Genomic DNA, 113,451 nt, shown 5'->3' on the forward strand with positions numbered 1-113,451 from the left:
CCTATTAGTCTAAAAAATTTAAAAATTTTAAACTCTGTCAAGTTTTTTTCTTGACACCTCTCAGAAATCTGCTATAATAGAACATGTGCTAAATAGCTTAGCTATTTCACCGAACTAAAAAATAAAAGAAAAGAGATATTAAAAATGGCAGTTAAAATCCGTTTGACTCGTATGGGTTCTAAGAAAAAACCTTTCTACCGTATTAACGTTGCAGATTCACGTTCACCACGTGATGGACGTTTCATCGAAACAGTTGGAACTTACAACCCACTTGTTGAAGAAAACCAAGTAACTTTGAAAGAAGACCGCGTTCTTGCATGGTTGGCTGATGGAGCTCAACCTTCAGATACAGTTCGCAACATCCTTTCAAAAGAAGGCGTATTGAAAAAATTCCACGATTCTAAATTCTCTAAATAAGTTTAAAGTAGGTTGACAGATGGATACGATTGAAAATCTCATTATTGCAATTGTGAAACCTTTGATTTCACAACCAGATGCCTTAACTATCAAGATTGAAGATACACCGGAATTTTTGGAATATCATTTGGATCTTGACCAGAGCGATGTGGGTCGTGTAATCGGTCGTAAGGGTCGCACTATCTCTGCGATAAGAACGATTGTCTACTCTGTCCCAACTGAAGACAAAAAAGTAAGAATCGTTATTGATGAAAAATAAGAAAAGCGGGACGAGGTCTCGCTTTTTTTGCAAGGAGAAGGATATGAAGGATTTAACAGTTAGACAACTAGAGGGATACTTACTTGACCATTATCAACAATCTAGAACAGAAGAAGGACTTTTTATAAAACTAGTTGAAGAAGTTGGAGAAGTCGCTGAGGTTTTAAATGGACGTTCAGGTAGAAAAGAGGGTGTCCAAGATTCAAACGAGGAATTGGCAAAGGAGTTGGCAGATATCATTCACTACACAGTGGCAATTGCAGCTATCAACGATATTGACCTAACGAAGACCATTTTTGAAAAAGATAAAAAGGCATCCATCAAGTATCAGCATAAACAAGATTTGGAAGGATTTTTGAAAGGAGATTTGAGAAATAATGGACACTGATTATTTTCTAAAAATAGATTGGGCAATGTATATTGATTGGTTATTGCGAATTGTACAGATTTTGACGTTTATCGGTGTAATTTTAAAAATTAGTTTCCAGAATAAAGCATATATCAATAATATTGAAATTCAGGCAATTAAACCAATCGAATTTGATTCCTTACATACAAGATTTCATCATATTTATGAGTTTAAACATGATGAAAATGATAAACATTATCACCATTTGATTTTTTATCCAAAGGAAGTTGATATTGAAATTGTAGAATTTTATTCTTTAGCCTATGATTCAAAAAGTAATCGATTAGTTGTTAACGATAAACTGCATACAGTTAAAAATTTAAAGAATTATACATGTCTATTGATTCATACAAATTTACCTGAGAATATACCTAGTTTAAGGATGAAATGGAAGACAAGTCAGGGTCAAATCGGGGAGTATACATTTTATAGTAATATGTATAACGGGAATATAAATATTTCTTCTTTCAAATATAAATTAACATTAAAGAGGAAACTACTAGCACTTTTGGGATTATAGCTGATTTTTCTCCAACTTGAGAAAATCCCTGTAACATGATAAAATAAAGGGAGAAATAGATACAGGAGATCAGATGAACTATTTTAACGTTGGAAAAATTGTCAATACTCAGGGCTTGCAGGGTGAGATGCGAGTCTTGTCAGTGACAGATTTTACTGAAGAACGCTTTAAAAAAGGGGCAGAACTTGCCTTATTTGATGAAAAAGATCAATTTGTGCGAACAGTGGTTATTGCTAGCCATCGTAAGCACAAAAACTTCGATATCATCAAGTTCAAGGATATGTACCATATCAATGACATTGAAAAATACAAGGGTTACAGTCTAAAGGTTGCTGAGGAGAATCTCAATGATCTTGATGATGGTGAGTTTTACTACCACGAGATTATCGGTTTAGAAGTCTATGAGGGAGATAACTTGATTGGAACCATCAAGGAAATCCTTCAACCAGGTGCCAATGATGTTTGGGTAGTTAAACGAAAAGGTAAACATGACTTACTCTTGCCTTATATCCCGCCGGTTGTACTGAATGTGGATATTCCAAATAATCGTGTGGATGTAGAACTCTTAGAAGGGTTAGACGATGAAGATTGATATTTTAACCCTCTTTCCTGAAATGTTCTCACCCTTAGAGCATTCTATCGTTGGAAAAGCACGTGAAAAAGGACTCTTAGATATCCAATATCATAATTTTCGTGAATATGCGGAGAAGGCGCGTCATGTAGATGATGAACCCTATGGTGGTGGTCAAGGAATGTTGCTCCGAGCACAACCCATCTTTGATGCCTTCGATGCCATTGAAAAAAAGAACCCGCGCGTGATTCTCTTAGACCCAGCTGGTAAGCAGTTTGACCAGGCCTATGCGGAAGATTTGGCTAAGGAAGAAGAACTCATTTTTATCTGTGGTCACTACGAAGGGTATGACGAACGAATTAAGACTCTGGTGACGGATGAGATCTCGTTAGGAGATTATGTCTTGACTGGTGGAGAACTAGCAGCAATGACTATGATTGATGCGACGGTTCGCTTGATTCCAGAAGTTATCGGAAAGGAAACTAGTCATCAAGATGACAGTTTCTCATCTGGACTCCTAGAATATCCTCAGTACACAAGACCTTATGATTTTCGTGGTATGGTAGTCCCAGATGTTCTCATGAGTGGCCACCATGAAAATATCCGTCAATGGCGTCTCTATGAGAGTCTGAAGAAAACCTACCAACGCAGACCTGATTTGCTGGAACATTATCAGTTGACAGCAGAAGAAGAGAAAATGTTAGCAAAAATAAAAGAAAATAACAATTAAAAGGAGAAAACTATGCAAGTAATTAAACGTGATGGACAAGTCGCTGATTTTGATCCAGATAAAATCTACCAAGCTATCCTCAAGGCAGCTCAAACAGTCTATGTATTGACGGACGATTTGCGCCAAAATCTAGCTCAAGTTACTAAAAAGGTTGTTTTGGATTTGGAAGAAGCAAAAGTAGAACGTGCAACTATCAGTATGATCCAATCAATGGTTGAGCACCGCTTACTAGGTGCAGGATATATCACTATTGCAGAACACTATATCTCTTACCGTTTGCAACGTGATTTGGAGAGAAGTGGTTACGGCGACCACATCGCTGTTCACCTTCATTTTGAACAAATTCGTTAATAGAAAAAGAGTGAGATGATAAAAGCATCTCACTCTTTCTTAAATCTTCTTTTTTGGGCCGTTTGGATAGTAGAGGGAACGAAAGTTACCCTTCGAATATCCGACACTCGAATAATACGGCTGACGTTTTTGGCGAAATTTTTAACAATAATTTGTTGGCGGTCAGTATCATACTTGATAATATCGCCTGTAAAACTCGTTTCCGCAAAGATGATATGTACAGCCTTTTTTTGGGCTAGGGCTTCTTCAAGTCTAGCAATTAGGGAATCGCTTTTTTCAGGAATGGAATCTTCATGTCCATTGACAAAATCATGGACTTTTTGCAAAGCCTGTTTTAATAAATCTTTCATTCCGGCCTCCCTTCTTTACATCATTATATAAAAATTTTATGAAATCTACAAGATTTTTCGAATAATCAATTGAGAACAAAAAGGAGAAGAACATGGCAGAATTTACATTTGAAATCGAAGAACACTTACTTACTCTATCTGAAAATGAAAAAGGATGGACCAAAGAAATCAATCGTGTCAGCTTTAATGGTGCACCGGCGAAGTTTGACATTCGTAGCTGGAGTCCTGACCACACCAAGATGGGGAAAGGAATCACCCTCTCAAACGAAGAGTTTCAAGTCATGGTGGATGCTTTTAAGAATCAATAAACTTTCATCTAAGATTAATTAAAAAGAGGCTAGGGAAATTCCCGGCCTTTTTTATTTGCTTGAAAAATAAGCTTGTGTACGGAGACGTTGGAGTAGTGGTCGGCTGATGAAGCTAATGGCTACAATTTTGGCAAGATCAGGTATGATAAAGGGAATAACACCTACAGCCAGTGCTTTATCAAAAGGCATTCCAGCTAAGAAGTGGAGACTGAGAATACCACCGACAAAAACAAGTGAATCTCCCAAGAGATTTGCAAAGAAAATACGTAGGACTCCACTATTGGTATGAATGAGATAGGAAGCAAGCCCTGCATAGACAAGGTCGAACCAAAGATAACCAGCGCTTGGTCCAACTAAAACATGAAATCCAGCTCCACCGTTAGCAAAGACCGGAAGGCCAATTGCTCCAAGTAAGAGATAGAGTCCGACAGAGAGAACAGCTTCCCTTGGTCTAAATACAGTAGCGATGAGTCCAATAGCAAAGTTTTGCAGAGTGAAAGGAACTGGACCAATGGGAATACTAATCTGGGCTAATACTGCAATAAGAGCAGCCCCGATAGCTGGGATAGCGTAAATGTGTGCTTTTTTCAAAATAGTTAACCTCTTCTATAAATTATAGTAACTATTATACCGGATGATATATAAATGTCAACTTATTTTAAAATAAAAGGTTACAAATCTGTAACGGCCGATTTAAAGTAAAAAAGAGACCAAGGGGTCTCTCTTTTCTTTTAACGCATGGTTACAAATTCTTCTGAGCCAGTTGGGTGGATAGCGACAGTAGCATCAAAGTCAGCTTTTGTAGCTCCCATCTTGATAGCAACTGCGAAACCTTGAATCATTTCGTCAACTCCGTAGCCAATTCCATGAAGTCCTACTACCTTTTCGTCTGCACCAGCTGTTACGAGCTTGAAGCGAGCTTCTTGACGGTGACTAGTAACGGCAGAATACATAGATGCAAATTTTGAAGTATAGACTTTAACGTTTTCTTGGCCGTACTCTTTGATAGCTTCTTCCTCAGTCAGACCGACTGTTCCGATTGCTGGGTGTGAGAAAACTACAGTTGGAATAGTCGTGTAGTCCATTTTAGCATTGGTTTTACCGTTGAAAAGTCTCTCGGATAGGGTACGACCAGCCTTGATAGCGACAGGAGTTAGTTCCTTTTCACCTGTGACATCTCCAAGAGCGTAGATTCCGTCAACGACTGTGTTCTGGTATTCATCAACCTGGATAAAGCCGCGTTCATTGAGGGTGACACCAGCTTTTTCGAGTTGAAGTCCTTTAACATTTGGACGACGACCAGTTGCCCAGATAACTTGACTGGCAGTATGAGTGCTGCCATCTTCGAAATGAATGGTAATACCTTCTTCGGTTTCTTCAAGTTTAGCAGGAACCTTATGGGTGTGGAGGTTTAGTCCTGTATTTTCCATTTCTTGAACTAGACTCTCAACGATATAGCTATCAAATCCACGTAGAGGACGTTCACGGCGTACGAAAAGATCAGTCTTTACACCAAGTGTATGGAGTACACCAGCTAATTCTACAGCAATGTAACCAGCACCTAGAATAGCTACCGATTCAGGCAACTCTTCCCAGGCGAAGACATCATCTGAGCTACCACCTAGTTCAGCACCAGGAATAGCAGGAATATGAGGATGAGCTCCAGTCGCAATCACAATATGCTTAGCGTGGATCAACTCACCATTAACGCTGACAGTATGAGGATCAATGAACTCGGCACGTCCTTCAATCAAATCAACTCCGTTGCGCTTGAAGCTTCCATCGTAAGAAGAACGAGCACGGTCAATATAGGCTTCACGATTCTTACGAAGAGTTGCATAATCAAATTCGTTCCCAGTATTTGTGAATCCATAGTCAGGTCCATATTTGTGGATACTCTCTGCAATTTGGGCTCCATACCACATGATTTTTTTAGGGACACAGCCCTGGTTGACACAAGTTCCACCTAATTTCTTTTCCTCAATAACTGCCGCCTTAGCACCATGTTCACCAGCACGATTCATGGTAGCAATTCCCCCGCTACCTCCTCCGATGGCGATAATATCATATTCTCTCATAAGAAAGCTCCTTTAGTTGTTTTCTAGTCATATTCTATCTTTTTTTGAAAGTCAATGCAAAAATCTGCTACGCTTAAATTTCTTAAGAAAATGCTTGCAAAAATAAAAAAGAAGTTGTATTATATAACTAACACAACAATAAAAGATTTGGCAATTATTTTTGGATGGTCAGAAAGCAATTGTCCATTTTTATGACTTGTGCTATAATCTTAATATATGTTTATAAAAGAGGTATGATATGAAAAAGAAGTCAAAAGCTAAAAAATGGCCCCTATTTACAGCTATCGGAGTTACGTCAGTTCTTGTAGTAGGAGCAGCTGCTGTCCTTCTATTGAGACAACCAAATCAAGCTGCAACACAAGATGAAACTGCAAAAATCGTTCTTGCCAAAGAGGGATCAGTGGCTTCATCGGTTCTCTTATCTGGTACCGTAACAGCTCAAAATGAGCAATATGTTTATTATGACGCTAGTAAAGGTGACTTGGATGAGGTTTCGGTCTCTGTAGGAGATAAGGTAAGTGAAGGCCAAGCACTTGTTAAGTATAGTAGTACTGAAGCTCAGGCTGCCTATGATGCTGCCAGTCGTGCAGTTGCGAAAGCTGACCGTCATATCAATGAATTGAATGAGGCTCGAAATACTGCTGCAGCAACACCTGTGCTCCCTCAAGCTGGGATTGAAGGCGCTACGGACCAAACCCAAGCACAATCTTCTACATCAGCTACAGCTTCTATCGATTCACAAATCAGTGATGCGCGTGATGTTCGTGCAGATGCAGCAGCGCAACTTGAAAAAGCCCAGGCACAGTTGGATGCCGCTACAGTTTTGAGTATAGTAGAAGGTACAGTTGTCGAAGTCAATCGCAATGTTTCAAAATCTCCAACAGGAAATAGCCAAGTATTGGTACATATCGTTAGTAACGACAACTTGCAGGTCAAGGGAGAACTTTCTGAGTACAACCTTGCTAATCTATCTGTAGGCCAAGAAGTTACCTTTACTTCTAAGGTTTATCCAGATAAAACTTGGAATGGTAAGATTAGCTATATTTCAAATTATCCAAAGAACAGTAGCGAAGCAAGTAGTAGCTTAGCTGGTTCAAACACAGGTTCTAAATACCCATATACGGTCGATGTAACTAGTGAAATTGGCGATTTGAAACAAGGTTTTTCTGTCAGTGTCGAAGTGAAAAGTATGAGTAAAGCATTGCTTGTTCCTATTACAAGTATCGTCATGGAAGAAGATAAAAACTATGTTTGGATTCTTGATGAAAATCAAAAGGCCAAAAAGGTTGAAGTTGGATTGGGCAATGCAGATGCAGAAAACCAAGAAATCACATCTGGTCTGACAGATGGAGCAAAAGTCATCAGTAATCCGACAGCTTCCTTGCAAGAAGGAAAAGAGGTGAAGACTGATGAAGCAACTAATTAGCCTCAAAAATATCTGCCGTAGTTATCGAAATGGTGATCAAGAGCTTCAAGTTCTCAAAAACATTAACCTTGAAGTTCACGAGGGAGAATTCGTGGCTATCATGGGACCATCTGGTTCTGGTAAGTCCACCCTCATGAATACCATTGGAATGTTGGATACCCCTACAAGTGGTCAGTATTTTCTAGATGGAAAAGAAGTAGCTGGTTTGGGTGAGAAACAATTAGCCAAGGTACGAAATCAAGAAATTGGCTTTGTCTTTCAGCAATTCTTTCTCTTGTCCAAAATGAATGCTCTCCAGAATGTCGAACTTCCCTTGATTTATGCGGGAGTTTCAGCTTCAAAACGTCGCAAATTAGCAGAAGAGTATCTGGAAAAGGTTGAACTGACTGAACGTAGCCATCATTTACCTTCGGAGTTGTCTGGGGGGCAGAAACAAAGGGTGGCCATAGCGCGTGCACTCGTTAACAATCCTTCTATCATCTTGGCAGATGAACCTACTGGAGCCTTGGATACCAAAACAGGAAATCAGATCATGCAACTCTTGGTTGAATTGAACAAAGAAGGAAAAACCATCATTATGGTAACGCATGAGCCTGAAATTGCCGCCTATGCGAAGCGTCAAATCGTCATCCGAGATGGTGTCATTTCGTCTGACAGTGCCCAAGTAGAAAAGGAGGAAAACTAAGATGCAGAATCTGAAATTTGCCTTTTCATCTATAATGGCTCACAAGATGCGCTCCTTCTTGACCATGATTGGTATTATCATCGGTGTTTCCTCAGTTGTCGTAATCATGGCCTTGGGTGACTCTATGTCTCGTCAGGTCAATAAAAACATGACCAAGTCCCAGAAAGACATTCATGTCTTTTTCTCACCTACTAAGAGTAAGGACGGTTCCTTTACACAAAGACAATCTGCACTGACCTTGTCTGGCGGTCAAGAAGAAGTTTTTGTTGAACCACCAAAACCTCAAGAAGCTTGGGTTAAGGAAGCTGCAAAGCTTAAGGGAGTAGATAGTTATTACGTAACCAACTCAGCCAATGTGACCTTGACTTATAAGGATAAAAAGGTCGAACACGCTAACATGACAGGTGGGAATGTCACCTATATGGATGCGGTCGAAAATGAAATCATTGCAGGTCGTGGACTTAAAGCACAAGATTATAAAGATTTTGCAAGTGTAATCATTTTAGATGAAGAACTTGCCAATAGCCTTTTTGGTTCAGCAAAAGAAGCCCTCAACCAAATTGTTGAAGTAAATGAAATCAGTTACCGTGTTATTGGTGTTTATGCAAGTAAAGAAGCTAAGGCTGCGAAAACATTTGGAGTCGGAGGACTACCAATTACGACCAATATTTCCTTAGCAGCTAATTTTAACACAGACGAGATTTCAAATATTGTCTTCCGTGTCAATGATACTAGCTTGACTCAGACTTTGGGTCCAGAGTTGGCAAGAAGAATGACAGAGATTGCGGGGCTTCAACAAGGGGAATATCAAGTTGCAGATGCGTCTGCTGCCTTCCAAGAAGTACAACAACTCTTCGGCTTTATAACAACGATAATTAGTGCTATTGCTGGGATTTCTCTCTTTGTCGGTGGTACTGGTGTTATGAATATCATGCTTGTTTCGGTGACAGAGCGTACCCGTGAGATTGGTCTACGCAAAGCACTAGGAGCCACACGTGGTAATATTCTAGTTCAGTTCTTGATTGAATCCATGATTTTGACCTTGTTAGGTGGTATCATCGGCCTTGTACTTGCTGCAGGGGTGACCATGCTTGCAGGCGTATTACTTCAAAACATGATTGCAGGAATCGAAGTTGGTGTATCCATCCCAATCGCTCTCTTTAGTCTAGCGGTCTCAGCTAGTATCGGTATGATATTCGGCGTTCTACCAGCCAATAAAGCCTCTAAGCTCGATCCAATCGAAGCTCTTCGCTATGAATAATTTAAAAGATAAAAAACGAGATGGACATTTGTCTGTCTTGTTTTTGTATGGATTTCTCTATCGAAAATCACTAAAAATGTGGTATAATGAAGTGTTAGAAAAACAGGTTTCATTAGCCTGGAAAGGAAATATTATGTCTGAAAAGAATTTTTATATTACAACACCGATTTACTATCCATCTGGTAAACTTCATATCGGTTCTGCCTACACAACTATCGCATGTGATGTCTTAGCACGTTACAAACGCCTGATGGGCTACGATGTCTTTTATCTGACTGGTCTTGATGAGCATGGTCAAAAGATTCAACAAAAAGCAGAAGAAGCTGGCATCACGCCTCAAGCCTATGTTGACGGAATGGCAGTTGGTGTTAAAGAACTCTGGCAATTACTGGATATCTCATATGATAAATTTATCCGTACAACTGATGACTACCATGAAAAAGTGGTAGCGCAAGTTTTTGAACGCTTGCTTGCTCAAGATGACATCTACCTAGGTGAATATTCTGGCTGGTATTCAGTATCCGATGAGGAATTCTTTACAGAAAGCCAGCTTGCGGAAGTTTTCCGTGACGAAGCTGGAAATGTGACGGGTGGTATCGCTCCATCAGGTCACGAGGTTGAATGGGTTTCAGAAGAGTCATACTTCCTTCGCCTCAGCAAATACCAAGACCGCTTGGTCGAATTTTTCAAATCACATCCTGACTTCATCACTCCAGATGGTCGCCTTAATGAAATGTTGCGTAACTTCATTGAGCCAGGTTTGGAAGACTTAGCAGTATCTCGTACAACCTTTACCTGGGGTGTACCAGTCCCATCAAATCCAAAACACGTTGTCTATGTATGGATCGATGCCCTTCTTAACTATGTGACTGCTCTTGGTTATGGTCAAGATGAACACGGTAACTTTGATAAGTTCTGGAATGGAACAGTCTTCCAAATGGTTGGGAAAGACATCCTTCGTTTCCACTCCATCTACTGGCCAATCCTTCTTATGATGTTGGATGTTAAATTACCTGACCGCTTGATTGCTCATGGTTGGTTTGTCATGAAAGACGGCAAGATGTCTAAGTCTAAAGGGAATGTCGTTTATCCTGAAATGTTGGTAGAGCGCTATGGCCTCGATCCACTTCGTTACTACCTCATGCGTAGCCTTCCAGTCGGTTCAGATGGCACCTTCACTCCAGAGGACTATGTAGGGCGCATCAACTATGAATTGGCAAACGACCTTGGAAACCTCCTCAACCGTACGGTTTCAATGATTAACAAGTACTTTGATGGTCAAATCCCTGTCTATGTAGAAGGTGTAACAGACTTTGACAATGAACTTGCTCAAGTGGCAGAACAATCAATCGCTGACTACAATACCTACATGGAAGCAGTTGACTATCCACGTGCACTTGAAGCAGTCTGGACTCTTATCTCACGTACCAATAAATACATCGATGAGACAGCTCCATGGGTACTGGCTAAGGACGAAGCGCAACGTGACCAATTGGCAAGTGTGATGAGCCACTTGGCAGCTAGCCTTCGTGTCGTAGCTCACTTGATTGATCCATTTATGATGGAGACCAGTCGTGCAGTCTTGACACAACTTGGTCTAGCAGAAGTTTCTAGCCTTGAAAACTTGAGCCTGGCTGATTTCCCTGCAGGTGTAACAGTAGTTGCTAAGGGAACACCAATCTTCCCACGTCTGGATATGGAAGAAGAAATCGCCTATATCAAGGAACAAATGGAAGGCAACAAGCCTGCCGTCGAAAAAGAGTGGAACCCAGACGAAGTTGAACTCAAACTTAACAAGGAAGAAATTAAGTTTGAAGACTTTGACAAGGTTGAAATACGTGTCGCTGAAGTAAAAGAAGTGTCTAAAGTGGAAGGTTCTGATAAGTTGCTTCAATTCCGGTTGGATGCTGGTGATGGTGAAGACCGTCAAATCCTTTCTGGTATTGCAAAATACTATCCAAACGAACAAGAATTGGTCGGCAAGAAAGTCCAAATCGTTGCCAACCTCAAACCACGTAAGATGATGAAAAAATATGTCAGCCAAGGGATGATTCTCTCAGCTGAACATGATGGCAAATTAACCCTTCTCACAGTTGATCCAGCTGTACCAAACGGAAGTGTGATTGGCTAAGATTTAAAAAGAACCAGTTTAAACTGGTTCTTTTCTTTTGTAATGTAGTAGTTGATAAAAGTGCCATTCTACTTTATAATGAATGAAAACGGAGGAAATTGCCATGAAATACATTCCATTTAGTCAAGAGAAAAGAGAATTGTCCGAAATCGTTCTAGGCATGATGCGAATCAGTGACAAGTCGGTTAAAGAGGTTGAGGACTTGGTTGAAACAGCCCTATCTGTAGGAATCAATGCCTTTGACTTGGCAGATATCTATGGTGGAGGTCGTTGCGAAGAATTACTGGGTCAAGTGTTAAACAATCGTCCTGACCTTCGTGAAAAGATGTGGATCCAGTCCAAGTGTGGCATTCGCATAGAAGAATTTACCTATTTTGATTTTTCAAAAGATTATATTTTAGAATCAGTAGACGGGATTCTAAAAAGATTGCAGGTTGATTATCTAGATAGCTTGCTTCTCCATCGTCCAGACGCTTTGATGGAAGCTGATCAAGTTGCTCAAGCCTTTGAAATTCTACACACATCAGGTAAAGTTCGAGACTTCGGTGTGTCCAATCAAAATCCTATGATGATGGAATTACTGAAGAAAGAGGTCAAACAACCTTTATCTATCAATCAATTACAACTAAGCGCAGCTTTCACGCCAGGATTTGCATCAGGTTTCCATGTCAATATGGAAGGTGATAAGGCAGCTTTGCGTGATGGTAGCATCTTTGAATACTGCAAATTAAACGACATGGTTATTCAGGCCTGGTCAGTCTTGCAGTTCGGATATTTCAAAGGGAATTTTGTCGGCAATGAGAAGTTCCAACAACTAAACCAAGTCCTAAATCGATTAGCCTTAAAATACGGTGTGAGCCCTTCAGCTATTGCTATCGCTTGGGTGTTACGCTATCCAGCTAAGATGCAAGCAGTAGTAGGAACAACTAACCCTAAACATTTGATAGAAGCCAGCCAAGCAAGTCATGTCAACCTGACTCGAAAGGAATGGTATGAGATTTACCTCGCAGCAGGGAATGATTTGCCATAGGAAAAAATGCATTTTAAGAAATCACAGTCAAAAAGCCGTTGGAAAACGGTTTTTTGTTATAATGAAATTAAGATTTATAGATAACAAAGGAGAAAAACATGACATTCGAAGAAATCCTGCCTGGACTAAAGGCAAAAAAGAAATATGTGCGTACTGGCTGGGGAGGAGCTGAAAACTATGTCCAGCTTTTTGATACCATCGAGCAAAATGGAGTGGCTCTGGAAGTGACACCTTATTTCCTCATTAACGTGTCTGGTGAAGGCGAAGGCTTTTCCATGTGGAGTCCAACTCCTTGTGATGTCTTAGCGACAGACTGGGTGGAAGTACATGACTAAACGTGTACTGATTACAGGTGTGAGCTCAGGGATTGGTCTGGCTCAAGCTCGACTCTTTTTAGAAAAAGGTTATCAGGTTTTTGGAGTGGATCAGGGTGAAAATCCTGCCTTACAAGGTGACTTTCGCTTTCTACAACGTGATTTAACACTTGACTTAGAACCAATTTTTGACTGGTGCCCTCAGGTAGATGTCTTGTGCAATACAGCGGGAGTATTGGATGATTACAAACCGCTTCTTGAGCAAAGCGCTCAGGAGATTCAGGAAATCTTTGAGATCAACTATGTGACTCCGGTAGAGCTGACACGGCATTATCTGACTAAAATGTTGGAGAAGAAGCGAGGGATCATCATCAATATGTGTTCCATTGCTTCAAGTCTAGCAGGCGGAGGTGGGCACGCCTATACCTCTTCTAAACATGCCTTAGCAGGATTTACCAAGCAATTAGCTTTAGACTATGCTGAAGCTGGTATTCAGGTTTTTGGCATTGCTCCTGGTGCAGTTAAGACTGGTATGACAGCAGCTGACTTTGAGCTAGGTGGACTAGCTGACTGGGTAGCCAGTGAAACACCTATCAAACGCTGGATTGAGCCAGAGGAAGTGGCAGAAGTCAGCCTCTTTTTAGCAAGCGGAAAGGCAAGCGCCATGCAGGGACAGATTCTGACTATTGATGGTGGTTGGTCTTTGAAGTAATATAGTTGATACTCAGTGAATATGTGGAGGTGAACTATGAAAAGAGATGAGTTTGGATTTATCTTGCCCAATCTCTACTATCAGTTTTTAACGGAGTGGAAAGAGATTGACCCCTATGAAGTTGGAGATTCAGGCATCTGTTTGTATGCCAAGGAGGATCTTCAAGAGCGTAATGAGACTTATCAGATTGAGGAAGTAGAGCCAGATTACTTTATGATTGGACAGGAAGGTGATTTGGCCTACTTTATTAAGAAAAATGCAGATGATTGCATTTATGAAAATGACTTGGGTGCTTTAGGATCCTTAGAAATGCAAAAAGTAGCTGCAAACGTCTATGACTTTATTGATAAGGTATTGGAAGAAAAATTGTAGAAAACTGAAGGGAGTAATCATGTTTAGGATGCTTGATGAAGATTCACCGATTTCAAAAGAAGACCTTTTACAATTTGAGGAGATTCTTGGAAAGAAATTGCCAAAAACTATGTTGGACTTTTATCTCAAGCACAACGGTGGCCAGCCCCAAGTAATGGGTGTCCACGATGGACATCATCTCTTTCCTTTTAATTCCTTTAATTCACTTGATGAGATGAGGAAGTCTATGAAATGGTTTGACGATGAGGTTGTGCCTGAAGGATTTAAGGCAACAGACCTTCTCCATTTCGCCTATGATCCTGGATCTGGTAACTATGCTCTTTCTCTAAAGCCAGAGGACTATGGAAAGGTTTACTTCTATGTTCTAGAAGAAAAAGCTGAGATCTATGGTCAATGGCCATCTTTTGAGGATTTTTTGAATTCCTTTGTTGAAGAGTGAGACGAAAAAGGAGAAGGGATGCGGAAACACCAAGAACTTTCACTAGAGCAGATCATCGAGCAGGTGCGCGTGGACAAGTTTTTTTCAGATGATTTTTGCCTCTATGGCAAGGAGGATGGAGAACTGGCACTAGAAAGGCTCTATTGGGTATCAGATTATCCGGATATCGTGGAAGACCGTGATGTCTACCCGGCTGATGTAGCGGAGCAAGATCTCCAGCTAGTCTACTATGGAGAGCAGTTGTTTGATGTTCTCTCGGTTGCACTTGAGGAAAAACCAAATGCAAGTCACCAAGACTTGGTTGATGCTTTAAATTATTATAATCGGTACGATATCTTTATGAACTTTGAAAGCTAGTAAGCATACTAGATTTATGCAGTTTCATTGATAATTAACAAATACAACAAGGAGTTAAGAAATGATAGATTATGAAAACATAAATGAAAAAATTGCCCCTTTTAGCCTGCTTGTATATTATGAGGATCCTCAAAATGTTCGAGGGTCGCTCATTTATTACCCTGATGGAGAATACAGACAGGAAGTGTTTGACACTCGAGAAGAGGAGGGATTTGAAGGAAATGGCTACGATTGGGCATCCTTGGCTTTGGTATTTTTGGAGGAAAAAATGCCTGAATTAAGCGATACTATCGACTTTGATCCTGAAGGAAGTATGTTTTGCGCCTATTCTTCCAAGGTGGACGCCTTGGCTAAATTCGCTTTAGAATTTAAAGAATTTTGCGATGATATTGAAGCTATGAAAGACTTGTTCAGTCGAGCAGAGTTGGATTAGTTGACTAAAATCTCTTTAAATTTTTTTAAAAAAGAATAGAAAGGATTTCAGATGAAGCTATCAGAAGTAGTTGAGCTAGTGGAAAATAATCCAGACCTACATCCCTATTTAGATAAAATATTAAAAAAGAATAAGAAGACCCAAGTTAGCTATCTCGAATCACTGAATCGTCTGGCCTATTTACTTTATCTGGATGGTCAAGAGGAAATGGCTAAGGAATTATTAGATAGGATCATACAAGTTCCATTTGAAGGGAATTATAACACTTGGACCTTTGTTGATAGCGCTCTGGTTTTATTGGCCTATCTGGAAAGAGAGGCAGAAAATCAGGTACTCGTCTATAAAAAACTCCTTTTATCTCCATTAGAACAGGGGGAGGAATCCACTCAAAAAATTAGAAGGAGAGTTCATCAGAGATTTTTGAATGGTGATAGCTTGGAGCAAAAGCTTGCAAAAATCGAGCAGGCACCAAGCCCTGAATCAGAAATGGAACGTCGTCTGCTATACCTGACTGATTTATTAAAGATTCACCTTTTTATTGATGAGTCAACGTGTGAAGAGACAGATATCCAAGCAAAAATCGAAGAGAATATGGAGATACTAAAGAAGTATATCCAGGAGCATGAAATCTATAGCCTCTTTCCTTTTAAAGGATAAGGTGAGTTAGCAATCTTGGACTTTTAGAAAAGAGTAGAATATGGAAATCAAAAATCACTTTGGTGTCTATGGCATTTGCTTTGAAAATGGGAAATTGCTCTGCATTGAGAAAACGAGAGGACCTTATCAACATCGTTTTGATCTACCGGGTGGTAGTCAGGAAGTTGGTGAGGGACTGACTGAAACCCTCAAGAGAGAAGTTCTGGAAGAGACGGGTTACATGCTTAGCCGGTATTCAAATCCTAGGGTTTATGACGTGCTGGTTCAAGAAGAAGGGAAAGACTTCGCAGTACACCATATCATGGCCTTTTATGATATCGTACTCGATTTCGAAGGCTCTCAAAAGTCGATTCCTCATGAAGTTCTTGATGGAAGTAATGATTCAGCAAATGCCATTTGGCTTCCTCTTGAGCAGATTACCGAAGAAAATGCGTCGCCTTTAGTATTAAAAGTGAAGGCAGAGTTACGAGGATTTCCAGAATTAGAACTGACAAGCTATAAGAATTGGAAAGTAAAAGAAAAGAAGGAGAAAAAATGACACCTCAAGAAATGTGGAATGCCTACAAGCAAATTAACCCCTCGATCGGAGATGAAATCGATGCTTGGGCTTTTGGAGTAGAAGCTGATCTCTTGGCAGATTTGGTGTTAAAAGGTGAAAAGACGGCAACTGCATCAGCCTATGATCTTTATGCAGTTGATAACGACCCCCTGCCACAAGAAGGGACCTTTGATATTATTTTAGACAGTCAAGATCAAGCTGTCTGCATTGTCGAAGTCACAAAGGTTTCTGTTCAGCCTTTCCATCAAGTGTCAGCCGACCATGCCTACAAGGAAGGTGAGGGTGATAAATCTCTGGCCTATTGGCGTCAAGTTCATGAGGAGGTTTTCACCGAGTGGATGAGCGAGGCCGAACTGACTTTTACACCTGACAGCAAGGTTGTTTTAGAAGAATTTCGCAAGGTCTACCCTTTGTAGACAACTAGAAGGAAGAAAGTTTTGGAAATCATTATCCAAAGCTTTTTTTGACTTTAAATGATAAAACAAGCAAACAAAAAGCGGACAATCATGTCCGCTTTTTTGAATCTAGCAAGTGAAGTTCTGGATAAAGTATATCAAAGATGTTTATCTTTTGAATCCCTATTCATATCACTTCTACATTGGTTGATTATTTTTTACGATAATGTAAAACTGTTCCTACAGCTACGATAAGCATTGCAACACCAGCAACAGAAACAATTAGGCTATTACGTTCACCAGTGTTCGGAAGTCCTGGTTTGTCCCCAGTTGTTGAAACTGTTGTAGGTTCTCCAGTAGTTGTAGTGGTTGTTGAACCATTAGCTTCAGGAGTTGTTGTTTTCGAAGTTGAAGCTGTTGTATCTGCAGTTGGAGCTGTTGTATCTGCAGTTGGAGCTGTTGTCTCTGAAGTTGAACTTTCAGTAGTTGTAGTTGTTGTAGAGCTTGATTCTTCACTACTATTTTGACTAGTTGGCTCTTCAGTAGTTGTAGTAGTTGAAGTTGAAGTCTTAGGCTCTTCAGTCGTAGTTGTAGTGGATGAAGTTGTAGACTCAGGAGTCGTAGTTGTAGACTCAGGAGTCGTAGTTGTAGTAGATGAAGTTGTAGACTCAGGAGTCGTAGTTGTAGTAGATGAAGTTGTAGACTCAGGAGTCGTAGTTGTAGTAGATGAAGTTGTAGACTCAGGAGTCATAGTTGTAATAGATGAAGTTGTAGACTCAGGAGTCGTAGTTGTAGTGGATGAAGTCGTAGACTCAGTAGTTGTAGTAGTAGATGTAGTCGTTGTTGAAGTTGTTACGTCACTATTGTAGACTTGTGCATCTGCTGAAGCAGCTTTGTTAACCCAAGTGTTTTCTTTGGCTACAGCTGTTTTGTGTTGATCACTTGTAAGAGAAGCAACGTTTGTTACGCTCTTGATTTGATCAGCATGTTGTAGAAGTGTTTGATATGATAGGGTAATTTCGTCTGTAGATGCAACTTTAAATTGGTCGCTGACCTTAGTCAAATCAAGTTTAAATCCATGTTCTGTCCACTCAATGTATGGTTCTAATGCAAGACCAGACATTGATACTCCGTTGACAACTAGAGTTTTACCATTGACTTTCAAGTCAAATGATGCTGGAAGGTAAGTTCCACCTTTGAAGTATTGAGACACATCTTGACCTTTAGCAGATTTAATACGGCTATAATCAAGTGCAGGAAGGTTAGGCATTTGGTCAGTAAAGACGATGCTTGAAGCGGCTTCTTTCTTGTCAACAGCATTGTTTACTGAGATGTGCCAGAACAAGAAACCATCAGTAGTCTTATCAGTTACTTCTAGGGTATCTCTCCAGTCTGGAATTCCTGTAGGTCCCCAAATTTTTTGAGCGTGTTGCAAGTTAGTGTTATCTGTACCACCAGAATTATACTTCTTAATCGGAAGTAGGACTGGTACTGGACCTTGTCCAGAACGTCTGACAATTGCAGATTCTGAACCGATTTTAATGGAGCGTTCTTGGTCTTGACCAGTGGTGTTATCTCCATCCCATTTATACCAGAATGATACGTTTCCTTCAGCCCCTTTATTTCCTCCTTTTACAAAGGTAATAGTCAGAGTCTTACCGTCATCTGATACTTTTCCTGTTGCAATTTCTTCGCCACTAGCGTTTTTCATTGAGCTAAAAGCGGAAGAAGCAAACTTAACGTCCTCTGGCATAGAAATTGTGAATGTATCACCGACTTCTACGCCACCGTCAATTTCCCAGTGATATGAAATCTTTTCGCCTTCAGTTGTCACTTGAGAAATTTTCACTTGGCTGGTTAATTCTTTTGCTTGCGTTCTATATGCACCGATAGAAATTAGAAGTGCAAGGGCCGCAAACGCAGAAAAAACAGCAAAAAATAACTTTTTCATTGTTCCTCCTTTTTATAGTTTTTATAGTTGATATACCAAACAAGGCAATTTTATCACTAACATATTAAGCGGTCAAATAATACGACTTAATAATTTTTATAAAACATCTTTAGAGTAATGAAGAAATGAAAATATTGTAAAAATCATTTCAATCCTTCTTTCTATTTAAAAATATGATAAAATAGGTATGTTTGAACTAGAGCATTCGCTCAGAAATTTAGAATAGGAGAATATGATGCAAGCAGTAGAACATTATATCGAAAAATTTGTTCCTGAACATTATGATTTATTTTTAGACTTGAGTCGTGAGACCAAGACGTTTTCAGGAAAAGTAACCATTACTGGTCAAGCTAAAAGTGACCGTATTTCCCTTCACCAAAAAGACTTGGAAATTGCTTCAGTTGAAGTAGCAGGACAAGATCGTACATTCACAGTTGATAATGAAAACGAAGCTCTTCATATCGAACTTACAGAAGCAGGTTCAGTTGAATTGGTTATTGCTTTTTCAGGTAAAATCACAGACAACATGACAGGAATCTATCCATCATACTACACAGTTGATGGAGTTAAGAAGGAAGTCTTGTCTACACAGTTTGAGAGCCACTTTGCCCGTGAAGCCTTCCCATGTGTGGATGAGCCAGAAGCGAAAGCAACCTTTGACCTAGCTCTTCGTTTTGACCAAGCAGAAGGCGAACTTGCCTTGTCAAACATGCCAGAAATCGATGTTGAAAACCGCAAAGAAACTGGCATCTGGAAGTTTGAAACTACACCTCGTATGTCTTCTTACTTGCTAGCTTTCGTAGCTGGTGATTTGCAAGGGGTAACTGCTACAACTAAAAATGGTACCTTGGTAGGTGTATACTCAACCAAGGCACATCCACTTTCAAACCTTGATTTCTCACTAGATATCGCTGTTCGTTCTATCGAATTTTACGAAGACTATTACGGAGTCAAGTATCCAATCCCTCAATCTCTTCACATCGCCCTTCCTGACTTCTCAGCTGGTGCTATGGAAAACTGGGGTCTTGTAACCTACCGTGAAGTCTACTTGGTTGTGGATGAGAACTCTACCTTTGCCAGCCGTCAACAAGTAGCCCTCGTCATTGCCCACGAGCTTGCTCACCAATGGTTCGGTAATCTCGTAACTATGAAGTGGTGGGATGACCTTTGGCTCAATGAAAGTTTCGCTAACATGATGGAATATGTTTGTGTAGATGCCATCGAGCCAAGTTGGAATATCTTTGAGGACTTCCAAACAAGTGGTGTTCCTTCAGCTCTAAAACGTGATGCGACTGATGGTGTTCAGTCAGTTCACGTAGAAGTAAGCCATCCAGATGAAATCAATACTCTTTTTGACCCTGCAATCGTTTATGCTAAGGGTAGCCGTCTCATGCACATGCTTCGTCGTTGGCTAGGAGATGCTGATTTTGCTAAAGGTTTAGGTGCCTACTTTGAAAAACACCAATATGGAAATACTATTGGTCGTGACTTATGGAACGCTCTTGGCCAAGCATCAGGTCGTGATGTGGCAGCCTTTATGGATTCTTGGTTGGAGCAGCCTGGTTATCCAGTTTTGACTGCTACAGTTGAAAATGATGTTTTGAAGATCTCACAAAAACAATTCTTCATCGGTGAGCACGAAGACAAGAATCGTCTATGGGTAGTACCGCTTAACAGTAACTGGAAAGGTTTGCCAGATACTCTTGAAACTGAAAGCATTGAGATTCCTGGATATGCTGCTTTGCTTGCTGAAAATAAAACAGCTCTTCGACTCAACACCGAAAACACAGCACACTACATTACAGACTATCAAGGTCAATTACTTGATGCTATCCTTTCAGAATTAGTAGAACTTGATAATACAAGCAAACTTCAAATCGTTCAAGAACGTCGTTTGCTTGCTGAAGCTGGTCACATTTCATTTGCGGACTTGCTTCCAGTTGTGGGTCAATTGGCACAAGAAGAATCTTACCTAGTTGTTGCAGCGGTTTCTCAAGTTATTTCAGCCCTAGAACGCTTTATCGATGAAGGAACTGAAACTGAAAAAGCCTTTAAAGCACTTGTTGCGAAACTTGCTCGTTACAACTATGAACGCCTTGGATTTGAAGCAAAAGACGGAGAAGCTGATGAGGATGAATTGGTTCGTCAATTGACAATTTCTATGATGATTCGCTCAAATGATGAGGGGGCCAGCCAAGTTGCTAGTCAAATCTTTGCAGCTCATAAGGATAATCTTGCAGGACTCCCAGCGGCTATCCGCTCACAAGTTCTCATCAATGAAATGAAACATCATGAGACCAAAGACTTGGTGGCTCTATACCTTGACCTCTATACAAATGCTACAGATGCAGTCTTTAAACGCCAGTTGGCTGCTGCTCTATCATATAGTACAGATGCAGAAAATATCCAAACGCTTCTTGCAACTTGGAAGGATAAATTTATCGTCAAACCACAAGACCTTGCATTGTGGTACCTCCACTTCCTTGGACACAAGGTCACTCAAGAAACAGCTTGGACATGGGCGCGTGAAAACTGGGATTGGGTTAAGGGAGCTCTTGGTGGAGACATGAGCTTTGATCGATTCGTCATCTACCCTTCTAATATCTTTAAAACTGAAGAACGCTTGGCAGAATATAAAGCCTTCTTTGAACCACAAGTTTCTGACCTAGCACTTAGCCGTAATATCCGCATGGGTATCAAGGATATCGCAGCTCGCGTTGAATTGATTAAACGTGAAAAAGCAGCAGTTGAAGCAGCAGTTGCAGAATATGGCAAGGCTTAAAAACTTCTTGACTAAATAGTATATAAAAACTCAACTTTCTCTTAGAAAAACAAGGAAAGTTGAGTTTTTTTTAAGATATTTTTGCTATAATGGATATAATAAGGAGGAATTTTTGATGATTAAAATTCTATTAGTGGAAGATGACCTAGGCCTGTCAAATTCAGTCTTTGATTTTTTGGATGATTTTGCAGATGTTATGCAGGTATTTGATGGCGAAGAAGGTCTCTACGAGGCTGAAAGTGGCGTCTATGACTTGATTCTATTGGACTTGATGTTACCAGAAAAAAATGGTTTCCAAGTCTTAAAAGAACTACGTGAAAAAGGTGTTTCGACTCCTGTTCTCATCATGACAGCCAAGGAAAGTCTTGATGACAAAGGACATGGGTTTGAGCTGGGAGCAGATGATTATTTAACCAAACCATTTTATCTAGAAGAACTCAAGATGCGTATTCAGGCCCTCCTCAAACGCTCAGGGAAATTTAACGAAAATACCTTAACGTACGGTGATTTGACAGTCAATCTATCTACTAATGAAGTTAAGGTTCAAGATGCCTCTGTTGAGCTGCTTGGGAAAGAATTTGAACTATTGGTCTATTTCCTCCAAAACCAAAATGTCATCTTACCAAAAACCCAAATCTTTGACCGTTTATGGGGATTTGACAGTGACACAACCATTTCCGTTGTAGAAGTTTATGTATCAAAAGTTCGTAAGAAATTGAAAGGTTCAGCTTTTGCTGAAAATCTCCAAACTTTGCGTAGTGTTGGGTATATTTTAAAACATGTTTAAGAAATTAAAAAAGAATTGGTACGCAGAAGATTTTAGCTACTTTATCCGTAATTTTGGTGTGTTCACCCTAATTTTCTCTGCAATGACCTTGATTATCCTGCAGGTTATGCACTCCAGTCTCTACACATCAGTGGATGAGAAACTGCTATCTCTCAGCAACAATCCTCAGGACATCATTCAATTGGCGGTCAATCGTGCAACTGAAGACGTAAAGGATTTAGATAGTGGCAATGTCGCTCCAGCATCTGATAAAAAACCAAATGTAAGTTCCAATACTGAAGTAATTTTGCTAGATTCAAATTTGAATCAATTAGTGACTGGCAATCGCTTTTTGGGATTAGACAGAATAACTTTCAATAAAAAGGATTTAAACCATATCCGACAACTTCATGTTGTGAATAGCTACGGCCAGGATGAGATTTATCGGGTGGTCTTAACGGAAATGAATATTGATTCTGTTTCGACTAATATTAAGTATGCTGCTATCCTGATTAACACAAGCCAACTAGAGCAAATTAGTCAAAACCACGAGCAGTTAATCGTGGTGGTGATGGCAAGTTTTTGGATTCTATCTATCTTAGCCAGTCTCTATCTTGCACGTGTCAGTGTTAAACCCTTACTTGAAAGTATGCAAAAGCAGAAAAGTTTTGTGGAAAATGCCAGTCATGAATTACGGACTCCGTTGGCAGTTCTTCAGAACCGTCTGGAAACTCTTTTTAGAAAACCAGAGGCGACCATTATGGAGTCAAGTGAGAGTATCGCTTCTAGTTTAGAAGAAGTTCGAAATATGAAATTTCTAACAACTAACCTTCTCAATCTGGCACGTAGAGATGATGGAATCAAGCCTGAGTTTGGAGAGGTAGAGCCAGACTTCTTTAATACAACCTTTACTAACTATGAGATGATTGCGTCCGAGAATAATCGTGTCTTTCGTTTCCAAAATCGTGTTCATCGCACCATTATCACAGATAAACTCCTCCTCAAGCAATTGATGACGATTCTATTTGACAATGCGGTCAAGTATACAGAAGAAGAAGGAGATATATATTTTGAGATTTCAACGAAAGAACGAAGCCTCTACCTAACGGTAGCTGATAATGGAATCGGTATTTCTGCAGCCGATAAAAAGAAAATCTTTGATCGTTTTTATCGCGTGGATAAGGCACGTACACGGCAAAAGGGTGGTTTCGGTTTAGGCTTATCTTTAGCTAAGCAGATCGTCGATGCCTTAAAAGGCTCTATCAGTGTGAAAGATAACAAACCTAACGGAACAATTTTTGAAGTCAAGATTGCTATCACAACACCATCAAAACGAAAGAATAAATAAAAAAACCTTCGATTCATCGAAGGTTTTTATTTGAATTTTTTCTTGATAAAAGTGCGCTGAAATTGTAAAGCTACAAGACTGAGGCCGATAGCCAAAGCAAATGATAAAACAGTGTTCAATTTAAGCGATAAGAACATAAAACTAAAGATAGCTAAAAAGACACAGAAGCAAGCAATGTTTACAAAAAATAGGACTTCCTTTACACTAGCAACAGAAGTATTTTCTGGGATATAATCTTGAAACTGAGCAGTTTTTATACTTTCTTGTTCAAACTCATACGGGTGTAGTTTTCTTGCGGGCATATTTCTCTCCTTAACAGTACATTACTATTTTATCATTTTTTAAAGAGAGAATTATTACAGGATTGTTACAAATTGCATAAAATCTGTTATCAAGGCCAATTTCGGTTTTCTTGACATGCTGAAGGGAAAATGATAGGATGAGTAAACCGTTTAAACTTTATTATTTTTCTCTTATTTCAATGAGGGAAAATTTGATGGTTGAAACGAATAAAAATCATACACAGATGCAAATAAATTCAATTTTGAAGTAAGGACAGGATTCTTTTAAATTGATTCTAGTTGTTCATGACGAGATAGTTTTCTATCTTTAGTGCTATGGTAAAGAGGAGATTTGTTCCCTCGACAACAGAATACTTAAAGGAGATTGGCATGTATCTTGCTATCAAAGAAATTTTACAGAATAAACTGCGTTACAGTTTAATTCTAACAACCATTTTTCTCATTGCTTTTATGGTCTTTTTTATGACCAGTTTGGCTCTCGGGCTTGTTCGAAATAACAGGGCTGCTATTGATAATTGGCAAGCAACAGGAGTTGTGCTATCCGATTATGCAAATGATAATTTGACTGCATCCTTTATACCAGAAAAAGACTACAAAGATGAAGTGTCTGGGGATGCTGTTCCCCTAAGCTACATGTTTGCGGTAACAAACCTTGTTAATAGTAGTGACAAGATGAATGTCTCTATTTTTGGTCAAGAGTGGGACAGTTTTATCTCGCCAACCTTGATTGAAGGGCGTTACCCAGAAAATGACCAAGAAGTGGTAGTGGATCAGTCTTTTGAAAATTACGGCATCAAACTCGGGGATGCTATTCAACTCAACGGAAGTGAGACAAGTTTTAAGATTGTAGGTTTGACCAGAGAAAATAAATTTTTCACGGAACCTGTTGTCTTTACAAGTTTAACAACGTATTGGGATTTACAAGGAATAACAAAAGGCAATCGTTCGATCTCTGCATTGGTATTGCAAAATGATGTAGAAGTGACTGGCGATGGCTTGAAGCAGATTTCTATTCAAAAAATGATTTCTAAAATTCCTGGCTATACCCCTCAGGTCAATGTATTCTCAGGAATGATTCTAGCTATGATTGTCATTACAGGTCTGATTGTAGGAATTTTTATCTACATCATTACCATTCAAAAATTAGCCCTCTATGGAATTATGCGAGCGCAAGGGATTCAGATAAAATCCATCGTATGGTCCCTTTTCTGCCAAATCTTTCTCTTATCTGGTTTGGGTATAGGATTGGCTTTATTAGCCATTTGGGCTGTCATTTTAGTCTTACCTGCAACCTTCTTTTTCTACCCTAGTTGGTTGGCATACTTTGTGTTAAGCCTGCTCATTTGCTTGATGGCACTACTAGGTGGCGTCATTTCGCTTCCGCGTCTACTTAAAGTAGATCCAATTACAGCGATTGCAGAATGATAAGGAGGATGATATGACGACATTAATTAAGATGATTCAAGTGACAAAAACTTATGGCGAAGGAAATATGAAAGTTACAGCTCTTCATGAGACCAATTTTCAACTAAACGCTGGGGAGTTTGTAGCAATTGTAGGGCCTTCTGGATCAGGTAAAACAACCTTTTTAACGACTCTAGGCCAACTTCAGGAAGCTTCAAGAGGAAGATTCTAGTAAAGGGAAAAGAGACTGGGCATTTATCTGAAAAAGAAAAAACGGATTTGCGCTTTAGTGAATTTGGTTTTATCCTCCAGGCTTCAAATCTGATTCCCTTTTTAACAGTTAAGGAGCAATTAGATTTAATTGACCGTTTGGATAAAAAGAAATCTATAAAAAGTGACCGACAAGAGTTGTTAAGTTTGTTGGACTTGGAAAAGGTTCAAAATCACTATCCCAAAGCTCTCTCAGGAGGAGAGCGTCAACGAGCTGCAATTGCTAGAGCCCTATACAATAATCCGAGCATTGTACTTGCAGATGAGCCAACAGCTAGCCTAGATACACAACGTGCTTACCAGGTTACAGATATGCTGGCTTCAATTGCCCATGAGCAAGGCAGGGGAGTTGTCATGATTACGCATGATACTCGCTTGCTAGATAAGGTTGACCGTATTTATGTGATGAATGACGGACGACTTGTTGAAAAGACACAAGCATAAATCTAAAAAGTGAACTGCCATTGATGCGATTCACTTTTTTTGAATTTTCGCATCATAAGATACACTTTTCTATATAGCTGATTTTTTGGAAATGTGGTATAATTTTCTCTATGGAAAAGATTATCATTACAGCAACTGCTGAAAGTATTGAACAAGTAAAACAGCTACTCGAAGCTGGTGTCGACCGTATTTATGTTGGTGAGAAAGATTTTGGTCTTCGTTTGCCAACTACCTTTAGCCATGAAGAATTGCGTGAAATCGCAGAGCTCGTCCATGATGCAGGTAAGGAATTAATCGTTGCGGTCAATGCCCTCATGCACCAAGATATGATGGACCGTATCAAGCCTTTCTTGGATTTTCTAGAGGAAATTAAAGCTGACTATATCACTGTTGGAGATGCAGGGGTATTTTATGTGGTCAACCGTGATGGCTATTCTTTTAAAACCATCTATGATGCATCAACCATGGTCACAAGCAGTCGTCAGATTAACTTCTGGGGTCAAAAAGCAGGGGCATCAGAAGCTGTTTTGGCGCGTGAAATCCCGTCTGCAGAACTTTTCAAAATGCCTGAAATTTTGGAAATTCCTGCTGAAGTCTTAGTCTATGGTGCTAGTGTTATCCATCATTCTAAGCGTCCACTCTTGCAAAACTACTACAATTTCACACAAATTGATGATGAAAAATCTCGTCAACGTGATTTGTTCTTGGCTGAGCCTAGTGATCCAGAGAGTCATTACTCTATTTTTGAAGACAATCATGGAACTCATATCTTTGCTAACAATGACCTAGATTTGATGACCAAGTTGACAGAATTGGTAGAACATGGTTTCACTCATTGGAAGCTTGAAGGTCTTTATACACCTGGCCAAAACTTTGTAGAAATCGCAAAACTTTTTATCCAAGCGCGTAACTTGATTCAAGATGGCAAGTTTACACATGACCAAGCCTTCTTGCTCGATGAAGAAGTTCGTAAGCTTCATCCTAAAAATCGTTTCCTTGATACTGGATTTTACGACTATGACCCTGATATGGTTAAATAAGAATCAAAAACCCGAAATAAAATGTTCGGGTTTTTCTGATATTTGGATGAATTTGAAGCGTATTCATGATATAATGGAAGTAGCTCTATTTGGAGGTGTATAAGTGGAAAATCTGAAAAAAATGGCAGGGATTAAAGCTGCCGAGTTCGTCAAAGATGGTATGGTTGTCGGGCTTGGAACAGGCTCTACTGCCTACTATTTCGTAGAAGAAATAGGTCGTCGTATCAAGGAAGAAGGCCTACAGATTACAGCTGTAACGACTTCTAGTGTAACTAGCAAGCAAGCAGAAGGACTCAATATTCCTCTTAAGTCTATTGACCAAGTGGACTTTGTTGACCTGACAGTCGATGGTGCGGATGAAGTAGATAGTCAGTTTAATGGCATTAAAGGTGGTGGAGGTGCCCTTCTCATGGAGAAGGTAGTAGCAACTCCATCTAAAGAATATATCTGGGTCGTTGATGAAAGTAAATTAGTCGAAAAACTGGGAACTTTTAAATTACCAGTAGAGGTTGTTCAGTACGGTGCCGAACAAGTCTTTCGTCGATTTGAGCGTGCTGGCTATAAACCGAGCTTCCGTGAAAAGGATGGCCAACGTTTTGTGACGGATATGCAGAACTTTATCATTGACCTCGCCTTGGAAGTGATTGAAGACCCAATTGCTCTTGGACAAGAATTGGATCATGTCGTTGGTGTCGTCGAGCACGGCTTGTTTAACCAAATGGTGGATAAGGTCATCGTGGCTGGACAAAATGGCGTTCAGATTTTAACTTCAACAAAAGCAAAATAATTAAAACAATAAGGAGAAACACTATGCCAAAATTTAATCGTATTCATTTGGTAGTACTGGATTCTGTGGGAATCGGTGCAGCACCAGATGCTAATAACTTTGTCAATGCTGGTGTTCCTGATGGTGCATCAGACACGCTTGGACACATTTCAAAATCAGTAGGTTTAAATGTACCAAATATGGCAAAACTTGGTCTTGGGAACATTCCTCGCGAGACACCATTGAAGACAGTTCCAGCTGAGAGCAATCCAACTGGTTACGCGACTAAGTTAGAAGAAGTTTCTCTCGGGAAAGATACCATGACCGGTCACTGGGAAATCATGGGTCTTAATATTACAGAACCGTTTGATACTTTCTGGAATGGATTCCCAGAAGAAATCTTGACAAAAATCGAAGAATTCTCAGGTCGCAAGGTCATCCGCGAAGCCAACAAACCATACTCAGGAACAGCTGTCATCGATGACTTTGGACCACGCCAAATGGAAACTGGCGAGTTGATTATCTATACATCAGCTGACCCAGTTCTTCAAATCGCTGCCCACGAAGACATCATTCCTTTGGATGAACTCTACCGTATCTGTGAATACGCTCGTTCGATCACTTTGGAACGTCCAGCTCTTCTAGGTCGTATCATTGCTCGTCCTTACGTTGGTGAGCCTGGAAACTTCACTCGTACGGCCAACCGTCGTGACTTGGCTGTTTCACCATTTGCTCCAACTGTTTTGGACAAATTGAATGAAGCAGGTATCGATACATATGCGGTTGGTAAGATTAACGATATCTTCAACGGTGCTGGTATCAACCACGATATGGGCCATAACAAATCAAATAGCCACGGTATAGATACCTTGATTAAGACCATGGGACTTCCTGAATTCCAAGAAGGCTTCTCATTTACCAACTTGGTAGACTTTGATGCTCTTTACGGACACCGTCGTAATCCACATGGTTACCGTGATTGTTTGCATGAGTTCGATGAGCGCTTGCCAGAAATTATGGCAGCAATGAGAGAAGACGATCTTCTTTTGATTACTGCTGACCACGGAAATGACCCAACCTATGCTGGTACTGACCATACTCGTGAATATATTCCACTTTTGGCATATAGTCCATCCTTTAAAGGCAATGGATTAATTCCAGTTGGACACTTCGCCGACATATCAGCAACAATTGCGGATAACTTTGGCGTTGAAACTGCCATGATTGGTGAAAGTTTCTTAGATAAATTAGTTTAAGATGATTCGTTACGCTCTACTTGTTAGAGGTATTAATGTCGGTGGAAAGAATAAGGTTGTCATGGCTCAGCTATGTCAAGAATTGACGGAGCTGAGATTAGAGAATGTTGAAACCTACATCAATAGTGGCAATATTTTCTTTGACACAAATATGGCTAGAATTCAGTTAGTTGAGGATTTAAAGGGATTCTTTGAAAGACTTTATCCATTTATTCAGAATTTTTCCTTGCTGAGTCTTGAAGACTATGAAGAGGAGCTTAGAAATCTTCCCGATTGGTGGAACCATGAGATGGCTCGAAAGGATGTGCTCTTTTACACTGAGGGCGTGGATGTGGATCAAGTCATCGAGAAAGTGAACAGTTTGGAACTGGTCGATGAAGTGCTTCATTTTGGGAAATTAGGGATCTTCTGGGGTAAATTGTCAGAAGCTAGCTACTCTAAAACAGCCTATCACAAGCACTTGCTTAAGATGCCTTTCTATCACAATATTACCATTCGTAACGCTAATACCTTTGACAAAATTGGTCAATTTTTAAACATAAAAAAGGAGATAGACAATGACATTATTAGCAAAAATCAATGAAACAGCAACATTTTTGAAGGGCAAAGGAATCGAAGCTCCTGAGTTCGGTTTGATCCTTGGTTCAGGTCTTGGAGAATTGGCCGAAGAAATCGAAAATGCAGTCGTTGTAGACTACGCTGAAATTCCAAACTGGGGTCAATCCACAGTAGTCGGACATGCTGGTAAATTGGTTTATGGTAATCTTGCTGGACGTAAAGTCTTGGCTCTTCAAGGTCGTTTCCACTTCTACGAGGGAAATCCTCTTGAAGTCGTGACTTTCCCTGTCCGTGTTATGAAAGTCTTGGGCTGCGAAGGAGTGCTTGTAACCAACGCTGCTGGAGGTATCGGCTTCGGTCCTGGTACCTTGATGGCTATTACTGACCACATCAACATGACTGGTCAAAACCCATTGATTGGTGAAAACTTGGATGACTTTGGTCCACGTTTCCCTGATATGTCGAAAGCTTACACTCCAGAATACCGTGAGACTGCTCATCAAGTAGCAGACAAATTGGGCATTAAACTGGATGATGGGGTTTATATCGGTGTGACAGGTCCAACTTATGAAACTCCAGCTGAAATCCGTGCCTATAAGACATTGGGAGCAGATGCAGTTGGTATGTCCACTGTTCCTGAAGTTATTGTGGCAGCCCACTCAGGCTTGAAAGTTCTCGGTATTTCATGTATCACTAACCATGCTGCTGGTTTCCAAGAAGAACTCAACCACGAAGAAGTTGTAGAAGTGACAGAACGCGTCAAAGGCGACTTCAAAGGATTGCTGAAAGCGATTCTTGCTGAATTATAATCATGGTACATGAGTTGAGGAGTAGTCTTCAGAAGATCCCGAATAACCTCAAATTAGTCTTAGCGGTTATCATGCTAGGGCTAGTTTCGGGTATATTTGGAATTTTGCTCCATTATATTTTAGAGCTGGTTGAAGAGATTGCTTTTGGTCAGACAGAGCATAACACTGGATTCTTGACAGATGGGGTCGCCTCATCACGAAAAGGCTTCAGTTTAATCATCGTGGGTGTCAGTTCTGCCTTGGTCTGGTATTTCTTGCAAAGAAAAGCAAAGATTTTTTCCATCAAAGCGCAGATGAAAGATGAAACATCACAATACAAACTTCATTTTTTAAAACAGCTAGTTCATTCAATTTGGCAGATTATTGCGGTTGGAGGAGGGGCACCTATCGGTAAGGAAGCTGCGCCGCGGGAGATTGGAGCTTTATTTGCAAGACCTATTGCCAATATTTTTTCTCTCTCCGTGAAGGACCAAATCTTTCTCATTGCCTGTGGAGCTAGTGCGGGTTTAGCGGCTGTCTATCAGGTTCCATTAACGAGTGTGTTTTTCGTTTTTGAAACTTTGGGAATTGCTTTATCTGTCAAACGTTTTTTCTTGGTCGGTCTGACTACATATGTATCAGCCTTTACAGCAGGCTTTGTTGTTTCAGATCATGCTCTCTACCAGATTCCAGCCATGACTTGGCCACTAGGTGATATGTGGCTTGTTCCCTTATTAGTTCTTTTTCTGACTCCACTCGCTTGGCTTTTTAGTCGCTTCAACAAACAAGTTTCTTCAAAGAGAATAAAGGACAAGCGGATACTATATACTCTGCCTGTAACATTCCTTTTCCATGTTGGATTGGCTAGCCATTTGCCTCATCTACTTGGTAATGGGCGTATGATGGCTCAGGAGATTTTAAACGGCAGTAATGCCAAGATGGTAATTCTCTTATTTGTCTTGAAAGCCTTGGTCGTTTTAGTTACCCTTTGGGCAGGTGCCTATGGCGGTACCTTGACCCCATCTTTTGCCTTAGGGATAGCAGGAGCTGCACTCCTGACCATGATTTTAGGTAATGGCAACCAGCCAGCAGTCTTACTATTAGGTTCGGTTTGCTTTTTAGCTGTGACCTTGAAGGCACCCCTGTCTGCAACTGGATTGGTAATGGGGTTCACTGGTCAATCATTAGAGGCTATACCTTTTCTTTTGGTGACTGCTTACTTGGCATTTGGTTTTGCTAAAATGCTGGACCGAATCCCTTGGGAGAAATACTTACGACCAAAGACAAGGATAAAAGAAAATTAATAAGAATACTCTAGTTTTTCTAATCCAAAGTATATTTTAAATTTATAATCAATATCATTTAATAAAGAAAGGCAGAGCATGTGTTCAGATTTGAACACGAGCGGAAAGCTCGGAAAATAGATAATCTGACTGAGAAATCAGGATTTCTCGTCAGATTCCTAATTTTCAGTCGCTTTCTGGTCGCTCTTTGTATCATAAACTATGTCTATCCATATTGCTGCTAAGCAAGGTGAAATTGCTGATAAAATTCTTCTTCCTGGAGATCCTCTTCGTGCGAAATTTATCGCTGAGAATTTCCTTGAAGATGCTGTTTGCTTTAACGAAGTCCGTAACATGTTTGGTTACACAGGTACTTACAAAGGTCACCGTGTATCTGTTATGGGAACAGGAATGGGGATGCCATCCATCTCTATTTATGCGCGCGAGTTGATTGTCGACTACGGAGTAAAGAAATTGATCCGTGTGGGAACGGCTGGTTCTTTGAATGAGGATGTTCACGTCCGTGAATTGGTCTTGGCTCAAGCAGCTGCAACCAACTCAAACATCATCCGCAACGATTGGCCTCAATACGATTTCCCACAAATCGCTAGCTTTGATCTTTTAGATAAGGCTTATCATATTGCCAAAGACCTTGGTATGACTACTCACGTCGGAAATGTCTTGTCATCAGACGTTTTCTATTCAAACTATGGTGAAAAGAACATCGAGCTTGGTAAATGGGGTGTGAAAGCTGTAGAAATGGAAGCAGCAGCTCTTTACTATCTTGCTGCCCAACACCACGTCGATGCTTTAGCTATCATGACCATTTCTGATAGCTTGGTTAATCCAGAAGAGGACACTACAGCAGAAGAACGTCAAAACACCTTCACTGATATGATGAAGGTTGGTCTAGAGACTTTAATTGCAGAATAAGAAAAAAGGTTTCCTTAATAAGAAACCTCTTTTTTATGAAGAAAGCCATCTAGTTCTTTTTGATTAGTGATTATGGTTACCTTGTCAGCATAGTCTGAACAGATCTGTTGATAATGGTCTTTGTGAGAAGAGTTACGTCCATCCCAAAGAATCCAGCGGATAAACTCCCAGTCAAAACGTTCAGGACAACCATCTGCCATACTTTCTCTAACTTTTCCTCTGTATCTTAGATAGCGTTTAAAGGCTCTTGCTAAACAATTCCATGCTGAGAAGTTTAAAAAGATAATCTGATCAGCTTGCACCATTCTTTCCTCATAGCAACACCAGCTATAGTTGCCGTCGATAACCCAATCCTCATGTTTAGAAAGGAAAGTCTTCATCTCCTTTAACATCCAATCACGATCGCTATCTTGCCACCCAGGCTGAAATTGCAATCGGTCTATATGGAGTTTAGGAATGGAGTAGTAGTTGGAAAGTTTTTCTGCCAGAGTAGATTTACCTGAGCCTGAATATCCTATAATAGCAATTTTCATGATAACCTCCAGAAAAATGTGTACAAAAAAAAGCTCCGAAGAGCTCATTTTGTATCCAGTTAAAGATTAACCAAGTTTAGCTGCAAGACGTGCTTTATCACGGTTAGCTTTATTCTTGTGGATCAAACCTTTAGTTTCTGCTTTATCGATGGCTGAGCTAGCAGCACGGTAAAGTTCTTCAGATGGGTTTGCTTCAAAAGCTTTGATAGCAGTACGCATAGCTGATTTTTGAGCTGAGTTCTTTTCGTTTTGTTTAACGTTCAATTCAGCGCGTTTGATAGCTGATTTAATGTTTGCCAATGTTCTTACCTCCATATTTACTAACTATACCATTATATCTGAAAACTATTATTTTGACAAGGGGAAATCACTTTTTTAAATAAATTTCATCAATTTCATGATTTTTAGATTTATGAAGAATGACTTCAGCCCGATTTCTGGTCGGTTCGATGTAGTTTTGTAGATTGGTCAAATTAATACTTGTCCAAACCTGATGGGCAAAATCTTTGACTTCACTAATTGGTTGCTGGGTGAAACGATAGTAATAGTTGTTTGGATCATCTTGTGCAAAGCTAAGGAGTTTCAAGAAACGGTCCAAATACCAGCTCTCGATATCCTCAACTGCAGCATCTACATAGATTGAAAAATCGAAGAAGTCTGTAATATAAAGACGGCTGTTATGTGGTGTTTGAAAGACGTTGATACCCTCTACGATGACAAAATCCGCTGCTTGGACTCTTTGTGTTTTATCAGGTACGATATCGTAGATTTCGTGAGAATAAACGGGAATATCTACATCCTGCCCGTTTTTAAGTTGATCAAGGAAATCGAGCAAGCTTTCCATATCATAACTCTCAGGGAAACCTTTTCGATTTAGGATATTTCGCTCATTTAAGATACTGTTGGGATACAGAAATCCATCAGTTGTCACTAATTCAACACTTGCTTCTGGAAAAATACGGGAAAGCAAAATTTGTAAGAGTCGGCTAGTAGTTGATTTGCCAACAGCGACACTACCTGAAATTCCGATAATAAATGGCTGATTTTTACTCTCCCTTTGGAGGAAAATCCCTTTTGAAAAGGCTAGGTCTTCTTTGGAGCGTTTGTAAATTTGAATCAGATGAGCTAGCGGCAGGTAAATATCAGTTACATCTTGGAGACTAATCTGGTCATTAAAACTCTTAATCGAATCCAATTCCTCCTCGGTTAAAGGAGGTGTAGTTTTACGATGTAAAGATTGCCAAGTTCCGCGACTGATTTTTTCATAATGTATAAATTCGTTGGTCATAAAATTTCCTCGTTTGATACCTCAGTATACCATAATTTACAAAGAAAGACATCTGAATCATTTGAGAAAAAGCGCTCTCTTTGTTAGAATAGAAGTAGAATAAACATCAAAAGAGGTGGTGTTATAAGACTAGTGGTGAGTGATAAAATTCTAAAACTGACTAGCTTACTAGCAGTGATTCTGTGGTTATCTCCGACTTTGATTGAGTTTACCGTTAGTTTAGGAAGTCAAACCTTTAGCTGGTCTGCCTTTGTCTTGTTGTTCTTGCTACCAATTATTGGTTTTATCTACTTGATTCTCGCCATTTTAACAAGAAAATGGTGGCTTTTCTTGTTTGGTCTAGCCTGTATTTTTTCCTTTGCTATCACTATGGCATTGGGTTCTTACTTGCTCGGTCCTTAAAAGGAAATTCAACTTATATTATTTTTCAATAAATCGATGGCAAAGAAAAGCCTTTGTTGTCATGTAAACGATTTACAATTAACTTATTTATGTGGTAAAATGAAACTATGAGTAAAATGTATTATGCAGAAAATCCAGATGCAGCCCATGATGTTCATGAACTTAGAGTTGACCTACTTGGGCAAAAGATGACCTTTTTGACAGATGCTGGTGTCTTTAGTAAAAAAATGATTGATTTCGGAAGTCAGTTATTGTTAAGATGTCTAGATGTCGAAAAAGATGAAAAAATCCTTGATGTTGGTTGTGGCTATGGTCCCATCGGCTTGTCTTTGGTTAAAGCTTATGGTGCCCAAGCGACCATGGTGGATATCAATAATCGTGCCCTGGATTTAGCCCAGCAAAATGCAGTAAAAAACAATGTTCAAGCGACTATCTTCCAGTCCAATATTTATGAGCAGGTAGAAGGTCAATTCGATCATGTTATTTCGAATCCGCCCATTCGTGCAGGCAAGCAGGTCGTTCATGAAATCATCGAGAACAGTATTGATTATCTTAAGGATGGTGGAGATTTGACCATTGTCATCCAAAAGAAACAGGGAGCTCCTAGTGCTAAAAACAAGATGGAAGAAGTCTTTGGTAATTGTGAGGTCGTGAAGAAAGACAAGGGATATTATATCCTTAGAAGTGTGAAAGAATGAGAGCAGTAGATCTAATCCAGAAAAAAAGAGACGGTCAAGAACTGACCTCAAGTGAAATCAAATGGCTGGTAGAAGGCTATGTAGCTGGAACTGTTCCAGATTATCAAATGTCTGCTTTTGCTATGGCTGTTTATTTTAAAGGCATGACCACACGTGAGATTTCTGATTTGACTATGAACATGGTCAAGACAGGTCAGGAATTTGATTTATCCGCTATTGAAGGTATAAAGGTCGATAAACACTCTACCGGGGGAGTAGGAGATAAGGTTACCTTGATTTTAGCTCCATTAGTCGCTAGTTTTGACGTACCAGTTGCCAAGATGAGTGGTAGAGGTCTGGGGCACACCGGAGGTACTATCGATAAATTAGAATCTATCAAAGGTTTTCAAGTCGAACGCAGTCAGGATGACTTTATCAAACAGGTTCAGGATATCGGGGTTTCAGTTATTGGTCAATCTGACCAACTAGTCAAAGCGGATAAGTTGCTCTATGCACTACGTGATGTGACAGCAACAGTTGATACTATTCCACTGATTGCTAGTTCTGTCATGAGTAAAAAGATTGCAGCTGGAGCGGATGCTATTTTGCTTGATGTTACTGTCGGTGAAGGTGCCTTTATGAAGACAGTCGACGAAGCGCGTGAACTAGCTCAAACCATGGTGAATCTCGGGAAAGCTGTTGGTCGCAAGACAGTAGCAGTCATTACGGATATGAGTCAACCTTTGGGACGTGCCATTGGGAATCGCTTGGAAATTCTAGAAGCTCTGGAAATTCTTCAAGGTAAAGGCCGTCAAGATATTAGCCACTTTATCTGTGAGTTAGCCCAGATTATGCTTTCTCTGGCAAATGTTGAAAAAACAGTCGAGGAAGTAAGGCAACATCTTGAAAATGGTCAGGCGCTTAAGAAGTTCGAAGAGATGGTTGCCGCTCAAGGTGGAGATTTAGAAGATCTTTATCGACCTGTAACTGCTGATCATGTGGTAGAAATTCCTGCTCAGGAAGATGGTGTTATTGAGGCACTGCCAGCCATGGAGTTAGGTCTTTTCGCTATGAGATTAGGTGCTGGTCGTGCAGTCAAAACAGATGCTCTTGATTATGAGACAGGAATTGTTTTTGAGAAGAAAGTTGGAGAATCAGTCAAAAAAGGTGAAATTGTCGCAAAAGTATATGCAAATGGCAAAATTTCTCCGGAACTAGTTACAGATTTCCAAAAATATGTTAAAATTAAAATAAGTGATGAAACGCTTAAAACGCGTGAAATCATCGAAATCATCTCCTAATTTAAGGAAAATCCGAAATGAAATTAAATAAATACATTGATCATACGCTTTTAAAGCAAGATGCGACCGAACAACAAATCGATCGTTTGCTATCTGAAGCAAGAGAGTACGATTTTGCCAGTGTTTGTGTGAATCCTTGCTGGGTTTCTCATGCAAAAGCTGGTCTAACAGATACTTATGTCAAGGTTTGTACAGTTGTAGGTTTTCCTCTTGGAGCTACAACTTCAGCTGTCAAAGCCTATGAAACCAAAGAAGCCATCCAAAACGGTGCTGACGAAATTGATATGGTTATCAACGTTGGAGCGCTTAAGTCCGGGAATGCTGACTTGGTCGAATCAGATATTCGAGCAGTTGTTGAAGCAAGTGGAGACAAATTGGTTAAGGTTATTATCGAGGCTTGTTTGTTAACGGATGAAGAAAAAGTTCTGGCTTGCCAACTTGCTCAAAAAGCTGGTGCAGACTTTGTCAAGACTTCTACAGGTTTCTCAACAGGTGGAGCAACTTTGCCAGATGTTCAATTAATGCGTCAGACAGTTGGACCTGATGTGGGGGTCAAAGCAGCTGGGGGAGCTCGTTCTTATGCAGATGCAGTTGCCTTTGTTGAAGCAGGAGCTACTCGTATTGGAACATCTTCTGGTGTTGCAATCTTAAAAGGAGAATTAGCTGATGGCGACTACTGAGTTGATTGAATTAGCAATTGAAACTAGTAAGAAAGCTTACGTTCCCTACTCACATTTTCCGATTGGCGCTGTTTTGGTAGCCAAGGACGGAAGTATCTATACAGGGGTTAACATTGAAAATGCTAGCTACCCCTTGACCAACTGTGGCGAAAGAACTGCAATCTTTAAGGCGGTCTCTGAAGGACAACGAGACTTTTCAGAATTGATTGTCTATGGTCAAACTGAAAAACCAATTTCGCCTTGCGGTGCTTGTCGGCAAGTTATGGTCGAATTTTTTAAACCAGATCTAAAGGTGACTCTAGTCGCCAAAGATAAAACGACGGTCGAGATGACGGTCGGGGAATTACTTCCATATTCTTTTACAGACTTGCAATAGTCTGTGTCACTCTCTGAGTGGCAAGGGTCCTCGTGACCAATCAATTCATACTTGCAACTTAGTTGCGCATCTTATTTAGGAGGTTCAGTAATGAACAAGAAACAATGGCTAGGCCTTGGTCTAGTTGCAGTAGCAGCATTTGGACTTGCTGCATGTGGCAATCGCTCTTCTCGTAACGCAGCTTCATCTTCTTCTGATGTGAAGACTAAAGCAGCTATCGTTACAGATACTGGTGGTGTTGATGATAAATCATTTAACCAATCAGCTTGGGAAGGTCTTCAAGCTTGGGGTAAAGAACACAACCTTTCAAAAGACAATGGTTACACTTACTTCCAATCAACAAGTGAAGCTGACTACGCTAACAACTTGAACCAAGCAGCTGGAAGCTACAACTTGATTTTCGGTGTTGGTTTTGCTCTTCACAACGCTGTTGAAGAAGCAGCAAAAGAACATTCAGATAAAAACTATGTTTTGATTGACGATGTGATTAAAGATCAAAAGAACGTTGCTAGCGTTACTTTCGCAGACAACGAAGCAGCTTACCTTGCAGGTGTTGCAGCTGCTAAAACTACAAAAACTAAACAAGTTGGTTTTGTAGGTGGTATGGAATCTGAAGTTATTTCTCGTTTCGCAGCTGGTTTTAAAGCTGGTGTTGAGTCAGTTGACCCATCTATCAAGGTTCAAGTAGACTATGCTGGATCATTTGGTGATGCGGCTAAAGGTAAAACAATCGCTGCAGCTCAATACGCTGCAGGTGCAGACGTTATTTACCAAGCAGCTGGTGGTACTGGAGCAGGTGTCTTCTCTGAAGCTAAATCATTGAACGAAAGTAAAAATGAAGACGAAAAAGTTTGGGTTATCGGTGTAGACCGTGACCAAGTTGATGAAGGTAAATACACTTCTAAAGACGGTAAAGAAGCTAACTTCGTGCTTGCTTCTACATTGAAACAAGTTGGAACAACAGTTCAAGATATCTCAAACAAGACTGAAAAAGGTGAATTCCCTGGCGGTCAAGTTATCGTTTACTCATTGAAGGATAAAGGTGTTGACTTGGCAGTGACAAACCTTTCTGAAGAAGGTAAAAAAGCTGTTGAAGATGCAAAAGCTAAAATCCTTGATGGTAGCATCAAAGTTCCTGAAAAATAATTGAAGGAAGTCATTTCTTAGGAAGCGGCCAGTGGCCGCTTCTTTAAGAATTGAGACAAATGGTTTTGTCTCAATAGAGCTTGCTAAGTTTCTTTAGTAGGTTTTATTGAAACAAAATAAAACTCTGAAAGGAAGAGCACATGGCACACGAAAATGTCATTGAAATGCGTGAAATTACCAAAGTTTTTGGTGAATTTGTCGCTAACGACAAGATTAACCTTGAACTTCGTAAAGGTGAAATTCATGCACTTTTAGGAGAAAATGGAGCTGGTAAGTCCACTCTTATGAACATGCTAGCGGGGCTTCTAGAACCAACTAGTGGTGAAATTGTGGTCAACGGTCAAGTTGTAAAGCTAGATTCGCCATCAAAAGCGGCTAGCTTAGGAATTGGGATGGTCCACCAACACTTTATGTTGGTAGAAGCTTTCACTGTTGCTGAAAATATCATTTTGGGGAGTGAATTGACCAAAAATGGTGTGCTAGATATTGCTCGTGCAACTCGAGAAATCAATGAGTTGTCTGAACGTTATGGCCTTGCTGTGAATCCTTCTGCCAAAGTTGCAGACATCTCTGTCGGCGCTCAACAACGTGTTGAAATCCTAAAGACACTTTATCGTGGAGCTGATATTCTTATCTTTGACGAACCTACTGCTGTTTTGACGCCATCAGAAATTGATGAGTTGATGGCTATCATGAAGAACTTGGTTAAAGAAGGTAAATCAATTGTCTTGATTACCCATAAGTTGGATGAGATTCGTGCTGTATCAGATCGTGTTACAGTTATCCGTCGTGGTAAATCTATTGAAACAGTTGAGATTGCTGGTGCGACTAATGCTGACTTAGCTGAGATGATGGTAGGACGTTCTGTTTCCTTTAAAACTGAGAAACAGGAAGCTCAACCTAAAGAAGTTATTCTGTCTATTAAAGACCTAGTAGTAAACGAAAACCGTGGTGTTCCTGCAGTTAAAAATCTCTCACTCGATGTTCGAGCTGGTGAGATTGTCGGAATTGCCGGTATTGATGGAAATGGTCAATCTGAATTAATCCAAGCTATCACTGGTCTTCGTAAGATTGAGTCTGGTAGCGTGGAGTTGAAAGGCCAGTCTATCGTAGGTTTACACCCTCGTCAAATTACAGAAATGAGTGTAGGCCACGTTCCAGAAGATCGTCACCGTGATGGTTTAGTTTTAGAAATGATGATTTCTGAAAATATCGCTCTTCAAACCTACTATAAGGAACCTCTTAGCAAGAAGGGAATCTTAAACTACACCAATATCATCGGGTACGCTAAACAGTTAATGCAAGAATTCGATGTGCGTGCTGCTAGTGAGATTGTTCCAGCCTCAGCTCTTTCTGGAGGAAATCAACAAAAAGCAATTATCGCTCGAGAAGTCGATCGAAATCCTGATCTCCTCATCGTCAGTCAACCTACTCGTGGTTTGGACGTCGGTGCCATTGAGTACATTCACAAACGCTTGATTCAAGAACGTGATAATGGGAAAGCTGTCCTTGTAGTCAGCTTTGAACTTGATGAGATTCTAAATGTCTCTGATAGAATTGCTGTTATCCACGATGGTAAGATTCAAGGGATTGTAACACCAGAAACAACCAACAAGCAAGAGCTTGGTGTCTTGATGGCTGGTGGTGAATTGGAAAAGGAGAAGAGTGATGTCTAAAAAATTACAACAAATTTCGGTTCCTTTGATTTCTGTTATTTTAGGAATTCTACTCGGAGCCATCGTCATGTGGATTTTCGGCTACGATGCTATCTGGGGCTATGAAGAATTATTCTACACAGCATTTGGTAGTGTTCGTGGAATCGGTGAAATCTTCCGTGCTATGGGACCTTTAATTCTGATTGCCCTTGGATTTGCAGTTGCAAGTCGTGCTGGTTTCTTTAACGTTGGTCTTCCAGGACAAGCTCTCGCAGGTTGGGTTATGAGTGGCTGGTTCGCTCTCTCTTTCCCAGATTTGCCACGACCATTGATGATTCTTGCGACGATTGTAATTGCCTTAGTTGCAGGAGGGATCGTTGGTGCTATTCCTGGTATCTTAAGAGCCTACCTTGGGACATCTGAAGTTATTGTAACCATCATGATGAACTACATTGTTCTTTATGTGGGCAATGCCTTTATTCATCACTTCCCTAAAGAAATCATGCAAAGTACTGACTCATCCATTCGAGTAAGTGCAAATGCAACTTATCAGACGCCATGGCTTGCTGAGTTAACTGGAAACTCTCGTATGAACATTGGGATTTTCTTTGCTATCATAGCAGTAGCGGTTATCTGGTTCTTGCTCAAGAAAACAACTCTTGGTTTTGAAATCCGTGCAGTTGGATTAAACCCAAATGCTTCTGAATATGCAGGTATTTCTGCAAAACGTACTATTATCCTATCGATGATTATCTCAGGTGCTCTTGCAGGACTTGGTGGCGCAGTAGAAGGACTTGGTACCTTCCAAAACGTTTATGTTCAAGGTTCATCATTAGCAATCGGATTTAACGGTATGGCAGTAAGCCTACTTGCTTCAAACTCACCAGTTGGAATTCTATTTGCAGCCTTCCTTTTCAGTGTTCTTCAAGTTGGAGCCCCTGGTATGAATGCTGCACAAGTACCATCTGAGCTTGTAAGTATCGTTACAGCCTCAATTATCCTCTTTGTCAGCGTTCACTACATCATCGAACGCTTTGTCAAACCAAGAAAACAACTTAAAGGAGGTAAATAAGGATGTCGATTACAACAATGTTAACCCTTATGGTTTCTTCGATGTTGATTTATGCAGCACCACTTATTTTCACAAGTATCGGAGGAGTTTTCTCTGAACGTGGTGGAGTTGTTAACGTTGGCCTTGAAGGAATCATGGTCATGGGTGCCTTTTCTGGAGTTGTTTTTAACCTTGAATTTGCTCAAGATTTGGGAGCATTAACTCCTTGGTTAGCTCTTCTAGTTGGTGGATTAGTCGGAGCTATCTTCTCGCTCATTCACGCAGTAGCTACAGTTCATTTCCGTGCAGACCATGTTGTCAGTGGTACTGTACTTAACTTGATGGCGCCAGCCTTGGCAGTTTTCTTGGTGAAGGTGCTTTATAATAAGGGACAAACGGATAACTTAACGCAAACTTTTGGTCGCTTTGACTTCCCGGTATTAGCTAATATCCCTGTTATCGGAGATATCTTCTTCAAGTCAACTAGTCTACTAGGTTACCTAGCAATTGCTTTCTCATTCCTAGCTTGGTTTATCCTCTTTAAGACTCGCTTTGGACTGCGCCTTCGTTCAGTTGGTGAACACCCACAAGCAGCAGATACTTTGGGTATCAATGTTTACAAGATGAGATATCTTGGAGTTGTGATTTCAGGCTTCCTTGGAGGAATCGGTGGAGCTATTTACGCTCAGTCAATCTCCGTCAACTTCTCAGTTACAACTATCGTAGGACCTGGATTTATCGCTCTTGCAGCCATGATCTTTGGTAAATGGAATCCTGTTGGTGCTATGCTTTCAAGTCTTTTCTTTGGGCTATCACAAAGTTTGGCAGTTATCGGTTCTCAGCTTCCTTTCTTGCAAGGAGTACCAGCCGTTTACTTGCAAATCGCACCATATCTCTTGACCATTGTCGTCCTAGCAGCCTTCTTTGGTAAAGCTGTTGCGCCGAAGGCAGATGGTATCAACTATATCAAGTCTAAATAACATAAAAAACGTCAGTTTCAACTGACGTTTTATTTTTTTGGTTCTTGGTGCGTTAGGTTAAGTCCCCAAGGAATGAGATTTTCTGTTTTATTTTGTATACGTTTGATATTGTCCTTGTGGCGTACAATTACTAGACTTGCAAGACCAATAATAATCACAGTAAAAAGTAGGTCATAACTAGTTAAAATAAATCCAAAGAGAGGAAACAGAAGGACTCCAATAATTGCAGCAATAGCAGCTGAAATACTAGAGAGGGAGATCATACTTCCCAGATATAGGATTCCAAAGAAAATGACTGCAAGGTAAAGGCAAAAGAGAGGAGCAAAACCAAAAATAACTCCAGCACTGGTTGCAACAGCCTTACCACCCTTGAATTTTGCAAAGATAGGGAAGGTGTGGCCAATGACTGCTAAAAGCCCAAAGACGATTGGTGAAACTCCCTGCACATGGAAGATTAGTGGAAGTAGAGTGGCCAAAGTACCTTTAAAGAAGTCAATTACAAAGGTTACCATTCCAGCTTTTTTGCCTAAGATTCGGAAGGTATTGGTCGTTCCAGTATTCCCAGATCCATGTTCTCTTAGATTGATGTTAAAGAATATTTGTCCAATCCACAAGCCTGAAGGAATTGAACCCAATAAATAAGCTAAAATTAATAATACTATTGTCATCATGCTCCTATTATACCATGAAATAGGAGAGAAACGAAACTGAATCTGTTTACTAGCTGTGACATCTGATACTTTATTAAAGTTGATAAGTTTATCATGAGTACCATTTTTATTCAAAAATAAAAGCTAAAGTTATAAAAATTCATGAAAATTTCTGAAAAACTTGATTTTGTGTTTATTTATGCTATAATAGGAACAATCATTTTTAGGAGGTGGAATATGTCTTACTTATTTGAGATATTACCTAGTTTATTGAGCGGTGCGACAATGACTTTACAAGTATTTTCACTGGTCTTACTCTTTTCAATTCCTTTAGGTATTTTGGTTGCCTTTTGCTTACAGGTCCATTGGAAACCCCTCCATTACATGATTGATGTTTATATCTGGGTGATGCGTGGGACACCATTGCTCTTGCAGTTAATCTTTATCTATTATGTTTTGCCAAGTATCGGGGTTCGACTTGATCGGGTACCAGCAGCGATTATTGCCTTTACGCTTAATTATGCAGCCTACTTTGCGGAAATATTCCGTGGAGGGATTGCAACCATTCCTCAAGGACAATATGAAGCAGCTAAGGTTTTGAAATTCAAACCTATCGATACCGTCCGCTATATTATCTTGCCACAAGTAACCAAGATTGTTTTACCAAGTGTATTTAACGAGGTTATGAGTTTGGTTAAAGATACTTCTTTGGTCTATGCACTCGGTATTTCAGATTTAATCCTAGCTAGTCGTACTGCAGCCAATCGTGATGCGAGTTTGATTCCAATGTTTTTAGCAGGAGCTATCTATCTTCTCATGATTGGTATTGTTACGATTATAGCTAAGAAACTTGAGAAAAAGTTTAGCTACTATAGATAGGAGGTTATCCATGTTAGAGTTAAAAAATATCAGCAAAAAATTTGGAAAAAAAGAAATTTTATCCAATTTCAGTTTAACAATTCCTGAAAAGCAGATTTTGGCTATTGTTGGACCTTCTGGTGGTGGGAAGACTACCTTGCTCAGAATGTTGGCTGGACTTGAAACCATTGATTCAGGTGAGATTTTTTATAATGGAGAATCCTTACCTTTGGATGAACTTGAAAAGCGTCACTTGTTAGGTTTTGTGTTTCAAGATTTTCAGCTTTTTCCTCACTTATCCGTTATGGATAACTTGATTTTGTCACCCATCAAAACTATGGGAATGTCTGAAGCAGATGCCAAGAAGAAGGCGGTCGACTTATTAACTCGTCTAGGACTCGAAGCTCATGCAGATGCCTATCCATACTCATTATCTGGTGGTCAAAAGCAACGGGTTGCCTTAGCACGCGCTATGATGATAGATCCTGAAGTGATTGGGTATGACGAACCAACTTCGGCCCTTGACCCTGAGTTGCGTCTCGAGGTTGAAAAACTGATTCTACAAAATCGAGAATTAGGCATGACTCAGATTGTTGTGACTCACGATCTCCAGTTTGCAGAGAATATTGCTGACCAGATTCTCAAAGTAGAGCCTAAGTAGGAGGTATCTATGAATCGAAAGAAAATCAGCCTTGTTTTGGTATTCTTTCTGGCTTTTTTCCTAGTAGGATGTACGCAAAAAGCTAGTGATCCCAAAGTTGATAATTGGGATAAATACCAAGAACAGGGTACAATTACCATCGGGTTTGACAATACCTTTGTTCCCATGGGCTTTGAAGAAAAGAATGGGCAATATGCTGGATTTGACATTGATTTAGCACAGGCTGTTTCTGAGAAACTTGGTTTCAAGGTACAGTTTCAACCCATTGATTGGGATATGAAGGAAACAGAACTTCAAAACGGCACCATTGATGCTATCTGGAATGGATATTCCGCAACAGATGAACGCCGTGAGAAGGTTGCTTTTAGCATCCCTTACATGGAAAATCAGCAGGTTCTTGTCTCTAAGAAATCACAAAATATCCAAACAGTGTCTGATATGACAGGTAAGATTTTGGGTGCTCAGGCAGGTTCTTCTGGCTATCTAGACTTTGAAGCTCAGCCTGAACTCTTGAAAAATATCGTAAAAGATCGAAAGGCTAACCAGTATCAAAGTTTTAATGAAGCCTTGATTGACCTGCAAAATGATCGGATTGATGCCCTTTTAATTGACCGTGTGTATGCCAACTATTATCTTAAAACTGAAGGGATATTAGACCAGTATGAGATTTTCCCAGCTGGTTTTGAGAGTGAATCCTTTGCAGTTGGAGTGAGACCGGCTGATAAGACCTTACTAGAAAATTTAAATAAAGCTTTTAAGGAACTCTATCAAGAAGGGAAATTCCAAGAAATCAGCCAGAAATGGTTTGGTGAAGACGTGGCTACAAGCCAAATTAAAGGAAAAGAAAACTAAGATGTATATCTTGGTTTATTTTTTTGGTGAAGATGGACGATTTTTTGCTAAAAAGGACTTGTGAATAGGCTTTTTAACTAGAAAATTTTGCAAAATCCTTCGAAAACCTGTAAAATAGAAAAGATGAATAAATAGGAGGTTCCTTGTGTCAAAAAAGGAAATCAATATTAACAATTATAATGATGATGCCATTCAAGTGCTAGAAGGGTTGGATGCGGTCCGAAAACGTCCAGGGATGTATATCGGATCGACCGATGGTGCAGGTCTCCATCACCTAGTCTGGGAAATCGTCGATAATGCGGTCGATGAGGCCTTGTCTGGATTTGGTGACCGTATCGATGTGACCATTAATAAAGACGGAAGTTTAACGGTTCAAGACCACGGACGTGGAATGCCGACTGGAATGCACGCTATGGGAATTCCAACGGTTGAGGTTATCTTTACCATCCTTCACGCCGGAGGAAAATTCGGTCAGGGTGGTTATAAGACATCAGGAGGTCTCCACGGAGTTGGATCTTCTGTCGTCAATGCCCTCTCTAGTTGGTTAGAGGTAGAAATTACTCGTGATGGAGCAGTTTATAGACAACGTTTTGAAAATGGAGGCAAGCCAGTAACAACTCTTGAAAAGGTTGGAACGGCACCTAAGTCAAAAACAGGTACCAAAGTGACCTTCATGCCAGATGCCAGTATCTTTTCTACGACAGACTTCAAGTACAATACCATTTCAGAGCGTCTCAATGAGTCAGCATTTCTCTTGAAGAATGTAACCTTGTCATTAACGGACAAGCGAACAGATGAAGCAATCGAGTTCCATTATGAGAACGGGGTACAAGACTTTGTTTCCTACCTCAACGAAGACAAGGAAACCTTGACGCCAGTCCTTTACTTTGAAGGGGAAGACAATGGTTTCCAAGTAGAAGTAGCCCTCCAGTACAATGATGGATTTTCAGATAACATCTTATCCTTTGTCAATAACGTCCGTACCAAGGATGGTGGAACGCATGAGACAGGACTCAAGTCAGCCATTACCAAGGTTATGAATGACTATGCACGTAAGACGGGGCTTCTCAAGGAAAAAGATAAAAATCTTGAAGGGTCAGATTACCGTGAAGGATTGTCAGCTGTTCTTTCTATCTTGGTTCCTGAAGAACATTTGCAATTTGAAGGACAGACTAAGGACAAACTAGGAAGTCCACTAGCTCGTCCAATCGTTGATAGTATTGTTGCTGAAAAACTGACCTTCTTCCTTATGGAAAATGGGGAACTAGCTTCAAATCTGATTCGTAAAGCTATCAAGGCTCGTGACGCTCGTGAAGCAGCACGTAAGGCACGTGATGAGAGCCGAAATGGCAAAAAGAATAAGAAAGACAAGGGCTTGCTTTCTGGGAAATTAACCCCAGCCCAGTCTAAAAATCCAGCTAAGAATGAACTCTACCTAGTCGAGGGTGATTCTGCCGGTGGATCTGCCAAACAAGGACGTGATCGTAAGTTCCAGGCTATTTTGCCTCTTCGTGGTAAGGTCATCAATACAGCCAAGGCCAAGATGGCAGATATCCTCAAAAACGAAGAAATCAATACCATGATTTATACCATCGGTGCTGGTGTTGGGGCAGATTTCTCCCTTGAAGATGCTAACTATGACAAGATCATTATCATGACTGATGCGGACACCGATGGTGCCCACATTCAAACCCTTCTCTTAACCTTCTTTTATCGCTACATGCGTCCACTAGTCGAGGCAGGACATGTCTATATCGCCCTTCCTCCTCTTTACAAGATGTCCAAAGGTAAAGGAAAGAAAGAAGAAGTGGCTTACGCTTGGACGGATGGTGAACTGGAAGAACTTCGTAAGCAATTCGGTAAAGGTGCTACCCTTCAACGCTACAAGGGGCTTGGTGAGATGAATGCGGACCAACTTTGGGAAACAACCATGAACCCAGAAACTCGAACTCTCATTCGTGTTACGATTGAAGACTTAGCACGCGCAGAACGTCGCGTCAATGTCCTCATGGGTGATAAGGTCGAACCACGTCGTAAGTGGATTGAAGATAATGTCAAGTTTACGCTGGAAGAAGCGACTGTGTTTTAAAATTAGGATATAAATACAAATGGAGGACAAGATATGTCTGAAAATCTAAGTGAAGAGCAAGTTAAAGAAGCTCTTGAAAGTGGCTATGCGCAATCTGAGGCCCTATTAAACGATAAAGATGAATTAGATGATTTTTTGTACCGTTTGGAGCAAAAAATTAAAGAGATGCCATTTGTTGGTAAGAAATTTACAATGATCCCAGTCATGATTTCTTTAGTGAAAAATTATGCTCAAGGGAAATACACAACGGTTCCTTATGGAACTATTTTAGCCGTTTTAAGCGCACTTATTTATTTCCTTTCCCCAATTGACATTATTCCAGATTTTATTCCGTTAGCAGGCTACTTGGATGATATGGCTGTTGTAGGACTTTGTATGAATATGGTCAGCATTGATATCGAAAATTATGAAAAATGGCGTCAAGCTCAAGGGTTAATTTAATTAGATTTTCCTTCTTAATGATCTTGGCTTTCTAAAAGAGGTGTACATCATGATTAGTTTATTGTCCGATACTCCTTTTCTTGTGATTGTCCTGGTACTAGGCGCAGTTACGTATATGATTGCTAAACCAGGAAAACCTGAGAAAATTCGCTTTCTTGAATTTTTACTATTAACTATAGTAACCACAGGTGTCTTTTTATTTGATAATCCTTTAAGGTCTAATCCTTATGCAGGTTTGCTCTTCTATGTTTTTGATTTTTATATTTTCACACCAGTGAGCCTTGCTTTTGGATTCACAGCTATTTATAAGAGCAATAAACATATCAAACATTATCCTAGTGGTTACTCAAAATTTCTTAAGATAAATGCCTGGTTTTTAGAAATATTTTCAGTTATTAACTTCCTCTTTTTAATGCTGACGGAAGAAATGGGAATTCTATTTCTATTACCACTTTTTGGAATCAGTTCTATCATTCAATTTATAGTCGGAGAACTTGAAAGAAAAAGAGTTCAGAAACTTCTTAAGCAAAGAAATGAAGATGCTGTTATTCAGAACATAGAGACCACTGAGGAAGAACCACATGAGAACTGACCAGGAAATGCTTGAACTGATTTTAGGAACAGCTAAAAAGTTACAGGTTGATGCTGTGGCACTATCTGGTTCACGTACTGATACAAAAGCACCAAAAGATGAGTTTCAAGATTACGACGTGGTCTATGTCGTGGACGATTTAGATAATCTGACGAATGACCTTTCTTGGTTGGACCAGTTTGGAAAACGTATTATTGAGCAAGAAGTCATTCTTGGTCACCGTTGTCTTTATCTCATGCTCTTTGAAGATGGCAATCGGATCGATTTGACCCTCTGTCCTAAAGATCACATCAACGAGTGGGTGGATAGTGAGGCAGGATTCACAGTTTTAGTGGATGAGAAGGGTTCGTTTGAGTCTTATTCTCCTAGTCCTCAGCGTTTCTGGATACATCCAGCTAGTGAGACGGATTTTGAAAAATCCTGTAATGAATTTTGGTGTGTGTCAGCCTACGTGGTCAAAGGAATTTGTCGTAAGCAAGTCATCTATACGACGGACCACCTCAAAACCATCCGCAGCCGCTACAAAAAACGCAAACCTGCTATGAAGGTAACGGAAGCAGTGGGGAGTGTTAATTAAGTCTGACAGATTTGGAGGAATAGAAGATGATTATCAGACCTGCAAGCAGAAAAGATTGTCAAGCTATTTATAACCTTTATCAAAGTGAAAAATGGCTTTCTTTTACAGAGGAAAAAGTGACATCTCTATTTTCAACAATCTTGTCTCATTACTTGGTGCTTGAAGAGGACCAGAAAATCCTTGGCTTTGTCCGTTATCTGACGGATGAAGTGATGACGACCTTTTTAGCTGAAATAATTATTGATAAATCCCACCGCAGAAAAGGACTGGGACAGCAGCTGATTGAGGAGATCCACAAAAAATATCCTTTGACACGGATTGAATTAATATCTGAAGCAGATGGATTTTATCGGTCAATAAGTTTTAAGCCTGTTGGTACAGGATTTAGAAAATCTGAATGAAAGGAGACAGCCAATGACGCTTGACAACAAACTAGGTCTGACAGATTCGCTTGAACTAGCCAAGATGGTTATGCGATGGAGGCTGCCCAAGCCTGTCTAGACTTTGTTTTTCAGCAATCTAGCTTGTCATAAGTTTACTCTTTTACATCCTTACTCAATCAACTTTTGCAAAAAGTCATGCAAAAACTGAGCATGGAATTTGTCAAAGAATTTGATAATGAAAAAGTTCCAGCAGACAGTCCGCTTTATAGAGATGTCCTCTACAGAATCAAGAGTCTCCACTAAAAAGGCAGGTATTCCCATGAAAACTGAAACTGAGATGTTTGATGTGATTTTGCAAACTGCAAAAGTGCTACAGGTCGATGCAGTTGCCATGTCCGGCTCGCGGACAAACCCAAAGGCTCCCAAGGACGAGTTCCAAGACTATGATGTTGTTTATCTTGTTGAGAACTTTGAAGAACTAATTTCAGATTTATCTTGGCTGGACCAGTTCGGTAAACGCGTCATTGAGCAAGAGGTTACTCTTGGACATCGACGTCTTTATCTTATGCTTTTCGAAGATGGGAATCGCATTGATTTAACCCTCTGTCCTAAAGATCACATCAACGAGTGGGTGGATAGTGAGGCAGGATTCACAGTTTTAGTAGATGAGAAGGATTTGTTTGAGTCTTATTCTCCCAGTCCTCAGCGTTTCTGGATAAGCCCAGCTAGTAAGACGGATTTTGAAAAAGCCTGCAATGAATTTTGGTGGGTGTCAGCCTACGTGGTCAAAGGAATTTGTCGTAAGCAAGTCATCTATGCGACGGACCATCTCTACGGTATTTGTCAGCAAGAATTGTTAAAAGTATTGGCTTGGCAGGTCGCAAGAAATAGAGGATTAGTCGACATCGGTAAGAACTACAAGTACCTCTTCAAATACTTTCCAATTGAGAAGGAGAAGGAATTCTCTGCTCTTCTTGATTTCTCAAGTTTAGACAAAATCACTCAGTCTTTATTTGCTACCATGCAACTTTTCCATCAAGAAGCTCAAAGTCTTGCTCAAAAGATGGGATTTAAGTATGAAAAAGAAGTGGCTGAGAAGATGATTGAGTATGCTGAGGAAAACCTTCTAAATCACTAAGAAAATAAAGAACACATTCAAAACTTTAAACTACAGAGAGGATAGTTTGGTTCTATAAAGTAACTGAAATCCTTTTCTATAAAATCTACTCTACATTCTTTGAAAGGAGTTGAACACGCCCTAAATGCTGTGTGAAAAAGATAAATTCTCTTGTGAGCATCGCTCACGGTAAGAATTTCCTATTTTCACTTTGCATTTTACGGGCTTTGTATCCTATATGAGTAATATCCAAAATATGTCCTTAGAGGACATCATGGGAGAGCGCTTTGGTCGCTACTCCAAGTACATCATTCAAGACCGGGCTTTACCAGACATTAGGGATGGATTGAAGCCGGTTCAACGCCGTATTCTTTATTCGATGAATAAGGATGGCAATACTTTTGATAAGAGCTACCGTAAGTCTGCCAAGTCTGTCGGGAACATCATGGGTAATTTCCACCCACACGGAGATTCTTCTATCTATGACGCCATGGTTCGTATGTCTCAGGACTGGAAGAACCGTGAGATTCTAGTTGAAATGCACGGAAACAACGGTTCCATGGACGGAGATCCACCTGCAGCAATGCGTTATACGGAAGCTCGTTTATCAGAGATTGCTGGTTATCTTCTTCAGGATATCGAGAAAAAGACAGTTCCCTTTGCTTGGAACTTTGACGATACCGAGAAAGAGCCAACAGTCTTGCCAGCGGCTTTTCCAAACCTTTTGGTCAATGGGTCAACTGGTATTTCAGCTGGTTATGCCACAGATATTCCACCACATAATTTGGCAGAGGTTATCGATGCGACAGTCTATATGATTGATCACCCAACTGCTAAGGTTGAAAAGCTCATGGAATTCTTGCCTGGGCCAGACTTTCCTACAGGAGCGATCATCCAAGGTCGTGACGAGATCAAAAAGGCCTATGAAACTGGTAAGGGTCGCGTGGTCGTTCGTTCCAAGACTGAAATTGAGAAGTTAAAAGGTGGTAAGGAACAAATCGTTATCACTGAGATTCCCTATGAGATTAATAAGGCTAACTTAGTCAAGAAAATTGATGAAGTTCGTGTCAATAACAAGGTAGCAGGAATTGCTGAGGTTCGAGATGAGTCTGACCGTGACGGTCTTCGCATTGCTATCGAACTCAAGAAAGATGCGAACACAGAGCTTGTTCTCAACTATCTTTTCAAGTATACAGACTTGCAAATCAACTACAACTTCAACATGGTTGCGATTGACAATTTTACCCCTCGTCAGGTTGGAATTGTACCTATCTTATCTAGCTATATTGCTCACCGTCGTGAAGTCATCTTGGCACGTTCTCGCTTTGACAAGGAAAAGGCTGAAAAACGTCTCCATATCGTAGAAGGTTTGATTCGTGTTATCTCTATCTTAGATGAAGTCATTGCTCTTATCCGTGCTTCTGAGAACAAGGCTGATGCCAAAGAGAACCTCAAGGTCAGTTATGACTTTACTGAAGAGCAGGCTGAAGCTATCGTTACCTTGCAACTCTACCGTTTGACCAATACAGACGTGGTTGTCTTGCAGGAAGAAGAAGCAGAACTTCGTGAAAAAATTGCTATGCTTGCAGCTATTATTGGTGACGAACGAACTATGTACAATCTCATGAAGAAGGAACTTCGTGAAGTTAAGAAGAAATTTGCGACACCTCGTTTGAGTGCTTTAGAAGATACAGCAAACGTAATTGAGATTGATACAGCTAGCCTTATCGCTGAGGAAGATACTTATGTCAGTGTGACCAAGGCAGGCTATATCAAGCGTACCAGCCCACGTTCCTTTGCTGCGTCAACGCTAGAGGAAATTGGTAAACGTGATGATGATCGATTACTCTTTGTTCAATCTGTCAAGACAACTCAACATCTCTTAATATTTACAACACTAGGAAATGTTATCTATAGACCAGTCCACGAGTTGGCAGATATTCGTTGGAAGGATATTGGGGAGCACTTGAGTCAAACGATTACCAACTTTGAAACCAATGAAGAAGTACTTTACGTAGAAGTTGTGGATCAGTTTGATGATGCGACGACCTACTTTGCAGCGACTCGCCTTGGGCAGATTAAGCGTGTCGAACGAAAAGAATTCTCTCCATGGAGAACCTATCGTTCTAAATCGGTCAAATATGCCAAGTTGAAAGATGAGACTGACCAGATTATGGCTGTTGCACCAATCAAACTTGATGATGTTTTGTTGATTAGTAAAAATGGATATGCCCTTCGCTTTAATATCGAAGAGGTTCCAGTTGTTGGAGCCAAGGCTGCAGGTGTTAAAGCTATGAATCTGAAAGCAGATGATGAGCTTCAAGCTGCCTTTATCTGCAATACTTCATCTTTCTATCTGTTAACGCAACGTGGAAGCTTGAAACGTGTATCAACTGAGGAAATTCCAGCAACCAGTCGTGCTAAGCGTGGTCTTCAAGTTCTGAGAGAATTGAAGAGTAAACCACATCGCGTCTTCTTGGCCGGTGCAGTTTCTGAACAAGGATTTATCGGAGATCTCTTTAGCACCGAAGTGGAAGACGGAGAACAAACTCTTGTTATCCAATCAAATAATGGAACGATTTACGAATCAATCCTACAAGATTTGAATTTATCAGAGCGCACAAGTAATGGAAGTTTTATCTCAGATACTATTTCAGACGAGGAAGTTTTCGATGCCTACCTCAAAGAAGTCTTTAAAGAAGACAAAGAAAATTAAAAATCAGTCCTAGTGACTGATTTTTTAGAAGTAAAATTTTCAGAAAATTACAAATAATACTTGAATTTTTAGGAGAATAGTGTAGAATAGAACTTAAAGCCTGATTAGAATAAAGGAGAAATGGATGACAGTTACAATCGATTGGGAAAATCTCGGTTTTTCCTATATGAAACTACCTTATCGTTATATCGCTTATTTTAAAGATGGACAATGGACTCAAGGAGAATTAACAGAAGATGCAACCTTGCATATTTCAGAATCATCTCCAAGTCTTCACTATGGACAGCAAGCATTTGAAGGATTGAAAGCCTATCGTACCAAGGATGGCAGTATTCAACTCTTCCGTCCAGATGAAAATGCTAAACGTCTGCAACGTACTTGTGATCGTCTTTTGATGCCCCAAGTGCCAACAGAAATGTTTGTAGAGGCGTGTAAAGCAGTTGTCCGTGCCAATGAAGAATACGTACCCCCTTATGGAACTGGTGGAACCCTCTACCTCCGTCCGCTCTTGATTGGTGTCGGAGATATCATTGGTGTAAAACCAGCAGAGGAGTATATTTTCACCATCTTTGCCATGCCAGTTGGAAATTACTTTAAAGGTGGTTTGGTTCCAACAAACTTCTTGATTCAAGACGAGTATGACCGTGCTGCACCAAATGGAACAGGAGCTGCCAAGGTCGGTGGTAACTATGCAGCCAGTCTTTTACCAGGAAAAATGGCTAAATCCCGTCATTTCTCAGATGTTATTTATCTAGATCCCTCAACCCACACCAAGATTGAAGAAGTCGGTTCAGCAAACTTCTTTGGGATTACAGCTGATAATGAGTTTGTAACGCCATTGAGTCCGTCAATTTTGCCATCGATTACCAAGTACTCATTACTTTACTTGGCAGAGCATCGATTGGGCTTGAAACCTGTTGAGGGGGATGTATCAATTGATAGTCTGGATCGATTTGTAGAAGCAGGTGCCTGTGGAACTGCAGCAGTCATCTCTCCAATTGGAGGAATCCAACACGGTGACGACTTCCATGTTTTCTACAGTGAGACTGAGGTTGGCCCAGTGACTCGTAAACTATACGATGAATTGACAGGTATCCAATTTGGTGACATTGAAGCACCAGAAGGCTGGATTGTAAAAGTAGATTAAACATTATTAAAGGAGATCTTTATGAAAACGAAAAAGTGGATGTTAACAGCAGGAGTTGTCCTGAGTACAGCAGTTCTTCTTGTGGCTTGTGGTAAAGCTGACAAGGAAGCAGACGCACCTACAACCTTCTCTTACGTCTATGGAGTAGACCCATCATCTTTGGACTACAGTATCGCAACTCGTACTTCAACAACAGATATCATTGGTAACGTTGTTGATGGTTTGTTGGAAAATGACGAATACGGAAATTTGGTTCCATCTCTAGCTGAGGATTGGAGCGTCTCACAAGACGGTTTGACTTATACTTATAAACTTCGAAAAGGGGTTAAATGGTATACTTCAGAGGGTGAAGAATACGCTGAAGTAACTGCACATGACTTTGTTACTGGGTTGAAACACGTAGCAGATGGCAAATCAGACGGTGTCACTCTTATTCAAAACTCCATCAAGGGCTTGAATGAATATATGACTGGTGAGACTAACGACTTCTCAACAGTTGGGGTTAAGGCGTTGGACGATTACACAGTCCAGTATACTCTTAATGCACCTGAAAGTTTCTGGAATTCAAAAGTAACTTCAGCAACTATGTTGCCGGTAAACGAGGAATTTTTCAAAGCTTCTGGTAAGAACTACGGAGCAGTAAGTCCATCTGGTATTCTTTATAACGGTCCATATATCTTGAAGACATTGACTTCAAAATCGTTAATCGAATACGAAAAGAATCCAAATTATTGGGATAAAGAAAAGGTTAAAATTGAGAAAGTAAAATTGACCTATTATGATGGTTCTGACCAAGAATCATTGATCCGTAGCTTCTCTTCAGGTGTTTATACAACAGCTCGTATCTTCCCAAGTAGTTCAAACTTTGCTTCTACTTTAGAGCAATACGGAGATAAAATCACATACAGTCCACAGGATTCAACTAGTTACTACTTTACCTTTAACGTAAACCGTCAATCTTATAATAAGACTGCGAAGACAAGTGAAGAACAGAAAACTTCTACAAAAGAAGCAATGTTGAACAAGGACTTCCGTCAAGCAATCAACTTTGCCTTCAACCGTCATTCATATGCTGCACAGCTTAACGGTGAAGATGGTGCGGATAAGATTATTCGTAACAGCCTAGTTCCAGATAACTTTGTACAATCTGGTGGTAAAAACTTTGGTGATATTGCTCAAGCAGAATTGGTCAACTATGGAGACCAATGGAAAGGTGTTGAACTTGTAGACGGAAAAGATACTATCTACAATCCTGACAAAGCTAAGGCTTCATTTGACAAAGCTAAGAAAGAATTGGAAGCAAAAGGTGTAACCTTCCCAATTCACTTGGATGTTCCAGTTGAACAGACAGATACAATTGCCGTTCAACAAAGCAATTCCTTTAAACAATCAATCGAGTCAACTCTTGGTTCTGAAAATGTCGTGATCGATGTTCTTCAGATGACTGACAATGAAAAGGAAAGTATTACATCACAAGCACGTGTTCCTGCTCAGAAAGACTATGACTTGAATAGTACAGGTTGGGCTCCAAGCTACCAAGACCCAGCAAGTTATCTTAATATCATGGATCCTAAGACTGGTTCTGCTATGAAACACCTTGGTATTACGAAAGGTAAAGACAAGGAAGTTGTAGCTCAACTTGGTCTGGACGAATATAAGAAACTCTTGGATGATGCAGTTTCTGAGACAAACGATTTAGACAAGAGATATGAAAAATATGCTAAAGCTCAAGCTTGGCTCACTGATAGCTCTCTCTTGATGCCAACAGCTTCATCAGGTGGTTCACCAGTTGTCAGCAACGTTGTTCCATTCTCTAAACCTTACTCACAAGTAGGTATCAAGGGTGATCCATATATCTTCAAGGGAATGAAATTGCAAAAAGAGATTGTATCTGCTAAAGAATATCAAGCAGCTCTTGAAAAATGGCAAAAAGAAAAATTGGAATCAAACAGTAAATACCAAAAAGAGCTAGAAAGTCATGTCAAATAAAACAGACTAGAATTTTTGGAATAAAGGGGCCTATATGGAATGGATTAAACTAATAGGAATAGTTATCATTGTGATTGGTTTTATCTATAAGTTAGATACCATTGCAACGGTAGTCTTAGCTAGTTTAGTTACAGCTCTAGTTTCTGGGGTTTCTCTTGTTGAATTCTTGGAAATTTTGGGAAAAGAATTTAGTAATCAACGAGTTCTGACGATTTTTATGGTAACCTTGCCCCTGGTAGGATTATCTGAAACTTTTGGCCTCAAGCAACGGTCGATTGACTTGATTCAAAGGATAAAGGGGCTGACCGTAGGAAGTTTTTATACCGTTTATTTCTTTTTTCGGGAACTTGACAGCTTCTTTGCCATTCGTATCGGAGGACATCCGCAGTTTGTAAGACCCTTGGTTCAACCCATGGGACAGGCAGCAGCAGAGTCACAATTAGGTAGAAAATTAACAGAGCAGGAAAGCGAAGCGCTAAAAGCGCGTGCAGCAGCAAATGATAATTTTGCAAATTTCTTTGCTCAGAATACTTTCGTTGGTGCAGGTGGTGTCCTCTTAGTCGGGGGCACTCTGGACCAATTGGGTTATGAAAGTAATTATGCAGGGATCGCTTCGGCTTCTCTCATTGTTGCAGGAGTTGCCTTGCTTGTGGTAGGGCTGTACAATTACTTATTTGATAGAAAATTGCTAGCGAATAAGCTTAGTAAAGGAAAAGAAGAATGACCGAACTAGCAAGACAGTTATTAGAGTTGACCTATATTGTGATTGGTTGTCAATTTCTTCATACGGCCTATTGTAGCTATAAAGACAAAACAAACCCAGTTCGATATGGAACAGCTGGGTTTTGGGCTTTATTGGGAATCAGTTTTATTGGTGGTTCCTATTTACCATCGATCTTGATTGGTGTTATTGTAGTGCTATTGGCCCTACTAACGCTCTTTAAACAGGTTCGTATCGGAACCTTGCCGTCTCTGGATGAAGTCAAGGCAAAATTTGAAGCTAAACGACTAAAGAATAAAATTTTTATTCCGGTCATGCTGATGGCTTTGATTGCTTTGGTATTAGCAAAAGTGATTCCCGAGTTTAGTAAGATTGCTATCAGCCTTGCAGCATTTTTCGCAACCCTCTCTCTCCTTTTGATTACTAAGAGTTCTCCTAAAAGCTTGTTAGTAGAAAACATTCGCATGGTTCAGCAAGTCTCAACTAGTGGTATTGTTCCCCAACTTTTAGGAGCTTTGGGAGCGATTTTTACCGTAGCTGGAGTTGGAGATTTGATTTCTCACTTGATAAGCGGTATAGTTCCTTCGGGCAGTCGGTTGATGGGTGTAGTGGCTTATGTATTGGGAATGGTTCTATTTTCAATGATTATGGGAAATGCCTTTGCGGCCTTTACTGTCATTACTGCTGGAATTGGTGTTCCCTTTGTATTTTCCTTGGGAGCAGATCCAATCGTGGCGGGTGCTCTTGCTATGACAGCAGGTTGTTGTGGGACTCTATTAACACCAATGGCTGCTAATTTCAATACTCTACCTGTAGCCCTTTTGGATATGAAAGATCCAAATGGCGTTATCAAAGCGCAAGTAGGAGTAGCTATTGTCATGATTATCATACATGTATTTCTGATGTACTTTTTAGCATTTTAGTAAAGGAAATAGAATGAAAATATTAGTTACAGGATTTGATCCTTTTGGTGGTGAACAGGTTAATCCAGCTCTGGAAGCAGTTAAATCATTACCGTCTGAAATCAATGGTGCAGAGCTTCATTGGGTAGAGATTCCAACAGTCTTTTATAAATCAGCAGAGGTTTTAGAAGCAGAAATAAATCGATACCATCCAGATGTTGTGCTTTGCATTGGACAAGCAGGAGGAAGAGCGAGTTTAACTCCTGAGAGAGTTGCTATAAATCAAGATGATGCTAGAATTCCAGATAACCAAGGAAATCAACCGATTGACACTCCCATTCGCCTTGATGGAGAAGCCGCCTATTTTAGCACACTCCCTATCAAAGCAATGGTACAAGCCATAAAAGAAGAAGGGCTACCTGCTTCAGTATCCAATACAGCTGGAACCTTTGTTTGCAATCATCTGATGTATCAGGTTCTCTACTTAGCGGATAAGAAATTTCCCAATATGAGAGCAGGATTTATGCATATTCCCTATATGACAGAACAAGTGGTAAATAAGCCTAATACTGCATCCATGTGCTTAAGAGATATTGTCCGAGGCATCGAAGCTGCTATTGGTGCTATCGTGGACCATAAAGATAAAGATTTGAAGTTGGTCGGAGGGACGACTCACTAATGATTCAATTTTCAAATTAAAAAATATTCCTTAAACTCTCTGTCAAGATAAGCTTGATAGAGAGTTTTTTCTTGCTAGATTAGGGAATTTCTTGTAAAATAGAAAAAGTGAAAAGAGGTATGGTATGAGCAAAAAAGATAAAAAAATTGAGATTCAATTATCAGATGCTAAAGTAGCAGTTGGAAAAGATAAGTACGCTGGTTACACATTAACAATTGGTAAAAAGTTAATCGGTGAAATTGCCGAACTAGATGACCAATTTGCAATCATAAAGAATGGAAATGTCGATAGTTTTTACAAGAATCTTGAAAAAGCTGTGGAAATATTGATTGAGAACTATAATTTAGCAAAATAATGCTTGTTTTTTGCAAATTTTCATGATATAATAGTTTTCGTTGATTGTCGGAGAGATAGCGAAGAGGCTAAACGCGGCGGACTGTAAATCCGCTCCTTCGGGTTCGGGGGTTCGAATCCCTCTCTCTCCATATCATCAATGGGGTATAGCCAAGCGGTAAGGCAAGGGACTTTGACTCCCTCATGCGTTGGTTCGAATCCAGCTACCCCAGTTCTTAGGTAATAAATTCAAGATAAAAAGAAAAATATCTTAGGGTATTTTATTTTTATAATTGAAAGACGTTCGAGATGTTCATGTCGTTGCGGGTGCTTAGGAAAAAAATTATAAGTATGTCAAGTTAAAAAACTTGATTGTTGGAGGATTTTTTAGATGAATGAATTTGAAGATTTGCTAAATAGCGTTAGCCAAGTTGAACCTGGTGATGTTGTTAGTGCTGAAGTATTGACAGTTGATGCTAATCAAGCTAACGTTGCAATCTCTGGAACTGGTGTTGAAGGTGTCTTGACTCTTCGCGAATTGACAAACGATCGCGATGCAGATATCAATGACTTTGTAAAAGTAGGTGAAGTATTTGATGTTCTTGTACTTCGTCAAGTAGTTGGTAAAGATACTGATACAGTAACATACCTTGTATCTAAAAAACGCCTTGAAGCTCGCAAAGCATGGGACAAACTTGTAGGACGCGAAGAAGAAGTTGTTACAGTTAAAGGAACTCGCGCTGTTAAAGGTGGACTTTCAGTAGAATTTGAAGGTTTGCGTGGATTTATCCCAGCTTCAATGTTGGATACTCGTTTCGTACGTAACACTGAGCGTTTTGTAGGTCAAGAATTTGAAGCTAAAATCAAAGAAGTTGACCCTAAAGAAAACCGCTTCATCCTTTCACGCCGTGAAGTTGTAGAAGCAGCAACTGCTGCAGCTCGTGCTGAAGTATTCGGTAAATTGGCTGTTGGTGATGTTGTAACTGGTAAAGTTGCACGTATCACAAGCTTCGGTGCTTTCATCGACCTTGGTGGTGTTGATGGATTGGTTCACTTGACTGAATTGTCTCACGAACGTAACGTTTCACCAAAATCAGTTGTAACTGTTGGTGAAGAAGTTGAAGTGAAAATCCTTGATCTTAACGAAGAAGAAGGACGTGTATCACTTTCACTTAAAGCAACAACACCTGGACCATGGGATGGCGTTGAGCAAAAATTAGCTAAAGGTGACGTTGTAGAAGGAACAGTTAAACGTTTAACTGACTTCGGTGCATTTGTTGAAGTATTGCCAGGTATCGATGGACTTGTTCACGTATCACAAATTTCACACAAACGTATTGAAAATCCAAAAGAAGCTCTTACAGTTGGTCAAGAAGTTACTGTTAAAGTTCTTGATGTTAATGCTGATGCAGAACGCGTTTCACTTTCTATCAAAGCTCTTGAAGAACGTCCAGCTCAAGAAGAAGGACAAAACGAAGAAAAACGTGCTCCACGTCCACGTCGTCCAAAACGTCAAGAAAAACGTGACTTTGAACTTCCTGAAACTCAAACAGGATTCTCAATGGCTGACCTGTTTGGAGACATCGAACTTTAATCAATCAGAACTAATTATAAATCCTTTGTTGTAAAACAAGGGATTTTTCTTTTTTCAACTAGTATTTTTTGATATAATGGATTTATGTTACATTCCGAAAAAGAATCAATTTACCAAATTGTAAATGAACAACTCTCTAGTCTTTTAGAAGGTGAAACCAATGTGTTGGCTAATCTTTCAAATGCCAGTGCTCTCTTAAAAATGAACTTTCCTCGTACTGTCTTTGCAGGTTTCTATTTATATGACGGGAATGAGCTTATTTTAGGCCCTTTTCAGGGTGGAGTCTCATGTGTTAGAATTGCGCTCGGAAAAGGAGTTTGTGGTGAGTCAGCGGCTAGCCGTCAAACAGTTATCGTTGGTGATGTCAAGACTTATCCAAATTATATTTCTTGTGATAGTAGTGCTCGTAGCGAGATCGTACTTCCAATGGTAAAAAATGGACAGCTTCTGGCTGTATTAGATTTAGACTCATCTCATGTCGATGACTATGATGAAATGGATCAACGCTATTTAGAAGAGTTTGTGTCCATTTTACTAGATAAGACAGAATGGAAATTTTCAATGTTTGAGGAGAAGGCATAATGTATCAGGCGCTTTATCGAAAATATAGAAGTCAAAATTTTTCACAGTTAGTGGGCCAGGAAGTTGTTGCTCGAACCCTTAAACAGGCTGTGGAACAGGATAAGATTAGTCATGCCTACCTATTTTCAGGGCCTCGTGGAACTGGTAAGACTAGTGTGGCTAAGATTTTTGCTAAGGCTATGAACTGCCCTAATCAAGTTGGGGGAGAACCTTGTAATAACTGTTATATCTGCCAAGCTGTTACGGATGGAAGTTTAGAAGACGTTATCGAAATGGATGCTGCTTCTAATAATGGTGTTGATGAAATTCGTGATATTCGTGATAAATCAACCTATGCTCCAAGTATAGCTCAGTATAAGGTTTATATCATTGATGAGGTTCATATGCTTTCGACTGGTGCCTTTAATGCTCTTTTGAAAACACTGGAAGAACCAACTCCAAATGTAGTCTTTATTTTGGCAACGACTGAGCTTCATAAAATTCCTGCAACGATTTTGTCTCGTGTTCAACGATTTGAGTTCAAGTCCATTAAGACTCAGGATATTCGAGATCATATCTTCCAGATTTTAGAAAAAGAAGGGATTGATTACGAAACAGAAGCTGTTGAAATTATTGCTCGCCGAGCTGAGGGTGGTATGCGGGATGCCTTGTCAATTCTAGACCAGGCATTAAGCTTAACCCAAGAAGCAACATTGACAACTGCAGTCTCAGAAGAAATCACTGGTACCATTAGTTTAAGTGCCTTGGATCATTACGTAGCTGCTTTAGCTCAGAAGGATGTACCAGGAGCCCTTCAAAATCTTGATTTGATTTTTGAGAATGGAAAGAGCATGACACGTTTTGTAGTCGATTTGCTGCAATATCTACGTGATATCTTAATTGTCCAAGCAGGCGGAGAAAATACACATCATAGTGATGCATTTGAGAGAAACGTAGCTCTTCCGCAGGATGTCTTGTTTGAGATGATTAGTCTTGCTACTAGAAGTCTAGCTGATATTAAGGCTAGCCTACAACCTAAAATTTATGCCGAAATGATGACTATTCGTTTAGCAGAAATTGATTCTCAACCAGAACTTTCAGGTGAGGTGGCTGAGGAATTGTCTTCTCTTCGAGAAGAAGTTGCACGATTGAAACAAGCTCTTGCCAATGTTGGTTCTAATCCCAAACAAACTGTTTCTACACCAAGTCGTCCGACTAACACTAAGTCATTCTATCGTGTAGACCGAAATAAGGTGCAGTCTATTCTTCAAGAAGCAGTAGAAAATCCAGACTTAGCCCGTCAAAACTTAATCCGTCTTCAGAATGCTTGGGGAGAAGTCATTGAAAGCTTATCTGGTCCAGATAAGGCACTCTTAGCTGGTTCTCAACCAGTTGCTGCTAATGAACGTCATGCGATTTTGGCTTTTGAATCGAATTTCAATGCTGGTCAAACCATGAAACGAGACAATCTTAACACCATGTTTGGTAATATTCTTAGTCGTGCCGCTGGATTTTCTCCAGAGATTCTTGCTATTTCTATGGAAGAATGGAAGGAAGTTCGAGCTGCATTTTCAAGCAGAGCTAAAGGTTCTCAAGAACAAGTCAATAAGGAAGAACCCGAAGAGTCCATACTTCCTCAAGGCTTTGAATTTTTAGCAGATAAAGTGACCATAGCTGAAGATTAAAGGGAATTGGTGGTAAAAGACTATGAACAGACAACAATTTATTATCATGGCCTTCTTTACTGCTGCTGAGACTTATTTCTTTAATGAATCCATCATGGAGCAACGGTATATCGTGGCCTTGCTTTGGGCTATTTTGATCCTGAGAAATTTTCGCGTGAGTTATATCATGGGTAAAATTGTGAGCGCTATAGATGATCATTTTCAAGGGAAAAAGTAGCTCCTAGCTTCTAGACAAAATCAAAGCCTTTTAGGCTTTTTTTTGTTATACTATTAAGGTATATTTATTGACATTTTACTGTGTTTTTCTAGGGATTTAAAAAGGTTAAATTTCAGGTAAATACAGTAAAAAGGATGAAAAGAAAGGAACAATCATGTCAGTATTAGAGATCAAAGATCTTCACGTTGAAATTGAAGGAAAAGAAATTTTAAAAGGGGTCAATCTGACTCTTAAAACAGGAGAAATTGCAGCTATCATGGGACCAAATGGTACCGGTAAGTCTACTCTTTCAGCTGCTATTATGGGGAACCCAAACTATGAAGTCACTAAAGGTGAAGTCTTGTTTGACGGTGTAAACATCCTTGAATTGGAAGTGGATGAGCGTGCGCGTATGGGACTTTTCCTTGCCATGCAATATCCATCAGAAATTCCTGGGATTACCAATGCTGAGTTTCTTCGTGCAGCTATGAATGCTGGTAAAGAAGATGATGAGAAGATTTCAGTTCGTGAATTTATCACTAAGTTAGACGAAAAAATGGAATTGCTCAACATGAAAGAAGAAATGGCAGAGCGTTACCTCAACGAAGGTTTCTCAGGTGGTGAGAAAAAACGTAACGAGATTCTTCAACTCTTGATGTTGGAACCAACTTTTGCCCTCTTAGATGAGATTGACTCTGGTCTTGATATTGACGCCCTTAAAGTTGTCTCTAAAGGTGTAAATGCTATGCGTGGTGAAGGTTTTGGTGCTATGATCATTACTCACTACCAACGTCTTTTGAACTATATCACACCAGATGTGGTACACGTTATGATGGAAGGTCGTGTTGTTCTTTCTGGTGGTCCAGAATTGGCTGCACGCTTGGAACGTGAAGGATACGCGAAACTAGCTGAAGAACTTGGCTATGACTACAAGGAAGAATTGTAATTCCCTCGTATCTTTTAGGAGAAGTAAATGACTAAAGAAACTATTAGACTTTTTTCAGAAATGCACGCTGAACCAAGCTGGTTGTCAGACCTCCGTCAAAAAGCTTTTGATAAGATTGAGAGTTTGGAATTGCCAGTCATTGAGCGTGTCAAATTTCACCGTTGGAATCTTGGTGATGGTACCATCACGGAAAGTGAACCATCAGCAAATATTCCTGATTTCACTGCTTTAGATAATCACTTGAAATTGGTGCAGGTTGGAACTCAAACTGTTTTCGAACAAATTCCAGTTGAGTTGGCTGAACAAGGAGTGGTCTTTACAGACTTCCATTCGGCTTTAGAAGAAATTCCAGAACTCGTAGAAGAATTTTTCATGTCATCAGTAAAATACGACGATGACAAATTGGCAGCCTACCACACAGCTTACTTTAACAGTGGTGCTGTTCTCTATATTCCAGACAATGTCGAAATCACAGAACCAATCGAAGGAATTTTCTACCAAGACAGTGATAGTGATGTGCCATTTAACAAGCACATTCTGATCATTGCAGGTAAAAACTCTAAAATCAGCTACCTCGAACGTTTAGAATCACGCGGTGAGGGTAGTGCTAAGGCGACTGCTAATATCACAGTTGAAGTGATTGCACGTTCTGGTGCTCAAGTGAAGTTTGCGGCGATTGACCGTCTTGGTGAGAATGTCACTGCCTATATTAGCCGCCGTGGTAAATTGGGCAACGATGCAAGTATTGACTGGGCTATCGGTGTCATGAACGAAGGAAATGTTGTCGCTGACTTTGATAGTGACCTACTTGGAAATGGTAGCCATGCAGACCTCAAGGTCGTAGCTCTTTCAAGTGGTCGTCAGGTGCAAGGGATTGATACTCGAGTAACTAACTATGGTTGCAACTCTATCGGTAATATCCTTCAACATGGGGTTATCCTTGAAAAAGCAACTTTGACTTTCAATGGTATTGGCCACATCATCAAGGGTGCTAAGGGAGCAGATGCCCAACAAGAAAGCCGTGTTCTCATGCTTTCAGACCAAGCGCGTTCCGATGCCAACCCAATTCTTTTGATTGATGAAAATGATGTCACTGCAGGTCACGCGGCTTCTATTGGTCAAGTTGATCCAGAAGACATGTACTACCTCATGAGCCGTGGCTTGGATAAGGCAACTGCAGAGCGTTTGGTTGTCCGTGGTTTCCTTGGATCTGTTATCGTTGAGATTCCAGTCAAAGAAGTTCGTGATGAAATGATTGCGACGATCGAAGAAAAATTGTCAAAACGCTAAGGGGAAGCCTATGTTAGATGCAGAAGCTATTCGCAAGGATTTTCCAATTTTAGATCAGATTGTTAATGACGAACCTCTGGTTTATTTGGATAATGCTGCGACGACACAAAAACCACTAGCTGTTCTGAAAGCCATTAACCGCTACTATGAACAGGACAATGCCAATGTCCACCGAGGTGTTCACACCTTGGCAGAGCGTGCAACAGCATCTTATGAAGCTGCTCGCGAAACCATTCGCAAGTTCATCAACGCAGGTTCGACAAAGGAAGTACTCTTCACTAGAGGAACTACGACCAGTCTTAACTGGGTGGCGCGTTTTGCTGAGGAAATCTTGACTGAGGGAGATCAGGTCTTGATTTCTGTCATGGAACACCATTCCAATATTATTCCATGGCAGGAAGCTTGCCGAAAGACTGGGGCAGAGCTTGTTTATGTCTATCTAAAAGATGGAGCTCTGGATATGGATGACTTGCGTTCTAAATTGACTGACAAAGTCAAATTTGTTTCACTAGCTCATGCATCAAACGTTCTTGGAGTGGTTAATCCTATCAAAGAAATCACACAAATGGCTCACCAAGTTGGAGCCATCATGGTGGTAGATGGTGCTCAATCTACGCCTCATATGAAGATTGATGTACAGGATTTGGATGTGGATTTCTTTGCCTTTTCAGGTCACAAGATGGCTGGTCCGACTGGTATTGGCGTCCTTTACGGTAAAGAAAAGTATCTAGAGCAAATGTCGCCTGTCGAGTTCGGTGGCGAGATGATTGATTTTGTTTACGAGCAATCTGCTAGCTGGAAGGAGTTACCTTGGAAATTCGAGGCAGGAACTCCCAATATGGCTGGTGCTATTGGACTTGCAGCTGCCGTGGATTATCTTGAAAAGATTGGCATGGATGCCATTGAAACCCATGAACAGGAATTGATTGCATACGTCTTTCCAAAATTGCAGGCAATTGAAGGTTTGACCATTTACGGTTCGCAAGATTTGGCTCAACGTTCAGGTGTCATTGCCTTTAACCTAGGTGACCTTCATCCTCACGACCTTGCAACTGCTCTGGATTATGAGGGAGTAGCAGTTCGTGCGGGTCACCATTGTGCTCAACCCTTGCTCCAGTATTTGGACGTTCCAGCAACAGCTCGCGCTAGTTTTTATATCTACAACACCAAGGCAGATTGCGACAAGCTGGTCGATGCCTTACAAAAGACAAAGGAGTTTTTCAATGGCACTTTCTAAACTAGATAGCCTTTATATGGCAGTGGTAGCAGACCATTCGAAAAATCCCCATCACCAAGGGAAATTAGAAGATGCTGAGCAAATCAGCCTCAATAATCCAACCTGCGGGGATGTGATTAATCTCTCTGTTAAGTTTGACGCAGAGGACCGTTTGGAAGATATCGCTTTTCTAAACTCTGGTTGTACCATTTCAACTGCCTCTGCTAGTATGATGACGGATGCTGTTTTGGGCAAGACCAAGCAAGAAATTTTAGAACTTGCGACCATTTTTTCTGAAATGGTTCAAGGTCAAAAGGATGAGCGTCAAGATCAACTTGGAGATGCAGCTTTCTTGTCAGGAGTTGCCAAATTCCCTCAACGAATCAAATGCGCAACCCTAGCTTGGAACGCCCTTAAAAAAACAATTGAAGATCAAGAAAATAAATAAGACAAGCTTTCTTTGTCTTATAAATCATTAGAAATAAAGAATGAAAGAAAGGATATTATGGCTGAAGAAAGAGTAGAACCAAAACCAATTGACCTTGGTGAATATAAATTTGGTTTCCATGACGATGTAGAGCCTGTCCTATCGACAGGAAAAGGATTGAATGAAGATGTCATTCGTGAACTATCAGCAGCTAAGGGAGAACCTGAGTGGATGTTGGAATTTCGTTTGAAATCTTATGAAACCTTCAAAAAAATGCCCATGCAAACTTGGGGAGCAGACTTGTCAGAGATTGATTTTGATGACTTGATTTACTACCAAAAACCATCTGATAAACCAGCCCGTTCTTGGGATGACGTTCCTGAAAAAATCAAAGAAACCTTTGAACGGATCGGGATTCCTGAAGCTGAACGTGCCTATCTAGCCGGAGCTTCTGCCCAGTATGAGTCAGAAGTAGTTTACCATAATATGAAGGAAGAATTTGAGAAGTTAGGAATTATCTTTACAGATACAGATTCTGCCCTCAAGGAATACCCAGATTTGTTTAAGCAATACTTTGCTAAGTTGGTACCGCCAACAGATAACAAGTTGGCTGCCCTCAACTCAGCAGTATGGTCTGGTGGAACCTTTATCTATGTACCAAAAGGTGTCAAGGTAGATATTCCACTTCAAACCTACTTCCGTATCAACAATGAAAATACTGGTCAGTTTGAACGTACCTTGATTATCGTTGATGAGGGAGCAAGTGTCCACTACGTAGAAGGATGTACAGCACCAACATATTCAAGCAACAGCTTGCATGCTGCTATTGTAGAAATCTTTGCTTTGGACGGAGCTTATATGCGTTATACGACTATTCAAAACTGGTCTGACAACGTCTATAACTTGGTAACCAAACGTGCTAAAGCTTTGAAAGATGCGACAGTTGAGTGGATTGATGGAAACTTAGGTGCCAAAACAACTATGAAATATCCATCTGTTTACCTTGATGGAGAAGGTGCGCGTGGAACTATGCTTTCGATTGCCTTTGCCAATGCAGGGCAACACCAGGATACTGGTGCTAAGATGATCCACAATGCTCCACATACGAGCTCGTCTATCGTCTCTAAATCTATCGCTAAAGGTGGAGGAAAGGTTGACTACCGTGGACAAGTGACTTTCAACAAGAACTCTAAGAAATCTGTTTCTCACATCGAGTGTGATACCATTATCATGGATGACTTGTCAGCATCAGATACTATTCCATTTAATGAAATCCACAACTCGCAAGTAGCTTTGGAACACGAAGCCAAAGTATCTAAGATTTCAGAAGAACAACTCTATTACCTTATGAGTCGTGGCTTGTCAGAGACTGAAGCAACTGAGATGATTGTCATGGGATTTGTAGAGCCCTTCACCAAAGAACTTCCAATGGAGTATGCAGTTGAGCTTAACCGCTTGATTAGCTATGAAATGGAAGGGTCAGTTGGATAATCATTATGAATAAAAACTGAGCAAATATTACATTTGTTCAGTTTTTTTGATAATATCTTATAAATATTCACAAAACACATTATTTGTGGTAAAATAAAACAATTATTGTTAGTGGAGATCAAGAATGAATATTTTTAGAACAAAAGACTTCAGTCTAAGTAAAACAGAAATGCATCGTCATTTGAAATTAGGGGATTTAATTCTCTTGGGAATTGGTGCCATGGTAGGAACAGGTATCTTTACTATTACAGGAACAGCTGCAGCAACATTAGCGGGTCCTGCCCTTGTTGTATCTATCGTAATTTCAGCTATCTGTGTTTCCTTATCGGCGCTCTTTTTTGCAGAATTTGCTTCTCGTGTTCCAGCAACTGGTGGTGCATATAGTTATTTATATGTGGTTTTGGGAGAATTTCCAGCTTGGATAGCTGGTTGGCTAACTATCATGGAATTTATGACAGCAGTCTCTGGTGTAGCTTCAGGTTGGGCTGCTTACTTTAAAGGTTTGCTTAGCCACTACGGAATTTCCTTGCCACAAGCCTTGAATGGAACTTTTAATCCTGATCATGGTACTTATATTGATCTTTTGCCAATTTTAGTGATTATGCTTGTTACAGCTGTCGTCCTCATGAATTCGAAAACAGCACTTCGCTTCAATTCGATTCTTGTCGTTTTAAAATTTTCTGCTCTTGCTTTATTCATCTTAGTTGGAATCTGGTATATCAAACCTGAGAACTGGTCAGACTTTGCTCCATTTGGTTTTGGGCAGATTTATGGTGGAAGCACAGGGATTATGGCAGGTGCTTCACTCATGTTCTTTGGATTTCTGGGTTTCGAGTCTATTTCCATGGCTGTTGATGAAATTCAAAATCCACAGAAGAACATTCCAAGGGGAATAGTTTTATCCCTGGTTATCGTAACTATCTTATATGCTTTAGTTACTTTGGTATTAACAGGTATCGTTCACTATAGTAAGCTCAATGTTGATGATGCAGTGGCTTTTGCTCTTAGAAGTATTGGTATTGGTTGGGCGGCTAATTATGTCTCACTCGTTGCAATTTTTACTTTGATTACGGTATGTATTTCCATGACCTACGCCTTGTCTCGAATGATTTATAGTTTGGCTCGTGATGGGTTGTTGCCTAAGACTTTTAAAGAAGTGACCAAGACAAGTCGTGTTCCAAAGAATGCGACCATCTTAACAGGTCTTGTTTCAGCGATTGCAGCCGGAATCTTTCCTCTATCAAGTATTGCAGCCTTCCTCAATATCTGTACTTTAGCCTATCTTATTCTCTTAGCTTATGGGATTATCAAGCTAAGAAAAGACAAGGGAGAGCCTAAAGAGGGAGAATTTAAAACACCCTTGGTTCCTTTTCTACCAATCTTATCGATTTTGATTTGTCTGTCCTTTATGCTTCAATATACTCTTGAAACTTGGATAGCATTTGTATTAGCACTAGTAGTAGGAGTTATTATTTACTTTACTTATGGCTATAAAAACTCTACACTATCAAAAAATCAATAAAGAAAAAATCGCGATTTTTCGCGATTTTTTTATAATTTTTCATTTACAAATCGAACGAAACGATTCCACCATACTTTTAAGAAGAAGGCTTTCTCAACATTCTTTTCAGCGACCATTTCAAAGGTTGGTTTGTCAGTGGTGATATAACCTTGACCGACTAAGTCTTTGTCATCGTAAGTCAGATGTCCAACGACTGTACCTGCTTCAAGTGGTGCAGTATGCTCAGTACTATCAGGTGTGTAAGTAACAGATGACTGTGCTCGACTACCGAGACGTTGAACAATTTTTATATCTTCTTTAGCGACTGCTGTAACCGTATCTTGCTTCCCGTCATAAACTGGAGATTTGCTATCTTGGTAGCTTTCTCCTTGATTGACGATTGTTTGAAGAGAGAAATTGGATGAGATATAATCTAAAAGAGCTGAAGTTGCTGTGAAACGAGCGTAGGGATTGGTATCTTGGTTGTCAGCGTTAAGGACAACTGTAATGATACGCATGCCTTTTTCTACAGTCGTACCTACGAAGGATGCTCCAGCTTTATCAGTCGTACCAGTTTTAAGGCCATCAACACCACCACGATAGGCAGGTAATCCCTCTAACATATAGTTTGTAGAATGAATAGTCATCCCTGCAAAAGTAGAAGAAGGTTTCTTGGTGATTTCTAGAACCTGAGGGTATTTGAGGATAAGATTACGAGCGACAATCGCAACATCATAGGCACTCAGTTTGTTTTCATCATCTTTCTTAGAGCCAGGATAGATATTATCTCCAAGAGTTTCATTATTTAGACCAGTTGTATTGACGAGGGTAGCATCTTGAATCCCCCATTCAAGAAGTTTAGCCTTCATCATATCAACAAAGTCTTTTTCTGATCCGGCAACCTTTTCTGCCAACGCGATAGCTGCACTATTGGCACTAGATACCAATGTTGCTTCTAACAACTCTTCAACAGTATAGTTACGAGCTTCCATAGGAACGTTACTTGCTTCGGAGTTAGTCGTGAGCTGGTAAGGATAATCAGATATTTCTACCGGAGTGGAAAGAGTGATTTTACCTTGTTCTAGGGCCTCATATACCAAGTAAACAGTTAGCAACTTACTGATAGAGGCAATCTCTACAGGTTGAGTAGCATCTTTTTCATATAAAATCTTACCAGTATTAGCTTCAACAGCGATGGCGTGTTTTGCAGCAACATCAAAATCCTGAGCAAATACAGTTGTAGTCGAACCAAATGAAATAAGTGTTAGTATTGTTAAAAATATTTTCTTCATAGTAATTGTATTCTATCATAAAGACAAAAAATATTCTTGTTTTTATAATGTAGGTTATCAATCTTTTTCGAAATATGGTAAAATAGGAAAAAGAGGAGGTGGCTTATGTTTCGGAGAAATAAATTATTCTTCTGGACCACTGAGATATTATTAATAACCTTAATCTTCTACTTATGGAGAGAAATGGGTGCTATTATTACACCATTTGTAAGTGTCGTAAATACAATCATGATTCCCTTTTTATTAGGAGGATTTCTCTACTACTTAACAAATCCAATCGTTATCTTTTTAGAGAAAGAGTGTAAAATCAACCGAATTATTGGGATTTTGTTAACACTTTGTGCTCTCTTCGGGTCCATAGTGATAGCTGTCGTATATCTCTTACCGATTTTAATCAATCAGTTGAGTAGTTTGATCAATTCCAGCCAAGGCATCTATGGTCGACTCCAAGATTTGGTGATAGAATTATCAAAATACCCTGCTTTCCAAGAACTTGATATTCAACAAACAATTCAACAATTAAATCTTTCTTACGTTGATATTTTACAAAATATCTTAAATAGTGTGACAAATAGTGTAGGAAGTGTTCTTTCAGCTCTAGTAAGCACTGTTTTAATTATTATTATGACACCAGTTTTCTTGATTTACTTCCTTCTAGATGGGCATAAATTTTTGCCGATGCTAGAAAGAACTATTTTAAAACGAGACAAACTTAATATATCTGGTTTAATAACAAACTTGAATGCGACGATTTCCCGTTACATAAGTGGAGTATCAATCGATGCATTCATTATCGGGTGTTTGGCTTTTATCGGTTATAGTGTGATTGGCTTAAAATATGCATTAGTTTTTGCTATTTTCTCAGGTTTAGCGAATCTGATTCCTTATGTTGGACCGAGTATTGGATTAATCCCGATGATTATTTCAAATCTGTTTACGGATCCTCAAAAGATGATAATAGCAGTTATCTATATGCTGATTATCCAACAAGTAGATGGGAATATCCTATACCCTCGAATTGTGGGTGGTGTCATGAAGGTTCATCCGATTACAATTCTCGTCCTATTATTGTTGTCAAGTAATATCTACGGTGTCGTTGGTATGATTGTTGCCGTTCCTACCTACTCGATTCTCAAAGAAATATCCAAATTCCTAGTTCGACTTTATGAAAAACATAAAGAAGTACAAGAAAAATAAAGATTTTCAAAAAGAAACAGATTCATCTGTTTCTTTTTTTATCTTTTATCAATAAATCGAGTACCGAGAAGAAGAATAAGAATAATTCACAAAATCTTTGTAAAACACTTGCAATTTAGCTAAAATTTGATAAAATAGTAAGGAAAGTTAGACTGTATTGCCTACTGTCTATCTATAAAATATATTTTATTGGAGGCTTTTACTCAAATGGCAAAAGAAAAATACGATCGTAGTAAACCACACGTTAACATTGGTACTATCGGACACGTTGACCACGGTAAAACTACCCTAACTGCAGCTATCACAACTGTTTTGGCACGTCGCTTGCCTTCAGCAGTTAACCAACCTAAAGACTATGCGTCTATCGATGCTGCTCCAGAAGAACGCGAACGCGGTATCACAATCAACACTGCGCACGTTGAGTACGAAACTGAAAAACGTCACTATGCTCACATCGACGCTCCAGGACACGCGGACTACGTTAAAAACATGATCACTGGTGCCGCTCAAATGGACGGAGCTATCCTTGTAGTAGCTTCAACTGACGGACCAATGCCACAAACTCGTGAGCACATCCTTCTTTCACGTCAGGTTGGTGTTAAACACCTTATCGTCTTCATGAACAAGATCGACTTGGTTGACGACGAAGAATTGCTTGAATTGGTTGAAATGGAAATCCGTGACCTTCTTTCAGAATACGACTTCCCAGGTGACGATCTTCCAGTTATCCAAGGTTCAGCTCTTAAAGCTCTTGAAGGTGACTCTAAATACGAAGATATCATCATGGAATTGATGAACACTGTTGATGAGTACATTCCAGAACCAGAACGTGACACTGACAAACCATTGCTTCTTCCAGTCGAGGACGTATTCTCAATCACTGGACGTGGTACAGTTGCTTCAGGACGTATCGACCGTGGTACTGTTCGTGTCAACGACGAAATCGAAATCGTTGGTATCAAAGAAGAAACTTCAAAAGCAGTTGTTACTGGTGTTGAAATGTTCCGTAAACAACTTGACGAAGGTCTTGCAGGAGATAACGTAGGTGTCCTTCTTCGTGGTGTTCAACGTGACGAAATCGAACGTGGACAAGTTATCGCTAAACCAGGTTCAATCAACCCACACAGAAAATTCAAAGGTGAAGTTTACATCCTTACTAAAGAAGAAGGTGGACGTCACACTCCATTCTTCAACAACTACCGCCCACAATTCTACTTCCGTACTACTGACGTTACAGGTTCAATCGAACTTCCAGCAGGTACTGAAATGGTAATGCCAGGTGATAACGTGACAATCGACGTTGAGTTGATCCACCCAATCGCCGTAGAACAAGGTACTACATTCTCTATCCGTGAGGGTGGACGTACTGTTGGTTCAGGTATGGTTACAGAAATCGAAGCTTAATTCGATTTAGTTCCCAGAAGAACAATTATTTAAGTCAGACATTAAAAGAATCTTGCTATGCAAGGTTCTTTTTTCTAGCTATACGAAGGCAAAATAAGACAGTATGGTAGTTGATTACGAATATAGAAACTTAATTAAATAATTATCTACTTTATTAACGAATGTATATCCTAGTTTTTCAGAATAAATTTTTATTAGGTTAAAAAGCTTTTCACAAATGCCTCTTTTTTTGATAAAATAGAAGGAAGAAAAAAAGAAATGAGTTCGTCATGTCAAAAGGATTTTTAGTCTCTCTAGAGGGGCCAGAGGGAGCTGGGAAAACGAGTGTGCTTGAAGCTATCCTTCCTGTGTTAGAAGAAAAAAATATTGAGGTTTTAACAACACGTGAACCAGGTGGAGTATTGATTGGTGAGAAGATTCGAGAAGTTATTTTAGATCCTAGTCATACTCAAATGGATGCCAAGACAGAGCTTCTACTCTATATTGCTAGTCGTAGACAACACCTAGTGGAAAAGGTCTTACCAGCACTTGCAGCAGGGAAACTGGTCATCATGGATCGTTTTATTGATAGTTCCGTTGCTTATCAAGGTTTTGGTCGTGGTTTAGATATTGAAGCTATTGATTGGCTCAATCAATTTGCGACAGATGGTCTTAAACCAGATTTGACACTTTATTTTGATATTGAAGTGGAGAAGGGGCTTGAACGAATCGCGGCAAACAGTAATCGTGAAGTCAACCGTTTGGACTTGGAAGGCTTAGACTTGCACAGAAAAGTTCGTCAAGGATATCTTTCCCTTCTTGAAAAAGAAGGTGAACGCATTGCAAAAATCGATGCCAGTTTACCACTAGATCAAGTGATTGAAAATACTAAGCAAGTCTTGTTTGACAGAATGGGGCTGACAGAATGAATCAAGAGCAATTAAAAGCTTGTCAACCTCAGCAATTTGAGCGTTTTGTTCACATTTTAGAGCAAAGACAGCTGAATCATGCCTATCTCTTTTCAGGTTATTTCGGAAGCATGGAGATGGCCTTATTTCTGTCTAAGAGTTTGTTCTGTACAGAAAAAAAGGGTGTCTTGCCTTGCGAGTCTTGTCGAAACTGTAAGTTGATTAATCAAGAAGAATTTCCAGATGTAACCATTATTCGTCCGATGAATCAAATCATTAAAACGGAACGAATCCGAGAATTAGTTGGCCAGTTTTCTCAATCAGGAATCGAAAATCAACGTCAGGTTTTTATCATTGAACAAGCTGAAAAAATGCATGTTAACGCGGCTAACTCGCTACTTAAGGTTATTGAGGAACCTCAGAGTGAAATCTATATTTTCTTTTTAACCAATGATCAAGAGCAGATGTTACCAACTATTCGAAGTCGGACTCAAATTTTCCAATTTAAGAAGCAAGTCGAAAGCCTTAGGAATCAACTTGAACAAGCAGGATTGGTCAAAAATAAGGCAAGACTTTTAGCGGAGTTTAGCCAATCACAAGCAGAAGCTGAAAAGCTGACCAATCAAACAAGTTTTTGGACTTTAGTTGAAGAATGTGAGCGATTCTATACTTGGTTAGATGCTGGAAAAAAGGAATCTTATTTACAGGTCTCAAAATTAGCTAGCTTAGCAGATGACAAAGAAAAACAAGACCAAGTCTTTAGAATTTTAGAAGTTTTAGCAGGCCAAGAGATTCAAAAAAATGCAGCACGTACAATATTGCAAAACCTTCTCGAAGCCAGAAAAATGTGGAAAGCAAATGTGTCTTTCCAGAATTCTTTGGAATACCTAGTTTTACAATAAAATGAACATGAAAACAGAAAAAGAAAGGGCTGTTCATGAACAAGAAAGAATTATTTGATGCCTTAGATGATTTTTCTCAACAGTTGTTGGCAACCTTGGCAGATGTCGAAGCTATCAAAAAAGATCTCAAGAGTGTTGTAGAAGAGAATACAGCTCTTCGTTTAGAGAACGATAAATTGAGAGAGCGCTTGAATGAGGAAGAAGAAACAGCTCCAACTAAGACCAAGCATGTTAGAGAAAACGTGAGCCGAATCTATGACGACGGTTTTCATGTGTGTCGCGATTTTTACGGTCAACGTCGTGAACAAGATGCAGAATGTATGTTTTGTGATGAATTGTTGTTTAGGGAGTAAGCATGCAGATTCAAAAAAGTTTTAAAGGTCAGTCACCTTATGGTAAGTTATATCTTGTCGCAACTCCAATTGGAAATTTAGAGGATATGACCTTTCGTGCTATTCAAACTTTAAAAGAAGTGGACTGGATTGCTGCTGAGGATACTCGTAATACTGGTCTATTGCTTAAGCATTTCGATATTTCAACCAAACAAATCAGTTTTCATGAGCACAATGCCAAGGAAAAGATTCCTGATTTGATTGATTTGTTGAAACAAGGACAAAATATCGCTCAGGTATCGGATGCAGGTCTACCTAGCATTTCTGACCCAGGTCATGATTTGGTCAAGGCGGCAATTGAAGAGGATATTGCGGTTGTCACAGTTCCAGGTGCTAGCGCAGGAATTTCTGCCTTGATTGCCAGTGGTTTAGCACCCCAACCTCATATTTTTTATGGATTTTTACCTCGAAAATCGGGACAACAAAAGCAATTTTTCGAATCAAAAAAAGATTATCCAGAAACCCAGATTTTCTATGAATCGCCTCACCGTGTGTCTGATACGTTGGAAAATTTGTTAGCAGTTTATGGTAATCGTTCAGTGGTTCTAGTTCGAGAATTGACTAAGATTTATGAAGAATACCAACGGGGGAAAATCACTGAGTTGCTTGAAAGTATCTCTGAAACACCGCTCAAGGGTGAGTGCCTTCTCATCGTAGAAGGTGCTAGTCAAGAAGTAGAAGATAAGGATGAAGAAGATTTATTCTCTGAAATACAAAATCGTATCCAACAAGGTGTTAAGAAAAATCAAGCCATTAAGGAAGTCGCTAAAATTTATCAGTGGAATAAAAGCCAGCTCTACGCAGCATATCATGAATGGGAAGAGAATCAATCGGATGACTAAACAGGGAAGTTTGCCTTCTTCCCTTTTTTTGTTATACTAGTAAAAGAAAAATTAGAAAGATTTGTGGGTGTCAAACAGTCAAGTAGCTTGTTTTGATATGAACTTAGGTTCCACCCAAAGAGGTATTAGTGTCATGTCTCAATCTTATATCAATGTTATCGGTGCTGGTTTAGCAGGTTCTGAAGCAGCTAACCAAATCGCAGAGCGTGGTATTCCGGTTAAACTCTATGAAATGCGTGGTGTCAAATCAACACCTCAGCATAAAACAGATAATTTTGCAGAATTAGTGTGTTCCAACTCATTACGAGGGGATGCTCTTACAAATGCTGTTGGGCTCCTCAAGGAAGAAATGCGTCGCCTAGGTTCTATTATCTTGGAATCAGCAGAAGCAACCCGTGTTCCTGCAGGTGGAGCGCTTGCGGTTGATCGTGATGGTTTCTCTCAAATGGTCACTGAAAAAATTGCTAATCATCCATTGATTGAAGTGGTACGCGATGAAATTACAGAATTGCCAACAGATGCTATTACAGTTGTAGCAACTGGTCCCTTGACTAGTGATGCCCTTGCTGAGAAAATTCATGCACTCAATGGAGGAGATGGTTTTTATTTCTACGATGCTGCAGCGCCCATTGTGGATGTCAATACAATCGATATGAACAAGGTTTATCTCAAATCTCGATATGATAAGGGAGAAGCGGCCTACCTTAATGCTCCAATGACCAAACAAGAGTTTATGGATTTCCATGAAGCCTTAGTTAATGCAGAAGAAGCTCCGTTGAATTCTTTTGAAAAAGAAAAATATTTTGAAGGGTGTATGCCCATTGAAGTCATGGCCAAACGTGGCATCAAAACTATGCTCTATGGTCCTATGAAACCAGTTGGTCTAGAATATCCAGAAGATTACAAGGGACCTCGTGATGGAGACTTTAAAACTCCTTATGCAGTCGTTCAGCTTCGTCAGGATAATGCGGCTGGAAGTCTCTACAATATCGTGGGATTCCAGACTCACCTCAAATGGGGAGAGCAGAAGCGTGTCTTCCAAATGATTCCAGGTCTTGAAAACGCCGAGTTTGTCCGTTATGGCGTTATGCACCGCAATTCCTACATGGACTCTCCAAATCTCCTTGAGCAGACTTATCGTTCTAAGAAACAGCCAAATCTTTTCTTCGCTGGGCAAATGACAGGTGTGGAAGGATATGTTGAATCAGCAGCTTCAGGGTTAGTAGCAGGTATTAACGCAGCTCGTCTTTTCAAGGGAGAAAGCGAAGCTATTTTCCCAGAGACAACTGCAATCGGAAGTTTAGCTCATTATATCACCCATGCTGATAGCAAACACTTCCAACCTATGAATGTCAACTTCGGTATTATCAAGGAATTAGAAGGTGAACGAATCCGTGATAAAAAGACTCGTTATGAGAAAATCGCGGAACGTGCCTTGTCTGATTTAGAGAAATTTTTATCTGTCTAATTTTTTTGAAAGAATCGCTCATGATACTATAAAAATCTTTCAAATTGTGATAAAATAGGTAGGATGAAAAAAGGAGAGAGAAAATGGTAGAACCTAAGTATAAACGTATCTTAATCAAGCTATCTGGTGAAGCCCTTGCTGGCGAACGTGGTGTCGGGATTGATATCAAAACTGTTCAAAGTATGGCCCAAGAAATCAAGGAAGTTCACGAGCTAGGAATTGAAATTGCCTTGGTTATCGGTGGTGGAAACCTTTGGCGTGGAGAACCTGCAGCAGAAGCTGGTATGGATCGTGTTCAAGCGGATTACACTGGAATGCTTGGGACAGTCATGAATGCTCTTGTGATGGCAGATTCATTGCAACAAGTAGGGGTTGATACTCGCGTACAAACAGCTATTGCCATGCAACAAGTAGCGGAGCCTTATATTCGTGGACGTGCCCTTCGCCACCTTGAAAAAGGACGTATCGTTATCTTTGGTGCAGGAATTGGTTCACCTTACTTCTCTACAGATACAACAGCAGCTCTTCGTGCAGCTGAAATTGAAGCAGACGCTATTTTGATGGCTAAGAATGGTGTAGACGGTGTCTACAATGCTGATCCTAAGAAAGATAAAACTGCTGTTAAATTTGAAGAATTGACTCACCGTGATGTCATTAATAAAGGACTCCGTATCATGGATTCAACAGCTTCAACTCTATCTATGGATAACGATATTGACTTGGTAGTCTTTAATATGAACCAACCTGGTAATATCAAACGTGTTGTATTTGGTGAAAATATCGGAACAACTGTTTCAAATAATATCGAAGAAAAGGAATAAGAAAAATTATGGCTAACGCAATTGTAGAAAAAGCTAAAGAGAGAATGACTCAATCTCACCACTCACTTGCTCGTGAATTTGGTGGTATTCGCGCAGGTCGTGCAAACGCAAGCTTGCTGGACCGTATTACTGTTGAATACTATGGTGTCGAAACACCTCTGAACCAAATCGCTTCTATCACAATTCCTGAAGCGCGTGTTTTGTTGGTAACACCATTTGATAAATCTTCATTGAAGGATATCGAGCGTGCTTTGAACGCTTCAGACCTTGGTATTACACCAGCTAACGATGGTTCTGTTATTCGCTTGGTTATCCCAGCTCTTACAGAAGAAACTCGTCGCGATCTAGCTAAAGAAGTGAAAAAAGTTGGTGAAAATGCTAAAGTTGCTATCCGTAATATCCGTCGTGATGCTATGGATGAAGCTAAGAAACAAGAAAAAGCTAAAGAAATCACTGAAGATGAATTGAAGACTCTTGAAAAAGATATTCAAAAAGCGACAGACGATGCTGTTAAACACATCGACGACATGACTGCCAATAAAGAAAAAGAAATCTTGGAAGTCTAAGAAATAAACAGAAAAACTCAGTTGGCATTGCTGGCTGAGTTTTATTCGAAAGAAGGAAACATGAATACAAATCTTGCAAGTTTTATCGTTGGACTTATCATCGATGAAAATGACCGTTTTTACTTTGTTCAAAAGGATGGTCAAACATACGCTCTTGCTAAGGAAGAAGGTCAGCATGCGGTTGGTGATACGGTCAAAGGTTTTGCTTACACAGACATGAAGCAAAAACTTCGCTTGACAACTCAAGAAGTGACTGCAACTCAAGATCAATTTGGCTGGGGTACAGTAACAGAGGTTCGTAAGGATTTGGGTGTTTTTGTTGATACAGGACTTCCTGATAAGGAAATCGTTGTGTCACTTGATATCCTGCCTGAACTCAAAGAGCTCTGGCCTAAGAAGGGCGATAAACTTTATGTTCGTCTAGAAGTAGACAAGAAAGACCGTATCTGGGGAGTTTTGGCTTATCAGGAAGACTTCCAACGTTTAGCACGTCCAGCATACAACAACATGCAAAATCAGAACTGGCCAGCAATCGTTTATCGTCTTAAGTTATCAGGAACTTTTGTCTACCTACCAGAAAACAACATGCTTGGATTTATCCATCCAAGTGAGCGCTATGCAGAGCCACGTTTGGGGCAAGTGTTAGATGCGCGTGTCATTGGTTTCCGTGAAGTTGACCGAACTCTTAATCTATCACTAAAACCTCGCTCTTTTGAGATGTTAGAAAATGATGCACAAATGATTTTGACTTACTTGGAAAGTAATGGTGGATTTATGACCTTAAATGATAAATCTTCACCAGATGACATTAAAGCAACTTTTGGTATCTCAAAAGGTCAGTTTAAAAAAGCGCTTGGTGGTTTAATGAAAGCTGGAAAGATTAAACAAGACCAATTTGGTACAGAGTTAATTTAGGGAGGCTTATGAGAAAATCATTTTATACTTGGCTTATGACAGAGCGTAATCCTAAAAGTCATAGTCCCAAAGCAATTTTAGCGGATCTTGCCTTTGAGGAGTCAGCCTTCCCAAAACATACGGATGATTTCGATCAAGTGAGTCGATTTTTAGAAGAACATGCTAGTTTTTCCTTTAATATGGGAGACTTCGATCGTATCTGGCAAGAATATTTAGAACATTAAAGATACCATAGGTGTTAAGGATAGCAATTTCTAATTGCCTTTGCTATAATAAAAAGAAATTAAAGAGTTAGAGAGGTTCTTTATTTGAAGGAACATTCAATAGACATTCAGTTAAGTCATCCAGATGACCTGTTTCATCTTTTTGGTTCCAATGAACGCCATCTTCGCTTGATGGAGGATGAGTTAGATGTTATCATCCATGCTCGTACAGAGATTGTACAAATCTTGGGAGAGGAGTCTTCTTGTGAAGAAGCACGGCAAGTAATTCAAGCCTTGATGGTCTTGGTTAATCGTGGCATGACTGTCGGAACTCCGGATGTGGTGACAGCCATCAATATGGTTAGAAACAATGAAATCGATAAGTTTGTTGCCCTCTATGAAGAAGAGATTATCAAAGACAATACTGGTAAGCCGATACGTGTAAAGACACTGGGTCAAAAACTTTATGTAGATAGTGTTAAGAACCATGATGTTACCTTCGGGATTGGGCCAGCGGGGACAGGAAAAACTTTCCTCGCAGTGACCTTGGCTGTTACAGCTCTCAAACGTGGCCAAGTCAAGCGTATTATCCTGACTCGTCCAGCAGTAGAAGCTGGAGAAAGCCTAGGATTTCTACCTGGTGATTTGAAAGAAAAGGTAGATCCTTATCTTCGACCAGTCTATGATGCTTTATATCAGATCTTAGGGAAAGACCAAACAACTCGTCTCATGGAGCGAGAAATTATTGAGATTGCCCCTTTGGCCTATATGCGTGGACGAACCTTGGATGATGCCTTTGTTATTTTGGATGAAGCCCAAAATACAACCATCATGCAGATGAAGATGTTCTTGACACGTCTTGGATTTAATTCAAAAATGATTGTCAATGGCGATATTAGCCAGATTGACCTACCTCGGAACGTCAAGTCAGGTCTGATTGATGCCCAGGAAAAACTTAAGAACATTCACCAGATTGACTTCGTTCATTTTTCAGCCAAGGATGTGGTTCGCCATCCAGTCGTTGCTCAGATTATTAGAGCCTATGAACCTCGACCTGCCAAAGCTGAAGAAAATCAAGAAGAAACAGAATAAAGAAAAAGAGCAGTTGAAAAACTGCTCTTATTTTTTTTGAATTTCTTATTAAACAAGCTCACTAATAGGTGTATAGTCACGTTCTAAACCTTCAGCAACTGGTTGACTAGTCAATTGACCTTGGTAAGTTGTAACCCCTTCACGCAAACCAGCATCTTCAAGGATTGCTTTCTTAAATCCTTTTCCTGCCAAGGCTTCGATATATGGAAGAGTCACATTTGTAAGGGCGATAGTAGAAGTACGAGCAACTGCTCCAGGAATGTTGGCAACCGCATAGTGAAGGACACCGTGTTTTTCATAGACAGGCTCATCATGGGTTGTCACACGGTCAGCTGTTGCAATAACACCACCTTGGTCTACAGCAACGTCCACGATAACAGAACCAGGACGCATTTGTTGAACCATGTCATCTGTCACTAATTTTGGAGCTTTAGCACCAGGAATCAATACTGCACCGATAACAACGTCTGCTTCACGCACACTTACTTCAATATTAAATGGGTTAGACATCAAAGTTTGGATTTGGTGACCAAAGACATCTTCAAGTACAGAAAGGCGCTTAGCGCTGATATCAAGAATAGTTACTTGAGCTCCCAAACCAAGAGCGATACGAGCTGCGTGTGTACCAACGACACCACCACCGATAATGGTTACTTTTCCTTTTGGTACACCTGGGACACCACCCAATAGAACTCCAGAACCACCAGCTTGTTTCGTCAAGAAGTGAGCTCCGATTTGGACAGCCATTCGACCTGCAACCTCACTCATTGGAACCAATAGAGGAAGTTGACCTTCAGTATCGCGTACAGTTTCATAAGCAACACCAGTTGTTTTAGCTGCAAGCATAGCATCAGCTAATTCTGGAGCAGCTGCCATATGCAAGTAGGTGAAAAGAAGTAAGTCTTCACGCAAGAATTGATATTCACTAGCAAGTGGCTCTTTTACTTTAACAACTAACTCTGCAGCCCAAGCTTCAGCAGCTGTTGCTACAATCTCAGCTCCTTGCTTTTCATAGTCCGCATCAGCAAAACCAGATCCAAGTCCAGCATTTGTTTCGATGAGGACACGGTGACCACGACCAACAAGACTCTGTACACCAGCAGGTGTCAAAGCAACACGATTTTCATTATTTTTAATTTCCTTTGGAATTCCAATTAACATAGAGATTAGCTCCTTATTTAACATTTAGGTTCTTATACGAAATCATCACGGGAAGAACCCAGTCTTTTCTTGTGATGTTCTTATTTTATATGAAACCGCTATAAATTGCAAGAAAAACTTGTAAACCTATTTCTTTTATGTTATTCTTTTACCAACCTATTTTAGGAGGTGAAATCATGGAATCACTATTTATCAAACTAGCTAAGCATCTCGTTATCGAAACAGAGCGCTTAGTACTTAGACCTGTAACACTTGATGATGCAGAAGCCATGTTTGAGTATGCTTCAGATAAAGAAACTACGCGCTACACTTTTCCAACCAATCAAAGTCTAGAGGAAACAAAGAATAACATTGCCCAGTTTTATCTAGCCAATCCATTGGGTCGATGGGGAATTGAATTAAAAAGTACAGGAGAGTTTATCGGAACCATTGACCTGCACAAGATCGATACTGTTCTTAAGAAGGCAGCCATTGGGTATATTATCAATCAAAAATATTGGAATCAAGGTTTGACAACTGAAGCCAATCGAGCTGTAATTGAACTGGCTTTTGAAAAGATAGGAATGAATAAGTTAGATGCCTTTCATGATAAGGATAATCCCGCATCAGGAAAGGTCATGGAGAAATCAGGAATGCGTTTCTCTCACGAAGAACCACATGCTAGAATGGATAAAAATGAACCTGGAAGATTCGTAACAGATGTCCATTATATCTTGACCAAGGAAGATTATTTTGCAAATAAGTAAGCAGTTGAAAAGATTTTTCAGCTGTTTTTTCTTTCTCTTACGAATAGGATAAGAGAGGAGAAATTATGGAAGAACTTATTGAGAAAATCAAAGAATATAAAATCATTGTTATCTGTGCTATTTTGGGTTTAGTCTTGGGTGGATTTTTTCTCCTAAAGCCAGTCGCTCAAACACCGGCTAAGGAAAGCAATTTGCAAACAGAAGTTACAACTGTTTCAAAGGATTCGACGGAGGAAAAGGAAGATAAAAATCAGAAGGAAGAAGTGGTGGAGCAGGATCTGATTACTGTCGATGTCAAAGGTGCTGTCAAATCACCAGGAATCTATGATTTGCCAGTTGGAAGTCGGATCAATGATGCTGTTCAAAAAGCTGGTGGACTGACAGATAATGCTGATAGTAAGTCTATCAATCTTGCCCAGAGAATTAGTGACGAAGCGCTTGTCTATGTTCCAACTAAGGAAGAAGCTACCAGTCAAGAGGCGCATTCAAATGCTTCCAACACCAAAGGAAATAAGAAAGTCAATCTTAATAAAGCCAGTTTAGAAGAACTTAAACAAGTCAAGGGGTTGGGAGCCAAACGTGCTCAGGATATCATCGACCATCGTGAGTCCAACGGTAAGTTTAAGTCAGTTGATGAGCTCAAAAAGGTTTCTGGTATTGGTGCAAAAACGATAGAAAAGTTAAAAGAGTATGTCACAGTGGATTAGTCGATTTCCCATCCCAAAAATCTATCTCAGTTTTCTTTTATTATGGCTCTACTATGCTATCTTTTCAGCGAGCTTTTTAGCACTTTTGGGCTTTGTCTTTTTACTGCTCTGCCTCTTTTTTCAATTTCCATGGAAGACTGTGGTCAAGGTTCTCTTTATTTGTGGACTATTTGGAAGTTGGTTTATATTTCAAAAATGGCAGCAAGAAGAAGCGAGTCAACATCTTGTTGACTCCGTTAATACGGTACGAATCTTGCCTGATACGATCAAGGTCAATGGAGATAGTTTATCCTTTCGTGGGAAGGCTGATGGCAGACTCTTTCAGGTCTATTATAAATTCCAGTCAGAGGCTGAGAAGGAAAGGTTTAAAGAGTTATCTGAACTGCATGAGATAGTAGTAAAAGGAAAGCTAGCTATTCCTCAAGGAGCAAATAATTTTGCTGGATTTGATTATCGAAACTATCTCAAAACACAGGGGATTTATCAGACCTTAACGATATCGGAAATTGTCGAATTAAAGCAAATTTCTAGTTGGGATATAGGAGAAAATCTATCCAGTTTGCGAAGAAAAGCAGTTGTCTGGATAAAAAGGAATTTTCCTGACCCCATGCGTAATTATATGACAGGTCTTTTATTAGGGCACTTGGACACAGATTTTGAGGAAATGAATGAACTCTATTCCAGTCTAGGGATTATTCACCTTTTTGCTCTGTCAGGAATGCAGGTCGGTTTCTTCATGGATGCTTTTAAAAAGTCACTCTTACGATTGGGTTTGACGCAAGAGAAGTTCAAATGGCTTGCCTATCCCTTTTCTTTGGTCTATGCAGGTTTGACAGGGTTCTCAGCCTCTGTTATTCGTAGTCTCTTACAAAAACTTTTGGCTCAACATGGCTTCAAGGGGCTGGATAACTTTGCTTTGACGGTCCTTGTCTTGTTTATTGTGATGCCGAATTTCTTCCTAACTGCTGGTGGAGTGCTCTCCTGTGCCTATGCCTTTATCCTGACCATGACTGGTGAAGAAGTAGCAGGGATAAAAGGTCTGGTGAGAGAAAGTTTCATTATTTCCTTAGGAATTCTGCCAATTTTATCATTCTATTTTTCTGAATTTCAACCTTGGTCCATACTCTTAACCTTTGTTTTTTCTTTTTTATTTGATATGGTCTTGCTACCACTTTTATCAATGCTCTTCTGTCTTTCATGGATATATCCTATTACCCAGTTTAACTTTCTCTTTGAATGGCTAGAGAACATCATACGCTATGTTTCTCAGCTATCTACTAGACCCTTTATTTTTGGTCAACCGAGTCTTTGGGTTCTGGTATGTCTATTAGTCTCTTTGGCGCTGATTTATGATTATCGTAAAAATTTGAAGAAAACACCTTTGCTTATCCTATTTATCGTTTTACTTTTCTTAGTAACCAAACATCCACTGGAAAATGAAATCACAGTCCTAGACATGGAGCAGGGACGAAGCATTTTTCTAAGAGACATGACAGGAAAAACAATATTACTGGATGTCGGTGAAAAGTTAGCAGTTGAGAAAAAAGAAGCTTGGCAGGAGAAAGTCACCTCGAGCATTGCCAAACGGAGTTTAATTCCCTATCTGAAAAGTCGAGGAGTGGCAAAGATTGATCAGCTTGTTTTAACGGATAGTGAACCTAAGCAACTAGACCATCTACTAGAAATTAGTAAAGCCTTCAATCTTGGAGAGATTCTAGTAACTGAAGAAACTCTATCTAAAAGAGAATTTATGGATAAATTAGAGGAAAGTAACTTGAAAGTACGTCCTCTTAAAACAGGAGAGCAGTTATTTATTTTTGGGAGTAGTTTGGAAGTAATCGAAAATCAAAACAGGGATAGTAAAGCCTCAATAGCAATGTATGGAAAGCTACTAAATCAAACTTTTCTAGTCACTGGAAATATAGAGGAGAAGTTCTTAGCAAGCTCTTATCCAAAACTCCAAGCAGATGTAGTGATAACTCATCAGCAAGCATCGAAGAAAAAGACAGATGTCGAAGTCTTCGAAATCTTTCAGCCTAAAATCACTGTCATTTCAGTAGACAAGAAGAAAAAATTTAAAGAAAAAAATGGGGAGAATAACCAAGAATTTGGGAATTCGATTTACAAAACGGATCAAAAGGGGGCCATTCGTTTTAAAGGTTGGGGTGCTTGGCAAATAGAAACAGTTCGCTGAGCTTAGCTTTTCAAGAAAATTAAAATTGTCTAAACAATCAATCAAAACTTGATTTTAGAACCTTTTTGCTATAAAATGGTAAAGATTAGTGTCAAACTTTTATATTGCAAATAGGAGAAAACATGACAAAAACTTTGAAACGTCCTGAGGTTCTATCACCTGCAGGAACACTTGAAAAACTAAAAGTAGCTGTTCAATATGGAGCAGATGCTGTCTTTATCGGTGGTCAGGCCTATGGTCTTCGTAGCCGTGCAGGGAACTTTACTTTCGAACAAATGGAAGAAGGAGTACAGTTCGCGGCTAAGTATGGAGCTAAGGTATATGTGGCTGCTAATATGGTCATGCACGAAGGAAACGAAGAAGGGGCCGGCGAATGGTTCCGTAAATTACGTGATATTGGGATTGCAGCGGTTATCGTCTCAGATCCAGCCTTGATCATGATTGCAGCAACAGAAGCACCAGGGCTTGAAATCCACCTTTCAACACAAGCAAGTGCGACTAACTACGAAACCCTAGAATTCTGGAAAGAACTTGGCTTGACTCGTGTCGTTTTGGCGCGTGAGGTTTCTATGGAAGAATTGGCAGAGATTCGCAAACGTACCGATGTTGAGATTGAAGCCTTCGTTCATGGAGCTATGTGTATCTCATACTCTGGTCGTTGTACTCTTTCTAACCATATGAGCATGCGTGACGCCAACCGTGGTGGATGTTCACAATCTTGTCGTTGGAAATATGACCTTTACGATATGCCGTTCGGTAAGGAACGTAAGAGTCTCAAGGGAGAAATTCCTGAAGAATTCTCTATGTCTGCGGTTGATATGTCTATGATTGACCATATCCCAGATATGATTGAAAATGGTGTGGATAGTTTGAAGATTGAGGGCCGTATGAAGTCTATCCACTATGTTTCAACAGTAACAAACTGCTACAAGGCTGCTGTTGATGCCTATCTTGAGAGCCCTGAAAAGTTTGAAGCTATTAAGCAAGACTTGATTGATGAAATGTGGAAGGTTGCCCAACGTGAGTTGGCTACAGGTTTCTACTACGGAACACCATCTGAAAATGAGCAACTTTTCGGAGCTCGTCGTAAGATTCCAGAATACAAGTTTGTTGCAGAAGTAGTAGCTTATGATGATGCGACTCAGACAGCAACCATTCGCCAACGCAACGTTATCAACGAAGGTGACCAAGTTGAATTCTACGGTCCAGGTTTCCGTCATTTTGAGACTTATATAGAAGACCTTCACGATGCTAAAGGAAATAAAATCGATCGTGCCCCAAATCCAATGGAACTTTTGACTATCAAGGTTCCTCAACCAGTAGAAGCTGGTGACATGGTACGTGCTTTGAAAGAAGGTCTCATCAATCTTTACAAAGAAGATGGAACAAGCGTCACAGTTCGTGCCTAGATAAGGAAAAAGAATGGTTCAAGCTCATGGCTTACTAGTAGATCATGAAAGCAGATGTGTTCATTACCATAGTGACAAAGATATCGTAGCACTTCAGTGCTATGATTGTAAGAAATACTACGCCTGTTATCAGTGTCACAATGCTATAGAAGCACATACATTTTGTCCTTATCCTTTAAATCTGAAAGAGGATAGACCCATCTTATGTGGATCCTGCGGGAATACACTAACGTATGTCGAGTATACCGAGAAGGGAACTTGTCCATTTTGTAAAGCTGCATTTAATCCAGCTTGTCAAAATCATCACTCAATTTATTTCAGATAAAAACTGACAAATCCGAGTTGTAAAACTCGGATTTTTGTTTTCAGAAAACATAGAAAGATAGTAAAAGGTTCGTGAAAGGTTCGTGAAAAGGGAATAAAATTTTCTATATAATTGTCTTGAAAATCGTAAAATTGGAAATAAATGATTCAAAACGCTTCCATTCCTAGTAAAAAGTTGACAAAAGCAAATTTTAGGACTAAACTAGGGAGGTAAATTTAATTTAAAAAAGGAGAATTCGTCATGAATTTAACATTTTTCGGACTTTGTCTTGCCTGTATGGGTGTATCTCTTGCAGAAGGATTTTTGATGAACGGTTTGTTCAAATCTGCAGCACGCCAACCAGATATCATCCCACAATTGCGTAGTTTGATGATCATGGGGATTGCCTTTATCGAAGGAACATTCTTTGTAACCTTGGCGATGTCATTTGTCATTAAATAGACAACTCTATTTAGAAATGGAGGTGTCAAACCATGGAAGAAAGTTTGAATCCAACCGTTAATATTGGACCAATATCCTTTGATTTGACCCTGCTTGCCATGTCTCTTGTAACTGTTTTGATGGTTTTTGCCTTTGTCTACTGGGCAAGTCGTGAAATGACCATCCGTCCAAAGGGCAAACAAAATGCTCTTGAGATGATTTATGACTTTGTGATTGGTTTTACCAAACCAAACATTGGAGAATCATACATTAAGGATTATTCCTTGTTTCTGTTTTCTCTATTTCTGTTTATCTTGGTTGCCAACAATATTGGCTTAATGGCAAAAGTACAAACAACAAACGGTTATAACTTGTGGACTTCCCCAACAGCTAACCTTGGATACGATTTATCCCTCTCATTATTGATCACTTTGATCGCCCATGTAGAAGGAGTTCGTCGTAGAGGCGTTAAAGAATATTTGAGAGCATTTGTTACACCTGGCTTTATGACTCCGATGAACATTTTAGAAGAGTTCACCAATTTTGCTTCCTTGGCGATTCGGATCTACGGAAATATTTTTGCCGGTGAGGTCTTAGCTGGATTGCTATTGACCTTGTCACAAAATGCTTTGTATTGGTATCCTTTTGCCTTTATCGCAAACATGTTATGGACAGCCTTTTCAATTTTCATTTCATGTATTCAGGCTTATGTATTTACCATGTTGTCATCAATGTACATTGGTAAAAAAATAAATGAAGGGGAAGAGTAAGTAGAGGAGGATTAGAAGATGGATTTAACTATTAGTACCATTATCGGTGACTTTATTCTTATCGCTGGTTCCTTCCTTTTATTGATCTTTTTAGTGAAGAAATATGCTTGGGGAAATATTTCCAGCATCTTAGATGAACGTGCTGAAAAGATTTCTTCAGATATTGATGGTGCCGAAGAAGCCCGTAAAAAGGCTGAGGAACTAGCTAGCAAACGTGAAGCTGAGTTAGCAGGAAGCCGTACCGAAGCTAAAACTATTATCGAGAATGCAAAGGAAACAGCTGAGAAAAGTAAAGCTGATATTTTGGCCGAAGCTAAACTTGAAGCAGGGCGCTTAAAAGAAAAAGCCAACCAAGAAATTGCTCAAAATAAAGCTGAAGCTTTACAAAGCGTTAAGGGAGATGTAGCTGATTTAACAATTAGTCTAGCTGGAAAAATCATCTCTCAAAACCTTGACAGTCAGGCCCATAAAGAACTCATTGATCAGTATATCGATCAGCTAGGAGAAGCTTAATGGACAAAAAGACTCTAAAGGTAATTGAAAAATACAGCATGCCTTTTGTCCAATTAGTGATTGAAAAAGGAGAAGAAGATTCTATTTTTTCAGACTTGTCTCAAATCAAGCAAGTAGCTGAAGAAACAGGCTTACCTTCTTTTTTAGCTCAGGTGGCAGTAGATGAGTCGGATAAAGAAAAAACGGTTCGTTTTTTCCAGGACTCTGTGTCACCTTTAGTACAAAACTTTATCGAGGTTCTACTTTACAATCACAGATCAAACCTGTTTTATGATGTGATTGTAGATTGCTTGAATCGTCTTGAAAAAGAAACCAATCGTTTTGAAGTGACTATTTTGTCTGCACATACTTTGACTGATGAACAGAAAGAACGACTAGTTCCTCTAATCGAGAAAAAGATGTCTCTAAAAGTTCGTAGCATTAAGGAAAAAATCGACGATAGTTTAATCGGTGGTTTTGTTATTTTTGCCAATCACAAGACAATTGATGTGAGTATTAAGCAACAACTTAAAGTTGTTAAGGAAAATTTGAAATAGAAAGTGGTGTTCTTTTGGCAATTAACGCACAAGAAATCAGCGCTTTAATTAAGCAACAAATTGAAAATTTCAAACCCAATTTTGATGTGACTGAAACAGGTGTTGTAACCTACATCGGTGACGGGATTGCGCGTGCACATGGACTCGAAAACGCCATGAGCGGTGAGCTGTTGATTTTTGAAAATGGCTCTTATGGTATGGCGCAAAACTTGGAATCAACAGACGTCGGTATTATCATCCTTGGGGACTTTACAGATATTCGTGAAGGCGATACAATTCGTCGTACAGGGAAAATCATGGAAGTTCCAGTTGGTGATAGCTTGATTGGACGTGTTGTCGATCCACTTGGTCGTCCTGTAGACGGACTTGGTCCAATCAACACAGATAAAACTCGTCCAGTTGAAGCACCAGCTCCTGGTGTTATGCAACGTAAGTCTGTATCAGAACCATTGCAAACTGGTTTGAAAGCTATTGACGCCCTTGTTCCAATCGGTCGTGGCCAACGTGAGTTGATCATCGGTGACCGTCAAACAGGGAAAACAACTATCGCTATTGACGCTATCTTGAACCAAAAAGGTCAAGATATGATTTGTATCTATGTAGCGATTGGACAAAAAGAATCAACAGTTCGTACACAAGTAGAAACACTTCGTCAGTACGGTGCCTTGGATTACACAATCGTTGTGACAGCCTCAGCTTCACAACCTTCACCATTGCTTTTCCTTGCACCTTATGCAGGGGTTGCTATGGCGGAAGAGTTCATGTACCAAGGGAAGCATGTGTTGATCGTTTATGATGACTTATCTAAACAAGCGGTAGCTTATCGTGAACTTTCTCTCTTGCTTCGTCGTCCTCCAGGTCGTGAAGCCTTCCCAGGGGATGTCTTCTACCTTCATAGCCGTCTACTTGAGCGTTCTGCTAAGGTTTCAGATGAGCTTGGTGGTGGATCTATCACGGCTCTTCCATTTATCGAGACCCAAGCTGGAGATATCTCAGCTTATATCGCCACAAACGTAATCTCTATTACGGATGGACAAATCTTCCTAAGTGATAGTCTCTTTAATGCGGGTATTCGTCCGGCTATTGATGCAGGTTCTTCTGTATCTCGTGTTGGTGGTTCTGCTCAGATTAAAGCCATGAAGAAGGTTGCTGGTACTCTTCGTATCGACCTTGCTTCATACCGAGAGTTGGAAGCCTTCACCAAATTTGGTTCAGACTTGGATGCAGCTACACAGGCTAAATTGAACCGTGGTCGTCGTACTGTAGAAGTATTGAAACAACCAGTTCATAAACCATTACCTGTTGAGAAACAAGTAACCATTCTGTATGCCTTGACTCATGGATTCTTGGATACAATATCAGTTGATGATATTGTTCGTTTCGAGGAAGAGTTTCATGCCTTCTTTGATGCCCAACATCCTGAGATTTTGGCAACTATTCGTGAAACAAAAGACTTGCCAGAAGAAGTAGTCTTGGATGCTGCGATTACCGAGTTTCTCAATCAATCCAGCTTCCAATAAGAATAGAGGTGTCAGATGGCAGTATCTCTAAATGATATTAAAACAAAAATCGCCTCAACGAAAAATACTAGTCAAATTACTAACGCCATGCAGATGGTTTCTGCAGCTAAGTTAGGTCGTTCTGAAGAAGCTGCACGCAACTTCCAGATTTATGCTCAAAAAGTCCGTAAACTCCTTACAGATATCCTTCACGGTGATGGTGCTGGCGGATCAACGAATCCAATGTTGATTAGTCGCCCTGTCAAAAAAACAGGCTATATCGTCATTACATCTGACCGTGGTCTTGTTGGAGGCTATAACTCTTCAATCTTGAAGGCTGTCATGGAACTGCAACAAGAATACCATCCATCAGGTGATGATTTCGAAGTCATCTGTATCGGTGGTATGGGAGCAGACTTCTTTAAAGCTCGTGGTATTCAGCCAATTTATGAATTGCGTGGTCTAGCCAGTCAACCAAGCTTCGATGAAGTTCATAAGATTATTTCAAAAACCATTGAAATGTATCAAAATGAACTTTTCGATGAGCTCTATGTTTGCTACAACCACCACGTGAACACACTGACAAGTCAAATGCGTGTGGAGCAGATGCTTCCAATTGTCGACTTGGACCCAAATGAAGCAGATGAAAACTACAGCTTGACATTTGAGCTTGAAACAAGTCGTGAAGAAATCTTGGATCAACTATTGCCACAGTTTGCAGAAAGTATGATTTACGGTGCTATTATTGATGCCAAGACAGCTGAAAATGCTGCTGGGATGACAGCTATGCAGACAGCGACAGATAATGCTAAAAAAGTGATTAATGATTTGACAATTCAGTATAACCGTGCCAGACAGGCGGCGATTACACAAGAAATTACAGAAATCGTAGCAGGAGCTAGTGCTTTAGAATAGGCTCTAGTCCAGCTCGTATGAAAATGAACTTATACTCAATGAAAATCAAAGAGTAAACTAGGAAGCTAGCCGCAGGCTGTACTTGAGTACGGTAAGGCGACGCTGACGTGGTTTGAAGAGATTTTCGAAGAGTATTAGGACCTAGTTGAGCTAGGAACCGACAGTATCTTATACAGAATAGGAGAAGTAGATGAGTTCAGGTAAAATTGCTCAGGTTATCGGTCCCGTTGTAGACGTCATGTTTGCAGCAGGTGAGAAACTACCAGAGATTAATAATGCACTTGTCGTCTACAAAAATGACGAAAGAAAAACAAAAATCGTCCTTGAAGTAGCCTTGGAGTTGGGAGATGGTATGATTCGTACCATCGCTATGGAATCAACTGATGGCTTGACCCGTGGTTTGGAAGTATTGGACACAGGTCGTCCAATCTCAGTACCAGTTGGGAAAGAAACTCTAGGACGTGTCTTCAACGTTTTGGGAGATACCATTGACTTGGAAGCTCCTTTTGGTGAAGATGCAGAGCGTCAGCCAATTCATAAAAAAGCACCAACTTTTGATGAATTGTCTACCTCTTCAGAAATTCTAGAAACAGGGATCAAGGTTATCGACCTTCTTGCTCCTTACCTTAAAGGTGGTAAGGTCGGACTCTTCGGTGGTGCCGGAGTTGGTAAGACCGTTTTGATCCAAGAATTGATTCACAACATCGCCCAAGAACACGGTGGGATTTCAGTATTTACTGGTGTTGGGGAACGTACTCGTGAAGGGAACGACCTCTACTGGGAAATGAAAGAATCAGGCGTTATCGAAAAAACAGCCATGGTATTTGGTCAGATGAATGAGCCACCAGGAGCACGTATGCGTGTTGCCCTTACTGGTTTGACAATCGCTGAATACTTCCGTGATGTAGAAGGTCAAGACGTTCTTCTCTTCATTGACAACATTTTCCGTTTCACACAAGCTGGTTCAGAAGTATCTGCCCTTTTGGGTCGTATGCCTTCAGCCGTTGGTTATCAACCAACCCTCGCAACAGAAATGGGTCAATTGCAAGAACGTATCACGTCAACTAAGAAGGGTTCTGTAACCTCTATCCAGGCTATCTATGTGCCAGCGGATGACTATACTGACCCAGCGCCAGCCACAGCCTTCGCTCACTTGGACTCAACAACTAACTTGGAACGTAAATTGGTTCAATTGGGGATTTACCCAGCCGTTGACCCACTTGCTTCCAGCTCACGTGCCTTGGCACCTGAAATTGTTGGAGAAGAGCACTATGCAGTAGCTGCAGAAGTGAAACGTGTGCTTCAACGTTACCATGAGTTGCAAGATATCATCGCCATCCTTGGTATGGATGAACTTTCTGATGAAGAAAAGACTTTGGTTGCTCGTGCACGCCGTATTCAGTTCTTCTTGTCACAAAACTTCAACGTTGCGGAACAATTTACAGGTCAACCAGGATCTTATGTTCCAGTAGCTGAAACTGTTCGTGGCTTCAAGGAAATTCTCGACGGTAAACACGATCACCTTCCAGAAGATGCCTTCCGTGGAGTAGGTTCAATCGAAGATGTTATTGCTAAGGCTGAAAAAATGGGATTTTAAGAGGTGATCTATGGCACATTTAACTGTCCAGATCGTGACACCAGATGGCCTCGTCTATGATCACCATGCCAGCTTTGTATCGGTACGAACTCTGGATGGTGAGATGGGGATCTTGCCACGACATGAAAATATGATTGCGGTTCTAGCAGTTGATGAAGTAAAAGTTAAACGCATCGATGATGATACTCATGTGAACTGGATTGCGGTAAACGGAGGAATTATTGAGATTGCTAATAATGTCATTACCATTATTGCTGACTCAGCTGAACGTGCGCGCGATATTGATGTTAGTCGTGCAGAACGTGCTAAACTTCGTGCAGAACGTGAAATCGAAGAAGCACAAGACAAACACTTAATCGACCAAGAGCGCCGTGCTAAAATTGCATTGCAACGTGCTATTAACCGTATCAATGTCGGAAATAAATTATAAAATAAAAAATGAACTTGTTAAATCAAGTTCATTTTTTATTATTTCTTATTTAGTGAAACTTATGCAGACTGCTTCAGGAACGTGAAATTCATTAGAGAGCTCTGCCAGTCTACCAGTTTCAGGATTGCGCTTAAAGACAGTCGCGTTATCAGAATCCTGGTGAACAGCGATAAGGAATTCTTGGTCAGGCGACAAATCAAAATCACGTGGATTTTTCCCATTGGTTGGAACAATCTCTAATAATTCCAAGCTTCCATCTGCTAAAATGGTATAAACAGCGATAGAATCATGGCCTCGATTAGAAGCGTAGAGGAATTTGCCATCTTTAGAAAGACGAATAGCCGCAGTACCATTAAAGCCACTATAGTCATCTGGTAAGGTTGAAATGACCTGCATTTGTTCAAATTCTCCAACACCATCGTAAATCAATACTTCAATCGTACTATTGAGTTCACAGATGAGATAAGCAATTTTGTAGTGGTGATGGAAAACAAGGTGACGAGCACCCGCACCAGGATTACAATTATAAGTTGCTAGTTTAGTCAACTTTCCTTCTAGATTGACATCATAGGTAGTGACTTCGTCAGTACCCAAGTCACAAGTTACCAAATATTGGTCTGGTGTTAAATCGGTGTAGTGTACGTGGGGAGAAGCTTGGTTTTCATGTGGACCATGGCCAGTGTGTTGAACTTTGTCTGCCAATTCAAGACAGCCATCTTCTTTACGTTTATAGACTAGAACTTGACCTTTATGATAGTTAGCGGCATAGACTAGACTCCGTGTCTCATCGACTGCAACATAGCAGTGAGGAGCACCTTCTTCAACGACGTGATTCAGGAGGACACCATCAGTTTTGTATGCTGCGATTCCACCTTTGTCCTCATGGCTTCCGACAGTATAGAGATGCTGATGCTGATCAAAGGCTAGGTAGGTTGGACTTGGCTCGGTTGCAAATAGTTCTAGATTTGAGAGTTTGCCAGTCTCAGTATCAAAATCAGCCTTGTAAATCCCTTGAGAAATACGTCGTGTATAGGTTCCAAAATATACTATTTCTTTCATATTCATACCTCTAGAAAAAGATAATTCAATTATAACATAAAAAGGCCTGCTTGATGAAAAATCTAAGTCAGAAAAAACAGCTCTTCCCTTGTGAAGAAGACAAATTTATCCCTTGCTAAAAGACTATAAAATACCCTTATTTTTCTTAAAACATGGTATAATGTTAGGACAAAGGAAAGGAAGAAAAAATGGAACAAAAAGAGAAACACTTTACCTTATCTTGGTTTTTTAAATGGTTTTTAGACAATAAAGCGATCACTGTTTTCTTGGTGACCTTGTTATTAGGTCTCAATATTTTTATTCTCAGTAAAATTAGCTTTTTATTTTTCCCGGTTATAGACTTTTTATCAGTAGTGATGTTGCCGGTTATCTTATCGGGTCTACTTTTTTACCTCTTAAATCCACTAGTAGATCTGATGGAGAAGTACAAGATTAACCGTGTCTTAGCCATTAGTATTATCTTTATCGTTATTGCCATTCTCTTGATTATTGGACTAGCTGTTGCAATTCCAAACCTTCAACGTCAAGTAGTAATTTTTGCGCAAAATGTCCCAAGTTATCTCGAGGATGCTGATAGAGTCATTAATGACCTTGTAACCAAGCGTTTGCCAGATGACTTTAGACCCCAACTGGAGCAAGTTTTAGCTAATTTTTCAACACAAGCAACTGCTTGGGCAAGTAATATTTCTTCTAAGGCTGTTAACTGGGTGAGTGCTCTTATTAGTGGAACGTCACAGGTCATTGTCGCTCTGATCATCATGCCATTTATGCTCTTTTATCTCCTTCGAGATGGAAAAGGACTTAGAGACTATATTACTCAATTCTTACCAAATAAATTGAGAGAACCAGTTGGTAAGGTTCTTTCGGAAGTCAATCAACAACTTTCCAATTATGTTCGAGGGCAAATTACAGTGGCTGTAATCGTCGCCATCATGTTTATTATCTTATTCAAGATTATAGGACTTCGTTATGCTGTTACTTTAGGTATTACAGCCGGTTTTCTCAATTTAGTTCCTTATCTAGGTAGTTTTCTTGCAATGATTCCAGCCCTTGTTTTGGGTTTGATTGCTGGTCCTGTCATGCTCTTAAAAGTTATTATCGTTTTCATTGTAGAGCAAACTATTGAAGGACGTTTTGTTTCTCCACTGATTTTGGGTAGTCAATTAAATATTCACCCAATTACCATTCTTTTTGTACTATTAACTTCAGGATCCATGTTTGGTATTTGGGGTGTATTGCTAGGTATTCCAATCTACGCTTCCGCAAAAGTAGTCATCTCAGAAATTTTTGATTGGTACAAAGAAATTAGTGGACTTTATGAACCGGTAGAGGAGACTGATAGTGAACAATAGTCAACAAATGCTCGAAGCTTTAGAACAACAAGATTTATCAAAAGCAGAATCTTTTTTCCAAAAAGCCCTAGAAGAAGATTCAGATGAAGTTCTTCTTGAACTTGCTGCATATCTCGAAGGGATTGGTTTCTTCCCACAAGCTGCACAAATCTATGAGAAACTAGCACCGAAATTTCCAGAAGTCTACATCAATTTAGCTGCAATAGCTGGTGAGGATGGACTTATCGAAGAAGCTTTTGATTATTTAGAGAAGATTGGTCCGGAAAGTGAATGGTACGTATCAGCTCTTGCCTTAAAAGCAGATTTATATCAGATGGAAGGATTGACAGATGTTGCGCGTGAGAAGCTCTTAGAAGCTCGTAGCTACTCTGATGACCCTCTCCTAATATTTGGACTAGCTGAACTAGATAGCGAGCTAGAAAACGATTTAGAAGCCATTAAAGGCTATGCTCAATTAGATAATCGTGCTATCTATGATCAAACAGGAATTTCGACCTATCAGAGAATTGGTCTTGCTTATGCACGTTTAGGTAAGTTTGAATCTGCGATAGAATTTTTAGAAAAAGCCTTAGAATTAGAATATGATGACCAAACAGCCTTTGAGCTTGCAAGTCTCTATTTTGACCAAGAAGACTACCAGAAAGCCGTACTATACTTTAAACAGCTAGACACTATTTCCCCAGATTTTGAGGGTTATGAATATGGTTATAGTCAAGCCCTTCATAAAGAGCATCAGACAGAAGAGGCTCTTAAAATAGCTCAACAGGGCTTGTCAAAAAATCCTTTTGAAACTCGGCTCTTACTCCTTGCATCTCAGCTATCTTATGAGTTGCATCAACCTGAGCAAGCAGAAGCTTATCTGATTCAAGCACAAGAAAATGCTGATGACCAGGAAGAAATTTTGCTACGCTTAGCTACCATCTACCAAGAACAAGAAAGATACGAAGATATTCTAGCTTTAGCAGTCTATGAACCTGAAAACCTCTTGACTAAATGGATGATTGCTCGAAGCTATCAAGAGACTGAAGAATTGGATGTAGCCTATAATCTCTATAAGGAACTTGCTACTGAACTCAAGGATAATCCAGAGTTTTTGGAACAGTTTATTTATTTGTTAAGAGAGTTAGGTAAGCTAGAAGAAGCAAAAGACTACATTCAATCCTATCTACATTTAGTACCCGATGATTTACAAATGCAAGATTTGTATGATTATTTATCTTAAGTACAAAAGATAATCACCAAGCAATGGTGATTTTCTTTTTTAATTAAAAAGAAGTATAAATTGCTTTAAATTTAGGTGGATTGAGTATGAACTTTTAGTATTTTTTTGATATAATTGATATAGTTAAGTTGAATAATTAAAATTCATGAAATAGAAAGATTTGAAATATGACAAAAGTAAAAATTGTAACGGACTCTTCTGTTACTATTGAACCAGAAGTAGTCAAAGAATTCGATATTACTGTCGTTCCACTATCAGTAATGATTGATAGTGTCCTTTATTCGGATGCAGATCTTGAAGAAGGAGAATTTCTTCGCTTGATGAAAGCTAGTAAAAATCTTCCTAAGACTAGTCAACCACCAGTTGGACTCTTTGCAGAGATTTTTGAAGACTTGGGCAAGGATGGTAGTCAGATTTTGGCAATCCATATGTCTCACGCTTTATCAGGAACAGTAGAAGCGGCTCGTCAAGGTGCAAGTCTATCAACAGCAGATGTCACTGTTATAGATAGTTCATTTACGGATCAGGCCTTGAAGTTCCAAGTTGTAGAAGCTGCTAAACTAGCTCAAGAAGGGAAAGACCTTGAAACTATTCTAGCCCATGTAGAGGACGTAAAAAAGAACACAGAACTCTACATCGGTGTGTCTACTTTGGAAAATCTTGTAAAAGGTGGTCGCATTGGTCGTGTTACAGGTTTACTGAGCTCCCTTCTTAATATTCGAGTTGTTATGCAAATGAAGGACCATGAACTTCAACCGATTGTGAAGGGACGTGGTGCCAAAACCTTTAAGAAATGGTTGGATGAGTTAGTAGCCACTCTAGCAGATAGATCAGTAGCTGAGATTGGTATTTCTTATGCAGGTACAAATGAATGGGCAAATGAGATGAAAGCTGTTCTACAACCTTATGTTGAGAAGCCGATTTCAGTCCTTGAAACGGGCTCAATTATCCAAACTCACACCGGAGAAAACGCCTGGGCAATCTTAATTCGATATAATTCCTAAAAAAATTGAGAAAAATCAATAAAAACGTGTTTTTGACTTGACCTAAAAGGAAATTTAGGTTATGATTATAAGTGTTAATTAGAAATAATTTTGGAGGATTCATTAACATGGCAAACAAACAAGATTTGATCGCTAAAGTAGCAGAAGCTACAGAATTGACTAAGAAAGATTCAGCAGCAGCAGTTGACGCTGTATTCGCAGCTGTAACTGAATTCCTTTCAGCTGGTGAAAAAGTTCAATTGATCGGTTTTGGTAACTTCGAAGTTCGTAAACGTGCAGCTCGTAAAGGTCGCAACCCACAAACTGGTAAAGAAATCAAAATCAAAGCTTCTAAAGTTCCAGCATTCAAAGCTGGTAAAGCTCTTAAAGAAGCAGTTAAATAATGATTTTATAAAAAGCCCGTCATATCAAGCATTTGAGCTTGCGTGACAGGCTTTTTTTGTGTATAAAGAAAAAAAGTAGCAGGAGATATTAGAATTGAACGTTTAGTAGCTTGTATTAAAAAATTTTCAATGATTACTAGAAGTGAAAGAAAGAAAAAAACAACTCCGAATCGGAGTTGTTTTCGTTCAACCTTATGCAAGTGATGCGGTTGATTATTTGAGACCGTATTTTTTGTTGAAACGATCCACGCGTCCATCTGCTTGAGTGAACTTTTGACGTCCAGTGTAGAATGGGTGTGAGTCTGATGAAATTTCCACACGGATCAATGGGTAAGTTTCGCCTTCGAACTCAACTGTTTCGCTAGAGCGTTTTGTTGAACCGCTAAGGAATTTGTAACCAGTAGTTGTGTCCATGAAGACAACTGGGCGATATTCTGGATGGATATCTTTTTTCATTTTGCAATATTTCCTTTCTGCCATGGTCTCTTTGCGAGCCATAGATTGTTACCATACTAGTCTATCAGATTATCAGAAGTTTGGCAAGACTTTTTATCTATTTTTCAGTAAGTTTTTCAATTTTTGGTAGATGAGCTCATTCTCTTCTAAACTATAAGAATTTGCTCCGCTAGCAAGAGGGTGCCCACCGCCATCATGTTCTTTTGCAACACCATTGATAGGGACAAATTTACTACGTAGACGTACACGATAGTGACCGTCTGCTTGTTCCACAAAGATTCCCCAAAGGCTAACAGTATCGATACGACCTGGAGCCCCAACGATAGCAGCTGTTTCAGCATCAGTAACGTCGTATTTCTTCAAGATTTCTTGAGTAAGAATGACACGAGCAGCTCCATTTTCATCAACCTCTAAGTGATCATAGACATAACCTTGGAGTTTGGCGATTTTAAAGCTCATAGTATCCATTTTACGTGTCAATTCGGCGTAGTCAAAGTTGTGTTCTCTGAGTTGACTTGCTACTCGAAGTGTTCGTACAGAAGTAGACGGATAAAGGAAACGGCCTGTGTCGCCAATAATTCCAGCACAGAGCATTTTTGCAGCATAGTCGGATAATTCAAGATTAGTCGCTTCAGCAAAGAGCGCAATCATCTCACTGGCACTGCTAGAGTTGGTATCTACCCAAACAAGATCTCCATAGACTTCGTCATTTGGATGGTGGTCAATCTTAATAATAGTCTCAGCCTTAGTGTATCGTTTATCATCAATACGTGCAGTGTTTGCTGTGTCACAGATAATCGCAAGTGCACCTTGATAGTCTGTGTCATCTACTTGATCCATTTCAGCTAACCAAGTTAAGGTTGGTTCGTTAAAACCCACGGCTTTGATAGTTTTTTCAGGAAAATGATGCTCAAGCAATGCTTTTAATCCTACCTGGCTTCCTAAGGCGTCTGGATCTGGTTTCATATGACGGTGAATAATAATAGTATCGTATGCTTTAATTTTTTCTAAAATTTGGTGACAAATTTCCATAATGAACCTCAATTCTTTCTCATTTCATTGTAGCACAAGAATTTTTATTTTTAAAATGAAAAATCTGTGATATAATGGAGGAAGATTAATTGAGGAGGACCTTATGGCATTAGCAAAAATTGTATTTGCCAGTATGACCGGTAATACTGAAGAAATCGCAGATATTGTAGCAGATAAATTAAGAGAATGTGGTTTAGATGTCGATGTTGATGAGTGTACAACAGTTGATGCTTCTGACTTTTTAGAAGCAGACATCGCCATTGTGGCAACTTATACTTATGGTGATGGAGAATTACCAGACGAAATGATGGACTTCTACGAAGACCTAGCAGACCTCAACTTGAGCGGTAAAATCTATGGTGTAGTCGGATCAGGTGATACTTTCTACGATGAATTCTGTAAAGCTGTTGATGACTTCGACCGAGTATTTATCGCTACTGGAGCTGAAAAGGGTTCAGAGTGCGTCAAAGTAGACCTATCTGCAGAAGAAGAAGATATTGAACGTTTGGAGCAATTCGCAGAAGAATTAGCTGCTAAAGTTGGATAATATAATGTTGCACTGATTGGGTAAGTCAGTGCAGTTTTTATTAACCAGGATTAGGATTTTACTAGCCTATTTAGTGCTTTTTTGGTACAATAATTCAAATAAAAAGGAGACTCAATGGATTTAGATATTATTAGACAAGAAATTGATCAAATTGATGACCAAATCGTAAGACTCTTAGAAGAAAGAATGCATCTAGTTGAGGGTGTAGTTGCTTATAAAAAGTCTACAGGAAAACCAATCTTGGATACTAAAAGAGAAGAAGCCATTTTTGAGAAAGTCAGAAATCGCGTCAGCAATAAAAAATACGAAGAAACGATTGTTGTAACTTTTTCAGACATTCTCAAACGTTCACGTGATTATCAGGATAAAACAATCAAATGAAAAAAGAAAAATTTTACCCTTTAGGAATCTTTCTAGCTGGTATGCTGGGAGGAATTATGCGTTTTCAGATTTCGAGATGGTTGCCATCTAGTCCAGACTTCCCTTGGGGAACACTAGTAGTCAACTATTTTGGGATTTTCTGCTTAGTCTATCTTGTGAAAGGTTATCTGGTTTCTAAAGGAAGTAGTAAAGGTGTCGTTCTAGCGCTTGGAACTGGGTTCTGTGGTGGATTAACGACATTTTCTAGTCTTATACTAGACGCTGTGAAAATGCTGGACACAGGACGATACATTAGCTTGCTTGTGTACCTAGTTTTAAGTGTCGGCGGAGGACTTTTATTGGCCTATTGTCTAGGGAGGAAGAAATGGTAGTATTTTATCTAGCACTTGCTTGTGGACTAGGTGCCCTTGTGCGTTATTTCTTTTCTCGCTATAATCAAAGGTCAATAATGCCACTAGGAACTCTTATTGCCAATCTAATCGGTTGTTTTTTGATCGGTTTATTCTACAATCATGTGGAGTCTAAAGAAGTCTATCTTATTCTTGCAACTGGTTTTTGTGGTGGCTTGACCACGTTTTCAACCTTGAATGATGAACTCCAAAGACTGCTCAATGACAAGAAGACATTTTATAGTTATTTACTTGTGACTTACTTGGGTGGTTTGCTTGCGATTTTTTTGGGAATTTTGCTTTAAATTTCTTTACTTTTTCTAGGAAATTTGATAAACTGTATCTTGTGTGTAATGGACGCACAAAAATACAGTTTATCCGCTGAGGAAGTTTCCTCAAGATTGACAAAGATAGGAGAATAAAATGAATCCATTAATCCAAAGCTTGACTGAAGGTCAACTTCGTACAGATATCCCTTCATTCCGTCCTGGTGACACTGTTCGTGTACACGCGAAAGTTGTCGAAGGTAACCGTGAACGTATCCAGATTTTTGAAGGTGTTGTTATTGCACGTAAAGGTGCTGGCATCTCAGAAAACTACACAGTTCGTAAAATCTCTAACGGTGTAGGTGTTGAACGTATCTTCCCAATCCACACTCCACGTGTTGAAAAGATCGAAGTTGTTCGTTACGGTAAAGTACGTCGTGCGAAATTGTACTACTTGCGTGCTCTTCAAGGTAAGGCAGCTCGTATCAAAGAAATCCGTCGTTAATTCGATGAACAAAAACTCTGCTCATACGGCAGGGTTTTTCTCTAGCTCCCTTAGTTCAATGGATATAACAACTCCCTCCTAAGGAGTAGTTGCAGGTTCGATTCCTGCAGGGGGCAGAACAAGAAACAAAAACACTGGATAACCAGTGTTTTTTCTTTGAACAAATTTTGAACCATTCATAAGATATCCATGGTGTGGTATAATGGACATAGAAAGTCTAGGAGAAAGAGATGAAAAAAGGCTTATTAATCGGCTGCTTATCCGTAGTTGTCCCAATTGTAATACTTATAATCCTTAGTCCTATTTTTGCAATGCTAGACATGTGGGGGGTATTTGCATATGTAAGTAAGACAGAAATCAAGCAAGCTGTACATCGTTCTTATAAGAACTACGGTCTTAAAGGTCAGTTTGAGTTAGAAAAATACGAAAAAAACTATACAAGTGTAGGAGGATTTGTAATCCATGGTACTTACACTGAAAATATAGATGGTAAAACTTATCAAGCTAATTCCCGTTTTGAATACTATACTCGTCCTTCTGAAAAAGAAACGTATAGAAAGACTGATGCGGAAGTAGATTATAAACAAAACAAAAAAATTTATCAAGTTTTTCCAGAATTAGCTTATTTAGGAATTGAGATTAGTCCAGGCACCAGCGAATTTTTAAAAACATTGGAGACATCAATAACAGATCCTAAAATGACCTATTTGAAGTATGAAGGGATCAGTTTTCAATTTAACAGTAAAAATGGCAACATGTATCTTTATGATGAAATATTAGAGGAAAATCAAAGAAATGGACAAGCATTACAAGGGATGTATCCCATGGATGCTCAATATCTTTTCCAAAAAGATATTTTTATACCAGAATTTCAATTTCGATACTACACTCCAGAAGACAAGAAGGATCAGTTATATGATGCTTATCTTAAAGACCTTGAATCGCAGATGAAAGAATTTTTTAACAATCAACCCCTTCCAAGCGGTCTTTATGCTGTAAAGATTGATAGATATGAAGGGGATAAACTTGTCAATAATAGCGGTGGATACCATGTTAGGATTGAAAACCGTCAAGTTGTGGAGTTTATCAAAGATTTACAGCAGGAGTCACTGTACTAATGCTTTTCAGCTGTATAGAGTTTAGAGAAAAGAGGTAATATGTCAGATGTCCCAAGAAGAATACCTTCGACTAAAAAAAGAATATAAAATTCGACTAGTATTAGTAATAGTTCTATTCGTATTATTTTCTATCCTAAGTATCTTGCTCATCATAAATCTCAATAGATTTATCCCACTAGGCGTGACAGCCATGGCTACAGTTGTGCCATTTAACCATTTTTTACTCGTTCTACTTTGGGAAGAGAAAAAAGCGATTGAAGCAGAGCATCCTGAATGGAAGGACCTTAGTACAAGTGGAGCTAGGGTCCCTTCGTCAGAAATGAGTAAACGGAATTTGGCAGCTATTGGAAGTATCATTGCTTTGTTCTTATCGTTTGCTTTACTCTATAGGCCTGCTAAGGTATACCAGAAGGTACCTACTGCCGATGAACTAAAGAACCTTCCCAAGATTGAGAACAATGGCATTACTAAACTAGATAATAAGAAAATTCCAAAAATAAAAAGTGAATCAGAAGAATAATCTGTAATTAAAATACCCCAGGAGTTAGACTTTTTCTCTAACTTCTGGGGTACTTTTTTATATGTTAATCATGTTACAAGACCCAAGTTCGAATGGCATGGGCAACGCCTGATTCATCATTTGTTTTGGTGATGTATTTGGCGATTTTTTTGAGTTCTGGGTTTCCGTTTTCCATAACAACGGGGTTTCCAACGACTTCGAGCATGGCGCGATCATTTTCTTCGTCACCGATCGCCATAGTTTCATCTTTGCTTAATCCAAGTTTCTCAGCTAGGTGCGTGATAGCAGATCCCTTGTCTACATCCTTTTTAAGGAGTTCTAGGTAAAATGGAGCAGATTTGTTGATGGAGTATCGCTCGTAAAAATCTGCTGGAATCTTTTCAATAGCAGCATCGAGAATCTCAGGTTCGTCGATAAACATACATTTGACGATTTCTTTATCAGCCATCTCTTCAGGTGTACGATAAAAAATTGGCATGCTGACGAGAGTTGACTCGTGTACGGTATATTTTCCGATATTGCGATTGGCAGTGTAGATGCCGTCCTTGGTAATAGCATGCATATGGACTCCCAGTTTACGACTGAGAAATTCCATATCCAGATAGTCCTCGTAAGTCAAGGATTCGCTGATAATCTCATGGCCATTAGCGGTTTCTTGGACAAGGGCACCGTTGAAGGTCACAACATAGTCACCTTCATCTCTCAACTGCAAGTCGTCAAGGAGTTTGGCAACACCAGCGATGGGGCGTCCTGTTGCAATAACAACCTTGACTCCAGCAGCTTTGGCATCTTGGATAGCTGCAAAAACTTCTGGAGTAATTTCTTTTTTGCTATTAACCAGGGTACCATCTATATCGACGGCGATTAATTTTATACTCATAAATTTCCTCTGTTATTTCTTATCTGGATTAAAATGATCATTCTCAATCAGTTTTGAAAATTGTTGAATGATATTTGTGAAAATACTGTTTTGCTTTAGCATTTCTTTAGGAAAGTAGAAACGGTTGTCACCATGACGGCTTCCTGCAAGAGATTGGACGATAGGAGATAGGCTAGAAAGCTCTGCTAGTTCACCATTCTTTTGGACAATCTCGATTTGAGTTCTAGGATTTTCAGACTCTGGTCGATAAATATCGTAAGGAAGGTCAAAATTCTTGTGGATAGCAGTGTAGTAGTTGGGGTCAAAACCAATATCTTCTACTAAATTCCGCATGATTTCAAGCTGGTCTTGGTCGCACTCAGAAAAAGTAATAGATTTGAAGACCTTACGGTTGATAAAACGTTGGGAAAGATCAGCTAAAATCTTGTCTGTACTAGTCATCCAGAGTTGGAAATAGGTATTCATAACCCCGTCATCTAGTGCTAGATAGTCAGACAAGCTAACATTTTTCTCAAAAAATGGCAGTAGATGTGGGGATGTAAGGGCAAAGAAGTCCTTATTTTCAGGAAAGAGCTCCTTAGCACGTTTCAAAAGATTTTGCAGAAGGACTTCCATGGCTCTTGTAGCTGGGTGGAAATAAACCTGCATATACATCTGGTAACGACTGAGGACATAATCCTCGATGGCATGCATCCCATTACGCTGAAAGGCAATGCCATTTTCAACAGGACGAATGACACGAAGAATACGTGTCAGATCGAACTGGCCATAAAAAGCACCGGTGAAGTAGGAGTCGCGAAGGAGATAGTCCATACGGTCTGCATCAATCTGACTAGAAATGAGTTGAACCACTTGTTTGTTGGGATAAGTGTGATCGATAACGCTGGCTACATTTTTTGGAAAGTCCGGTGCAACCTGCAAAAGAACCTGATGAATCTCTGTATCAGGGCTTTGGATAATTTCCTGGGTAATGGCCTCGTGGTCGGTGTCAAAGAGATTTTCAAAAGTATGAGAGTAGGCACCGTGTCCGAGATCATGTAGAAGAGCCGCAGTCATGGTTAATAGTGACTCGTTAGAATCCCATTCCTCAGGATATTTCTCCTCAAAAATCTCAGTGATTTGACGGGCAATTTCGTAGACACCCAAACAGTGAGAAAAACGACTATGCTCTCCACCGTGGAAAGTATAGCTAGATGTCCCAAGCTGTTTGATGCGACGGAGCCGCTGAAATTCTTTGGTATTGATCAGGTCATAAATGACTTGATTATTAACGTGGATATAGTTGTGAACTGGGTCACGAAATACTTTTTCATTCATAAGACCATTATAGCAAATTCCTTGCCTTTTTGGTAAAATAGTAGGGATAAGTGAGAAGAAAGAGGAATAGTTGTGAAGATTAGAATGAGAAATACTATCAAGTTCGATGAACAATTGGAAGTAATCGACCAACTTTATGATGTTGAATTACGGGAAAAGGGCGATTTTTCCTATCTTTTGTTTTACAATGAGGAGCAAGAAAAGGTAGTTTTGAAATTTAATGGGGAGGAACTGGTCATGTCACGTTTCTCAAATCCTAAGACCATCATGCGTTTTCTGAAGGATTCTGATAGTTTAGCCTATATTCCGACACCTATAGGCATGCAGGAGTTTATTATCCAAACAAGCTACTATGAAGTTGGTGAAGAGAGGATTGAACTAGCCTATCAACTTCAGAACAAAGAAGGGGTTCCATTTGCGAACTACCGCTTAGAAATTACTTGGGGATAAGAAAAAGAGGCTGGGACAAAAGTCCTAGCCTCTCAATTGTCTTTGGATTGTCGAACAAGACGCAGTGGTTGAGTGGGCTCTACTACGCTGATTTTATCAGCTTTTACAGCCTTACTCAACTGTGCGGAGGTGGGACGACGAAATCGAATTCTAACGAATTACCGATTTCTGTCCCACTCTCATTTGATATACAGTTCCTGATTTTTCAAGACAATTTCACGTACACTTGTAAATTTCTTAAGTTTTTTAAGCTCTTCTGGATGGGTTACAAGAGTGATGACATAGCCTTGTTTACCCATGCGTCCTGTACGACCCGCACGGTGAGTGTAAGTTTCCGTGTCTCTAGGGACGTCAAAGTTAATCACGCATTCCAGGCTATCAATGTCGATACCACGAGCGAGAAGGTCTGTGGCAAGAAGTAGTGTCAGTTGATTATCTTTGAATTTTTCTAGAATAACTTTTCTAAATTTAACGTTGACATCGCTAGCTAGCGAAACTGCTAAAACATCACGATATTGTAATTTTTCCTCTGCACTTCCAAGGTCTGACAAGCTATTAAAGAAGACAAGACTACGGAAATCTTCAACCTGTGCCAGTTTACGAAGCATATCTACTCTGTGACGTTGGTCTACTTGCATGTAGAAGTGTTGAATATTGTCTAACTTTTGGTCTGATAGATCAATGATGAGCGTGTTAGGTGCAATCTTATCTTGGTCAAATTTGGTAGTGGCACTCATGTAAATAAGTTGATGGTCACGAGGTGCATAGTTGGTAATTTTTTCAACAAAATGAATTTGAGAATCATCAAGGAGTTGGTCGAATTCATCAAGAATGATTGTTTCCACATTCATCATCTTGATTTTTTTCAATTTGACGAGTTCAAAGATACGACCAGGTGTTCCAATCAGAATTTCTGGTCCTTTTTTAAGTCGTTCAATTTGGCGTTTCTGGCTCGAACCAGATAGAAATAGCTGAGCTGTTAATCCGATAGCCTCACCCCAGGTTTTAGTAACTTCAAAAATTTGTCCAGCAAGCTCGGTATTAGGTGCTAAAATCAATAATTGTTGGGCTTTTTTCTTTTGCAGTTTGAGAAGACTAGGTAGGAGATAGGCTAAAGTCTTTCCTGTTCCAGTTGGACTGACTCCAAGAAGATTTTCACCTTTTGTTATAGGCTCAAAAAGTTGAATTTGAATGGGAGTAAATTCTTGGAAGCCCAGTTGAACAATCAATTCTTGCCATTCGGTAGTTAGTTTGGTTTTCATTTTTCTGCCTCAAATCTAATGCCAGCATTCTGGCGCATGGTGTAAAGTAGGTTGTGGACGTGTGCCGCATCATCAATCCAAGATTGGTAGAGATTCAGGTCTGCTTGCTTGATCATGTTTGCAAAAGCAGCAACTTCCTCAGTCATGTTGTGAGGAGCCTGCTGGATAGGAAGTTTAACTTCATTTCCTTGATGGTCTGTGAAAATAGCTGAACTAACAAGTTCAATAGTATCAAGTGTCAGTGTTCCATCTGTCGTATAAATTTCGCAAGGAAGATTAGAAGTGATATTCTTTCCTGCTTTGATATGTACTTGATAGTCAGGATAGTAGAGCATGCCGTCACCGTTCAAATCGATACTATTATCTAGTTTCTGAGCTTGATAGGTTGCATGAGTCGGTTTTCCAAATAAGCGGATTGCTGCGTATAGAGTATAAATACCAAGATCCATAAGTGCACCACCTGCAAAACGGTCTGAGAAAACATTAGGAGTATCGCCAGCAAGTAGGTTAGGCATCTTAGAAGAGTATTTAGCGTAGTTAAAGTCTGCACCAAGAATTTGTTTGTTGGCAAGAAAGCCTTTGATTGTGGCAAAAGCATCTTCATGATAGTTACGTGCTGCTTCAAAGATAAAACATTTATTATCTTTAGCTGTTTGAACTAAATCCTGCCATTCTTGTGGTTGAGTGACGGCTGGTTTTTCAAGGATAACATGTTTTCCAGCAGATAAAGCCATCTTTGCTTGGCTAAAATGCAGGGAATTCGGACTAGCAATGTATACCACATCGAATGAATCATTAAAGAAATCATTTAACTGATCAAATAGCTTAACGCCTTGATATTGTTCAACAAACTTTTCTGCGGTTTCTATTTTTCTAGAATAGACTGCACCCAGTTGAAATTTTCCGCTAGTATGGGCAACCTCTAGAAAATGATGGCTGATTGAACTAGTTCCTATGATACCAAGTTTTAGCATAGTTACTCCTTTTCCACAAGTAATGATTGATTTCATTATATCATAGAAAGAGTCAACTAGATAAGTTAAGATAATTCTTTTGCTTTGATACTTCGAAATTTCTAGAAAAAATGGTACAATAGTTACAGTATATTTAGGAGATTAGTATGAGATTATTACCTATGAGAAAAATTTCTCGTCATTCAAAAAGATTGGCGCTTTTTTTGACTTTTTGTGCAGGCTATGTAGATGCCTATACGTTTATTGTAAGAGGGAATACCTTAGTCGCTGGGCAAACAGGGAATGTGGTATTTCTATCAGTCGGAATCGTTCAGAGAAATTTGGCTGATGCTGAAATAAAGATATTGACACTTTTATCTTTCATGTTAGGCGTTTTTTTGCTTACGATTTACAAGGAAAAACTTCGCATTGTTAAAAAACCCATTCTATCACTTGTTCCATTAGCTATTTTATCATTGATAATCGGCTTTGTTCCATTGAGTGTTGATAACATGTTTATTATTCCTCCTCTGGCTTTTTGTATGGGTCTGGTTACAACAGCTTTTGGAGAGGTTTCTGGAATTGCCTATAATAATGCCTTTATGACGGGAAATATCAAACGCACCATGTTGGCTTTTGGCGAATACGTCCGGACCAAGCATACAGCCTTTTTGATGGAAGGATTGATTTTTGTGAGCCTACTTGTTAGTTTCATTCTAGGAGTAGTATTTTCAGCTTACTTAACGATTATCTTCAACGAAAAAACAATTTTAGGTGTCCCTATCATGATGAGTATTTTTTATCTAAGTATGATTTTATCTTCTTTGCGAAAAAAGTCTAATAAAAGGCTGAATTTTGAATGAAAATACTTGTCAAAAATTTGGAATCATGCTATACTTGTAGAGTTGACTATGCACAGTCCTGTGCAACCGCACGATCATCGTTGCTTGATTCATCAAGTTTAAGTGGTTCGTCCCACGATGCTAGGCGAGTCTTCACAAAAATTCGGGGAAACCCCAAAAAATCATAGGAGGTGCATAATGAGCACATACGCAATTATCAAAACTGGCGGAAAACAAGTTAAAGTTGAAGTTGGTCAAGCAGTTTACGTTGAAAAATTGAACGTTGAAGCTGGTCAAGAAGTTACTTTTAACGAAGTTGTTCTTGTTGGTGGTGAAAACACTGTTGTCGGAACTCCGCTTGTTGCTGGAGCTACTGTAGTTGGAACTGTTGAAAAACAAGGAAAACAAAAGAAAGTTGTTACTTACAAGTACAAACCTAAAAAAGGTAGCCACCGTAAACAAGGTCACCGTCAACCATACACTAAAGTTGTCATCAACGCAATCAACGCTTAATTTTAAGGAGAACACATGATACAAGCAGTCTTTGAGAGAGCCGAAGATGGCGAGCTGAGGAGTGCGGAGATTACTGGACACGCCGAGAGTGGCGAATACGGCCTAGATGTCGTGTGTGCATCGGTTTCTACGCTTGCCGTTAACTTTATCAATTCCATTGAGAAATTTGCAGGCTATGAACCAATCTTAGAATTAAACGAAGATGAAGGTGGCTATCTGATGGTTGAAATTCCAAAAGATCTTCCTTCTCACCAGAGAGAAATGACACAATTATTTTTTGAATCATTTTTCTTAGGTATGGCAAACTTATCGGAGAACTCTTCTGAGTTCGTCCAAACCAGAGTTATCACAGAAAACTAACACGGAGGAAAACATTATGTTAAAAATGACTCTTAACAACTTGCAACTTTTCGCCCACAAAAAAGGTGGAGGTTCTACATCAAACGGACGCGATTCACAAGCTAAACGTCTTGGAGCTAAAGCAGCTGACGGACAAACTGTAACTGGTGGATCAATCCTTTACCGTCAACGTGGTACACACATCTATCCAGGTGTAAACGTTGGACGTGGTGGAGACGATACTTTGTTCGCTAAAGTTGAAGGCGTAGTACGTTTCGAACGTAAAGGTCGCGATAAGAAACAAGTTTCTGTTTACCCAATCGCAAAATAAGCATTATAAAAGGCTTTCCGAGATTTTCGGGAAGCCTTTTTTTGAATAAATTTAGCATCAGTTATTATTTAAGTTTACTTCAGAAACTGTTTTAAATCAATAAAATCTTAAGGAGCTTATTTGATTTATTATGATAGATAATAAGAAAGAAATATGGTATAATATAGGGTGAGACCTTATGAATATATATTGAAAGAGTATTTAAAAGATAATGAAAAAAATTGTCATTAACGGTGGACGCCCATTAAAGGGTGAGATAACCATTAGCGGAGCAAAAAATAGTGTAGTTGCTCTGATTCCTGCTATTATTTTATCAGATGATGTAGTTATTTTGGATTGTGTTCCAGATATCTCCGATGTCGCTAGTTTGGTTGATATTATGGAAATTATGGGTGCGAGTGTTAAGCGCTATGATGACGTTCTAGAAATTGATCCTCGTGGTGTTCAAAATAAACCAATGCCATACGGTAAGATTAACAGTCTTCGCGCATCCTATTATTTCTACGGTAGTCTTCTTGGACGTTTTGGTGAAGCAACAGTAGGTTTGCCTGGTGGATGTGACTTGGGTCCTCGTCCTATTGACTTGCACTTGAAAGCTTTTGAAGCTATGGGTGCTAAGACAACCTATGAGGGAGATAATATGAATCTCTCAACTAATGGTTCTAAGTTACAGGGTGCTAGTATTTATATGGATACTGTAAGTGTAGGAGCAACTATTAATACGATGCTTGCAGCAGTAAAAGCTCAAGGACGTACAGTCATTGAAAAT

Annotated in this window: 126 protein-coding genes, 3 tRNA genes, 4 pseudogenes and 1 other annotated feature (1 of these 134 only partly in view); of the genes and pseudogenes, 115 read left to right on the plus strand and 18 right to left on the minus strand. The window is 39.7% G+C overall.

Annotated elements, in window-relative coordinates:
* Positions 1-144 precede the first annotated feature (144 nt).
* The 7 genes from rpsP to I1J71_RS00035 all read left to right on the plus strand — a co-directional run bounded on the left by rpsP (position 145) and on the right by I1J71_RS00035 (position 3,257).
* Positions 145-417: a 30S ribosomal protein S16 gene (rpsP, locus tag I1J71_RS00005; protein ID WP_070460902.1), complete on the plus strand. Its 273-nt coding sequence runs from the start codon at positions 145-147 to the stop codon at positions 415-417.
* A 19-nt stretch (positions 418-436) separates the two neighbouring features.
* Positions 437-676, plus strand: coding sequence for an RNA-binding protein KphA (gene kphA, locus I1J71_RS00010; RefSeq protein ID WP_000379617.1), 240 nt, complete (start codon positions 437-439; stop codon positions 674-676).
* Positions 677-719: 43 nt separating this feature from the next.
* Positions 720-1,064 (plus strand): MazG nucleotide pyrophosphohydrolase domain-containing protein, encoded by a 345-nt coding sequence (locus tag I1J71_RS00015; RefSeq protein ID WP_195183272.1) that lies wholly within the window; start codon positions 720-722, stop codon positions 1,062-1,064.
* A complete protein-coding gene (locus I1J71_RS00020; RefSeq protein ID WP_195183273.1) occupies positions 1,054-1,605 on the plus strand; it encodes a hypothetical protein in 552 nt (183 codons plus the stop codon). Before I1J71_RS00015 ends, I1J71_RS00020 begins: the two co-directional genes overlap by 11 nt.
* 73 nt (positions 1,606-1,678) lie before the next feature.
* A complete protein-coding gene (rimM, locus tag I1J71_RS00025; RefSeq protein ID WP_195183274.1) occupies positions 1,679-2,197 on the plus strand; it encodes a ribosome maturation factor RimM in 519 nt (172 codons plus the stop codon).
* Complete coding sequence (trmD, locus tag I1J71_RS00030; RefSeq protein WP_195183275.1) at positions 2,187-2,906, plus strand: tRNA (guanosine(37)-N1)-methyltransferase TrmD; 720 nt, start codon at positions 2,187-2,189, stop codon at positions 2,904-2,906. Before rimM ends, trmD begins: the two co-directional genes overlap by 11 nt.
* A 12-nt stretch (positions 2,907-2,918) precedes the next feature.
* Positions 2,919-3,257, plus strand: coding sequence for an ATP cone domain-containing protein (locus I1J71_RS00035; protein WP_004253071.1), 339 nt, complete (start codon positions 2,919-2,921; stop codon positions 3,255-3,257).
* 29 nt (positions 3,258-3,286) lie between these two features.
* Here I1J71_RS00035 and I1J71_RS00040 read toward each other — a convergent pair whose 3' ends face one another.
* The gene (locus tag I1J71_RS00040) at positions 3,287-3,607 is read right to left on the minus strand and encodes a hypothetical protein (RefSeq protein ID WP_006153680.1); all 321 of its coding nucleotides are present in this window, start codon (positions 3,605-3,607) and stop codon (positions 3,287-3,289) included.
* Between the two features lie 92 nt (positions 3,608-3,699).
* Here I1J71_RS00040 and I1J71_RS00045 point away from each other — a divergent pair, with 92 nt between their 5' ends.
* Entirely contained in the window at positions 3,700-3,915 is a 216-nt protein-coding gene (locus tag I1J71_RS00045; protein WP_006145796.1) for a YdbC family protein, read from the plus strand.
* 51 nt (positions 3,916-3,966) lie between these two features.
* On the opposite strand, the gene I1J71_RS00050 is transcribed toward I1J71_RS00045, so the two are convergent.
* Positions 3,967-4,506 carry a biotin transporter BioY gene (locus I1J71_RS00050; RefSeq protein ID WP_195183276.1) on the minus strand — a complete coding sequence of 180 codons (540 nt, stop codon included), beginning with the start codon at positions 4,504-4,506 and terminating at the stop codon, positions 3,967-3,969.
* Positions 4,507-4,646: 140 nt separating this feature from the next.
* Positions 4,647-5,993, minus strand: coding sequence for a glutathione-disulfide reductase (gor, locus tag I1J71_RS00055; protein ID WP_195183277.1), 1,347 nt, complete (start codon positions 5,991-5,993; stop codon positions 4,647-4,649).
* Between the two features lie 238 nt (positions 5,994-6,231).
* Here gor and I1J71_RS00060 point away from each other — a divergent pair, with 238 nt between their 5' ends.
* From I1J71_RS00060 to I1J71_RS00125, 14 genes are all read left to right on the plus strand, one after another.
* Positions 6,232-7,419, plus strand: coding sequence for an efflux RND transporter periplasmic adaptor subunit (locus I1J71_RS00060; protein ID WP_195183278.1), 1,188 nt, complete (start codon positions 6,232-6,234; stop codon positions 7,417-7,419).
* On the plus strand, positions 7,403-8,104 hold the full coding sequence (locus tag I1J71_RS00065; protein ID WP_016465646.1) for an ABC transporter ATP-binding protein: 702 nt from the start codon (positions 7,403-7,405) through the stop codon (positions 8,102-8,104). Before I1J71_RS00060 ends, I1J71_RS00065 begins: the two co-directional genes overlap by 17 nt.
* A gap of 1 nt (position 8,105) precedes the next feature.
* Positions 8,106-9,365, plus strand: coding sequence for an ABC transporter permease (locus I1J71_RS00070; RefSeq protein ID WP_195183279.1), 1,260 nt, complete (start codon positions 8,106-8,108; stop codon positions 9,363-9,365).
* A 133-nt stretch (positions 9,366-9,498) separates the two neighbouring features.
* Positions 9,499-11,496, plus strand: a complete 1,998-nt coding sequence (metG, locus tag I1J71_RS00075) for a methionine--tRNA ligase (RefSeq protein ID WP_195183379.1) — start codon at positions 9,499-9,501, stop codon at positions 11,494-11,496.
* Between the two features lie 103 nt (positions 11,497-11,599).
* The gene (locus I1J71_RS00080; RefSeq protein ID WP_195183280.1) at positions 11,600-12,526 is read left to right on the plus strand and encodes an aldo/keto reductase; all 927 of its coding nucleotides are present in this window, start codon (positions 11,600-11,602) and stop codon (positions 12,524-12,526) included.
* Between the two features lie 98 nt (positions 12,527-12,624).
* The gene (locus I1J71_RS00085; RefSeq protein ID WP_000141913.1) at positions 12,625-12,861 is read left to right on the plus strand and encodes a DUF2829 domain-containing protein; all 237 of its coding nucleotides are present in this window, start codon (positions 12,625-12,627) and stop codon (positions 12,859-12,861) included.
* Complete coding sequence (locus I1J71_RS00090; RefSeq protein WP_195183281.1) at positions 12,854-13,552, plus strand: 3-oxoacyl-ACP reductase; 699 nt, start codon at positions 12,854-12,856, stop codon at positions 13,550-13,552. Before I1J71_RS00085 ends, I1J71_RS00090 begins: the two co-directional genes overlap by 8 nt.
* 36 nt (positions 13,553-13,588) lie before the next feature.
* Complete coding sequence (locus I1J71_RS00095; RefSeq protein ID WP_195183282.1) at positions 13,589-13,924, plus strand: hypothetical protein; 336 nt, start codon at positions 13,589-13,591, stop codon at positions 13,922-13,924.
* A 19-nt stretch (positions 13,925-13,943) separates the two neighbouring features.
* A complete protein-coding gene (locus tag I1J71_RS00100) occupies positions 13,944-14,363 on the plus strand; it encodes an SMI1/KNR4 family protein (RefSeq protein WP_195183283.1) in 420 nt (139 codons plus the stop codon).
* 18 nt (positions 14,364-14,381) lie between these two features.
* Complete coding sequence (locus I1J71_RS00105; RefSeq protein ID WP_195183284.1) at positions 14,382-14,720, plus strand: DUF7716 domain-containing protein; 339 nt, start codon at positions 14,382-14,384, stop codon at positions 14,718-14,720.
* A gap of 61 nt (positions 14,721-14,781) precedes the next feature.
* The gene (locus I1J71_RS00110; protein ID WP_195183285.1) at positions 14,782-15,153 is read left to right on the plus strand and encodes an Imm51 family immunity protein; all 372 of its coding nucleotides are present in this window, start codon (positions 14,782-14,784) and stop codon (positions 15,151-15,153) included.
* A 51-nt stretch (positions 15,154-15,204) separates the two neighbouring features.
* The gene (locus tag I1J71_RS00115) at positions 15,205-15,810 is read left to right on the plus strand and encodes a DUF6707 family protein (RefSeq protein ID WP_195183286.1); all 606 of its coding nucleotides are present in this window, start codon (positions 15,205-15,207) and stop codon (positions 15,808-15,810) included.
* Between the two features lie 40 nt (positions 15,811-15,850).
* Positions 15,851-16,348, plus strand: a complete 498-nt coding sequence (locus I1J71_RS00120; protein ID WP_195183287.1) for an NUDIX hydrolase — start codon at positions 15,851-15,853, stop codon at positions 16,346-16,348.
* On the plus strand, positions 16,345-16,785 hold the full coding sequence (locus tag I1J71_RS00125) for an ASCH domain-containing protein (RefSeq protein ID WP_195183288.1): 441 nt from the start codon (positions 16,345-16,347) through the stop codon (positions 16,783-16,785). Before I1J71_RS00120 ends, I1J71_RS00125 begins: the two co-directional genes overlap by 4 nt.
* Before the next feature lie 190 nt (positions 16,786-16,975).
* Here the strand turns inward: I1J71_RS00125 and I1J71_RS00130 are convergent, their stop codons facing one another.
* Complete coding sequence (locus tag I1J71_RS00130) at positions 16,976-18,715, minus strand: Ig-like domain-containing protein (protein ID WP_195183289.1); 1,740 nt, start codon at positions 18,713-18,715, stop codon at positions 16,976-16,978.
* A gap of 235 nt (positions 18,716-18,950) precedes the next feature.
* On the opposite strand from I1J71_RS00130, the gene I1J71_RS00135 reads away from it, so the two are divergent.
* From I1J71_RS00135 to I1J71_RS00145, 3 genes are all read left to right on the plus strand, one after another.
* Entirely contained in the window at positions 18,951-21,497 is a 2,547-nt protein-coding gene (locus I1J71_RS00135; protein WP_195183290.1) for a M1 family metallopeptidase, read from the plus strand.
* A 115-nt stretch (positions 21,498-21,612) separates the two neighbouring features.
* On the plus strand, positions 21,613-22,284 hold the full coding sequence (locus I1J71_RS00140) for a response regulator transcription factor (RefSeq protein WP_004253103.1): 672 nt from the start codon (positions 21,613-21,615) through the stop codon (positions 22,282-22,284).
* Entirely contained in the window at positions 22,277-23,611 is a 1,335-nt protein-coding gene (locus tag I1J71_RS00145) for a sensor histidine kinase (protein ID WP_195183291.1), read from the plus strand. The genes I1J71_RS00140 and I1J71_RS00145 overlap by 8 nt, the downstream gene beginning before the upstream one ends.
* Before the next feature lie 26 nt (positions 23,612-23,637).
* Here the strand turns inward: I1J71_RS00145 and I1J71_RS00150 are convergent, their stop codons facing one another.
* Complete coding sequence (locus I1J71_RS00150; RefSeq protein ID WP_195183292.1) at positions 23,638-23,913, minus strand: DUF3270 family protein; 276 nt, start codon at positions 23,911-23,913, stop codon at positions 23,638-23,640.
* A 369-nt stretch (positions 23,914-24,282) separates the two neighbouring features.
* Between I1J71_RS00150 and I1J71_RS00155 the strand changes: the two genes are divergently transcribed.
* From I1J71_RS00155 to deoD, 9 genes and pseudogenes are all read left to right on the plus strand, one after another.
* Positions 24,283-25,338 carry an ABC transporter permease gene (locus I1J71_RS00155; protein WP_195183293.1) on the plus strand — a complete coding sequence of 352 codons (1,056 nt, stop codon included), beginning with the start codon at positions 24,283-24,285 and terminating at the stop codon, positions 25,336-25,338.
* A gap of 13 nt (positions 25,339-25,351) precedes the next feature.
* Positions 25,352-26,031 (plus strand): annotated as a pseudogene (locus I1J71_RS00160) (ABC transporter ATP-binding protein).
* 110 nt (positions 26,032-26,141) lie between these two features.
* On the plus strand, positions 26,142-27,071 hold the full coding sequence (locus I1J71_RS00165) for a peptidase U32 family protein (RefSeq protein ID WP_195183294.1): 930 nt from the start codon (positions 26,142-26,144) through the stop codon (positions 27,069-27,071).
* Positions 27,072-27,174: 103 nt separating this feature from the next.
* Positions 27,175-27,858, plus strand: a complete 684-nt coding sequence (rpiA, locus tag I1J71_RS00170; RefSeq protein ID WP_195183295.1) for a ribose-5-phosphate isomerase RpiA — start codon at positions 27,175-27,177, stop codon at positions 27,856-27,858.
* A 23-nt stretch (positions 27,859-27,881) separates the two neighbouring features.
* Positions 27,882-29,093, plus strand: coding sequence for a phosphopentomutase (locus I1J71_RS00175; protein WP_195183296.1), 1,212 nt, complete (start codon positions 27,882-27,884; stop codon positions 29,091-29,093).
* 1 nt (position 29,094) lies between these two features.
* The gene (locus tag I1J71_RS00180) at positions 29,095-29,676 is read left to right on the plus strand and encodes a DUF1697 domain-containing protein (RefSeq protein WP_195183297.1); all 582 of its coding nucleotides are present in this window, start codon (positions 29,095-29,097) and stop codon (positions 29,674-29,676) included.
* A complete protein-coding gene (locus I1J71_RS00185; protein ID WP_195183298.1) occupies positions 29,651-30,460 on the plus strand; it encodes a purine-nucleoside phosphorylase in 810 nt (269 codons plus the stop codon). The genes I1J71_RS00180 and I1J71_RS00185 overlap by 26 nt, the downstream gene beginning before the upstream one ends.
* A gap of 2 nt (positions 30,461-30,462) precedes the next feature.
* Positions 30,463-31,743: a chloride channel protein gene (locus I1J71_RS00190; RefSeq protein WP_195183299.1), complete on the plus strand. Its 1,281-nt coding sequence runs from the start codon at positions 30,463-30,465 to the stop codon at positions 31,741-31,743.
* Between the two features lie 201 nt (positions 31,744-31,944).
* Positions 31,945-32,655, plus strand: a complete 711-nt coding sequence (gene deoD / locus I1J71_RS00195; RefSeq protein ID WP_070677158.1) for a purine-nucleoside phosphorylase — start codon at positions 31,945-31,947, stop codon at positions 32,653-32,655.
* Positions 32,656-32,669: 14 nt separating this feature from the next.
* Here the strand turns inward: deoD and I1J71_RS00200 are convergent, their stop codons facing one another.
* The 3 genes from I1J71_RS00200 to coaA form a co-directional block, all read right to left on the minus strand.
* Positions 32,670-33,188, minus strand: a complete 519-nt coding sequence (locus I1J71_RS00200) for a DNA topology modulation protein (protein ID WP_070677159.1) — start codon at positions 33,186-33,188, stop codon at positions 32,670-32,672.
* Positions 33,189-33,254: 66 nt separating this feature from the next.
* A complete protein-coding gene (gene rpsT / locus I1J71_RS00205; protein ID WP_029689886.1) occupies positions 33,255-33,503 on the minus strand; it encodes a 30S ribosomal protein S20 in 249 nt (82 codons plus the stop codon).
* A 52-nt stretch (positions 33,504-33,555) separates the two neighbouring features.
* Entirely contained in the window at positions 33,556-34,476 is a 921-nt protein-coding gene (gene coaA / locus I1J71_RS00210) for a type I pantothenate kinase (RefSeq protein WP_006148720.1), read from the minus strand.
* 135 nt (positions 34,477-34,611) lie between these two features.
* On the opposite strand from coaA, the gene I1J71_RS00215 reads away from it, so the two are divergent.
* The 9 genes from I1J71_RS00215 to I1J71_RS00255 all read left to right on the plus strand — a co-directional run bounded on the left by I1J71_RS00215 (position 34,612) and on the right by I1J71_RS00255 (position 42,744).
* Positions 34,612-34,878: a 1,4-dihydroxy-2-naphthoate prenyltransferase gene (locus tag I1J71_RS00215; RefSeq protein ID WP_261674142.1), complete on the plus strand. Its 267-nt coding sequence runs from the start codon at positions 34,612-34,614 to the stop codon at positions 34,876-34,878.
* A gap of 107 nt (positions 34,879-34,985) precedes the next feature.
* Positions 34,986-35,576 carry a class I SAM-dependent methyltransferase gene (locus tag I1J71_RS00220; protein WP_148131967.1) on the plus strand — a complete coding sequence of 197 codons (591 nt, stop codon included), beginning with the start codon at positions 34,986-34,988 and terminating at the stop codon, positions 35,574-35,576.
* Positions 35,573-36,856, plus strand: a complete 1,284-nt coding sequence (locus I1J71_RS00225; protein ID WP_070677162.1) for a pyrimidine-nucleoside phosphorylase — start codon at positions 35,573-35,575, stop codon at positions 36,854-36,856. Before I1J71_RS00220 ends, I1J71_RS00225 begins: the two co-directional genes overlap by 4 nt.
* A gap of 17 nt (positions 36,857-36,873) precedes the next feature.
* On the plus strand, positions 36,874-37,536 hold the full coding sequence (deoC, locus tag I1J71_RS00230) for a deoxyribose-phosphate aldolase (RefSeq protein WP_070677163.1): 663 nt from the start codon (positions 36,874-36,876) through the stop codon (positions 37,534-37,536).
* Positions 37,523-37,912 carry a cytidine deaminase gene (locus I1J71_RS00235; RefSeq protein WP_004253174.1) on the plus strand — a complete coding sequence of 130 codons (390 nt, stop codon included), beginning with the start codon at positions 37,523-37,525 and terminating at the stop codon, positions 37,910-37,912. The genes deoC and I1J71_RS00235 overlap by 14 nt, the downstream gene beginning before the upstream one ends.
* A gap of 90 nt (positions 37,913-38,002) precedes the next feature.
* Entirely contained in the window at positions 38,003-39,058 is a 1,056-nt protein-coding gene (locus I1J71_RS00240) for a BMP family lipoprotein (protein ID WP_195183300.1), read from the plus strand.
* A 140-nt stretch (positions 39,059-39,198) separates the two neighbouring features.
* On the plus strand, positions 39,199-40,734 hold the full coding sequence (locus I1J71_RS00245) for an ABC transporter ATP-binding protein (protein ID WP_195183301.1): 1,536 nt from the start codon (positions 39,199-39,201) through the stop codon (positions 40,732-40,734).
* Positions 40,727-41,785, plus strand: coding sequence for an ABC transporter permease (locus tag I1J71_RS00250; RefSeq protein ID WP_195183302.1), 1,059 nt, complete (start codon positions 40,727-40,729; stop codon positions 41,783-41,785). The genes I1J71_RS00245 and I1J71_RS00250 overlap by 8 nt, the downstream gene beginning before the upstream one ends.
* Before the next feature lie 2 nt (positions 41,786-41,787).
* Complete coding sequence (locus I1J71_RS00255) at positions 41,788-42,744, plus strand: ABC transporter permease (RefSeq protein ID WP_045615115.1); 957 nt, start codon at positions 41,788-41,790, stop codon at positions 42,742-42,744.
* A 29-nt stretch (positions 42,745-42,773) separates the two neighbouring features.
* Here the strand turns inward: I1J71_RS00255 and plsY are convergent, their stop codons facing one another.
* Positions 42,774-43,415, minus strand: coding sequence for a glycerol-3-phosphate 1-O-acyltransferase PlsY (plsY, locus tag I1J71_RS00260; RefSeq protein WP_195183303.1), 642 nt, complete (start codon positions 43,413-43,415; stop codon positions 42,774-42,776).
* A 216-nt stretch (positions 43,416-43,631) separates the two neighbouring features.
* Here plsY and I1J71_RS00265 point away from each other — a divergent pair, with 216 nt between their 5' ends.
* The 29 genes and pseudogenes from I1J71_RS00265 to I1J71_RS00400 all read left to right on the plus strand — a co-directional run bounded on the left by I1J71_RS00265 (position 43,632) and on the right by I1J71_RS00400 (position 70,379).
* The gene (locus I1J71_RS00265; protein WP_195183304.1) at positions 43,632-44,273 is read left to right on the plus strand and encodes an amino acid ABC transporter permease; all 642 of its coding nucleotides are present in this window, start codon (positions 43,632-43,634) and stop codon (positions 44,271-44,273) included.
* 10 nt (positions 44,274-44,283) lie between these two features.
* Positions 44,284-44,913, plus strand: a complete 630-nt coding sequence (locus I1J71_RS00270; protein ID WP_195183305.1) for an amino acid ABC transporter ATP-binding protein — start codon at positions 44,284-44,286, stop codon at positions 44,911-44,913.
* A gap of 9 nt (positions 44,914-44,922) precedes the next feature.
* Positions 44,923-45,765, plus strand: a complete 843-nt coding sequence (locus I1J71_RS00275; protein ID WP_195183306.1) for an amino acid ABC transporter substrate-binding protein — start codon at positions 44,923-44,925, stop codon at positions 45,763-45,765.
* A gap of 145 nt (positions 45,766-45,910) precedes the next feature.
* On the plus strand, positions 45,911-47,854 hold the full coding sequence (gene parE / locus I1J71_RS00280) for a DNA topoisomerase IV subunit B (RefSeq protein ID WP_004253201.1): 1,944 nt from the start codon (positions 45,911-45,913) through the stop codon (positions 47,852-47,854).
* A gap of 273 nt (positions 47,855-48,127) precedes the next feature.
* Positions 48,128-48,226: pseudogene (locus I1J71_RS08700) on the plus strand (YkvA family protein); the annotation flags it as partial.
* A 118-nt stretch (positions 48,227-48,344) separates the two neighbouring features.
* On the plus strand, positions 48,345-48,887 hold the full coding sequence (locus I1J71_RS00290; RefSeq protein WP_195183308.1) for a hypothetical protein: 543 nt from the start codon (positions 48,345-48,347) through the stop codon (positions 48,885-48,887).
* Positions 48,877-49,399 (plus strand): annotated as a pseudogene (locus I1J71_RS00295) (aminoglycoside 6-adenylyltransferase); the annotation flags it as partial. The gene I1J71_RS00290 and the pseudogene I1J71_RS00295, both read left to right, overlap by 11 nt.
* A gap of 91 nt (positions 49,400-49,490) precedes the next feature.
* A complete protein-coding gene (locus I1J71_RS00300; RefSeq protein ID WP_195183309.1) occupies positions 49,491-49,865 on the plus strand; it encodes a GNAT family N-acetyltransferase in 375 nt (124 codons plus the stop codon).
* A gap of 66 nt (positions 49,866-49,931) precedes the next feature.
* Positions 49,932-50,150, plus strand: a pseudogene (locus I1J71_RS08600) (GNAT family N-acetyltransferase); the annotation flags it as partial.
* Between the two features lie 16 nt (positions 50,151-50,166).
* Positions 50,167-50,985, plus strand: a complete 819-nt coding sequence (locus I1J71_RS00305; RefSeq protein ID WP_195183310.1) for an aminoglycoside 6-adenylyltransferase — start codon at positions 50,167-50,169, stop codon at positions 50,983-50,985.
* Between the two features lie 217 nt (positions 50,986-51,202).
* Complete coding sequence (parC, locus tag I1J71_RS00310; protein WP_195183311.1) at positions 51,203-53,680, plus strand: DNA topoisomerase IV subunit A; 2,478 nt, start codon at positions 51,203-51,205, stop codon at positions 53,678-53,680.
* A gap of 124 nt (positions 53,681-53,804) precedes the next feature.
* Positions 53,805-54,827: a branched-chain amino acid aminotransferase gene (locus tag I1J71_RS00315; RefSeq protein ID WP_195183312.1), complete on the plus strand. Its 1,023-nt coding sequence runs from the start codon at positions 53,805-53,807 to the stop codon at positions 54,825-54,827.
* Between the two features lie 21 nt (positions 54,828-54,848).
* On the plus strand, positions 54,849-56,816 hold the full coding sequence (locus tag I1J71_RS00320) for a peptide ABC transporter substrate-binding protein (RefSeq protein ID WP_195183313.1): 1,968 nt from the start codon (positions 54,849-54,851) through the stop codon (positions 56,814-56,816).
* 34 nt (positions 56,817-56,850) lie between these two features.
* Positions 56,851-57,540, plus strand: coding sequence for a 5-oxoproline transporter, DUF969 family subunit (locus tag I1J71_RS00325; protein ID WP_195183314.1), 690 nt, complete (start codon positions 56,851-56,853; stop codon positions 57,538-57,540).
* On the plus strand, positions 57,537-58,460 hold the full coding sequence (locus I1J71_RS00330) for a DUF979 domain-containing protein (protein WP_195183315.1): 924 nt from the start codon (positions 57,537-57,539) through the stop codon (positions 58,458-58,460). Before I1J71_RS00325 ends, I1J71_RS00330 begins: the two co-directional genes overlap by 4 nt.
* Positions 58,461-58,473: 13 nt before the next feature.
* Positions 58,474-59,118, plus strand: coding sequence for a pyroglutamyl-peptidase I (pcp, locus tag I1J71_RS00335; protein ID WP_195183316.1), 645 nt, complete (start codon positions 58,474-58,476; stop codon positions 59,116-59,118).
* A gap of 124 nt (positions 59,119-59,242) precedes the next feature.
* On the plus strand, positions 59,243-59,473 hold the full coding sequence (locus I1J71_RS00340; protein ID WP_004253228.1) for a DUF2969 domain-containing protein: 231 nt from the start codon (positions 59,243-59,245) through the stop codon (positions 59,471-59,473).
* A gap of 49 nt (positions 59,474-59,522) precedes the next feature.
* Positions 59,523-59,603, plus strand: a tRNA-Tyr gene (locus I1J71_RS00345).
* 9 nt (positions 59,604-59,612) lie between these two features.
* A tRNA-Gln gene (locus I1J71_RS00350) sits at positions 59,613-59,684 on the plus strand.
* Between the two features lie 158 nt (positions 59,685-59,842).
* On the plus strand, positions 59,843-61,045 hold the full coding sequence (gene rpsA, locus I1J71_RS00355) for a 30S ribosomal protein S1 (protein ID WP_006145742.1): 1,203 nt from the start codon (positions 59,843-59,845) through the stop codon (positions 61,043-61,045).
* Between the two features lie 84 nt (positions 61,046-61,129).
* A complete protein-coding gene (locus tag I1J71_RS00360; RefSeq protein ID WP_195183317.1) occupies positions 61,130-61,627 on the plus strand; it encodes a GAF domain-containing protein in 498 nt (165 codons plus the stop codon).
* The gene (gene dnaX / locus I1J71_RS00365; protein WP_195183318.1) at positions 61,627-63,291 is read left to right on the plus strand and encodes a DNA polymerase III subunit gamma/tau; all 1,665 of its coding nucleotides are present in this window, start codon (positions 61,627-61,629) and stop codon (positions 63,289-63,291) included. Before I1J71_RS00360 ends, dnaX begins: the two co-directional genes overlap by 1 nt.
* A gap of 22 nt (positions 63,292-63,313) precedes the next feature.
* Complete coding sequence (locus tag I1J71_RS00370; RefSeq protein WP_006153320.1) at positions 63,314-63,508, plus strand: DUF3272 family protein; 195 nt, start codon at positions 63,314-63,316, stop codon at positions 63,506-63,508.
* A 154-nt stretch (positions 63,509-63,662) separates the two neighbouring features.
* Positions 63,663-64,433, plus strand: coding sequence for a Fe-S cluster assembly ATPase SufC (sufC, locus tag I1J71_RS00375; protein WP_000114489.1), 771 nt, complete (start codon positions 63,663-63,665; stop codon positions 64,431-64,433).
* Between the two features lie 27 nt (positions 64,434-64,460).
* Positions 64,461-65,723, plus strand: a complete 1,263-nt coding sequence (gene sufD, locus I1J71_RS00380; RefSeq protein WP_195183319.1) for a Fe-S cluster assembly protein SufD — start codon at positions 64,461-64,463, stop codon at positions 65,721-65,723.
* A 10-nt stretch (positions 65,724-65,733) separates the two neighbouring features.
* Positions 65,734-66,960 (plus strand): cysteine desulfurase, encoded by a 1,227-nt coding sequence (locus I1J71_RS00385; protein WP_195183320.1) that lies wholly within the window; start codon positions 65,734-65,736, stop codon positions 66,958-66,960.
* Positions 66,947-67,387 (plus strand): Fe-S cluster assembly sulfur transfer protein SufU, encoded by a 441-nt coding sequence (gene sufU / locus I1J71_RS00390; RefSeq protein WP_125328406.1) that lies wholly within the window; start codon positions 66,947-66,949, stop codon positions 67,385-67,387. The genes I1J71_RS00385 and sufU overlap by 14 nt, the downstream gene beginning before the upstream one ends.
* A gap of 57 nt (positions 67,388-67,444) precedes the next feature.
* Positions 67,445-68,857 (plus strand): Fe-S cluster assembly protein SufB, encoded by a 1,413-nt coding sequence (sufB, locus tag I1J71_RS00395; RefSeq protein WP_004253255.1) that lies wholly within the window; start codon positions 67,445-67,447, stop codon positions 68,855-68,857.
* A 124-nt stretch (positions 68,858-68,981) separates the two neighbouring features.
* Positions 68,982-70,379, plus strand: coding sequence for an APC family permease (locus I1J71_RS00400; protein ID WP_195183321.1), 1,398 nt, complete (start codon positions 68,982-68,984; stop codon positions 70,377-70,379).
* 29 nt (positions 70,380-70,408) lie between these two features.
* Here I1J71_RS00400 and pbp3 read toward each other — a convergent pair whose 3' ends face one another.
* A complete protein-coding gene (pbp3, locus tag I1J71_RS00405) occupies positions 70,409-71,650 on the minus strand; it encodes a D-alanyl-D-alanine carboxypeptidase PBP3 (RefSeq protein ID WP_195183322.1) in 1,242 nt (413 codons plus the stop codon).
* A 105-nt stretch (positions 71,651-71,755) separates the two neighbouring features.
* Here pbp3 and I1J71_RS00410 point away from each other — a divergent pair, with 105 nt between their 5' ends.
* The 12 genes from I1J71_RS00410 (at position 71,756) to I1J71_RS00465 (ending at position 82,339) form a co-directional block, all read left to right on the plus strand.
* Positions 71,756-72,847: an AI-2E family transporter gene (locus I1J71_RS00410; RefSeq protein WP_195183323.1), complete on the plus strand. Its 1,092-nt coding sequence runs from the start codon at positions 71,756-71,758 to the stop codon at positions 72,845-72,847.
* 207 nt (positions 72,848-73,054) lie between these two features.
* Positions 73,055-74,251, plus strand: coding sequence for an elongation factor Tu (gene tuf / locus I1J71_RS00415; protein ID WP_006154249.1), 1,197 nt, complete (start codon positions 73,055-73,057; stop codon positions 74,249-74,251).
* A 269-nt stretch (positions 74,252-74,520) separates the two neighbouring features.
* The gene (tmk, locus tag I1J71_RS00420; RefSeq protein ID WP_195183324.1) at positions 74,521-75,159 is read left to right on the plus strand and encodes a dTMP kinase; all 639 of its coding nucleotides are present in this window, start codon (positions 74,521-74,523) and stop codon (positions 75,157-75,159) included.
* Positions 75,156-76,040: a DNA polymerase III subunit delta' gene (locus I1J71_RS00425; RefSeq protein WP_195183325.1), complete on the plus strand. Its 885-nt coding sequence runs from the start codon at positions 75,156-75,158 to the stop codon at positions 76,038-76,040. Before tmk ends, I1J71_RS00425 begins: the two co-directional genes overlap by 4 nt.
* A 35-nt stretch (positions 76,041-76,075) precedes the next feature.
* A complete protein-coding gene (gene yabA / locus I1J71_RS00430) occupies positions 76,076-76,393 on the plus strand; it encodes a DNA replication initiation control protein YabA (protein ID WP_178894890.1) in 318 nt (105 codons plus the stop codon).
* Between the two features lie 2 nt (positions 76,394-76,395).
* A complete protein-coding gene (rsmI, locus tag I1J71_RS00435) occupies positions 76,396-77,274 on the plus strand; it encodes a 16S rRNA (cytidine(1402)-2'-O)-methyltransferase (protein ID WP_178894891.1) in 879 nt (292 codons plus the stop codon).
* A 133-nt stretch (positions 77,275-77,407) separates the two neighbouring features.
* Positions 77,408-78,742, plus strand: a complete 1,335-nt coding sequence (gene trmFO, locus I1J71_RS00440) for a methylenetetrahydrofolate--tRNA-(uracil(54)-C(5))-methyltransferase (FADH(2)-oxidizing) TrmFO (RefSeq protein WP_195183326.1) — start codon at positions 77,408-77,410, stop codon at positions 78,740-78,742.
* Positions 78,743-78,825: 83 nt separating this feature from the next.
* Complete coding sequence (gene pyrH, locus I1J71_RS00445; protein ID WP_006145718.1) at positions 78,826-79,563, plus strand: UMP kinase; 738 nt, start codon at positions 78,826-78,828, stop codon at positions 79,561-79,563.
* An 8-nt stretch (positions 79,564-79,571) separates the two neighbouring features.
* Positions 79,572-80,129, plus strand: a complete 558-nt coding sequence (gene frr, locus I1J71_RS00450; RefSeq protein ID WP_006152642.1) for a ribosome recycling factor — start codon at positions 79,572-79,574, stop codon at positions 80,127-80,129.
* Between the two features lie 60 nt (positions 80,130-80,189).
* Entirely contained in the window at positions 80,190-81,044 is an 855-nt protein-coding gene (gene cvfB / locus I1J71_RS00455; protein WP_178894894.1) for an RNA-binding virulence regulatory protein CvfB, read from the plus strand.
* A gap of 8 nt (positions 81,045-81,052) precedes the next feature.
* Positions 81,053-81,268, plus strand: a complete 216-nt coding sequence (locus tag I1J71_RS00460) for a YozE family protein (RefSeq protein WP_006154472.1) — start codon at positions 81,053-81,055, stop codon at positions 81,266-81,268.
* A gap of 84 nt (positions 81,269-81,352) precedes the next feature.
* On the plus strand, positions 81,353-82,339 hold the full coding sequence (locus I1J71_RS00465) for a PhoH family protein (protein ID WP_195183327.1): 987 nt from the start codon (positions 81,353-81,355) through the stop codon (positions 82,337-82,339).
* Positions 82,340-82,387: 48 nt separating this feature from the next.
* On the opposite strand, the gene ald is transcribed toward I1J71_RS00465, so the two are convergent.
* Positions 82,388-83,500 (minus strand): alanine dehydrogenase, encoded by a 1,113-nt coding sequence (gene ald / locus I1J71_RS00470; protein WP_178894896.1) that lies wholly within the window; start codon positions 83,498-83,500, stop codon positions 82,388-82,390.
* A 176-nt stretch (positions 83,501-83,676) separates the two neighbouring features.
* On the opposite strand from ald, the gene I1J71_RS00475 reads away from it, so the two are divergent.
* The 13 genes from I1J71_RS00475 to I1J71_RS00535 all read left to right on the plus strand — a co-directional run bounded on the left by I1J71_RS00475 (position 83,677) and on the right by I1J71_RS00535 (position 95,561).
* Positions 83,677-84,246, plus strand: coding sequence for a GNAT family N-acetyltransferase (locus I1J71_RS00475; RefSeq protein ID WP_195183328.1), 570 nt, complete (start codon positions 83,677-83,679; stop codon positions 84,244-84,246).
* Positions 84,247-84,311: 65 nt separating this feature from the next.
* A complete protein-coding gene (locus I1J71_RS00480) occupies positions 84,312-84,953 on the plus strand; it encodes a helix-hairpin-helix domain-containing protein (RefSeq protein WP_195183329.1) in 642 nt (213 codons plus the stop codon).
* Positions 84,937-87,147 carry a ComEC/Rec2 family competence protein gene (locus I1J71_RS00485; protein ID WP_195183330.1) on the plus strand — a complete coding sequence of 737 codons (2,211 nt, stop codon included), beginning with the start codon at positions 84,937-84,939 and terminating at the stop codon, positions 87,145-87,147. Before I1J71_RS00480 ends, I1J71_RS00485 begins: the two co-directional genes overlap by 17 nt.
* Positions 87,148-87,269: 122 nt before the next feature.
* The gene (locus tag I1J71_RS00490) at positions 87,270-88,556 is read left to right on the plus strand and encodes a peptidase U32 family protein (protein ID WP_075228700.1); all 1,287 of its coding nucleotides are present in this window, start codon (positions 87,270-87,272) and stop codon (positions 88,554-88,556) included.
* 13 nt (positions 88,557-88,569) lie between these two features.
* Positions 88,570-88,881, plus strand: coding sequence for a CHY zinc finger protein (locus I1J71_RS00495; RefSeq protein ID WP_195183331.1), 312 nt, complete (start codon positions 88,570-88,572; stop codon positions 88,879-88,881).
* A gap of 240 nt (positions 88,882-89,121) precedes the next feature.
* A complete protein-coding gene (locus I1J71_RS00500) occupies positions 89,122-89,322 on the plus strand; it encodes a F0F1 ATP synthase subunit C (RefSeq protein ID WP_001054551.1) in 201 nt (66 codons plus the stop codon).
* Between the two features lie 32 nt (positions 89,323-89,354).
* Positions 89,355-90,071: a F0F1 ATP synthase subunit A gene (gene atpB / locus I1J71_RS00505; protein ID WP_178894902.1), complete on the plus strand. Its 717-nt coding sequence runs from the start codon at positions 89,355-89,357 to the stop codon at positions 90,069-90,071.
* Positions 90,072-90,089: 18 nt separating this feature from the next.
* Positions 90,090-90,584, plus strand: a complete 495-nt coding sequence (gene atpF, locus I1J71_RS00510; RefSeq protein ID WP_195183332.1) for a F0F1 ATP synthase subunit B — start codon at positions 90,090-90,092, stop codon at positions 90,582-90,584.
* Positions 90,584-91,120, plus strand: a complete 537-nt coding sequence (locus I1J71_RS00515; protein ID WP_178894904.1) for a F0F1 ATP synthase subunit delta — start codon at positions 90,584-90,586, stop codon at positions 91,118-91,120. The genes atpF and I1J71_RS00515 overlap by 1 nt, the downstream gene beginning before the upstream one ends.
* A 14-nt stretch (positions 91,121-91,134) precedes the next feature.
* Positions 91,135-92,640, plus strand: a complete 1,506-nt coding sequence (atpA, locus tag I1J71_RS00520) for a F0F1 ATP synthase subunit alpha (protein WP_178894905.1) — start codon at positions 91,135-91,137, stop codon at positions 92,638-92,640.
* 15 nt (positions 92,641-92,655) lie between these two features.
* The gene (locus I1J71_RS00525) at positions 92,656-93,534 is read left to right on the plus strand and encodes a F0F1 ATP synthase subunit gamma (protein WP_195183333.1); all 879 of its coding nucleotides are present in this window, start codon (positions 92,656-92,658) and stop codon (positions 93,532-93,534) included.
* Between the two features lie 190 nt (positions 93,535-93,724).
* On the plus strand, positions 93,725-95,131 hold the full coding sequence (gene atpD / locus I1J71_RS00530; RefSeq protein WP_004253325.1) for a F0F1 ATP synthase subunit beta: 1,407 nt from the start codon (positions 93,725-93,727) through the stop codon (positions 95,129-95,131).
* A 10-nt stretch (positions 95,132-95,141) separates the two neighbouring features.
* Positions 95,142-95,561, plus strand: coding sequence for a F0F1 ATP synthase subunit epsilon (locus tag I1J71_RS00535; protein ID WP_006148659.1), 420 nt, complete (start codon positions 95,142-95,144; stop codon positions 95,559-95,561).
* A 45-nt stretch (positions 95,562-95,606) separates the two neighbouring features.
* Here the strand turns inward: I1J71_RS00535 and I1J71_RS00540 are convergent, their stop codons facing one another.
* Positions 95,607-96,620: a lactonase family protein gene (locus tag I1J71_RS00540; protein WP_195183334.1), complete on the minus strand. Its 1,014-nt coding sequence runs from the start codon at positions 96,618-96,620 to the stop codon at positions 95,607-95,609.
* A gap of 188 nt (positions 96,621-96,808) precedes the next feature.
* Between I1J71_RS00540 and I1J71_RS00545 the strand changes: the two genes are divergently transcribed.
* The 4 genes from I1J71_RS00545 to I1J71_RS00560 all read left to right on the plus strand — a co-directional run bounded on the left by I1J71_RS00545 (position 96,809) and on the right by I1J71_RS00560 (position 100,581).
* Complete coding sequence (locus I1J71_RS00545) at positions 96,809-97,972, plus strand: AI-2E family transporter (RefSeq protein WP_195183335.1); 1,164 nt, start codon at positions 96,809-96,811, stop codon at positions 97,970-97,972.
* On the plus strand, positions 97,962-99,194 hold the full coding sequence (locus I1J71_RS00550; protein WP_195183336.1) for a tetratricopeptide repeat protein: 1,233 nt from the start codon (positions 97,962-97,964) through the stop codon (positions 99,192-99,194). The genes I1J71_RS00545 and I1J71_RS00550 overlap by 11 nt, the downstream gene beginning before the upstream one ends.
* Before the next feature lie 167 nt (positions 99,195-99,361).
* Positions 99,362-100,198 (plus strand): DegV family protein, encoded by an 837-nt coding sequence (locus I1J71_RS00555; protein WP_178894911.1) that lies wholly within the window; start codon positions 99,362-99,364, stop codon positions 100,196-100,198.
* Positions 100,199-100,305: 107 nt separating this feature from the next.
* Entirely contained in the window at positions 100,306-100,581 is a 276-nt protein-coding gene (locus I1J71_RS00560) for an HU family DNA-binding protein (protein WP_004253345.1), read from the plus strand.
* 213 nt (positions 100,582-100,794) lie between these two features.
* Here the strand turns inward: I1J71_RS00560 and I1J71_RS00565 are convergent, their stop codons facing one another.
* A complete protein-coding gene (locus I1J71_RS00565; RefSeq protein ID WP_004253349.1) occupies positions 100,795-101,037 on the minus strand; it encodes a type B 50S ribosomal protein L31 in 243 nt (80 codons plus the stop codon).
* Between the two features lie 93 nt (positions 101,038-101,130).
* Positions 101,131-102,069: a DHH family phosphoesterase gene (locus tag I1J71_RS00570; RefSeq protein WP_178894912.1), complete on the minus strand. Its 939-nt coding sequence runs from the start codon at positions 102,067-102,069 to the stop codon at positions 101,131-101,133.
* Between the two features lie 103 nt (positions 102,070-102,172).
* Here I1J71_RS00570 and I1J71_RS00575 point away from each other — a divergent pair, with 103 nt between their 5' ends.
* The 8 genes from I1J71_RS00575 (at position 102,173) to I1J71_RS00610 (ending at position 105,795) form a co-directional block, all read left to right on the plus strand.
* Positions 102,173-102,616 (plus strand): flavodoxin, encoded by a 444-nt coding sequence (locus I1J71_RS00575; RefSeq protein WP_006148652.1) that lies wholly within the window; start codon positions 102,173-102,175, stop codon positions 102,614-102,616.
* A 114-nt stretch (positions 102,617-102,730) separates the two neighbouring features.
* Positions 102,731-102,997 (plus strand): chorismate mutase, encoded by a 267-nt coding sequence (locus tag I1J71_RS00580; RefSeq protein ID WP_178894913.1) that lies wholly within the window; start codon positions 102,731-102,733, stop codon positions 102,995-102,997.
* Positions 102,994-103,368, plus strand: a complete 375-nt coding sequence (gene crcB / locus I1J71_RS00585) for a fluoride efflux transporter CrcB (protein WP_178894914.1) — start codon at positions 102,994-102,996, stop codon at positions 103,366-103,368. Before I1J71_RS00580 ends, crcB (I1J71_RS00585) begins: the two co-directional genes overlap by 4 nt.
* Complete coding sequence (gene crcB / locus I1J71_RS00590) at positions 103,362-103,691, plus strand: fluoride efflux transporter CrcB (protein WP_178894915.1); 330 nt, start codon at positions 103,362-103,364, stop codon at positions 103,689-103,691. Before crcB (I1J71_RS00585) ends, crcB (I1J71_RS00590) begins: the two co-directional genes overlap by 7 nt.
* A gap of 118 nt (positions 103,692-103,809) precedes the next feature.
* The gene (rplS, locus tag I1J71_RS00595; RefSeq protein ID WP_001068669.1) at positions 103,810-104,157 is read left to right on the plus strand and encodes a 50S ribosomal protein L19; all 348 of its coding nucleotides are present in this window, start codon (positions 103,810-103,812) and stop codon (positions 104,155-104,157) included.
* A 44-nt stretch (positions 104,158-104,201) separates the two neighbouring features.
* A tRNA-Arg gene (locus I1J71_RS00600) sits at positions 104,202-104,273 on the plus strand.
* A gap of 114 nt (positions 104,274-104,387) precedes the next feature.
* Positions 104,388-105,275: a hypothetical protein gene (locus I1J71_RS00605; RefSeq protein ID WP_195183337.1), complete on the plus strand. Its 888-nt coding sequence runs from the start codon at positions 104,388-104,390 to the stop codon at positions 105,273-105,275.
* A 46-nt stretch (positions 105,276-105,321) separates the two neighbouring features.
* Positions 105,322-105,795: a hypothetical protein gene (locus I1J71_RS00610; RefSeq protein WP_195183338.1), complete on the plus strand. Its 474-nt coding sequence runs from the start codon at positions 105,322-105,324 to the stop codon at positions 105,793-105,795.
* A 73-nt stretch (positions 105,796-105,868) separates the two neighbouring features.
* Here the strand turns inward: I1J71_RS00610 and yidA are convergent, their stop codons facing one another.
* Together yidA and I1J71_RS00620 are read right to left on the minus strand one after the other, a co-directional pair.
* On the minus strand, positions 105,869-106,675 hold the full coding sequence (yidA, locus tag I1J71_RS00615; protein ID WP_074324159.1) for a sugar-phosphatase: 807 nt from the start codon (positions 106,673-106,675) through the stop codon (positions 105,869-105,871).
* A gap of 12 nt (positions 106,676-106,687) precedes the next feature.
* Positions 106,688-107,992 carry an HD domain-containing protein gene (locus I1J71_RS00620; RefSeq protein WP_195183339.1) on the minus strand — a complete coding sequence of 435 codons (1,305 nt, stop codon included), beginning with the start codon at positions 107,990-107,992 and terminating at the stop codon, positions 106,688-106,690.
* 72 nt (positions 107,993-108,064) lie between these two features.
* Here I1J71_RS00620 and I1J71_RS00625 point away from each other — a divergent pair, with 72 nt between their 5' ends.
* On the plus strand, positions 108,065-108,442 hold the full coding sequence (locus I1J71_RS00625) for a DUF1934 domain-containing protein (RefSeq protein ID WP_195183340.1): 378 nt from the start codon (positions 108,065-108,067) through the stop codon (positions 108,440-108,442).
* A 179-nt stretch (positions 108,443-108,621) separates the two neighbouring features.
* On the opposite strand, the gene I1J71_RS00630 is transcribed toward I1J71_RS00625, so the two are convergent.
* Together I1J71_RS00630 and I1J71_RS00635 are read right to left on the minus strand one after the other, a co-directional pair.
* The gene (locus tag I1J71_RS00630) at positions 108,622-109,704 is read right to left on the minus strand and encodes a DEAD/DEAH box helicase (RefSeq protein ID WP_195183341.1); all 1,083 of its coding nucleotides are present in this window, start codon (positions 109,702-109,704) and stop codon (positions 108,622-108,624) included.
* Complete coding sequence (locus I1J71_RS00635; protein ID WP_195183342.1) at positions 109,701-110,678, minus strand: Gfo/Idh/MocA family protein; 978 nt, start codon at positions 110,676-110,678, stop codon at positions 109,701-109,703. Before I1J71_RS00635 ends, I1J71_RS00630 begins: the two co-directional genes overlap by 4 nt.
* A gap of 146 nt (positions 110,679-110,824) precedes the next feature.
* Here I1J71_RS00635 and I1J71_RS00640 point away from each other — a divergent pair, with 146 nt between their 5' ends.
* From I1J71_RS00640 to I1J71_RS00660, 5 genes are all read left to right on the plus strand, one after another.
* Positions 110,825-111,520 (plus strand): YoaK family protein, encoded by a 696-nt coding sequence (locus I1J71_RS00640; protein ID WP_195183343.1) that lies wholly within the window; start codon positions 110,825-110,827, stop codon positions 111,518-111,520.
* A gap of 54 nt (positions 111,521-111,574) precedes the next feature.
* Positions 111,575-111,662, plus strand: a sequence feature (ribosomal protein L21 leader region).
* Between the two features lie 35 nt (positions 111,663-111,697).
* Positions 111,698-112,012, plus strand: coding sequence for a 50S ribosomal protein L21 (gene rplU, locus I1J71_RS00645; RefSeq protein WP_000109141.1), 315 nt, complete (start codon positions 111,698-111,700; stop codon positions 112,010-112,012).
* A 15-nt stretch (positions 112,013-112,027) separates the two neighbouring features.
* Complete coding sequence (locus tag I1J71_RS00650) at positions 112,028-112,372, plus strand: ribosomal-processing cysteine protease Prp (protein ID WP_023947780.1); 345 nt, start codon at positions 112,028-112,030, stop codon at positions 112,370-112,372.
* 16 nt (positions 112,373-112,388) lie between these two features.
* Positions 112,389-112,682, plus strand: a complete 294-nt coding sequence (rpmA, locus tag I1J71_RS00655; RefSeq protein ID WP_000916509.1) for a 50S ribosomal protein L27 — start codon at positions 112,389-112,391, stop codon at positions 112,680-112,682.
* A 211-nt stretch (positions 112,683-112,893) separates the two neighbouring features.
* On the plus strand, positions 112,894-113,451 hold the start of the coding sequence (locus I1J71_RS00660) for a UDP-N-acetylglucosamine 1-carboxyvinyltransferase (RefSeq protein ID WP_195183344.1). 702 nt of this gene lie beyond the right edge of the window; 558 of the gene's 1,260 nt are visible here — the first part of the coding sequence; it begins with the start codon at positions 112,894-112,896; its stop codon lies off the right edge, out of view.

Source organism: Streptococcus infantis (genome assembly GCF_015546995.1).
Classification (GTDB): Bacteria; Bacillota; Bacilli; order Lactobacillales; family Streptococcaceae; genus Streptococcus; species Streptococcus infantis_J.

Coding starts and splice junctions, on each gene's coding strand:
- rpsP (WP_070460902.1), top strand. CDS start 145: ATGGCAGTTAAAATCCGTTTGACTCGTATGGGTTCTAAGAAAAAACCT.
- kphA (WP_000379617.1), top strand. CDS start 437: ATGGATACGATTGAAAATCTCATTATTGCAATTGTGAAACCTTTGATT.
- I1J71_RS00015 (WP_195183272.1), top strand. CDS start 720: ATGAAGGATTTAACAGTTAGACAACTAGAGGGATACTTACTTGACCAT.
- I1J71_RS00020 (WP_195183273.1), top strand. CDS start 1,054: ATGGACACTGATTATTTTCTAAAAATAGATTGGGCAATGTATATTGAT.
- rimM (WP_195183274.1), top strand. CDS start 1,679: ATGAACTATTTTAACGTTGGAAAAATTGTCAATACTCAGGGCTTGCAG.
- trmD (WP_195183275.1), top strand. CDS start 2,187: ATGAAGATTGATATTTTAACCCTCTTTCCTGAAATGTTCTCACCCTTA.
- I1J71_RS00035 (WP_004253071.1), top strand. CDS start 2,919: ATGCAAGTAATTAAACGTGATGGACAAGTCGCTGATTTTGATCCAGAT.
- I1J71_RS00040 (WP_006153680.1), bottom strand. CDS start 3,607: ATGAAAGATTTATTAAAACAGGCTTTGCAAAAAGTCCATGATTTTGTC.
- I1J71_RS00045 (WP_006145796.1), top strand. CDS start 3,700: ATGGCAGAATTTACATTTGAAATCGAAGAACACTTACTTACTCTATCT.
- gor (WP_195183277.1), bottom strand. CDS start 5,993: ATGAGAGAATATGATATTATCGCCATCGGAGGAGGTAGCGGGGGAATT.
- I1J71_RS00060 (WP_195183278.1), top strand. CDS start 6,232: ATGAAAAAGAAGTCAAAAGCTAAAAAATGGCCCCTATTTACAGCTATC.
- I1J71_RS00065 (WP_016465646.1), top strand. CDS start 7,403: ATGAAGCAACTAATTAGCCTCAAAAATATCTGCCGTAGTTATCGAAAT.
- I1J71_RS00070 (WP_195183279.1), top strand. CDS start 8,106: ATGCAGAATCTGAAATTTGCCTTTTCATCTATAATGGCTCACAAGATG.
- metG (WP_195183379.1), top strand. CDS start 9,499: ATGTCTGAAAAGAATTTTTATATTACAACACCGATTTACTATCCATCT.
- I1J71_RS00080 (WP_195183280.1), top strand. CDS start 11,600: ATGAAATACATTCCATTTAGTCAAGAGAAAAGAGAATTGTCCGAAATC.
- I1J71_RS00085 (WP_000141913.1), top strand. CDS start 12,625: ATGACATTCGAAGAAATCCTGCCTGGACTAAAGGCAAAAAAGAAATAT.
- I1J71_RS00090 (WP_195183281.1), top strand. CDS start 12,854: ATGACTAAACGTGTACTGATTACAGGTGTGAGCTCAGGGATTGGTCTG.
- I1J71_RS00095 (WP_195183282.1), top strand. CDS start 13,589: ATGAAAAGAGATGAGTTTGGATTTATCTTGCCCAATCTCTACTATCAG.
- I1J71_RS00100 (WP_195183283.1), top strand. CDS start 13,944: ATGTTTAGGATGCTTGATGAAGATTCACCGATTTCAAAAGAAGACCTT.
- I1J71_RS00105 (WP_195183284.1), top strand. CDS start 14,382: ATGCGGAAACACCAAGAACTTTCACTAGAGCAGATCATCGAGCAGGTG.
- I1J71_RS00110 (WP_195183285.1), top strand. CDS start 14,782: ATGATAGATTATGAAAACATAAATGAAAAAATTGCCCCTTTTAGCCTG.
- I1J71_RS00115 (WP_195183286.1), top strand. CDS start 15,205: ATGAAGCTATCAGAAGTAGTTGAGCTAGTGGAAAATAATCCAGACCTA.
- I1J71_RS00120 (WP_195183287.1), top strand. CDS start 15,851: ATGGAAATCAAAAATCACTTTGGTGTCTATGGCATTTGCTTTGAAAAT.
- I1J71_RS00125 (WP_195183288.1), top strand. CDS start 16,345: ATGACACCTCAAGAAATGTGGAATGCCTACAAGCAAATTAACCCCTCG.
- I1J71_RS00130 (WP_195183289.1), bottom strand. CDS start 18,715: ATGAAAAAGTTATTTTTTGCTGTTTTTTCTGCGTTTGCGGCCCTTGCA.
- I1J71_RS00135 (WP_195183290.1), top strand. CDS start 18,951: ATGCAAGCAGTAGAACATTATATCGAAAAATTTGTTCCTGAACATTAT.
- I1J71_RS00140 (WP_004253103.1), top strand. CDS start 21,613: ATGATTAAAATTCTATTAGTGGAAGATGACCTAGGCCTGTCAAATTCA.
- I1J71_RS00145 (WP_195183291.1), top strand. CDS start 22,277: ATGTTTAAGAAATTAAAAAAGAATTGGTACGCAGAAGATTTTAGCTAC.
- I1J71_RS00150 (WP_195183292.1), bottom strand. CDS start 23,913: ATGCCCGCAAGAAAACTACACCCGTATGAGTTTGAACAAGAAAGTATA.
- I1J71_RS00155 (WP_195183293.1), top strand. CDS start 24,283: ATGTATCTTGCTATCAAAGAAATTTTACAGAATAAACTGCGTTACAGT.
- I1J71_RS00165 (WP_195183294.1), top strand. CDS start 26,142: ATGGAAAAGATTATCATTACAGCAACTGCTGAAAGTATTGAACAAGTA.
- I1J71_RS00175 (WP_195183296.1), top strand. CDS start 27,882: ATGCCAAAATTTAATCGTATTCATTTGGTAGTACTGGATTCTGTGGGA.
- I1J71_RS00180 (WP_195183297.1), top strand. CDS start 29,095: ATGATTCGTTACGCTCTACTTGTTAGAGGTATTAATGTCGGTGGAAAG.
- I1J71_RS00185 (WP_195183298.1), top strand. CDS start 29,651: ATGACATTATTAGCAAAAATCAATGAAACAGCAACATTTTTGAAGGGC.
- I1J71_RS00190 (WP_195183299.1), top strand. CDS start 30,463: ATGGTACATGAGTTGAGGAGTAGTCTTCAGAAGATCCCGAATAACCTC.
- deoD (WP_070677158.1), top strand. CDS start 31,945: ATGTCTATCCATATTGCTGCTAAGCAAGGTGAAATTGCTGATAAAATT.
- I1J71_RS00200 (WP_070677159.1), bottom strand. CDS start 33,188: ATGAAAATTGCTATTATAGGATATTCAGGCTCAGGTAAATCTACTCTG.
- rpsT (WP_029689886.1), bottom strand. CDS start 33,503: ATGGAGGTAAGAACATTGGCAAACATTAAATCAGCTATCAAACGCGCT.
- coaA (WP_006148720.1), bottom strand. CDS start 34,476: ATGACCAACGAATTTATACATTATGAAAAAATCAGTCGCGGAACTTGG.
- I1J71_RS00220 (WP_148131967.1), top strand. CDS start 34,986: ATGAGTAAAATGTATTATGCAGAAAATCCAGATGCAGCCCATGATGTT.
- I1J71_RS00225 (WP_070677162.1), top strand. CDS start 35,573: ATGAGAGCAGTAGATCTAATCCAGAAAAAAAGAGACGGTCAAGAACTG.
- deoC (WP_070677163.1), top strand. CDS start 36,874: ATGAAATTAAATAAATACATTGATCATACGCTTTTAAAGCAAGATGCG.
- I1J71_RS00235 (WP_004253174.1), top strand. CDS start 37,523: ATGGCGACTACTGAGTTGATTGAATTAGCAATTGAAACTAGTAAGAAA.
- I1J71_RS00240 (WP_195183300.1), top strand. CDS start 38,003: ATGAACAAGAAACAATGGCTAGGCCTTGGTCTAGTTGCAGTAGCAGCA.
- I1J71_RS00245 (WP_195183301.1), top strand. CDS start 39,199: ATGGCACACGAAAATGTCATTGAAATGCGTGAAATTACCAAAGTTTTT.
- I1J71_RS00250 (WP_195183302.1), top strand. CDS start 40,727: ATGTCTAAAAAATTACAACAAATTTCGGTTCCTTTGATTTCTGTTATT.
- I1J71_RS00255 (WP_045615115.1), top strand. CDS start 41,788: ATGTCGATTACAACAATGTTAACCCTTATGGTTTCTTCGATGTTGATT.
- plsY (WP_195183303.1), bottom strand. CDS start 43,415: ATGATGACAATAGTATTATTAATTTTAGCTTATTTATTGGGTTCAATT.
- I1J71_RS00265 (WP_195183304.1), top strand. CDS start 43,632: ATGTCTTACTTATTTGAGATATTACCTAGTTTATTGAGCGGTGCGACA.
- I1J71_RS00270 (WP_195183305.1), top strand. CDS start 44,284: ATGTTAGAGTTAAAAAATATCAGCAAAAAATTTGGAAAAAAAGAAATT.
- I1J71_RS00275 (WP_195183306.1), top strand. CDS start 44,923: ATGAATCGAAAGAAAATCAGCCTTGTTTTGGTATTCTTTCTGGCTTTT.
- I1J71_RS00290 (WP_195183308.1), top strand. CDS start 48,345: ATGATTAGTTTATTGTCCGATACTCCTTTTCTTGTGATTGTCCTGGTA.
- I1J71_RS00300 (WP_195183309.1), top strand. CDS start 49,491: ATGATTATCAGACCTGCAAGCAGAAAAGATTGTCAAGCTATTTATAAC.
- I1J71_RS00305 (WP_195183310.1), top strand. CDS start 50,167: ATGAAAACTGAAACTGAGATGTTTGATGTGATTTTGCAAACTGCAAAA.
- parC (WP_195183311.1), top strand. CDS start 51,203: ATGAGTAATATCCAAAATATGTCCTTAGAGGACATCATGGGAGAGCGC.
- I1J71_RS00315 (WP_195183312.1), top strand. CDS start 53,805: ATGACAGTTACAATCGATTGGGAAAATCTCGGTTTTTCCTATATGAAA.
- I1J71_RS00320 (WP_195183313.1), top strand. CDS start 54,849: ATGAAAACGAAAAAGTGGATGTTAACAGCAGGAGTTGTCCTGAGTACA.
- I1J71_RS00325 (WP_195183314.1), top strand. CDS start 56,851: ATGGAATGGATTAAACTAATAGGAATAGTTATCATTGTGATTGGTTTT.
- I1J71_RS00330 (WP_195183315.1), top strand. CDS start 57,537: ATGACCGAACTAGCAAGACAGTTATTAGAGTTGACCTATATTGTGATT.
- pcp (WP_195183316.1), top strand. CDS start 58,474: ATGAAAATATTAGTTACAGGATTTGATCCTTTTGGTGGTGAACAGGTT.
- I1J71_RS00340 (WP_004253228.1), top strand. CDS start 59,243: ATGAGCAAAAAAGATAAAAAAATTGAGATTCAATTATCAGATGCTAAA.
- rpsA (WP_006145742.1), top strand. CDS start 59,843: ATGAATGAATTTGAAGATTTGCTAAATAGCGTTAGCCAAGTTGAACCT.
- I1J71_RS00360 (WP_195183317.1), top strand. CDS start 61,130: ATGTTACATTCCGAAAAAGAATCAATTTACCAAATTGTAAATGAACAA.
- dnaX (WP_195183318.1), top strand. CDS start 61,627: ATGTATCAGGCGCTTTATCGAAAATATAGAAGTCAAAATTTTTCACAG.
- I1J71_RS00370 (WP_006153320.1), top strand. CDS start 63,314: ATGAACAGACAACAATTTATTATCATGGCCTTCTTTACTGCTGCTGAG.
- sufC (WP_000114489.1), top strand. CDS start 63,663: ATGTCAGTATTAGAGATCAAAGATCTTCACGTTGAAATTGAAGGAAAA.
- sufD (WP_195183319.1), top strand. CDS start 64,461: ATGACTAAAGAAACTATTAGACTTTTTTCAGAAATGCACGCTGAACCA.
- I1J71_RS00385 (WP_195183320.1), top strand. CDS start 65,734: ATGTTAGATGCAGAAGCTATTCGCAAGGATTTTCCAATTTTAGATCAG.
- sufU (WP_125328406.1), top strand. CDS start 66,947: ATGGCACTTTCTAAACTAGATAGCCTTTATATGGCAGTGGTAGCAGAC.
- sufB (WP_004253255.1), top strand. CDS start 67,445: ATGGCTGAAGAAAGAGTAGAACCAAAACCAATTGACCTTGGTGAATAT.
- I1J71_RS00400 (WP_195183321.1), top strand. CDS start 68,982: ATGAATATTTTTAGAACAAAAGACTTCAGTCTAAGTAAAACAGAAATG.
- pbp3 (WP_195183322.1), bottom strand. CDS start 71,650: ATGAAGAAAATATTTTTAACAATACTAACACTTATTTCATTTGGTTCG.
- I1J71_RS00410 (WP_195183323.1), top strand. CDS start 71,756: ATGTTTCGGAGAAATAAATTATTCTTCTGGACCACTGAGATATTATTA.
- tuf (WP_006154249.1), top strand. CDS start 73,055: ATGGCAAAAGAAAAATACGATCGTAGTAAACCACACGTTAACATTGGT.
- tmk (WP_195183324.1), top strand. CDS start 74,521: ATGTCAAAAGGATTTTTAGTCTCTCTAGAGGGGCCAGAGGGAGCTGGG.
- I1J71_RS00425 (WP_195183325.1), top strand. CDS start 75,156: ATGAATCAAGAGCAATTAAAAGCTTGTCAACCTCAGCAATTTGAGCGT.
- yabA (WP_178894890.1), top strand. CDS start 76,076: ATGAACAAGAAAGAATTATTTGATGCCTTAGATGATTTTTCTCAACAG.
- rsmI (WP_178894891.1), top strand. CDS start 76,396: ATGCAGATTCAAAAAAGTTTTAAAGGTCAGTCACCTTATGGTAAGTTA.
- trmFO (WP_195183326.1), top strand. CDS start 77,408: ATGTCTCAATCTTATATCAATGTTATCGGTGCTGGTTTAGCAGGTTCT.
- pyrH (WP_006145718.1), top strand. CDS start 78,826: ATGGTAGAACCTAAGTATAAACGTATCTTAATCAAGCTATCTGGTGAA.
- frr (WP_006152642.1), top strand. CDS start 79,572: ATGGCTAACGCAATTGTAGAAAAAGCTAAAGAGAGAATGACTCAATCT.
- cvfB (WP_178894894.1), top strand. CDS start 80,190: ATGAATACAAATCTTGCAAGTTTTATCGTTGGACTTATCATCGATGAA.
- I1J71_RS00460 (WP_006154472.1), top strand. CDS start 81,053: ATGAGAAAATCATTTTATACTTGGCTTATGACAGAGCGTAATCCTAAA.
- ald (WP_178894896.1), bottom strand. CDS start 83,500: ATGTTAATTGGAATTCCAAAGGAAATTAAAAATAATGAAAATCGTGTT.
- I1J71_RS00475 (WP_195183328.1), top strand. CDS start 83,677: ATGGAATCACTATTTATCAAACTAGCTAAGCATCTCGTTATCGAAACA.
- I1J71_RS00480 (WP_195183329.1), top strand. CDS start 84,312: ATGGAAGAACTTATTGAGAAAATCAAAGAATATAAAATCATTGTTATC.
- I1J71_RS00485 (WP_195183330.1), top strand. CDS start 84,937: ATGTCACAGTGGATTAGTCGATTTCCCATCCCAAAAATCTATCTCAGT.
- I1J71_RS00490 (WP_075228700.1), top strand. CDS start 87,270: ATGACAAAAACTTTGAAACGTCCTGAGGTTCTATCACCTGCAGGAACA.
- I1J71_RS00495 (WP_195183331.1), top strand. CDS start 88,570: ATGGTTCAAGCTCATGGCTTACTAGTAGATCATGAAAGCAGATGTGTT.
- I1J71_RS00500 (WP_001054551.1), top strand. CDS start 89,122: ATGAATTTAACATTTTTCGGACTTTGTCTTGCCTGTATGGGTGTATCT.
- atpB (WP_178894902.1), top strand. CDS start 89,355: ATGGAAGAAAGTTTGAATCCAACCGTTAATATTGGACCAATATCCTTT.
- atpF (WP_195183332.1), top strand. CDS start 90,090: ATGGATTTAACTATTAGTACCATTATCGGTGACTTTATTCTTATCGCT.
- I1J71_RS00515 (WP_178894904.1), top strand. CDS start 90,584: ATGGACAAAAAGACTCTAAAGGTAATTGAAAAATACAGCATGCCTTTT.
- I1J71_RS00525 (WP_195183333.1), top strand. CDS start 92,656: ATGGCAGTATCTCTAAATGATATTAAAACAAAAATCGCCTCAACGAAA.
- atpD (WP_004253325.1), top strand. CDS start 93,725: ATGAGTTCAGGTAAAATTGCTCAGGTTATCGGTCCCGTTGTAGACGTC.
- I1J71_RS00535 (WP_006148659.1), top strand. CDS start 95,142: ATGGCACATTTAACTGTCCAGATCGTGACACCAGATGGCCTCGTCTAT.
- I1J71_RS00540 (WP_195183334.1), bottom strand. CDS start 96,620: ATGAAAGAAATAGTATATTTTGGAACCTATACACGACGTATTTCTCAA.
- I1J71_RS00545 (WP_195183335.1), top strand. CDS start 96,809: ATGGAACAAAAAGAGAAACACTTTACCTTATCTTGGTTTTTTAAATGG.
- I1J71_RS00555 (WP_178894911.1), top strand. CDS start 99,362: ATGACAAAAGTAAAAATTGTAACGGACTCTTCTGTTACTATTGAACCA.
- I1J71_RS00560 (WP_004253345.1), top strand. CDS start 100,306: ATGGCAAACAAACAAGATTTGATCGCTAAAGTAGCAGAAGCTACAGAA.
- I1J71_RS00565 (WP_004253349.1), bottom strand. CDS start 101,037: ATGAAAAAAGATATCCATCCAGAATATCGCCCAGTTGTCTTCATGGAC.
- I1J71_RS00570 (WP_178894912.1), bottom strand. CDS start 102,069: ATGGAAATTTGTCACCAAATTTTAGAAAAAATTAAAGCATACGATACT.
- I1J71_RS00575 (WP_006148652.1), top strand. CDS start 102,173: ATGGCATTAGCAAAAATTGTATTTGCCAGTATGACCGGTAATACTGAA.
- I1J71_RS00580 (WP_178894913.1), top strand. CDS start 102,731: ATGGATTTAGATATTATTAGACAAGAAATTGATCAAATTGATGACCAA.
- crcB (WP_178894914.1), top strand. CDS start 102,994: ATGAAAAAAGAAAAATTTTACCCTTTAGGAATCTTTCTAGCTGGTATG.
- crcB (WP_178894915.1), top strand. CDS start 103,362: ATGGTAGTATTTTATCTAGCACTTGCTTGTGGACTAGGTGCCCTTGTG.
- rplS (WP_001068669.1), top strand. CDS start 103,810: ATGAATCCATTAATCCAAAGCTTGACTGAAGGTCAACTTCGTACAGAT.
- I1J71_RS00605 (WP_195183337.1), top strand. CDS start 104,388: ATGAAAAAAGGCTTATTAATCGGCTGCTTATCCGTAGTTGTCCCAATT.
- I1J71_RS00610 (WP_195183338.1), top strand. CDS start 105,322: ATGTCCCAAGAAGAATACCTTCGACTAAAAAAAGAATATAAAATTCGA.
- yidA (WP_074324159.1), bottom strand. CDS start 106,675: ATGAGTATAAAATTAATCGCCGTCGATATAGATGGTACCCTGGTTAAT.
- I1J71_RS00620 (WP_195183339.1), bottom strand. CDS start 107,992: ATGAATGAAAAAGTATTTCGTGACCCAGTTCACAACTATATCCACGTT.
- I1J71_RS00630 (WP_195183341.1), bottom strand. CDS start 109,704: ATGAAAACCAAACTAACTACCGAATGGCAAGAATTGATTGTTCAACTG.
- I1J71_RS00635 (WP_195183342.1), bottom strand. CDS start 110,678: ATGCTAAAACTTGGTATCATAGGAACTAGTTCAATCAGCCATCATTTT.
- I1J71_RS00640 (WP_195183343.1), top strand. CDS start 110,825: ATGAGATTATTACCTATGAGAAAAATTTCTCGTCATTCAAAAAGATTG.
- rplU (WP_000109141.1), top strand. CDS start 111,698: ATGAGCACATACGCAATTATCAAAACTGGCGGAAAACAAGTTAAAGTT.
- I1J71_RS00650 (WP_023947780.1), top strand. CDS start 112,028: ATGATACAAGCAGTCTTTGAGAGAGCCGAAGATGGCGAGCTGAGGAGT.
- rpmA (WP_000916509.1), top strand. CDS start 112,389: ATGTTAAAAATGACTCTTAACAACTTGCAACTTTTCGCCCACAAAAAA.